The following is a 115,343-nucleotide window of genomic DNA, read 5'->3' as shown; positions in this document are numbered from 1 at the left end:
CAGCTCTTCAGGATGCCGCGGCGTGCCTGCACGCGCCAGATATGAGGGTGATGCTACCGCCACCTGACGCTGCGCAGTGGAGACCGGCACCGCAATCATATCCTGCGCAATCACCTCGCCCAGCCGCACGCCTGCGTCATAGCCCTGCCCGACAATATCAAACTCGTCATCGGTCACGGTGATATCCAGCTCAACCAGCGGGTAGGCGGTAATAAAGCTCGCCAGCAGTTCGCCTCCCAGCATCCGCTCAGCAATCGAGGAGATCGCCAGCCGCAACTGACCACGCGGCTCAGCCGCCAGCTCGGCAATATCGGTGACGGCGTGGTTAAGCTGGTTGATCGCCGGAGCCACTTCCGCATAGAGCCGCTGTCCGGCTTCTGTCAGCTGAACAGAGCGCGTGGTGCGCTGCATCAGTGAGATATTAAGCCGATCTTCCAGACGCCGCAGACTCTGGCTGATCGCCGGTCGGGTCACGCCTGGCTGTTCCGCTGCCAGCCGGAAATTTCGGGTCTGCGCCACAATCACAAAAACTTCGAGGGCATTCTTATCCGCATTCATTAGTCAGATTTAGTTACCAGTCCGTAAAGCGTCAGGTGGATTATCTTTATAATCCAGCCCCCGTATGATCGCCAGTGATAACCTGACTGGAGAGACAAAATGACGCAGAAAGTTATTTTAATTACCGGTGCCTCAAGCGGTATCGGTGCAGGCATCGCACGTGAACTATCAAAAACCGATGCCATTCTATTACTGGGCGCGCGGCGCGAAAGCCGTCTGGCCGCGCTGGCTGAGGAGCTGCAGCTTAATGGCTCTGAGGTGGCGATCAAAGCGCTGGACGTTACGCGCCGCGCAGATGTGGCGCAGTTTGTGGCGTTTGCGCTGGAGAAGTGGGGACGGGTTGATGTGATGATCAACAATGCCGGGATTATGCCCCTGTCACTAATGGCCTCGCTCAGGGTCGATGAGTGGGATCAGATGATCGATGTGAACATCAAAGGCGTACTCTATGGTATCGCGGCGGTGCTGCCGACCATGCTGTGCCACCAGCGCGGACACATTATCAATATCGCATCAATTGGTGCGCTGGCCGTGTCCCCCACGGCGGCCGTTTACTGTGCCACCAAGTTTGCGGTGCGGGCGATTTCAGACGGTTTACGGCAGGAGAACAGTCAGCTGCGGGTGACCTGTGTCCATCCCGGTGTGGTCGAGAGCGAGCTGGCCTCAACCATTACCGACCCGACAGCTGCTGAAGCGATGCAGCATTATCGCGCTATCGCGCTGCAACCGGATGCAATTGGTCGCGCAGTGCGCTATGCGATTGAGCAGCCTGAAGAGGTGGATGTAAACGAGATAGTCGTGCGGCCAACCCGCACACAGCAGTAAGCAACCGGCCCGCTGCGCGATGTGCAGCGGGCCGGAATATCAGTAAAGGCTTCTGCGGGTTCGCTGCACGGTAACGGCAATGGCCGTCAGTGCTACCAGCATCAGAAACACGCCCAGGCCAACCATCGCGTTAAACCCATAGGTTTTAAACAGCAGCAGCCCGGCGATACAGCCGCTCAGGAAGGAGAATACCGTGGTCAGATGGGTATGCAGAACCTTCTGGAAGAAGCGACGATCGTCGGTTTCCAGATGCACAGCATGAGACGTATGTGCAAAAATCCACGACCCCAGCGCTATGCCCGCATCGGTCAGTGTGCCGGTAATGTGGGTCGATCTGACGCGGCCATTGGAGAGCTGCGTCGAAGTCGCATTATGAATACCCATCAAAAAGCCCAGCATTATCAGTACTTCCCCGTTAAAACTTGGCCGGTAGAACACGATCTCAAAGATCGACGCCGCCGTCAGCGCCGCACCTTCCGCCAGAATAATCAGACAGAAAATGGTGCGTAACTTATGCCTGATACCCACCACTACCGCCAGCCGGGCTACGGTACAGCCCAGTACAAAGGCAACAATCAGCGCCATCAAAAACAGCATAGTGTGAAGATCGCTGGTGGTGACCTCCTGAGATATCTGCGAAGTGTTACCGGTCATATGCGATGGGAAAAATCCAAACGCGCCCAGCGCCATAGCATTAAGGATGCCCGCAGTAGTCGCCAGCACCAGCGCCAGCAGTCGGTCTTCGGTATGTGAACGAACTTTCTTCTTTTTTATCAGCACAGGCTTCCCCACATCAGGTGAATGCAAAACGTTCTTATAAGGCTTCAAGCATACAACCTGATGAGAATTATTCCTGTCAGAACCAGATAACTCTGATGAAATAAGCCATTAATTTTGCTGATTTTTATAAAGCAGATTCAGTTTACTTTTAAAAGTGTCAACGACGCGATGATCTACCAGTGGACAAGCCCTGCTAAAGCGGATAACAAATTCAGTCGACGATGAAGAGTTGCGCACCTGTCGTTGTAAAAGAACGATGCGGTTCAGCCTCATCCGCGACCTGATAGCTCACGCCCGGAGTCAGCACGAAACGGCGGCCATCTGCCAGTTCAGTATGCAACTCGCCCGCCATGCAGAGCAGAATATGATCTTTGGTGCACCAGTGGTCGGCGACATAGCCTGGCGAGTAGTCGACCATGCGAACCCGGATGTCGTTAAATTTCATGGTTCGCCAGGTCGCCTGCCCCTGTTCGCCGGGATGTATCGTTTCTTCAACCTGATCCCACTGCGTCAGGCCAAACGGCAGATTGTCTATTTTCATGCGATTCCCCTGTTGAGGATGAATGTTAAGTCAGCGCCTGGATAACGGCCTCCTGCGCGTGGATCAGCGTAGTATCAAACAGCGGCACGCTGGCATCGGAGGCATCCACCAGCAGGGTAATTTCGGTGCAGCCCAGAATAATGGCCTCAGCCCCCTGCGCCACCAGTGACTGCATAATCTCCCTGTAGCGACGACGCGACGCGGGATTGATTTCGCCCAGACAAAGCTCGTGGTAGATCACCTCATGTACAAACAGACGATCCGCTTCATCGGGCGTCATCACCTCAAGACCGAACTGCTGCTGAAGACGCCCGCGATAAAAATCCTGCTCCATAGTGAAGCGCGTCGCCAGTAATCCGACCTTACGTATCCCGGCCTGCTGAATGCGACGTCCGGTGGCATCGGCAATATGCAGCAGCGGTATGTCTGTTGCGGCGCTGATTTGCGCCGCTACTTTATGCATGGTGTTGGTACAGAGCACGATGAACTGCGCCCCAGCACGTTCCAGATTGCGTGCCGCGTCAGCCAGGATCTCGCCCGCCTGCTGCCATTCGCCCGCAGCCTGAAGCTGCTCTATGCGCTGAAAGTCGACGCTCCAGAGCACCAGTTCCGCTGAATGCAGGCCACCCAGTTGCTTTTTAACCTGCTGATTGAGAATGCGGTAATAGAGCGCGGTAGACTCCCATGACATGCCGCCTAACAGACCAATAACTTTCACACTGCACTCCGGTTTCAGGGGGTTTATTCCAGCATGCCAGATCGCCATCGAACGGCAACGGCTTTGTTCAGGCTGCCCTGTTTTGCGGTCTGAAGCGGCAGGCCATCGCCATCAGCAACACCACGCCAGCGCTCATGGTTAGCCACGCCTGATTCAGAGATGTGCCGCTGTCACGCACCCAGCCCGCGATCAGCGGCATCAGCGCCGCAATCAGGTATCCGCCACCCTGCACCCTGGACAGCAGCCCCCCGCTTCTCTGGCGCTGCGCGCATGATCCAGCGTGACAATAAGCGACAGCGGAAACAGTGCGCCGATGCCCGTACCCAGCAACAGCGCAGAGAGCAGTGGCATCGTATTCGGGTAAAACACAAGGCTTAGCAGCCCTGCCAGCAGCAGGGCCAGCACGCCGAGCAGCAGCGGACGGCGATCGGGAAAGCGATGTAAGGTGGCTGTGACGATGAAGCCTGCCACCACTTCGGTTAACGTCAGCGCGGCGCTGGCAGCGTCATTGCCTCAGACACCAGGCTCACCTGCGGCGATCGCCTGACTGCAATCAGCCAGATTAACAGCGCTATCAGCGTTAACCCGCCGGAGAGCGCCAGCGCGGGTTGCAGACCCAGCAGTGAAAACAGCGGTTCGGCACTGGCTGCCGTCAGCGCCGCGCCTGCCATAATTCCGGTGCTGAACAGTGCCATCAGCGTCGCCGCTGCGTCAGCAAAACGTTGCCGGATCAGCGCGGGCATCATTGCCTGGATTACGCCAATGCCTGCGCCACCCGCCAGCGCGGTAAACATCAGCTGAGCGGAGGTCAGGTTAAGGCCGCGCCACAGGCAGGCCAAAGTCAGACAGAGCAACCCAATTGCAATGCCGGTTACCGGCCCGAAGCGGGCGATCAGCCACGGTCCGGAGAGTGCCACCAGCCCCATCATCGCCACCGGCAGTGTGGTCATCAGACTGAACGCCGTCGCCGACAGCCCGGTTTGCTGTTGCAACACCGGAAACAGCGGGCCAATAATAGCCAGCATTGGCCGCAGATTGAGTCCGACCAGAAAAACGATCGCGGCAAACAGAGTGGGGAATATTTTCATCATGCAGGCTCAGCCAGAAATTGACGATGACAGCACCGTGCTGTCACTACCTATCTTAACGTTAAGATAAATTCCGTCCACTGTTAAGAGGCTGAGCACAACCCGACAACATAACCCCGACATTTGCAAATGATTTATGCATGACCATATCGATTTCGTTGTCAGCCAGTGGGACAACGCGATGCCCGACCTGGACACCGCTTCCATGCGTATCTTCGGCAGGATGCTGCGGCTGATGAAACATCTTGCAAAAGCGCGCAGTGAGGCACTGGCGCCGTTTGGTTTTCAGGAGGGTGAATTTGATGTGCTGGCGACGCTGCGACGAGCGGGATCCCCTTATCGGCTGTCACCGACTCAGCTCTACCAGTCGCTGCTGGTGACCTCCGGCGCAATGACAAATCGCCTGAACCGGCTGGAGCAGCAGCATCTGATTGAACGTGTTGCCGCGCCGGATGATAAGCGCAGCATGCTGGTGGGGCTGACGCCGCAGGGTCAGCAGCAGATTGAGCAGGCACTTCGTGCACATACTGCCATTCAGGAGGCGGTGCTGGCACCGCTGGCCGCATCAGAGCGCGCCGAACTGGGGGGGTTACTGAAAACGCTGCTGCTTGCCTTTCCCGGCGAGGCAACAGCCGAATAAAAACGCCGTCAGCGCTGCAGTCATGGTGAAGGCAAAATGGTTCGCGAATCAGGATTACAACAGATGATGCCCGGGGCGCAGAACAATGCAACGCAGATCGAAGCGCCCGCAGGCTTAACATTGCCTCACTGGCTATACGGGCTTAACGCTGAGCTGAATCTGTGGCAGGATACGCGCCCTGCGTCTGGCCCTACCCGGCTGACTGAACTGCCCACAACCGGTGACAATAATGGCCAAAGTAAAATTCATCCTTCCCCTATTGCTGATCCTGGCTTTCGCTGCCTGGTGGCTTATCCCGCACGATAGTGAGGAAGATAAAGCGTATTACGTCGCGGTGTTCTGCGCGATTGATCACCACGGTCTTCAGCCGTTCGACCAGCAGATGCGAAATGTTATTGAAGGCGGTAATTCTGACTATGCGCTGCAGAAAATAGCCTATAAACCGCGGCTGGGACGCAGCGTGATTGGCCGCTGGGAGCAACTGAAAGCCGATGAGCAACAGCGCGCCGCGCAGGATAATGGGGTCTGCCAGCAACTGCTGAAGCACTAAGTGGTGGCGGGGAGTGATGTCTGATGATTCACATGATAAAGGAGATAATATGACCCTGCCAGAACGCAAAAATTATCCGCAACTGGGCGAAGTCAACGCACCTTATGTCCATGCAGTAAAACATGACGCGACGCTGTATGTCTCAGGACTGACCGCCTTTGGGACGGCCGCTCAGCAGGGTAATATGGCTGAACAGGCTGAAGCCATTTTTGAACAGCTTAACACTGTTGCCGCTGCTGAAAATACGTCGCTAGCCGCGCTGCTGAAAGTCACAATATTCATCACCTCATTCACAGAGATCGCCGCGCTGCGGGGAGTGCTCTATCGTAATTATGGCGAACATCTGCCTGCCAGCTCGCTGGTCCAGGTCAGCGGACTGTTCTCCACTGACCTGCGCATCGAGATCGAGGCTATTTTTGCCCTCTGAATGGCAATCCGCATCAAGAGCGTTACTACAGCTGCAGATCTGAAGCGGCAGCGCCTCGCGCCAGATAGCCGATGCGATAGGCCTCCGGACCGGATGCCGGTCGCTTTTGTAATACGTTAACCGTTAATCCCTGCCAGCGGGTTACATCCCAGGCGCTGAAGCCTGTTGGTATAGGCAGTGCTGCAAGGTTTGCATGCGGAGGAATCGTCCAGCGGTTAAGCGTCATAAAACGGGCTTTAGCCAGATCAGTGATGAGCGTCTGTTCCTCAAACGCCAGCCAGCTTTCGATGATCGGCCAGCCAAAATCCCTGACCAGCGCCGCAAAGCCCGGGCTTTGCAGGAAACGCTGCATGCCACTCGCCTCCCGCCAGAAATAGAGCGGCGCATAGCGATTTTCATTAAGTTCCCCATCCTCGCGGCAGGCGTAAAGATACGCTTTTGCCAACAGCCCCGGAAAGCCATCCAGCCGGGCACCGTTCAGCCTGATGCGCTGTACAATAATGCCCATGTCGTAGTCCGCAGGCAGCGTGAAGCGATAGTGCATGATAATCATAACGCCGCCTGTGCCAGCATCTGGCCGCCACTAAAACTCCACTCTTCGCTGCTATTAAACTGAATGATGATCATCACATCATCAGGATCGATTGCCATCTCTGTCTTAAGTGCCGCGCAAAGTGCGTGATAAAAGCGTTCCTTCTGTTGACGGGAACGCGGGCGGCCTGCCGTTATCTGAAACAGTACGAAATTATCGCTGCGCCCGCCGCTGAGATAGTGGCGATCAAACACACGCTGAGGGATGGGCAGCATCTCTATGACCTGAAAACAGTCCTGCTCAGGCACATCAAATTCTGCGACCAGCGCCTGCTGAAGTAGCGTGGATAGCAGATGCAGATCCGCATCGCTGTAACCTTGCCGCAAGGTGATCCGGGTGAAGGGCATCAGTGATTATCCTCCAGATGGCTCAGCGCAGTCACGGCAGCAGGCCAGCCTGCACAAAACGCCAGATGCGTGAAGCTCTCCACCAGTTCATCCTGCGTCAGTCCATTTTGCCGGGCGTAATTAATGTGCCATTGCAGCTGCTGGACGCGACCCAGCGCAGTTAACGTTGCCAGCGTCAGCAGGCTGCGCTCACGCGGTGACAGCAGACCGCGCTGCCAGATATCATCAAACAGCACCTGCTGCGTCAGTTCAGCCAGTTTGGGCGCGCACTGCGCCAGTGTTTCCCGATCCAGTAATTTTTTCATTGCACACTCCTCGTTGGTCAGAGAGAGTGTCACTCAGCTCGCTAATCCTGAAAATCAAATTAATCAGCATCTACTATCCGTGTTTTAAGGACAATTATGAACAAAGTACCGGCATCGCTTGACATGGATGCGCTGCGCAGTTTCGTGGCGGGCATTGATGCTGGCAGCTTTGCTCTTGCGGCACAGCACCTCTGCCGATCAACCTCAGCCGTCAGTGCGCAGCTTAAAAAACTCGAGCAGCAATGCGGTACCGCGCTGGTGATGAAAAAAGGGCGGCACCTGCAATTAACCCGCAGTGGAGAGCAGCTGATGAGTTACGCCAGGCGTCTGCTGTCACTGAACGATGAGACTTTGCGGGCAGTAAAAGGCGAAGCGTTGCAGGGCGAAATTCGCATCGGCATGCAGGAGGATTTTGGCGAGGCGCTGATGCCTGCCATCCTCGGCGCGTTTAACCGGCAGCATCCGGATGTGATGCTGACCGCTCGCGTTGACAGAAATCTGGCGCTATTAACGGCACTGGCTCGCCATGAGCTGGATTTAGCGCTGCTGTGGCAGGCAGAACAGCAATCCGGCACGCAGGTGATCGGTCAGTGTCCGTTAGTCTGGATACAGCATCCGGCGTTTGATCTGGCAGGGATTCTGCAGCGTGGCGAGCCGCTGCCGCTGGTGGCGTTTGATGCGCCTTGTGTGATGCGATCCCGCGCCACCGGCACGCTGGATAAGGCGGGCATTCCATGGCGCGTGGTGTTTACCAGCCACAGTCTGAGTGGCATCTGGGCCGCACTGCAGGCCGGGCTGGGCATCACCCTGCGCACCCGCGCGGGATTGCCGGAGGGGCTGGTGACAGAATCACAGCGACTGCCGCAGCCGGGCCATCTGGGTATTGCGCTGGCGCGCTCAGACCAGAGTGATGATCCCGCGCGAACGCTGTTGCAGCACCTGATCACCGAAGCTGCCCTGCCCTACGTTCAGCGCTGAGTTAAAATGCCTGCTGAATCAGTAACGAACAGTATTCCGCTGAAACGTCGCGATCGCCAAACAGTATGTGAAACATCACGGGCGCGACAGCGACATCGACGAGACGATCAACGTCAAAACCCGCTTCCCCGCGCGCGATGGCCCGATTGTTCAGGGTTTCAAGATGCTGATAAGTGAATCCACAGCATTTATTGCTGGCCGCTTCAGCATGACTGCCAATCACATCGGCAAGCAGCTCACGGCCCACTTTTGAGGACATCTCTTCAGCATACTGCTGAATAAACGCGGTAAGATCGCCGATCATCGAGCCGGTATCTTCCGGATCGGCAATCGGACGCATCCTCGCCACGGCAACATCCGCCAGCAACTGGGCCAGATCGCCCCAGCGTCGATAAATCGTGGAGGGTGTTACGCCTGCCTGTTCAGCGATCATCGGTACGGTAATGGCGGAACGATCCCGTGTTTTCAGCAGCCGGTTGACGGTGTCATGCACTTCCGCCTGAATACGGGCGCTGCGGCCGCCCTGACGAATCATCTCCCTTGCCATCTCATACTCCTGCTTTTATCCACGTCAACGTTTTGGTTAACGCAACGATGTTGCATTAACAGTTAGCGGCAGTGTACCGCATCTCAGGCTGAGCAGGCGCTAAAGTGTGCGATCGGGCGTGTGACAATCAGGGCTGAAGTTTACTCAGGCCCGCTTTGACCGGTTCTCCGCTGAAATGAGACGAACGGTTATCTGATGCGCCTATCCATAACAAACTGACTGCCATTACCGCTGAAATAAAAATCGTACGACTATCCATAAATCCTCCCCTGAGTAATGCGGTTAAGGTAATCCAGTCTGCAGGGAATTAATCGCAGGATAAGAGAGGGTTTCTCAGAGGTTTAAGACTATAAGAGGACGCAGACAACGCTGCGCCCGACTCGCAAAAGTTTAATCAGACGTTAAGCGCGTTGCCAGCGTCAAGCCATTCCCGGCGGCTCAGGGCATACATCAGGCTGGGAGGCAGCCCTTCCAGATCGTTGACCTTTTTCAAAAACGTTAAGCCTGCTTTTTCCAGTACCTGGCGCGAAGCCAGATGGTTTTCACGCACCACGCCTGTGATGACGCTGAGTCCGGCCTCCTCAAATCCGTAGCGAATGGCTCTGCATGAAAGCTCAGTGGCATATCCTTTTCCCCAAGCGTCTGGCTCAAACCGGTAGCCGAGATTATTGGTCTGACGGCCGTCAAACTGGCTTCTGAAGACGCCACCAAAGCCGATAATTTTTTCCGGATGGGCTTTCTCAAATATTGTCCAGTCGCCAAACCCCTGATCCCGGTAGTTATCCTGTATGCGCTCCATTGCCTGAACAGCATATTCCCTGTCAGGCCACGGGCCTCGCGGGTTAAATTTATGCGTTTCCGGGTCGCCATAAATTCTGAACAGATCGTCAAGATCCTCACGAAGGGTAAATCTGTAGAGCAACCGCTCTGATTCCCAAACCATCCTTTGCTCCTAATGGGTACTGATCAGGTTAATCCTTTATATCAGCATGATGTTCTGATACCAACACCTGGGTTTACAGGTCAGGCAGGGTAATCCCTTCCAGTTTAACGGGGATTCACGGATCACAGTGGATAGTGATCACAAAGGACGATGCAGTGTCTCTGACTCATCAGCTATTGGTGTTAGAGTCCTGCTTAAACCTTCGCGTCGAATCGGTGGCGTCTTATTGCCAGCGTCCTGAGGATCTTATCAATGAAAGGAAAGTGCAGACATGGCTGAACAGAGCAGCATAGTGACGGATCTGACCGAACTTGAACGTCTTTATGGCACTGTCGCCCCGCCTTCTGTGGCTAAGGTGACCGATCATATTCATCCCGCCTATCGTCCGTTTATAGCCGCCTCGCCTTTTGTGGCCCTGGCAACATCGGGACCGGAGGGACTGGATGTTTCACCGCGCGGCGATCCGGCCGGATTTATCGAAATCGAAGATGATAAAACCCTGCTGTTGCCGGACAGACGCGGCAATAATCGTATCGACAGCCTGCGCAATATTCTGCAGGACAATCGGGTCGCGCTGCTTTTTCTCATTCCTGGCATTGGCGAGACGCTACGTGTGAACGGTACGGCGGCGATCAGCACCGACCCGGCGCTGCTTGAACGCTTTGCTGTCAATAATCAGCTGCCAAAAACCGTGCTGCGCATCCACGTGGAGAGCGTTTTCTTTCAGTGCAGCCGGGCGATTATCCGCTCCGGGTTATGGAACGCTGAAACGCAGATTGCGCGGCAGTCGCTGCCCAGCACCGGCTCGATTCTGAAACAGATTGCGGAAATCGATGGCGATGCCTACGACAAAGCGCTGCCAGAGCGATTAAAGAACTCGCTTTACTAAGCTCCTGCGAGTTGCACTCCAGGCAGCGTGCTGAAGAGGGAAGTACTTATATTTTCGGGCCGCAGATGATCATGCACCTGCGGTCGTAGCCCTGCGAGAGTGTTACGCAATGCTCTCCAGTATCTGCTTCGCCTGAAGGTAGTCGTATGAGATCACTTCAATCTTATTATCACTGAGATCGCTGAAATAGACTGACATCGACACGTCGTGGTCACTGACGCTGAAAGGGATTTTATTCTTACTGAGTACAGGCAGAAGTTCGTTAAAGGATGACGCTGCCACCCCGAAAGCCACTGTATGGCCCGGATGCTGAGATTTTCTCTGGAAAAGGGAAAGTGATGCTCTGTTATTCCTGATGACAAGTGGCCCGCCCTGCTCAAACCAGAAGTACAGTGCATCGTCGCGGGAAAAGCCCAGAATTTCGCTATACCATTGTTCTGCCTGCCCAATATCTTTTACATATAGATGGATATGATCAATTTCCGTTATCTCTATAGTTTTTCTCCCTGATGATAATTTGCTGAGATACCTGGAAGAGAATTGTAGATAAATAACCTGCAAAGCACCTGAACTTCTGTCAGGAGAGCAGAGATTGGGCGGTAAAATTGTTTTCATGTTCAGGGCAAACAGTGTGCCCTGCACTGCAGGGTTAAAAGCTTTCATGCAACCCTCATCCCCACCGCAATAAACGTTAAAGCAAAGATATTGCATTAAGCTCAGAATCGCCGTATACCTTATTAAAAGCTAATCCTTTGCATTAAGGTGACTCCCATGAACCCCACCCTGACACCGCAGGCGGCTACCCGCACCACGCTTTTTAGCTTTACCGGTGCGGCGCTGATCTCAGCCACCAGCAGCGCGCCAACGCCGCTCTACCCGCTTTATCGCAGCCTGTTTCATCTGACGCCGACCATGATGACGCTGATTTTTGGTGCCTATGCTTTCGCGTTGCTGGCCGCGCTGCTGACGGTGGGTAAAGTGTCCGACTATACCGGCCGCCGTCCGCTGATGCTGCTGGCCCTGGCGATTAACGTGGTCGCGCTGGTAATCTTTATGGTGGCCAGTTCGGCTCCGGCCTTGATTGCCGCCCGACTGGTACAGGGCTTTGCTACGGGTATTGCACTGCCGACCTTCGGTGCCAGCCTGATTGACGCCAGTAAAACGCGTGGACCCCTGCTCAATTCGTTCACCGCGTTTCTCGGGATGACGCTTGGCACGCTGACAGGTGGCATTCTGGTCAGCTTTGCGCCGTTTCCTACGGTCACGATTTACGCGCTGCTGATGGTGCTGATGATTGTCGCGATGGCGCTTCTGCCCCTGATACCTGAAACGATTGCACCTCAGCCGGGTGTACTGGCCGCGCTGCGGCCTCAGGTGAGCATTCCGCGCCGCGCACTGGGCCCGTTGCTGAAAGTGACGCCGGTGAACATCGCAACATGGATGCTGGGCGGATTTTATCTGTCACTGATGCCCACGATGGTGGCAAATGCAACCGGCCTGACGTCGCCGTTCATCGGCGGCTCGATCGTGGCAACGCTGATGCTAAGCGCAACGGCAGCCGTATTACTCTTTCGTCCGTTGCCGCCCGCGCGGGCATTAGTTATTGGTACGCTGATGCTGATCGCGGGTGTCAGCGTCACACTGACAGGCTTTTCCCTGCACAGCGTGGCCCTGCTCTATCTGGGCACCGCCATTGCGGGTCAGGGGTTTGGATCGATTTTCTCCAGCGTGCTGAAGATCATTATGCCGTTAGCGGAGAGTCATGAACGGGCCGGATTGTTCTCCGCCTTTTTGATCAAAAGCTATCTCGCCTTTGCCCTGCCCGCGATTGCGGCCGGTATTGCCGCACCCCATATCGGGCTGACCCAGACCGCCTGGTTCTATGGCATGACCCTTATTGTGCTGGCGCTGGTGTCACTCCTGGCGGTCAGAGGTCGCGCATTAGCTGGCACGGCCTGCTCATAAACGTCACTGGCGCGGCCAGATATCGGCCGCGTCATCCATAAACGGCAATTTTCACTTACACTCAATGGATTAATTCCAGGCGCAATCTCTGCGTGATGCCGTGAGTATGATGTTGAAATCCCAATCTGATACGGTCTTAGCCCGGTTTTCACCCGCCACCCGACGCTGGTTTTCTGCCGCCTTTACTGCGCCGACGCCGGTGCAAAAGGCGGCCTGGCAGGCGATTGCCAGCGGAGAGCATGCGCTGGTGATCGCGCCTACCGGTTCCGGGAAGACGCTGGCGGCCTTTCTCATCGCCATCGACACGCTGTTTAAGGTCAGAACTGACCAGCCTGCTCCCACACGCGAAACGACCACCCGCATTCTCTATATTTCACCGGTCAAAGCACTGGCAGCCGACGTGCAGCGCAATCTGAATCTGCCGCTGGCAGGTGTTTATGCCGAACGGCAGGTGCTGAATGAACCGGAGATCGCGCTGAATATCGGTATGCGCTCCGGCGATACCCCCACCGCAGAGCGCGCCAGGTTATTACGCCGTCCGCCCGATATCCTGATTACTACACCTGAATCGCTGTTTCTGATGCTGACCTCCAAAGCACGCACCACGCTTCAGGGCATCACCACGGTTATTGTCGATGAGGTGCATGCGGTGGCGGGTTCAAAGCGCGGTTCCCAGCTGGCGCTGAGCCTGGAGCGGCTGGATGCGCTACTGCCACAGCCCGCCCAGCGCATCGGGCTTTCCGCCACGGTGCGACCGGTTGAACGGGTAGCAGCCTTTCTCGGCGGCTGTCAGCCGGTTCAGGTAGTTAATCCTGCAGCCGTTCGCACGCTGCACCTGACGATCGAAGTGCCGGTTAAGGATATGACCGATATTGCCAGCGCCGACGACCTGACCGGTGAGGCAGGCACTGCAAGCGGATCGATCTGGCCATATATCGAAGCACGCATTCTGCAACAGGTAATGGCCCATCGCGCCACGCTGGTATTTGTGAATTCGCGTGCTCTGGCAGAAAAGCTGACGGCGCGGCTCAATGCGCGTTATCTGGCGCAGCAGATCCCTGCTGAAAATCAGGATGAAGAGCGCGCCGACGATCTGATTGCCCGCTCCCACCACGGTTCCGTTTCGAAAGAACAGCGCGGCGGGATCGAAGCTGCCCTGAAGCAGGGCAGTCTGCGCTGCGTGGTGGCGACCTCCAGTCTGGAACTGGGCATTGATATGGGGCCGGTAGATCTGGTGATCCAGGTGGGCGCTCCGCTGTCAGTCGCCAGCGCCCTGCAGCGAGTGGGTCGCGCCGGACATCAGGTTGGCGGCATCTCCACCGGCATCCTGTATCCCCGCACCCGGCGCGATCTGCTGGATTCGGCCGTGATATTACAGTCGATGCGAGCGGGCCACCTCGATGCGCTGGCTCCGCCCCGTAACCCGCTCGATATTCTGGCGCAGCAGACGCTGGCGGCTGTGGCAATGGATCCTCTGCAGGCTGATGACTGGTATGCAAAGGTCTGCCGGGCCGATCCATTCCGCGCTCTCTCGCGTCGGTTGTTTGATGCCACACTTAATATGCTGGCGGGTAAGTTTCCGTCAGATGCCTTTGCTCAGCTGCGGCCACAGCTGGTGTGGGATCGCCAGAGCGGACTGCTGACGGCGCGACCTGGCGCTCAGAATCTGGCCGTGACCAGCGGCGGCACCATTCCCGATCGCGGCATGTTCAGCGTCATCCTGCCCGAAGGCGAAGAGCAGGCAGGCTCTCGTCGGGTCGGCGAACTGGATGAAGAGATGGTCTATGAATCGCGGGTCAACGACATCATTACTCTGGGTGCAACGTCGTGGCGCATTCAGCAGATCACACACGATCAGGTGCTGGTGGTGCCCGCGCCTGGCCGTCCGGCCCGTCTGCCCTTCTGGCGCGGTGAGGGCGTTGGCCGTTCTGCCGATTCAGGTGCCAGCCTCGGGCTGTTTCTGCGTAACCTGAACAGTGCTTCACCGGATGATGCGCAACAACAGCTGCACGCGCTGGGGCTGGATGCCCGTGCAGTGACAAATCTGCTGGCTTTACTGGCTGAACAGCGTGTTGCGACCGGCGTACTGCCCGACGATCGCACGTTGCTGATTGAACGCTGCCGGGACGAAACTGGCGACTGGCGGGTGATCCTGCACTCGCCATGGGGAAAACGGGTTAATGCTCCCTGGGCGCTGGCGATTGCCGCCCGGATCCAGCACCGCATGGGTATTGATGCTTCCGTCGCAGCCAGTGATGACGGCATCGTAGCCCGCTTTCCCGCCAGCGAAGGGCATCTGCCCGGCGCTGACCTGTTTATTTTTGACGCCGACCAGCTCACGCAGGATGTTACGGAGAGCGTCGGGCAATCGGCACTGTTCGCCGCCCGCTTCCGGGAATGTGCCTCACGTGCGCTTCTGCTGCCGAGGCGCAATCCGGGTAAGCGTTCACCGCTCTGGCAACAGCGGCTGCGCGCCGGTCAGTTGCTGGACGTCGCCCGGCAGTATGATGATTTTCCCATCCTGATCGAAACCGCACGCGAATGCCTGCAGGATGTCTACGATCTGCCTGCCCTGCACCAGCTGATGGAACAGCTGGAACAGGGAAATGTAAAGCTGGTCGAGGTGACGACCGAACAGCCCTCCCCCTTCGCCGCCCCACTGTTGTTTGGCTATGTCGCAGAGTTTATCTACGCCAGCGATGCCCCACAGGCAGAACGGCGCGCCTCACTGCTGGCGCTCGACAGTAATCTTCTGGGTGAACTGCTCGGCCAGGCCAGCAAACGTGATTTGCTGGCACCTGATGTGGTTGAGCAGGTCGGACAGGAATTGCAGCGCATTAATTCCCGCTATCAGGCACAACACGCCGAAGGCATCATCGATCTGCTGCGCGACCTCGGCCCGCTCTCCGCTGCCAGTATCTCAGCGCGGTTCAGTGGCAATGACCAGCAAATCGCAAACGCCGTCGCGTTATTTTCTGCTGCCCGGCGAATAATCCCGGTGATGGTCGCGGATGAAAAGCGTTGGGCAGTGATTGAAGATGCGGCTCGCCTGCGCGATGCGCTGGGCACGGAGCTGCCAGACGCTCTGCCCGACACATTTCTGGAGCCGCAGACCGATCCGCTACTTGATCTGGTGAACCGCTACGCCCGCACCCATGCGCTGTTCACCACCCGACAGCTGGCGACCCATTTCGGTCTGGGCGTGGCCGTTGTGAATGCGGTGCTGCTTATCCTGTATCAACAGGGCAGCCTGCTGAACACAGGTGCGGCAGCGGGCACATCGGAAACGGAGTGGGTTTCCCCAGAGATCTTTAAACGCTTGCGCTTACGTTCACTGCAATCAGCACGCGAGGCAACCCGGCCGGTTTCACCCGCCGCCTGGATCAGCCTGTTGCTGACGCGACATGGCCTGCTAAACCACGCGCATCAGGGTGGCAGCGGGCTGCTGCGGGTGATAGAGCAACTGGCGGGCGTGCCGTTACCCGCCTCATTATGGGAGTCACAAATCCTGCGCGCCAGGATTGCCGACTATCAGCCCGCGATGCTCGACGAACTGTTAGCCAGTGGCGAGGTGATCTGGTGCGGACATAAAGCGCTGGGACAGAATGATGGTCTGATCTCGCTTCACCTGGCAGAATTCGCCGCTGAGACGCTGCCGGAGGCTGACGCGACACCCCCTCTTACACCAATCCAGCAGGCGATACTTGACGCACTGAGCCACGGTGGCGCGTGGTTCGTGCATGAGATTATGGCGCAGATGGAGCAGCCGGAGGCACAATCCACCGACAGCTATGACGCCCTGTGGCAACTGGTGTGGCGGGGCTATGTCACGGCAGATAGCTGGATTGCGGTACGTGGGCTGCTGACCACGCCAGGCGTGACCCGTTCACGTCCGGCACGCACTCTGCGCACCCGCTTTGGACAGCGCTTTACGCCTGGCGCATTGCCCGCACGCCGTCCAGCGGTCAACACGCTGGCCGGGCGCTGGTCACAGATTAACCGGCAGGAGATTGCGCCTGCCCGACTGGCTCTTTCGCTGGCAGAAAATCTGCTCGACCGTTATGGCGTGATCACACGAGGCAGTGCAGTTTCAGAGCAGATCCCCGGTGGATTTCCGGCGTTACAGCCCGTACTGCGCAGCATGGAAGATGCCGGGCGACTGCTGCGCGGACAGTTTGTCGCCGGGTCCGGCGGTGCGCAGTTTGCTGACCATCAGACCATTGAGCAGCTGCGGGCGCTGGCCGAAGCGCCGACCGATGTCACTGAGGCAGTGACGCTGGCTGCACTCGATCCCGCGAATCCGTTTGGCGCGATGCTGAGCTGGCCGGTTCATGCCAGCGGCATACGCCCGACGCGTCGTCAGGGCGCGCGGGTCGTGATTGCTGACGGCATGCTGATGCTCTTTCTGACGCCGGGAGGCAAAGAGTTGCTGACATTCAGCGATGACCCTGAACAGCTTGAGACCGCAGTCGCTGCGCTGGGCGTGGCGCTGAAACGTGAAAAGCCCGCGAGTTTTACGCTGGAGACGGTAGATGGTGAAGCGGTGTCGCAGTCACCGCTGCTAAACGCATTGCGTCACGCCGGTTTTTCACGGGTGCCGCAGGGATTCAGCTGGTATAGCTGACAGATTTTTCGCGCGCGTTTGTTTCGCGCACAAAATCGATAAACGCCTGAAGCGGAGCCGGAATCAGACGGCGATCGTTGTAGTAGAGCCATGGGCCGGAAAAACTCAGCCACCAGGGTTGCAGCAGCGGTTCCAGCCTGCCGCTTTCCATAGCCGGTCTGAGCCACTCATCAAACAGATAGATCACCCCGCTTCCGGCAATCGCGGCCTCTACAGCCAGATCCATTGCCCCGCCGACGGTCACCTCCAGCGGCCCGCGGGTTTCAACGCTGATCTCTTCTCCGTCGCAGCTGAATGTCCAGTCAGCCATGATGCCGCTGGCATAACGGCCACGCAGACAGCGATGATAGATCAGCTCGCGCGGGTGATCGGGTCGGCCATGTTCCGCAAGATAAGCCGGAGACGCGGCCAGCGCGAACCGCTGCTGACGGGGGCCAATAGGCATCGCCACCACATCCTGCTCCAGCCGCTCATCATAACGAATTCCGGCGTCGCAGCCGTCACGAAAGACATCCTGCACGCTGCTCTCAGCCACGATTTCCAGCTGGATATCAGGATAACGCCGCAGAAATTCCGGTACCAGTCTGGGTAATACCAGCCGGGTGGCACTGACCGGCACATTCAGCCGCAGCGTGCCGCGTGACGTGTTGCGATAGCGATTCACCGCATCCAGCGCGGCATTAACTTCATTCATGGCGGGCAACAGACGTTCCATCAGCGCCCTGCCCGCTTCAGTCAGTACTACCGTGCGCGTCGTCCGGTGAAACAGTCGGATACCCAGTTGCTGTTCTGCCCGCCGCACCGCATCGCTCAGGCGTGACGCGTTGCTGCCTGTAATACGTGCGGCTTCCCGGAATCCTCCCGCTTTCGCCACTGCCACGACAGCATCCAGCAGCGCCATACCAATCGCATTGTGCATCACCCCGTACAGTCTGTCCTGATTTCACCGGATAGTTGCACAGCTGAATCACCGTTACAATTGATCTACATTCACGCAGGAGGTTTTCATGTCAGATATCACCATGACTTATCCGTTAGGCGATCGTGAAGTTAACCGTCTCGGCTACGGCGCAATGCAGCTGGCCGGGCCAGGCGTGTTCGGGCCGGTAAAAGATGAAGCACGCGCAATACAGGTTTTGCGCGACGCCATCGCGGCGGGCGTCAATCATATCGACACCAGCGACTTTTATGGCCCGCACGAAACCAATCAGTTAATCAAAAAGGCGCTCCATCCCTATCCACAGGATCTGACAATTGTGACCAAGGTGGGTGCCCGCCGCGATGCAAAAGGCGGCTGGCTGGCGGCGATGGAACCTGAAGCGCTGACCCAGGCGGTGGAAGATAACCTGCGCAATCTGGGGCTGGACGTGATTGAAGTGGTGAACCTGCGCAGTATGCTGCATCCGGCAAAGCCCAGAGAGGGCTCTCTGGCACCCCAGCTGGAGGCGCTGCTGACATTACAGTCGCGCGGACTGATTCGGCATATTGGCCTGAGCAATGTCACTGCCACGCAGATCGCTGAAGCCCAGGCGATGACGCCCATTGTCTGCGTGCAGAATATGTATAACCTGGCGCATCGACAGGATGATGAACTGGTGGATCAGCTGGCGCAGCAGGGCATCGCTTACGTGCCGTTTTTCCCGCTCGGCGGCTTCTCTCCCTTGCAGTCGGATCAGCTTAATGACGTTGCTGCGTCCCTGAATGCGACGCCGATGCAGGTCGCGCTGGCCTGGCTGCTGAGGCGCTCGCCCAATATTCTGTTGATTCCCGGCACGTCCTCACCGGAACACCTCAAAGAGAATCTGGCCAGTGGCAGCCTGCACCTGTCGGATGAGGTAATGGAAAAGCTGAACGCGATATAATCACAGGCCCGCCTCATGCGGGCATGTGGCTTGATTGATTCAGAAACTGATAAGGCAGGTCGCCAGTTGCGGCTTGTCACTGCAACCGATGTGGTGATTGATTCGGTTAATCATGTAAGGGTAAAACGGGTTAGAGGTCGCGCGCATAATTGAGTCCAGTCCCACAATCAGCACCGCACTCTCGCCGCGCAGTGACAACGTACCAAAACTGATACCGAACTCATTCTTCTTCGCAGGTACATTGCCGTAGAGACCATCCTCAGCCGGGAACGGGATCGCCACGTGCGACAGCGAGTAAAGCCCGGCCGGATAGTTTATGGTCAGTGGCTGGATTCGATCCATAATCTCACCGGCAGGCACGCTTTTAGTCACCATTTCCAGCGACGTGGCGGCAGCATTGGTGATCACCGTGGAAGAATAATGCCGACGGGCCGCGGGTAAGAGCTGATTCACTGCCGTGTAAGCGGAGTGACGGAATAACGGGCTGACGCTGACGGCATGATTGATATCGAACAGAACCAGCTCACTGCCGTTTTCTGGCAGATAATTGTATAACGAGCGAATCACCGACGGCGTGCTGACAGTAGAGTCCATGACCGACTGAAAGGTCAGTACTGGCGGGAAGCCGGACAGCTGCTGATTACGTGCGTAGTGCAGGATCTCTTTCTGCAGCGCCTGCGTCAGCAGATAGGTCTGTCGGGCAGCGTGCACCGGAAAAGAGTTATATTTAAACGGATTAAACTCCGGCACGATATTCAGCCAGGCTGTTTTCGAGAAGGCCGGGAAAACAGAGGGCAGTCCGGCAATCCCGGCAAATCGTGCAAAACGGGTGACACCGATCATTGGTGATAACAGAATCAGCTGCTGCGGACGACGCAACGTGGCGTCGCCCAGGCTGTCGAGCGCATATTTTACCGCCAGCGCCCCGCCGTTAGAGAATCCCACCAGATGCAGTGGTGTCCGAATACCCGCAAGACGGGTTGCTTCGCGCACCGCCAGGCGTGTAGCCGCCATCCAGTCCTGCCAGTCCACATCAGTCAGGCCCGCAGGCACCGTGCCGTGACCCGGTAACCTGATTGCTACGGCCACATAACCCTGCTGGCGATAGGTATCTGCGATATGACGCAGACTGTAAGGACTATCGGTCAGACCATGCAGCAAAACAACTGCACCACGCGGCGTGCCTGCTGGACGCAGAATATATGAACGGTTCCAGTCCTGCGCAAAATGACCTGGATAGATCAGGCCGCCGGAGAAATATCGGTTGAGCGGGGTTTTCTCATCCGCATCCAGTTTTTGACTGACCTGCTGCTTCATCTCATCAAACAGATGATTTTCAGCGTTAAGATAACCGGTGTAACTGGCTTTATCGAGCTGTTCAGCTGTCAGCTCATGCGGGATCCAGGTGTGCCAGCGATGTAATTCCGGGCCACGTTCCGCTTCATAGATGCGAATGATCAGTAGCAGCACTAACACTAAACCCACGACAAGCGTTGAACGCCAGAGTCTGCGCGTGACAGTTTTTAACTTCCGGGTCATAAATCCTTTCCTGAAAAATTAGAAGGCATAGCGAAACCACGCGAACAGCACGTTGCCATTATTGTAAGTGCCGGGGATGTAAGTGAACTGGACATTCACCGCTTTATAACCGGCAGAGAACAGCGGCAATATAATCGGCAGCGGAATATAGTTGTCAAAGTCTTCACGCGCGGTGATACCCGCTGTTAATCCGGAACCAAGCCGGAAGTCCTGACCGGAGCCTGGATACCATCCCTTCTCCCAGCCATAACCGACAATGGGCTGCCACTCATTGTGCGAATATATTAACGCCATCGCATAAAGCGCACGCCAGTTGCCGCTGTCGCTATAGCGGGAAACACCCAGACCGCCGCCCCAGGGATTCTCGTATAGTTATCGGTTTTTTCTTTATCGTACATAAAGCGGGCGTACCAGCTAATAAACGGCAGATAGAGATCGGTGTGCTGAGGCGCGTTCCAGGTTTGTGCAACATCGTCAGTGAAATCATTCCACCAGGATGAAACCGGCATATTTTCAGCATGCAGAGGCGTGGCAATCAGTAGTGCATCAGCCACTGCCACAGAGTTTGATATATTCATGGTGCATCCCAGTCAGCATGCGGAGCAGATGAAAAATGAGTATAGCGCAGAGTCAGATTCAATCTTTGTCAGCGGTCATGCTTCGCTTAAATGGCGGTTTAAACCGTCAGCGGCATATGAAGATAGGCCGGATATGCTGGCGATTTCAGCCTGAAATCGCCAGCATATCCGGAAACCCACCCGCAAAAATCATGCTGATTACAGTGAATGATGTCTGCTTAATTGAGAGAAAGGGGTACGACGCGAGGGGGGCTGAGAAGTGAGAGAAACCGGATCCAGCCGGCGGGCCGAATCCGGTTGAGACTTTAGCAGGCTTCAGCCTCCTTCGACTTTTCACCAAACTTCTCTTTCATGTGTGACTCAATCTCTTCCAGACTTTTGCCGCGCGTCTCGGGCACCATCGCCATCACGAAGATCAGTGAGCCAACGTTAATCGCGGCAAATATAAAGAAGGTCGTGCTGCCGGCATACTCCATGATCGGTGGAAAACCGAACGCGACCACAGCATTGAAAATCCACTGTAGTGAGACGGCGCTACCGGTTAAAACGCCACGCAGCTGCATCGGGAACAGCTCCGACATCATCAGCCAGTAGACCGGCGAGATGCACATTTGCATACAGAACAGGAACAGCAGAATACACCCCAGGGCGAGGTAACTCTGCATCAGGCTCGAACTCATAAAGGTCATCACGCTGCCCAGCAGGATCTGTGCCGTAATCACCAGACATAGACCGGTGATAAGCATGGTACGACGCGGGAAACGGCTAATCGCCCAGATACCGACAAAGGTCGCCAGAACAGAAACCACACCGTTACCGATAGTCGCGGCAATGGAAGCGCTGGTTCCCAGGCCGGTCGACTTGAGGATGATCGGCGTGTAATACATGAAGCCATTAACGCCGGTAAACTGCGCAACAAAGCCAAGTCCGACACCAATAATCATCAGGCGGATAACCCACTTCTCGCGAATCAGGGTTTTCGCATCCGGCCCGCGTTCCGCTGCCCTCGCCTGCTTCTTCATCTGCGCCATCTCATGACGCACCTCACGCGGTGTTTCACGCAGATACTTCAGAATCTTTTTCGCCTCTTTCAGACGCCCTTCCGCCACCAGCCAGTGTGGTGACGCCGGAACAAAGAACGTACCGATAAACAGCAGGAAGCCGGGCACCATCGCAATCGCCAGCATATAGCGCCACAGGTGTTCATCATGCAGCAGATAGCTGAGTAGCGTACTGGCGACATAGGCAATGAGCTGTCCGGTGACAATCATCAGCTCATTGCGGCTCACCAGCGGCGCACGCAGACGTGGCCCGGCAATTTCGGCAATAAACACCGGCACGGTTGAAGAGCCACCGCCGACAGCTATTCCCAGCAGGAAGCGCATGGCCACCATTACATTGACGGAAGGCGCCAGTGCCGTACCGAGCGAACCCAGTACAAAAATGACCGCCAGGGTGCGAAGGGTAATGCGACGGCCAAAACGGTCCGAGAAGAAACCACTGAGAAAAGAGCCGATAGCGGCACCGAACACCAGCGAAGAGGCGACGAGCCCTTCTGTGAATGAGTTCAGTCCAAGACCACCCTGATCGGGTGGTGAAGTCATGTAAGGTAATGCACCCGAGATAATCCCGGTGTCATAACCAAAAGCCAGCGCGCCCATAGTGGCGACCAGCACCACTAAAAAAATGCGCTGGCGTACTGTATCCGCAGGCGCGTGATCGCCCGCTTCCCCAGCGTCTGGTGTATTTGTACTCATAATATTCCTGCCATTAATAAGTTAAACATCCGTTTGATCAAATTTCATACGGAATAGAAAAGGAACACATTTACCGATTGGGTAAAGAAGTGTAGACGGTATTTAAAAGTTAGCTGCGGCAATGCGCCTTTTATGGCGTAAATAATTACCAGCAAAAATAAATCCGCGTCATAGTGACGCGACGGAAGTTATTTTAACATCTTATTAACGTTCTGAATCCTTTCTGTATCCAGCTCAGGAAATGTGCAATATGTGGGAACTGGGCAAACCCACGCAGAAAGACCAGAGGGTGGGCGCTGACGGGCAGGCTATGCTCAGTCAACACTCTGACCAGTTTCCCGCTATGCCGATAATCCTCCGCCAGCAATTTACTCTTAAAAATAAAACCGTGGCATAACATTGCCGCTTCAGGACGCATATAAGAGCGGTCAGAACGAAATAACCACTCTTTATCCAGCTTATTTAATAGTTGCGCCGCAAACCAATGCAGTCATTCAATAAGCGGTGACTCCGATAATATCAGCGCGTGATGGATTAAATCCACGGCCTGACTGACAGGATGCTGTTGAGATACGCTGGTGAGCCTATCACTGGCATCGTTTCATGGCGGATAGTTTTAATCCCGGAGCATACCCAGCGCGTTGATGGCAACGATATCGAATCGCTGAAGACAGCCTTTGACGCAGCACGCAGCTGGCCGGAACCGTAGCCGCGCGTCATCATCTGCGATACCGGAATGGGTAAAGGCGTGTCGTTTCCTGAAAGCCGGGAGAAAAACCACTTCTTCCGTGTTGAAGCAGATGAGTGGGACGAAACCCTGACCTCACTTGAGCAATGAGTCTGATATAAGTTTACAACCGCAAAAAAACGGCTGACCACTTCCGCTATGATCGCCTCGATTGCTGCTGAGGGTCAGCCCACGGTTTCGCACCATTCGGGCATGCTCTAATCGCTCTGGCAGAGCAGCGATCCGATTTGGTCGGTCTGACGACAGATTTGAGTAAATACACCGACCTGCATCTGTTCGCGGACGCTTTTCCGCAGCGCTTTTACGGGATGGCAATGGCGGAACAGTGACTGATGAGTGCCGCAGCAGGAATGGCGCGCGAGGGCTTTATGCCTTTTGTCACCACCTATGCCGTGTTTGCTTTCCTCCGCGCCAATGATTTATCTGCATGGCAATCGCCGAAGAGAATCTGAACGTCAAAATCGCCTGTACGCTGCCGGACCTGACCAACGGTTATGGGCCAAGCCATCATGCGACTGACGATCTGGGAGTTTTTCGGGGTATGCCAAGCCTGACAATCATCGATCCCTGCGATGCCTGGAGATTAATCAGGTCATCCCGGCGATTGCCGCACATCAGGGCCCGGTTTAACTGCGCCCGCTGCGCGGTAAGGTTCCGCTGGTGCTGAATAAATATGATTATCGCTATCAGCACGGAAAGGCCCAGTGTCTGCGAACGGGCAAAGATGCGGTTATCATCAGTAGCGGATATGACCCTGCGGGCACTCGAAGCCGCTGAGGTGCGGCAAAAGCAGGGCATTGAAGTTGGAGTGGTTCGCTCTCCTGTGATTAAGCCTCTGGATGAAAAGACAATTTTGCCAGAAGCAGGGGAAGCGCTGCATCCTAACCAGTGGCTTATCACAGCAGAGAATCATTCAATCACGGGCTGGTTAGGCGAGGCAATCGCAGGCTTGCTGATGCGGTACCATGTGACGCCTCGCTTTAAGCAGATTGCCCTGCCGGATGCATTCCTGGTAGCAGGCGCTTTACCAGCATTGCATTACCGTTATGGCATCTCTGCCGATGCGATGGTCAGGCAAATAACAGTCTGGCTCGAAGCCTGATTTATGACAAAACCGGGCCTGACCCGGTTTTGTATCGTTGTTTGCAGCACCACATAATAATCCTGTTATCGCCTCCATCTTACGCACTCCCCAGTCTATATGACGATTGCCGTGCTCAACGCTGGCTGCGCATCAACAGATTCTGATGAGCCCGCCAGCCGTTTATCTGTGCAGCTCATCCTCTTTGACTACCCATTCACTGTAAACAGTTTTCCGGCCAGTTGTGTCCCTTTCCTGAGTAGCCCGGGTCTTATTTCTGCCGTTGAGCACATCCTTTCATCTGCTTTACTCAATACAGTGAATCTGTCTGAAGTAGCCGGTTTCAGATCACCGGCACCTTCACAGTCCAATCCAGCTCATGTCATTCGCATCAACAGACAAATAATTTTAGCCTGATGAGAAAGTTATCCACTTTTTCTGTGGATAAGTGAGGGATATTTTCTGTGTATCTTTTTTCACTCGGAGAAGATGCCTTTGCTGTTAGCCGGTCAGACTGCAATTATGATCTTAATGAAGCGCTTACATCCGGTAATCAGGGCAATTTCCAGCAGTTAGAGTGGCGATTTCAGGCTGAAATTTACGGGTATTTTCTCTTATAAACAGTATCTTAAGCGCTAATTTTCGCTGGCGGCCAGCATAACTGTAAAAAGAGTTGCAGAGAAAGCATCGGCCGATATGAAGCAATTGTGCAGGAACTGATGTCTGGTAAAAAGTAACTGGTCACTAATGAACCAGCTACCGTAAATCTTTATTTCCAATTTGCGACCGTTGAATGCGTGAAGGCAGCATTTGAACCCTTGGGATGTGACATAAGAATTTTAATCCGCTTTTTACATTACACACAATTCACGAACGCTGGCGATATATTCAGGAGGAATGGCGATTTCACAGGAATCAGACTCAAGAATTCTTATATTATATCAATAAATTCAGCTATTTATCGTGATTATCGCCATTGAAAATCTGGCGATTTCAGCCTGAAATTCGGATTTCATGCATCTCTTAAGTGTCTTTCAGCTTAACAAAGCAATAAAAAAAGCCAGCGTCTGACGCTGGCTGATTTTGAAGTTTATAAATTAACGATTAAGATATTTCTTCAGAGTCTCGGAAATGACTTTATCCAGCTCTTCCTGCAACTCTTTGGACTGCCGGTTAAATTCATAACTGAACATCCGGCCGCGTACCTTCTTACGTGCAAAGCGATCTTTATCAGCAAAAGACCAGAGTGCAGTCGCCTGTGTTTTATCTTTCTCAGGCTCTTTCATCAACGTCTGGCTGCCCTGGCGAATCAGACGCAGAATGTGATTTTTCAGCTCATCCTCAGCAAGCCCTTCTCGCGCGCAAACCACATCTATTTCCCGCGAGATAGAATTAATCAGAACTTCAACGCTTTGCCCGGATTCACTTAATTTGTCAGCAGCCTGCAACAGCGCTTTGTAATCAGGATAAGTCAGCTCAGCGTGATTAGGGAAAAGTGAGATCAAATCCGACGGAACGCTGGCTGCCTGAAGAGCACGCGTGACCTTCGCCTGCGATAATGCCTGATTCTCAGCGATCTCTTTTTGCGAAAGACCACCCTCTTTTAATGCCAGCAGGCGCATTCCCACTTCCCGCAGATTATGTTCGCGGGCCGTCTGAATATCCTGCGCCAGTCTGCGTGCTTCATCAGCGCTAATAGCGGCATCAGTGACCAGTACGTCAAGCCCTGTTTTACAGTAAAGCGCAGCCGCACGTCGACGTGAGCCGTCAAGAATCTCAATGCGGTCATCGCGTATTACGCCAATGGCCGGGAAGAACTGCTGAAGCTTAATCGTACGGATAATGTCGCGTAGTGAATCGGGTGTCAGGCCCGCCTGATCGCGACCATTGGTTTCCATCGTCACGAATGTCTTGTTTTCAACATCACTGGCGGCAATACGTTCAAAGCGAAACAGAGCGCGCTTGCCCGTAGCCAGAACGAATGTCTGATTGTGCTGACTGTCCGGCATATCATTTTCCAGTGGAGTCTGGCTGAAGGTTCTGCCAATCGTAATTCTTTTTGCGCTCATACAAACCTCAGTTCAGGCGAATAAATTCGATACGATCAAAGACGGCTTTTGCAAAGTCCTCTGCGGCGGATCTTGCATTTTTCAACGCTTCGCTGCTGCCGACGTATGTCGAAGGATTCGCAGAAATAACCGTATCAAAGGATTCGCCGCAACGTTCAAAACCATCAAGGCGGGGAAGGGCAGCATCAAGCATGTCACCACCAAAAATCTCTTTTGCCAGACTATGACAGAGCTTGTGGTCGGCTTTATTAGAGAGTTTAGACATGAAGCCAATGTTGCCCTGCAGGCGACAGGTGGCGCCGGAATCCTCAATAATCGCAATCAGTTCCGGCAGACGCGTCAGGTATTTAAGCGTGGAATGAAAGTCGACCTGAGCCGGTGGTACCGGCGTCATCAGCAGATCAGAGGCCGCAATGGCGTTCTTAAGGAAAGCATCAAGATGCGGGCCGCTGTCGATAAAGATAAAGTCATAATCTTCCTTCAGTTTGGCAATGACGTTGTCATACAGCACGGTATGAACATTTTGCTGCGGCAGATGTTCTGCGCAAAGCTGGTCCCAGCTTGAAGCGATAAAGGCATCATCAATTGAAGCAGGCAGCACATCCACACCCGGAATAATCGACGGAACGATAAATTCCTTCACCAGCTCATCACGGGTGACATTCTGAAGCATTGCCTGAGCCGCTGTCGCTTCCACAAGCCCTACTGAACGTTCATGGTTTAAAAACATGGTTGCTGAGGACTGGGGATCAAGGTCAATCACCAGAATACGTAAATCTTCAAACAGCAGATGAGGATGGGCACGAAGTGCATGAGCCAGCGAGACGGTAGAAACCGTTTTAGAGACACCGCCCTTCAGATTACCCACAAAAATGGTATAGGCATCACTGTGGCGATCGCGATATTTCGGCACACCACGATGATGATAGATATCGATAATGTTATGAATCGACATCGCATATTTAACGGAAGAACCGGCCGCACGCTTATCAAACAGATAACCGCTCTCTTCCATCTCATTTACAGCGTAATCGACACTGGCTCGTGTCAGTTTGGGCAACTTTGCTAACGCCGCTTTGGCATAAACCTGATAGTACGTATTTTCATGCAGTTCCTGCTTCTGCGCCTGAATCTGGTCGGTGAGGCTCAGCAGCATGCGTTCAGAACGCTGTGCAACCTTCATCACCTGCTTGTCATCATTAGCCATAGTTGCTCCAAACATGTAGGATTTATGACTTTATACATAAATCCTGCACGTGAGGCAATAAAATATCCTTTCTACATAATCTTCGTTTTTATGTAACACCCCAGGTTTTGGTGAGGTTCATCACATTATTATTTCTGATCTGGCAATTTAAGCAGCATAAATGCGAGCAGCGTTCACTGTAATCAGCAGGACATTCACTGTAATCAGTAAAAATTAATCCACAGCAGGAGCAGGGGGGATAATAAATTGTACCAGGCGCGTTGATGTGTCTTAACGTTCACTGTAATCAGTAAAGTCAGTTCTGTATCACGTGACTTACCGGAGGTACTTAACGTGGTGGTGCAGAAGATTCACCGTATTCAGAAAGCCCATGCGATAAAGCCTGGCTGATACCTGTCGCTGAACGAGCCAAACGTTCACTGTAATCAGTAGTGTCATTCCAAATACCCGGGCAGCAGTCACGTTCACTGTAATCAGTAAACTTGCTGATCAGATAGCAGGACAGGAAGCCGTACTGAGTGAACGTTCACTGTAATCAGTAGTGAGGAGCCGATAAATCCTGTTTGGTTCATAAAAGCATCTGAAGCTGATGAGATAACAGGCAACTTCAGTTTGGGAGCCCGAATAGATAGGCAAAGATGAACAAGTCAGTCCGATAATGTTTACTGCAATCAGTAACGAGGAGATATCGAACATTCACTATAGTCAGTAAAAAAGAGCCTTGCTGATCAGACATTCACTGTAATCAGCAGAAGCGTCGGTTCAGTTCGGCCGGAATTGAAGACAGTAAGGCCAGGATACGCAGATATCAGTTCGATTCTGGCAATGCTCAGGCCGTCAGACATCAACGCCTGAACATGAGTTGTGTCATCACTGCTTTCCCAAGAATGTTCACTATAAACAGTAAAAGCTGCAAAGCGTTGCATCAAATTTCAGCTATCATTCACTGCATTCAGCAAAGCATTCACTGTAATCAGTAAAGCAGCATTCAATTGGTTCTGACAGCTCCGCGTTACAACGTTCACTGTAATCAGTAAGCGTCAGGGGAATTCGCAGCACACCGGTAATCTGACGATGCCAGCCGGCAAACATTCACTATAATCAGTAACAGTGTCACCGCTGGCATTACTGATAAGTCAAAGCGCCTCAATGCATGACGTACGCCAGCCGTGTTGAACGTGAATGCTGACATTCACTGTAATCAGTAAAGTGCTCATAGGGAATCATCAGAAAGAGGCGCTGTCCTGCCTGAATCAGAATGTTCACTGTAATCAGCAAAGCCGCCCCTGGAAAGGGCTAACCAGTTAGTAAGTAAGCACATACTTACTTCATAAGTCTTATGGCATAGCACGACAGGAAAAGAGGGCAGGAGAGCATGATTATAAACCATGCCCCGTTTACTGATTACAGTGAACGTTACTGATTGCAGTGAACAGAGGTGGAGTACTGATTACAGTGAATGTGAGAGGAAGGGCGCAATATCACTTTCAACGGTAAAAGTGACACTGCCACGCAGAAATGCTGATTACAGTGAACGTCAGGAATTAATCTTCAAACTCGATCTCGTCCAGCGAATCGATGCTATCCAGATTTCCGATGCCATCAAGCTTAGGTGTGCGACTATGGATAATGAAAAAGACTGAGCGGCCACGCTTCACTTCTGAATAATCCAGATAACCAATCTCCTTCAGTTGCTCCATTGCACGCCGCACCACATGGTTCTGCGTGGTGGTCTTAGAGCCGAGATTAAGGCGCATACGCAGGCGTGCCAGCGATATCGGTGCCGGATTGGTCGGCAAACTCTCAAGGAAGGTATAGAGCGCCTGTGCAGACTCTTTACGCTTAAGGCGGGATATTGCACGAAGCTGAAGCAGTACCTTGTGATCGAAGTTATAGAGTTCGAATAGTTTGGGATCCGCCTGAATCCGCACAATATCTTTTTCGCGGTCGTAATAGGCTGACTGGACAAGGTGAGTATGATACGCCTTGCCGTTGCCTTCAAAAGAGAGCGTGTTGGTTGCAATGCGGCGCAGAGAGGCATCAAGACGCTTACGCAGTGCAGCAGACGAGTTGGCAGAGGGAATACCGCACATCTTCACAAAATCGATAAACGGCAGTGTGACGGTATCGCCTTTGGTCGGATAGCGCGAAAAGGACTGAATAATACCTGCCCAGGTTTTGAAATCGTTATCCATATCCAGCCGGGCGCCGGTAATGGTAATCTTTTCGTAGCCTTCCGCCTTTACCAGCGTCAGATTTTTCAGCTCTTTCGTCGCATCCGTTGATGCCATTGCACCGGATTTACCCCGTGCGGTTGATTTCAGCGTTGGCACGAACAGTCCAAGACGCATCAGTGCCACCGGCTGAACGGTATTATTCTTGTTGGGATGAAGCTGAATAACTTCACCACTGTTTTTTGTCACCGACAGAAAAGGTTCAAGTAACGCTTTGTTTTCGTTGTCTTTATCTGCCATAGCGTAGGATCTTCATTCTGTGGATGAAAGGGATCGTTTTCTGACTACAGTGAACATTAGCACTGTTTACAGTGAACATTCTACCTGGTACAGTGAATAAAGTACTGATTACAGTGAACACTTTACTGATTATAGTGAACGCGATCACCCTTTGAGCCCTTGCGGAGTGCGGCCTGCGACGATCGGGGATCTCTTAGGATCTCTCTATGATCTATTAAGGATCGTTTTTTTGGATCGTGTCACTGTATAAGTGGATAACTGCTTATCAGGCATCATTTTCAGACTCACGGACAGGTGGTGTAATCACATCATCATCTCCGAAATCCCTGACACTTACTGAATACTGCCTTTGCAATTCAGACATTCTCAATTGATAAACAACTTCCTCACTATTATTCATTTTTCATCATTAACTACAGCGCGTATCGTTTCTCAATCACTGAACGAATGAGGAACACAGCACCATGACCGAACATGCCCTATCACGTAACCCTGCAACAGGCGAAATTCTGGCACGCTATCCTCTGCAGAACAGCACCGAACTGGAAAAGACGCTGGCGGAAAGCGCTTCTGCTTTTGCAGCATGGCAGCGCAGTAGTATGAGTGACCGTGTACGCGTATTGCGTCAGCTCGGCGAACAGATCCGTCTGAGAGAACAGGATCTTTCTCGCATGATTACGCTGGAGATGGGTAAGCCCATTGCACAGGCTCGCGCTGAAGTACTGAAATGTGCAAATTTGTGCGACTGGTATGCAGAACATGGCCCGGCGATGCTGGCCGATCAACCTACTCAGATTGCCGATGCCTGGCAGCGATTCCGTCCTGTCGGGGTGATCCTGGCTGTCATGCCATGGAATTTCCCCCTGTGGCAGGTTCTGCGGGGCGCAGTCAGCATGTTGCTGGCAGGTAACACCTATCTGCTAAAACACGCCCCTAACGTCATGGGAAGCGCCACACTGATGGCTGAGCTGTTCACAGCAACCGATCTGCCAGCAGGTGGCTTTAACCTGATCAATGTCGACAACGACGGTGTCTCAGTCGCGATTAAAGATGACCGCATTGCCGCCGTCGCGGTAACCGGCAGCGTGCGGGCGGGTGCAGCAATCGCAGCACAGGCAGGTGCAGCGCTCAAAAAAACGGTGCTGGAGCTGGGTGGATCCGATCCTTTTATCGTGCTGGCCGATGCCAATCTTGATGAAGCTGTGAAATCTGCCGTGATCGGACGTTTCCAGAATACCGGACAGGTCTGCATGGCGGCCAAACGTTTTATTGTGGAAGCCCCCATCGCGGAAGAGTTCGAAAAACGTTTCACTGCAGCGGTACAGGCACTGAAAATGGGCGATCCGCTGGATGAAAACACCTTCCTGGGTCCGATGGCACGCACCGATCTGCGTGACGAACTCGACGGACAGGTAAAAGCGACTCTTAGTGAAGGTGCGCGACTGGTTCTGGGTGGTGAGAAAGTGGCAGGACAGGGAAACTACTATGCACCAACCATTCTCGCTGACGTTACCAGCACCATGACCGCGTTCAGGCAGGAGTTGTTTGGTCCGGTCGCGGCTATTGCCGTCGCGCGGGATCCACAGCATGCACTGGAGATCGCCAACGACAGCGAATTTGGCCTCAGTGCTACCGTCTGGAGCGGTAACGAAGAAACTGCCGATCGGCTGGCGCTGCAACTGGAAGTCGGGGCCGTGTTTATAAATGGCAACGGCGCATCCGATCCGCGGGTCACCATCGGCGGCGTGAAGAAAAGCGGCTATGGTCGTGAGCTGTCATATTTTGGTGTCCATGAATTCTGTAACGTGCAGACCGTCTGGAAGAACCGCCGCTAGTTTTTACTGCGCTGCCGGAAGATAGGCTGGCGCAGTTTTAACGACCTCACTGAGCGGACGCAGCAACCGATGCGGGGCAAACCCACTCAGCATTGGTGAAGGTGTACCGCTCAGCATCTCCTCAGCCACCAGTCTGCCCAGCAACGGGGCAAGGGTCATGCCACTATGGCTGACCATCAGATAAACGCGTGCTGAGTCACTGATGTAGCCCAGTGCGGGCAATCCATCTGCCGGACGTGATCGCTGTCCTGTTTCAATCCGCTCAATTCTCGCCCCTTCCGCATTGTTAAACAGCCGACGCAACCGACGCAGCATCTCTTTGCCAGTCAGCCCCTCCGGAGAAGCGGGGCGTGACGGATCGGCATGCGCGTCAAGATCCAGAGCCTGCAGCATCAGGCGTCCTCCGCCATCCGGCCGTACATTCAGTTCCGGGGTAATGAGATTGCAGTTAAGCGGGATAGGCAAAGGCTGTGTCTGCGCCAGAAAACTGCACGCAACAGGATCGGCGCGGTTCGCATCGGTCATCGCCAGTTCAAGTCCACACTGACTGATCAGCTCAGGTGCCCAGCGACCGGTTGCCAGCACCAGCTGATCCCCGCGCCACTCATCGCCACTGGCCAGCGTCAGATGCACATCCCGCTCCGATTCAGTCAACGTCGTTACCTCGTTGTTGCAGACCAGCTGACCGCCACTGGCACGCAGGTCGGCAAGCAGAGAGGCGATGAACAGGCTGGGATAAAGCAGGCACTCCGAAGGGAAAAACCACGCGTGCTGAATGCGGGGATCGAGCCGCAGTCCGGGCAGGGCGCACAGTAACGCAGCGCGGCTACGCTTTTCAACGGGGTAATCGAGCGCAGCAAGCTTTGCTGCGCGCTGCGTTAGCTGGCGCAGGGATGATTCATCGGCTGCCCACTCCAGCGAGCCGGTTTCAAGCAGCCAGCGGGGCAATGCCGGGTGGCTCGCCTGCCATCGCTTGTGCTCGTTTATCGCCCGGGCATTGAGTTCATGATAGTGGCCGGGTTCTTTACCGTTGGCATTGACCCAGGCGTAGCTGACCTGGCTGGTGCCGCTGCCAGGCAAACTTTTGTCGAAGACAGTAACCTGTGCGCCCCGGCGGGACAATGATTGCGCGACGGCTAAACCCAGCACGCCTGCACCAATAACAGCTATACGTTGTGGCATATCCGGCCTCTCCTGAACAGAAATCAGCGGGTGGTGGCCACCCGTCGGGACGTTTAACTATTGCGGAGCGACAGTGTGCGGTCAACCGTTGCGTCAGGCAGTCATCTCATCAAACCAGACAGGCACCGGATCGTTCAGCGTAACCCAGTGCTCCGGCCCTGCAGCCATCTCATGAGGCGTCAGGAGTGCGCGATCCAGCGCGGCAATAATGTGCTGCTCATCCATATCTATGCCGATAAACACCAGCTCCTGACGCGCATCGCCGGTGCCTTCATGCCACTGCTCAGCGATGAAATTGAGCGAATCTGCATCCTGTGGCCAGTTGTCTCGCGGCACGCTGACCCACCAGCGCCCGGCGTAACCCTGGCGAGCCACTGCGCCCGCCTGCGACCACATCGCCGCAAATTCGGGCCGGGTGGCCAGCCAGAAGTACCCTTTTGAGCGAATCACACCGTCAAGCTGGTGGTTTACAACCTCCCAGAAACGCTGAGGATGGAAAGGACGACGCGCGCGATAGACAACGCTGCGGATCCCATACTCCTCTGATTCCGGCTGATGCTCGCCCCGCAGGGTCTGAAGCCAGCCAGGGGCCTGCGCTGCCCGGTCAAAATTAAACCGGCCGGTATTCAGCAGACAGTCCAGCGGAACCTGCCCGAATTCGCTGTTCATTATACGAGCGTGTGGATTGAGAGCACGCAGCATACCCTGCAGCTGATGGAGCTCCGCCGGGCTGAGCAGATCCGTTTTGTTCAGCACCAGCAAATCACAGAACTCAATCTGATCCACCAACAGATCAACCACCGATCGCTCATCCTGCTCGCCCAGAGACTCGCCGCGAGACTGAAGATCATCGACTGAACGGTAATCACGCAGGAAGTTAAAGCCATCTACCACAGTAATCATGCTATCCAGCCGGGCATAGGCTGAAAGGCTTTCACCCGCATCGTCTTCAAACGTAAAGGTTTCAGCAACCGGCAGGGGTTCAGAAATGCCGGTCGATTCAATGACAAGATGATCGAAGCGACCAGCCTGCGCCAGACTTTTCACCTCCAGCAGCAAATCTTCACGCAGCGTGCAGCAGATGCAGCCATTACTCATTTCGACCAGCTTTTCATTAGTGCGTGACAGTTTTGCGTCGCCGTTGCGCACCAGGGCCGCATCAATGTTGATTTCAGACATATCATTGACGATAACTGCGATCCGCCGTCCTTCACGGTTATTCAGAATATGATTGAGCAGTGTGGTTTTACCGGCACCCAGAAAACCGGAGAGAACTGCAACCGGCAGACGTGGATCGCCGGATGTCTGAGAAGAGAGTGTCATACTGTTACCTGTCAGATGAGGTTAAATAATTATGTTATAACATAACATTAATAACACTGTTTTCAATCCGGATTTCTGGTTTTGTGGCAGTTCTCAAAGTGGGTTTAAAGAAAGGAGAGGAAATGCAGCAACTTACACTGGTTCCCCGTGTGATGCCCGTCGTCAGACGCGGCGAGAAAACCTCCACGATACGCTGGCAGGAGGGCGATATCGCCACCGGCCCGCTGAGGCTGGTCAATCAGCAGGATGAAGCCGACACGGTGATCGTCTGGGTGACGCGGATCGATACACTGCGCTTAAACAAAGTCGCTGCGAAACTGGGGAAAGAGCACGAATGGCCGGATGCGGTGCTGCTGGAGGGGATGCGCGAGCACTATCCGGCGATCAGATTGAGCAGTGAGGTGCAGCTGATTACGCACCTCACACCCGCAGAAACCCGGCAGAAACTTGCTGAGCGGTAACTAGCTGTGCTCTATCACCAGCAGCGCCAGCGTATCGGCTTCCAGCGCCCGAAAGATATGCAGCTCGTCGCCCGGATAGGTAATGTAATCACCCACATCCAGCTCCACCGCGCTGTCCACCGGACCCACCAGCGCCCGTCCTTTAGCAATAATAATATGCTCAATCGTATTGGGAATATGGGGCTGTGAAATGCGCTCACTGCCAGGCTGAACCTCCAGCAGATAGATATCACGCCGGACCCCGGGCGGGCAGGATGCCAGCAGAACCGCCTTATAGTCTGCCAGATCGGCAGTTACCGTCAGACCTTCTCCACGGCGGATCACCTGCAGACGACGCGCATCCGGCTCCAGCAGCCGTGAAAACGGAATATTCAGCGTCACGCACAGTGACCACAGCGTCTCAATGCCCGGATTGCCGTTACCCGCCTCCAGCTGTGAGAGCGTTGATTTGGCGATACCGGCACGACGCGCGACTTCAGCCAGTGACAGGCCGGCTCGCTGACGTTCACGCACTAAGGCATTGGCAATGATGCTGATAGGGGTATTCAAACGCACTCCTGATAAACGAAAAGTTTTTTATATCGAACGCTTTGTTCGTCTTGTAAAGCGATGGTGAGGTGTTCATTATATCGGATAATACGTTCATTATGAGACAGAGTGATGCTTTTTCCGCAAATGCAGTTGCTGGACAAAGGGGTGATCAAAGCGATTTTTCTGGTCTGTCTGGCTGATGGAATTGTCGGTTTATCCTATGGCTCGCTGGCCTCCGCCGACGGGTTTCCGCTCTGGGTGCCGCTGGCGCTCTCAACGCTGGTGCTGGCAGGCGCGTCTGAGTTTCTGTTTATCGACATCGTGGCTGGTGGCGGCAGTCCCTTTACTGCAGCCGCCGCAGGCCTGCTGGTGAATGCGCGTCATCTGCCTTTTGGCATTGCGGTCAAAGATCTGGTTGGAAAGGGGCCCCGGGGCTGGTTTGGCTGTCATATCATGAATGATGAAAGCGTGGTATTTGGTATCTCACAACCACAGCTGGCCCAGCGTCGCAGCGCTTACTGGCTGTGCGGCATCGGTATCGGCTTAATCTGGCCGGTGAGTGTTATGGTTGGGGCGGCGGTTGGTCAGTTTATTCCCGATGTCTCGGTGATTGGACTGGATGCGGTGTTTCCGGCGATCCTGATTGCCCTGATCTTCCCGGCGCTGCGGCAGCGGCGGACCCGGATCCCTGCCACCGTGGGCGCGCTGCTCTCATTGCTGGCGACGCCGCTGGTTCCGGCGGGCATGCCGGTGCTCTTCTCGCTGCTGGGCCTGCTGACATGGCGATCGCGCAAATGACGCATCAGGGAATGATCATCGCCGGCATCGCCATGCTGGCCGCCGGAACGTATCTGATGCGCTTTGCCGGCGTCAGGCTGGGAAACCGTCTTCCGATTAGCGAACGTACCCAGCAGATGCTCTCCGACGCTGCCACGGTGCTACTGCTGGCCGTCGCGGCCACGACTACGCTATTTGAGGGCCAGCACTTTGCTGGTGTGGCACGGGGGGCGGGCGTGGGTTTTGCTCTGTTACTGGCATGGCGCCGGGCACCACTTATTGTCATTATTCTGGGGGCGGCAGCGATGACCGCGCTGCTGCGTTTTCTCGGCGTGGCCTGAGGCTTCATTACGCAATTCCGCCGCTTTCTCTCCCGGAGACGCTGTAAAGCGTCTTCGGCGCCCATAATTGCTATCTGACAGGGCATCACGGCATGATGGTCATTCATCACCCGCCGGAGTTCACGCATGAATCGTCCATTACAGATTGGTTTGTTACTGTTTCCTGATGTTACCCAGCTCGATTTAACCGGCCCGTGGGAAGTATTTGCACGCACGCCCGGCGTGGAGTGCCATCTGATCTGGAAAGATCGTCAGCTCGTGCGATCCGATCGCGGCCTGTCGATACTACCGACTGCCACCTTTGTCGATTGCCCGTTACTGGATGTGATCTGCGTACCGGGCGGGCCAGGACAGATTGCCCTGATGTCGGATGAGGAAACGCTGAATTTTCTGCGTCGGCAGGCTGACCACGCACAGTGGGTTACCTCGGTCTGTACCGGTTCGCTGGTGCTGGGCGCTGCCGGATTGCTGAAAGGATACCGTGCGACCTCACACTGGAGTTCCATCGATCAACTGGCTTTGCTGGGCGCGGAGCCGGTGAATCAGCGGGTGGTGCGTGACCGCAATCGTATCAGCGGCGCGGGCGTCACTTCCGGCATTGATTTCGCCCTGACGCTGGTGGCAGAAATTGCCGGGGACGCCGTCGCCAGAGCCATTCAGCTGCAGATGGAATATGACCCCGAACCGCCGTTTTCCTGCGGCTCGCCGCAGACCGCGCCGCCCGAGGAGGTTGAGCAGGCACGGGCGAAAATGGCTGAGTTCATCGCCACGCGGCGTGCAGCAACGGAGCATGCCGCACGGCGATTACAGACTGATCAGCTTACGGACGCCGGGGATACGCAACAGCAGCAGTGAAAGCGCCATTGAGAAGATCAACGTCAGGGCGATGACCAGCAGTTTGTCGCCCAGGGTCTGAAAGCGGATAGCGGCTGCCAGCAGGTAATGCAGGATATAAACGCCGGTCATGGTTTTGCCGAGGGTGGTCAGAAATGTGGTCAGCCATTGGGCTTTATCCGGCAACCGGATAGCGTTAAAGCAGGGGCAAAGCTTTGCGGCGCGCCATGCGGGAAATCGCCTGCTGTAAAGGATGTCCGCGCTGGTGGTCGATCTCTACCCCTTCGACAACGACGATGGCATTATCCAGCAGCATGCTGAGCGAGATAATCAGCGCGCCCAGCGACACCCGCTGCCGTTCCAGTTTAAACAGGTACATCATCAGTAGCGTGCCGAGCACGTTTAGTGCCAGTGACGCGGCAATCACTATGCCGCTGCGCAGGCCCATGAACAGCAGCAGCGTTCCCACCACAATCGCCAGCGCCATCAGGAAGTTGAGGATAAAGCCATCAACAGACTGTTTCACCTCATGCGCCTGGTTGTAGAACACTTTCAGGCTGATCCCGGCAGGGGTATTCTGCTGGTAGTGTGCTATACGGGCGGAGAGCGTGTCCCCGACATCAATCACGTTGACGCCAGGCGCAAACGAAATGCCGATTGCCAGTGCCGCTTCACCATCGGCAAAGTAGATATTGGCAGGATTATCGGTCACGCCACGTGTCAGCGTGGCGATATCGCGCAGATGCACGTTCTGCGGGCTGCCCGCAGGCAGAATGGGCAGATTCGCAAGGTAGTCGAGCGTCTTTAATTCGCCGGTAGGGTGAAAACGGATTGATTCGCTGTCGATCCGCAGCGTGCCGGCACTGGTAACACTGTTGTTCCAGTTCAGCAGATCGGCGACGCGCTGCGGCGTCATGCCATAGGCGGTCATTTGCTGGCGGAAAGGGCAATGCAGACCTCCTCCTGCTCAACGCCCGCTACCGCGACTTTCGCCACGCCGGGCACCAGCATCAGATCGCGCCGCAGCTGATCGGCATAGTTACGCAGTTCACTTTTCGTAAAGTCTTTGTCATGAATAACGAAGAAATAGCCATAAACATCGCCGAAGTCGTCGTTAACCAGCGGAGCCTGCACGCCTGGCGGAAACTGCCGGGCCGCATCGCCGACCCGACGGCTTAGCTCATCCCAGATTTGTGGCAGCTGCTCGGCAAGATAGCGGGTATGGATATTGACGGTAATCTGCGACAGGCCATTGCCTGAAATGGACGTGACATTGTCCAGTGACGGCAGGCGTTGCAATGCATTTTCCAGCGGCAGAGTCACCTCTTCTTCGACCTGCTGGGCTGCCGCGCCAGGATAGTGAGTTACAATCACCGCAGATTTGATGTTAAACCGCGGATCCTCAAAGCGGCCAGTGTTCAGCAGTGCATAAATGCCACCTACGCCCGGCAGCAGAATAACCATCCAGATGCGAAGGGGTTTATCAAGAAAGTGCTCCAGAATACGCATTATAACCCCCGCTCACGCTGCCAGATGCGCACCGCATCAACGTCACGCTGCTCACCCACACTGGCAGCAACAATGCGGTCGCCCGGCTGCAGTCCGCTGATGATTACGCGCCTGCACTCTGGCACTCACGCCATCAAGCGGCGCGCGCAGGGTAAGAAACTGCAACTTTTCCTTCATCATTTTCAGTGCGGTATCGCGGTTAGCACGCTGCACATCCATTTCCGATTGTGAAACGGCGCTGCGCTGGGCCAGCGTATGAAAGCGCTGAAATTGCCGCTCCGTCAGCTGCAGCGCTGTCTGACGATCGCGTACCCGAAGTTTCGCATCCGTATCGTTCAGGGTGGCAAGAATTTGCCCCGCTTTCACGGGCGTTCCGTCACGGATATCCAGCTGTACCAGCTGGCCCGCCCTTTTGAAAGCCAGGTCGGTATTATTTCCAGTCTGAATATGTGTAGCAAATACCAGCATATTCTGCGCAATATCCGGCCCAAGGGTAAAAAATTTATTACGCGGAGAGGTGGCGCGTCCGGTTCTTTTTTTCATCGCATGCTGTCATAAATAAGCAACAGAGAAAAACGAGAATAACCTTGCGTTTAATCATTTTATTCGCCTTAACATCAGCTATTTCACTGCGGTTTAATAAGCGTCAAAGCGTCATTAGCCTGGTGCTTATTGCCACCGGGATAAAAATATTTTTAATATTCGTAATCGTTATTTTAACGAGACGGCAGGGCCGCTTCGCCTGAATCGGGTTACGCCGCTATATGAGAGACCACCAGCCAGGTCAGTAAGCCGACTAATGTGGTTGCGGTGACCGCGAGAATAACGAAACCGCAAAGCATGATAATGCTCTTTTTTTTCATCAGAGTTTCCTTTTGTGAGCCAGAGTAAAAGCCGACGCACACTGCATCAGCATACTTAAACCTTAGCTAAACAAAAAACAACGTTGTCATTCTCATAATATAAGTCAGATTTAATTTAGCCATTTTATGTTATTCATCAGGCGTTTCTTACCTAAATATGATATCGGTCATTTCCGGCAGGAGCGGCTTCCCGCAAAATGCATGTCTTTTAATTGCGCCTTTAATTCATCGCTAAATGGCACGAGGTTTATATATGCTAAATAATGATAAGCAGGATAAAGCCTTAGCTTTATCTGAGCGCCCCTGGTATCAGCGTAGTGTAGCCGAGATATTTTCTGATCTGCAAAGCTCTCCGGCAGGATTATCGACTGCTGACGCACAGGAACGTCTGCAGAAACAGGGGCCAAACGCGCTGCCGCAAAAAGCGGATAAATCAGCGCTACTCAAATTTATCGCTCATTTTAAAGATGTGCTGATTTATATTCTGCTGGCCGCATCGGTGATCACCGGGCTCATGGGCCACTGGGTTGATACCTTTGTCATTATCGGCGTAGCCGTTATCAATGCCCTGATCGGCTTTATTCAGGAGAGCAATGCCGAGAAATCGCTGAACAGCATTCAAAACATGCTCGCCAGTGAAGCGATGCTGGTGCGGGATGGCAAACAGGTCACCGTCGCAACACGCGATATTGTGGTCGGCGACGTAGTGATGTTACGACCCGGCGACAAAATCCCGGCGGACCTCAGACTGTTTGAGGTCAATAACTTGCGTGTTGAAGAGGCGATTCTCACCGGCGAATCGACGGTGGTGTCTAAGAACATCGACACGCTGAACGGTGAAAAGTCGCTGGGGGACCGTCTGAATCTGGCGTTTTCTGGCACCACCGTTAGTTCTGGCACCGCCTCAGGTGTGGTCATCGCCAGCGGGGGTGATACGGAACTGGGCCATATCAACGAAATGATCAGCGGCATAAAAGAGGCTAAAACTCCGCTGCTGGTGCAGATCGACAAACTGGGTAAAGCCATTTTCCTTATCATCCTGGTCATGATGGTCGTACTGTTTATCTTCGGCTTCATGCTGCGTGACATTCCACTAGGCGAATTGCTGCTGTCCGTCATCAGCCTGGCCGTTGCCACCGTGCCGGAAGGTCTGCCCGCCATTATCTCCATTATTCTGTCGCTGGGTGTGCAGTCGATGGCGCGCACCAATGCGATTATCCGCAAACTGCCGACGGTAGAAACTCTGGGTGCCATGTCCGTTATCTGTTCTGATAAAACCGGCACACTCACAATGAATGAGATGACGGTGAAAGCGGTGGTACTGGCAAAAAGCCGCTGGCGCGTCAGCGGCAACAGCTACGAACCCAAAGGCGAAATTGTGGCTGAGCAGGGCGGCAACGCGAAAGCTTCAGCGGCACAGGATCCGTTGTTCCAGCAGTTCCTCCATGCGGTAGACACCTGTAATGAAAGCCAGCTGCGTCAGGAAAGACAGGGGCTCTGGACGATTGTTGGCGGCCCGACTGAAGGCGCACTGAAAGTGCTGGCAGCCAAAGGTCTGACGACGCCTCAGCCGGTTGACGTGGTGAGCAAGCTGCCGTTCGATTCCCTCTATAAATATATGGCGGTCAGCTGTGTAGCTGACGGTGAATCTTATGTTCTGCTGACCGGCGCACCGGATGTGCTGCTGACGCTGTGTCAGCAACAGCAAACGTCGGACGGTGCAGAGCCGATTGACCGTGCTTACTGGGATGCAGCCATCACTACCTATGCCAGTGAAGGATTACGCACCGTTGCTGCGGCCTGGAAAAAAACCTCCGCACCCATTACCTCGCTGGATCATGCCGATCTGAAAAGTGACATGGTGCTGCTGGGGCTTGCCTGCATGATGGATCCGCCGCGTCCTGAAGCCATAACTGCCATTGATGAATGCCAGAAAGCGGGCATTCGCGTCAAAATGATCACCGGCGACCATCAGGAAACGGCAATGGCGATTGGTCAGATGCTGGGGATAGGCAACAGCCAGACGGCCATCACAGGTTACCAGCTTGAACATATGAGTGACGCTGAACTTGCGGAGGCGGCAAAAACCTATGATATTTTTGCCCGCACCAGCCCGGAACATAAACTGCGTCTGGTGAAAGCACTGGAAGCGAGTGGCGAGATCGTGGGTATGACCGGCGACGGCGTCAACGACGCACCGGCGCTGAAGCAGGCGAACGTCGGCATCGCGATGGGGATTAAAGGCACGGAGGTAACAAAAGAAGCGGCCGATATGATTCTGGCCGACGACAACTTTGCTACCATCGCGGCGGCAATCAAAGAAGGTCGTCGGGTTTATGACAACCTGAAAAAAACCATTCTGTTCGTTATGCCAACCTGTATGGCGCAGGGGCTGCTGATTATTATCGCAATTTTGATGGGTAATCTGCTGCCGTTAACGCCGGTACAGATCCTGTGGATGAACATGGCGACCTCCGCCACGCTGTCGTTTGGTCTGGCATTTGAGCCAGCAGAACCCAATGCGATGTGCCGGCCACCCCGTAATGTCAAAGCACACGTCATGGACGCTTACGCCATCTGGCGCGTGGTATTTGTCAGCCTGCTGATTTCAATCAGTGCCTTTGTGCTGGAAGCCTGGCTGCAACCGCGTGGCTACAGTCCTGAGTTTATCCGCACCGTGCTGCTGCAGATGCTGGTTACGGCGCAGTGGGTCTACATGCTTAACTGCCGCAATACGGATGGTTTCTCCCTGAACCGTGGCCTGCTGAAAAACCGCGGTATCTGGCTGGTGACGCTGGTACTGATTGTGCTTCAGGCGATCATTATCTACGTGCCGTTGATGAACACGCTGTTCGGAACCCGCCCGCTGCCGATTAACTACTGGCTGATTTCGCTGTTTGTCAGTATCGCAATCTTCATCGTGGTAGAGATTGAGAAACGCCTCACCCGCGCATGGCGGGTGAAGACGCCATCACTGAGTTAACTCTGACTCCAGGTCCTGCTGCGGATAGCTCGCCAGCAGGACCTTCTTAATCAGATAGGTCAGAGGAATAGCCAGTATCCCGCCAGTAATCCCCAGTAACGCCTGCCAGAAGAGAAACGCCAGCAACTGTGTGGTGAGCGCCAGATTGAGTCGTTTACCAATCAGCAGCGGTTCAATCACCGACCTCAGGCATAAATTCAGCACCATAAAGAAGCCTGAAACCGCCAGCGCAACCTGTAAATCAAACATGATGTAGCTCTGGATCACCGGCGGAATCGCGGCCAGGAAAGAGCCCAGCACCGGCACATAGTTAAAGATGAACATCAGCACGCCCCAGAAAAAGGCAAACTTCAGCCCGATCAGGTGCACACCTAAACCCACGATGATCCCGCCAGGAATACTGGTCAGTGTTTTCACCCGGGTATAAACAATCACGCTCTCAATTCCCTCCTGTAGCGCCAGATAAAAGGCCTGATTTTTTCCGCTGACCCGCTGCTGAAGCGCCGCTTTCAGCAGCGGCATCTCATAGAGCATGAACAGCAGCATCAGGAACACCATGATCCACCAGGAGATGACGCCGGGAATTTGCGTCAGAAACGCGGTAACGATGCGCACTATTGCACCCGCATCGACAAAAGTGAGCATCTGGTCAGGCGTCATACCGATATCAAGCCGGGCAAAGACCAGTGTCAGCTGTTCCAGCCGTGCCGCCAGCAGCATGGGGGCCTGGCGGCTGAGCTGTATTAAATCAGGTGTCAGTGCCGTTAGCTTGAGAGTAGTAACTACCATGATCATCAGCATCAGCGTAATCACCAGCAGAGATGAGATAATGCGTGGAATGCGCTTTTTATCCAGCCGGGTAATCAGTGGGTCAAGCATTATAGCCAGTAACGCCGCCAGCAGGACCTGATTGATCAGCGGTGCCGCCAGATAAAGGCCGGTGAGAATAATTGTCAGAGAGGCGAGAATAAACAGCACGCGCGCCAGCGGTTGCCAGAGAGTAAACCAGCTCAGTCCCATGTTCGGACTCCTTCAGCAAAGATAAGCAGCAGTATAGATGAGGCTCACCTGTCAGTGCTTTGCGTCAGGTCAGAGGGGAGGGGGCGGGAAGACGAAGGATTGGCACTGCTGATTTTATGCCAGCATAAAAATGCTTTTTATCGCAGTCGAATCAGTCTATGTTTAAGGGAACAATCATTTCCCAATGGTGCTATCAATGCATGACAACCGTATTAAAGATCGGGGACGACCACGGGCATTTGACACCGATGCGGCACTCGACAGCGCAATGCTGGTTTTCCGGCAAAAAGGCTATCACGCCACCTCGATCGGTGATTTGGGCCAGGCTATGCAGCTGACCACCGGCAGCATTTATAAAGCCTTCACCGACAAACAAACGCTGTTTGCTACGGTCTTTGCCCGCTATCTCTCACAGCGTAACGGCAGCTTAACTGCGCGGCTGGCGCAATGTGAAAATGGCCGTGAGCAACTGGCGGCGCTGCTGAATTTTTACGTGGATTCAGTGCGCGATGTGGAAGGCGAGCGCGGCTGTCTGGTCGCGGTAAGCGCCGTGGAGTTGCAGACGCTGGATGAGGAGCTGGCCGGCGCGGTCATCGCGGCGCTGATGCGCAATCAGCAGAACCTACGGCAGATTATCAGGCTGGGTCAGCAGGATGGTTCGGTTAATTCTGCACTGGACTGTGAAGCCACCGCTTCGCTGATGCTCTGTATCGTGCTGGGGATGCGCGTGGCCGGTAAAGTTGCGGCTACCCGGCCCGATAGCAGCATCATCCCTCTGGCACTGAAGTTACTCGACTGAATTTTTTTATCTATTAAGGAAGTGATCGCTTCCTTATTATCCGGAGGCATTATGTATTCTCAACCCGATTATCAGCATCATTTTATCAACGTTGGCACACAGCGCCTGCATTACCTTAGTGCTGGCAGCGAACACGCAGAAACAGTGGTGTTGCTCGCTGGTTTTCCGCAGAGCAGTTACGCGTGGCGGGAAGTGATTCCCAGACTGGCCAGTCGTTTTCATGTCATTGCACCCGACCTGCCGGGGCAGGGTGATTCAGATTTCCCGGCCAGTGGCTATGACACCGACAGTGTAGCGACATGCATTGTGACGTTGCTAAATCAGCTGGAAATCGAACGCTTTCATCTGGCCGGACATGATGTTGGAGCATGGACCGCCTGGTCACTGGCGGCAGCCCATCCCGATAAGGTCAGCCGTCTCGCGCTGCTGGATGGCGGTATTCCCGGTGTGACCCTGCCTGACCTGCTGCCGATGGTCGGTGATAGCGCCTGGAAAACCTGGCATTTCGGCTTTCACTGTGTGGATGATCTGCCGGAAGCACTGATCACCGGCAGGGAGGCGATCTATCTTGACTGGTTTTTTAACCGTAAGGCAGCGAATCCTCATCTGATTGATGCGACGGCCCGACGTGAATATCTGCGCATTTTTCAGCAGCCCGGCGCTCTACGCGCGGGACTGGCTTTTTACCGCGCCTTCGCACAGTCGGCAGAGCAGAACCGTCAGCGTGCGTTAAACGGTAAGCTGTCAATGCCGTTGCTGGCGGTGAGTGCTGACCAGGGATCGATACCTGATATGGCTACGCCGTTACGCGCTGTGGCGCAGCAGGTAAGCAGTGAAACTATTCATAACTGCGGTCATTTTATTCCTGACGAACAACCGGAGAAATTAGCGGAAATACTGGCAGACTTCTTTAGTTAACCCCCCGCCTATACGCTGAATGACACCGCTCAGAAAGTAGGGAAAGTAATGTGGGACGGCGGATTATTAATATTATTGCTGATCCGCTGCTATCTCATACGGCTTTCCAATAAATAAATATAAGATGCTGATTTTTAATGATTATTCATGGGTTATAACGCGTTGCTTTCTGTCACGTGCTGTGAATAAATAAACGGTCACCACCATCCAACGTCAGGATGAGCTTAAAAAGAGGGCCGGCATCAGATTGCCGGTCTCATATTGCCGGGGCTGCGATGAATCAGGAAAAAGAGCGACTGGCCGGGGAAATAAAAGCCAGAGTTAATGAGATTGAACCGCAATTAGTGGCGATTCGGCGTGATATCCATGCGCATCCGGAATTAGGCTTTGATACGCTGCGTACGGCCAGTCTGGTCACAGAATATCTGCAGGCGCTGGGATTGAATCCCCGGACAGGAGTTGGCCGCAGCGGTGTCGTGGTGGATATCGACGGCGCGGAGCCGGGTAAGACACTGCTATTACGTGCTGATATGGATGCGCTGTCCATACATGAACAGACGGGTTTATCCTTTGCCAGCCACTATCCCGGCAAAATGCACGCCTGTGGTCACGACATTCACACGGCGACGATGCTGGGTGTGGCCACAATCCTGCCGCACTATCGTCAGCAGCTAAAAGGCCGCGTCCGGCTGATCTTCCAGCCTGCGGAAGAGACACCAGAAAGTGGTGCTGAGGCGATGATCGCCGATGGCGTGGCCGACGGCATTGACTGGGCAGTGACTCTGCATAACAAACCTGAACTGGCTGCGGGTGACGTTGCCCTGACGCGCGGTGCCAGTACCGCCTCCAGCGACGAATTCGACGTGACGGTGCACGGCCTATCGACCCACGCGGCCCGTCCGCATATGGGCACCGATCCGATACTCGCCACCGTGCATCTCATCAGCCAGCTCCAGACTATCATTTCGCGTGAACGCGATCCTGCTCACTCCGCCGTGTTAACCATCGGGCACATTCAGGGCGGCACCACCCACAACATCATTCCTGACAGCTGTCTGTTTCAGGGCACCATCCGTACCAAATCGCCGGAAGTACGGGCTGCGATGGAAGCGTCATTTAAACGGATGTGCGAAGGGGTGGCACTGGCGCAGAACGTCCGCATTGAAGTTAACTTCCAGCGTGGCGTCCCACCCTTAATGAACGACGATCGCCTTATCGATTCACTGGAGCAGATTCTGTCGCATCAGTTTGATAAGGCCATTATCGCGCAGCCCAGCGCCAGCTTTGGTGCCGAGGATTTTTCACTGTTTACGGAACGGGTACCGGGTTGTCAGATTCATATTGGATCCGCTACGCCGGGCCGTGACGATCATCTGCATAACTCCGACTATCAGCCGGACGAACGCAGCATTGCCGCCGGGACGCAGGCGCTGACCCGCCTTGCTATTGATTTACTCTCTTAATAATAAAGACATGAGGTTTATATGATGATGCGTAACCGTCTCCTGAATGCGTCTCTGACCGTGGCACTGCTTGCCACTTCCGCCTTTAGCCAGGCGAAAGATTTCGGCACGCTGAAGTTTGCTACCGAAGCGGCTTATCCTCCATTTAACCAGACGACCCCGAGTGGAAAAATCGTCGGCTATGAGCCGGATATGGTGGCGGAGCTGGCGAAGCGTGCAGGTTTCAAATATGAAATCATCGCTCAGAAATGGTCAGGCATGATCCCGGGCCTGATCGACGGTAAATATGATGCGGTGATAGATGCGGTGACGGTGACGCCAAAGCGCGCTGAAGCGATCGATTTTACTCATCAGTACACCGTCAGCGTTTCCGGCTTTGTGACCGCAAAAAAAAGCCCGCTTGCCACGCTGCCAGGTAGCGGCACGGTGGTGACGGCGGATGACGACGCCGGCATGAAAAAAGCAATCGACGATCTGAAAACCACGTTTAAAGGCAAAACCATTGCGGTGCAGGTCGCCACTATTCAGGCGGACTTCCTGCAGAAATACCTGGGCGATGTTGCCACTATCCGCACCTATCAGGCCGGTCCTGAAACCTTCGCTGACCTGATGAATGGCCGTGTTGATGCCGTCATGGCTTCACGCACCAACCTCAATGCCTTTGTGAAAAAACACAGCGATGCCATCAGCAGCAGCGGTTATGGCTTTTCGGGTGGTGTGCTGGGTGCAGGCTCGGCGATTGGTCTGCGTAAAGGTAACAGTGAGCTGCAGCAGGTGCTGAATCAGGCGCTAGACTCAATGATCAAAGATGGCACGCTCAGCAAACTGTCGATGAAATGGTTTGGCGAAGATGTCGCGCCAAAAGCGTAACCACTGATGCTGATGAATATTGACTGGCAGATACTGGGCTTCGGAGATGAGGGCTGGGGAGGCGTGCTGCTTAACGCCGCCGCCGTCACGGTCAGCGTGTCGCTCTGCGCCTGGCTGCTGGGTGCCCTGTTGGGCAGCGTGCTCTGCTGGATGCAGATTGCCGGTTCGCGCTGGCAGCAACGGCTGGCGGCAGGCTACATCACGCTGTTTCGCGGCGTGCCGGAACTGCTGGTGATCTACCTCTTCTACTTCGGTGGACGTCAGGTGGTCTCCACGGTGGGCACCGCGCTGGGCTTCCAGGGGCCGTTCGATGTGAACGGTTTTGTGGCGGGTGCGATCGCCATTGGTCTGATCTCCGGTGCCTATCAGAGCGGCGTATTTCGCGGCGCGTTCTACGCCATTCCGGGCGGTACGCTGGAAGCGGCGACCGTGACCGGCATGGGGCGGCTGATGATGTTTCGCCGCATTATCGTGCCACAGGCGTTACGCACCGCGCTGCCAGGCATGGGCAACCAGTGGCAATCGGTGATTAAAGAGTCGGCGCTGGTCTCGGTAACAGGGCTGGTGGAAACCATGAACCAGATCTCGACCGCAGCCAACTCTACCCAGATGTCCTTTTTCTTCTACAGCGTGGGTGCGGTGACCTACCTGATTATCACCACCTGTTCCGATATGGTTTTCCGCTACGTGGAAAAGTTTGCGATGCGCGGTCAACAGCGCGTGAAGGGATAAGGAGTCCACGTGGATATGATGTTTTTACAGCAGACGCTGCTGGCGCTGCTGAAAGGATTGCCGCTGACGATTAATCTGGCGCTGCTCTCGCTGCTGGGGGGCGGCGTGCTGGCATTGCTGCTTAACCTGCTGCGCATGACGCGCGTCGGCAGCCTGTTCTGCCGTTTCTACGTCTGGCTGTTTCGCGGTACGCCATTGTTAATCCAGATTTTTATGGTCTATTACGGTCTCGGCAGTTTACCGGCAGTGCGCGAAAGCCTTTTCTGGCCGCTGCTGCGCGATCCTTACTGGTGCGGCTTGCTGGCGCTGATCCTTAACGATGCGGCTTACACCTCGGAGATTCTGCGCGGCGGGCTGCGTGCCGTCAGCCAGCAGTCACTGGAGGCGGCTAAGGTCTCGGGCATGTCGTCGTACAAGATTTTTATCCGCATCACTTTACCGATTGCGATTCGTCAGGCGCTGCCGGCTTACAGCAATGAAATTATCTCTATGATTAAAGCGACGTCGCTGGTCAGCACCATCAGCCTGATGGAAATGACCGGCATTGCCGACTCAATTGTTTCCTCCACGTTCCGGGCGCTGGAGGTGTTCCTGAGCGCGGCGGTGATCTACCTGATACTGACCATGCTGGTCAGCAAAGGCGTATCGATGCTGGAGCGACGCTTATCACCCTACTATTTCGGAGCACGATCATGACCGCACCTACTATCATGCTGAGTCATCTCAGAAAGAGTTATGCGGGACATGAAGTGCTGCACGACATCAGCCTGACCGCGCAGGATGGCGATGTGATTTCGCTGATTGGTGCCAGCGGTTCAGGCAAAAGTACGCTGCTACGCTGCATCCCGTTTCTTGAAGTGCCGCAGGCGGGTGAAATCGCGGTTGGCGAGATAAACGTCACGCTGGATAACGCCGACGAAAAACTGAGTCGTGAGCAACGCCGTCGCATCAAGCTGATGCGGATGCAGCTTGGTTTTGTGTTTCAGAGCTTCAATCTGTGGCCGCATAAAACGGTAATGCAGAACATCATCGAAGCGCCGGTTCATGTGCAGAAGCGCAGCCATAAAGAGGCGATTGATGAAGCCGAAGCGCTGCTGCATAAAGTGGGGCTTTACGCAAAACGCGACGCCTGGCCGTCGCAGCTGTCAGGCGGGCAGCAGCAGCGCGTGGCGATTGCCCGGGCGCTGGCGCAGCAGCCGAAAGCGATCCTGTTTGATGAGCCGACCTCTGCGCTGGATCCGGAGCTGGTAGGTGAAGTGCTGCGGGTGATCCGCAGTCTGGCAGAAGAAGGGCGTACCATGATTATCGTAACCCATGAGATGGGCTTTGCGCGTGACGTGTCGAACAAAGCGGTGTTTCTGCATCAGGGGATGATTGAGGAGTCGGGTTCGCCGGAACAGGTGTTCCTCGATCCGATCTCGCCGCGCTGCCGTGCCTTTGTGAACAGCCACTTTGAACGCAATGCAGGCTAGAGTAACCGGGATGATGCCCTCTGGCTTCAGCACTGATGTCTATCGTTTGAAGCCATGTTCAGTATTAATCCATCTGGCGCAGGCCGCCCGCCAGCTGGGTGAACACCTCGATCATCTTTGGCAGTGCTTTTTCCGGGTCACTGCTGGAGCCGACCCAGAGTGCGGCATTCAGTGCTGCGCTGTTCAGCAGATGCGCGGCGGCATCGGCGTCTACCGGCTTGATCGTTCCGCTCTCGGTCAGCTTCACAATCGTTTCGCGCGTGGCTTCCAGACAGCTATTCTGGCTGGGCCATTGCGCGGGATCACCCAGAAACGCCGGGCCATCGCGCAGCACAACACGCTGCACTTCTGCATCCATGGCTAACTGAATATAGGCGATGCCTTCTGCCACCAGCTTCTCCCACCCATCTGTCACGCCGGATGCGGCTGCTTTAGCCCGCTGCGCCATCTCACCATCAACCTGTGCCACGACCGCCGCCAGCAGCCCCTTTTTATCGCCGAAATTATGGTAAAGCGCACCACGGGTCAGGCCCACGCTGGCCGTCAGTTCATCCATAGATGCTGCCGCAAACCCTTTTTCAGCAAATGCGGTGCGCGCTGCTGCAATCAGCTTTGCACGGTTCTCTTCCATTGTTTCAGCGCGACGTTTAGCAGCCATAAGCTCTCCTTTCATATACGTCTCGTATATTATTTGACATACGCGGCGTATGCGTTGTTAATGTGACATACGCCGCGTATATTAGATCAATCCTGTGTGCGCCGCATCCTGCTTTCCCGACTGACGCTATGAAAGGAACCACTATGATTACGCGCGAACCTGTTTTCCCCGCTAACCGTCATGCCCTTTATGAGGAGCATGGTTATTCTGCTGCCATCCGCTCAGGCGATTTGCTGTTTGTCTCCGGTCAGGTGGGCAGCCGTGCTGACGGCACGCCCGAACCCGATTTTGCTGCTCAGGTTGAACGGGCGTTTGAAAATCTGGCGGCCACGCTCGCTGCTGCAGGCTGCTCTTTTGACGACCTGGTCGATGTCACCACGTTCCACACCGATCCGGACAACCAGTTTGAAACCATCATGCAGGTGAAGCAGTCCATTTTTCCGCAGCCGCCTTACCCTAACTGGACTGCGGTGGGCGTTACCTGGCTGGCAGGATTTGATTTTGAAATCAAGGTGATTGCCCGCGTTCCGCCACAACAAAAATAACCCGGTCATGCCATAAACGGATGCCGGAAGAAAATAATTAAAATTTTTGCATCCGTTTTCTTCGCTCATTCGTATTAACAGATAAGGGCACATCGGCCCTGTCTGCTAACTCAATGAGGGAAGTGAAAATGAAACCATTCCTGCCAGCTCTGCTTTTTTCTGCATTTGTTTTCAGCGGTGCCTCCTGTGCGGCATCCATGGACAGCGATACGGTCATGGTCGGTGGTGCTGCCATGTACCCGTCAAAAAATATTGTTGAGAATGCTGTTAACTCGAAAGATCACACCACGCTGGTCGCGGCTGTTAAGGCTGCCGGTCTGGTTCCAACGCTCGAAGGGAAGGGGCCATTTACCGTTTTTGCGCCGACCAATGCCGCCTTTGCAAAATTGCCGCAGGGCACCGTCGACTCTCTGCTTAAGCCAGAGAACAAACAGAAGCTCACCAGCGTTCTGACCTACCATGTGGTCGCAGGAAAACTGGACATGAAAGCACTGGAGAAAAAAATCAAAGCGGGTGGAGGCAAAGCGGAGCTGAAAACGGTAAATGGCGCATCCCTGTGGGTGATGGCAAACGGCCCGCACAACATTCAGCTTAAAGATGCTCAGAGCAATGTCGCTAACATTACCACTTATGATGTGAATCAGAGCAACGGCGTCATTGACGTTATCGATACCGTGCTGATGCCGTAAAGCATTACCTATACTGTGCGTAGCCACTGATACTGTGGCTACACCTTAACAGGGAAGCCGATGACAAACACTGTGCCTCATATTCAGGCTGACTTAATGAACCAGATTGCCTGCGGTGATAAATCTGCGCTGGCGCAGCTCTATCACGTCCTCTCACCCCGGCTTTACGGCATTATTCTGCGTATGGTCAGACGGCGCGACTGGGCAGAAGAGATCCTCCATGACACCTTTATTCAAATCTGGCAGTCGGCCAACTTCTACGACCACAAGCGCAGTGAACCGCTCATCTGGCTGAGTCACATTGCAAGAAACAGAGCGATCGATTTTCTGCGTAAACACGAGAACAGATGCTGTTCGATTGAGGAAATCAGCGAAGCTGAAGCGGATTTTCAGCGTTCACGTCCCTCTGACGAAGGTCCTGCAGAGGCGCGCCGCCTTCAGCACTGTATGGCGCAGTTACCGTCAGAACAGCGACAAAGCCTTTCGCTCGCCTATTATCGTGGCCTGTCACAGAGTGAGATCGCAATCTCCATGAGACAGCCCGAAGGAACGGTAAAAAGCTGGATCCGTCGCGCGTTAACCCATCTTCGGGAGTGCATAGGCTTATGACTGGTCAGGAAAATGATGATCTCATTGCCGCGGAATATGTGCTTGGGCTAACAGACGCAGACACCCGGCAACGGCTGGATAAACGCTTTAATGACGATGCAGCCTTTGCCGCAGAGGTGGTGCGCTGGCAGAACGCGTTCAGTGGCATTGACCTGATGACTCAGGAGATCGCCCCGCCTTCAGCACTCTGGCAGCAGATTGCGCAGGATGTTGATCGGAAATCTGGCATCCCCGGACAAAAACGCAAACAGCAGCATCCCGGATTCTGGCTCGGTTGGGGCCTCGCCGCGGCAATGACCGGCATACTCGTATTTAGCTGGGTGATAAAGCCCGATGCGACGCACGTGCTGCAGCCGATTGCGGTACTCAGTGGCGCGCAGCCCGATGCACAATTTGTTGTGAGTCTGGACAAGAGCGCGTCATTAATTCAGGTCTCTGCACTAAACGTCATGCTGCCAGAAAATAAAAACTTACAGCTGTGGCTGATAAAGGGCAGTGCTCCGCCACAATCACTGGGACTGATCGATCACCGTAACAGTAACGCCTTTAAGTTGCCTTCCGGGGAGCTGGATAATAAGACCATACTGGCGGTAAGTCTGGAACCAGTGGGTGGTTCTGAACTCAGCGGGCCGTCCGGGCCGGTGATTTTTCAGGGCAAAGTCACGTTGCTTTAACTTGCATCATCGTAGATTTATCGGCCGCCTGGCCGTGAATGCATGTTGTGGCCTGGAAGAGGGGTAGCCAGGCAGCTTTCAAAACGTGCACCGGGCAGTCAGTCTGTGTTTTTTGATTTTATGGCTGAAATGAGTCGGCCCGTCAGCCAGCTCTTTCCTGAATGGCCAGGGCAGTGAACTGCGTTAACGGATAAAACGTCGCTCCCCCGGCACGCGGGAGAGCGACACGCTCACGCAATCAGGATTGCCCGGATATCGTTGACGTTTGTTAACGTAGGACCGGTTATCAGCAGATCATCCAGCGTGTGAAAATAGCTGTAACTGTCATGGTCATCGAGAGAGTTAAGCGCATTAAGGCCGCTCAGTTTGCCGCGTGTGAGTGTGTCCGGAAAGACCATCGCACCTGCCGCATCTTCTGTGCCATCAATACCGTCACTGTCACCAGCGATGGCCCAGATACCCTCCTGACCCTGCAATGCACAGGCAAGGCTGAGCAGAAACTCAGTGTTACGCCCCCCTTTTCCAGCCTGACCCTGCCTGACCGTCACGGTGGTCTCGCCTCCCGATAGCAGCAGCGCAGGACCGCGAACCGGCTGACCATGCTGCTTCACCGACCTGGCGATACCGGCCATCACTACGGCCACTTCACGGCTTTCACCCTCAATTGCGTCCCCCAGAATCAGGGGCGTCAGCCCGTGCAGGCGTGCGGCCTGCGCCGCCGCCTGCAACGCCAGCGCTGGTGCCGCGATCAGCCTGACTTCACTGTTCACTGCGTTTTCCACCGGACTGGCGGGCTGGTTCAGCACGTTGCGAACCGCTTCAGGGACCGCGATACCGTAACGTTCGAGCATCCTGAGCGCGTCGGGTGGCGCACTGTGATCGGCAACGGTAGGGCCGGACGCCACGTCCGTCGGGTCATCGCCCGGCACATCACTGATGATCAATGACACGATACGTGCCGGCTGCGCCAGGCGTGCCAGCTTGCCGCCTTTCACTGCGGAAAGATGGCGACGAACCAGATTCATCTCCCTGATGCTGGCACCGCTGTGCAGCAGTGCGCGGGTAATTTTCTGCTTATCTGCCAGGGTCAGTCCCGGTGCAGGCAGCGCCATCAGCGCTGATCCTCCCCCTGAAATCAGCGCCAGCACCAGATCATCCGGTGTTAACCCGCGCAACGTCTCCACAATCAGCATCGCCGCCGTTTCGCTCATGGCATCTGACACCGGGTGGGCCGCCTCGATAATACGGATGCGTCCGGCAGGCACCGCGTGCCCGTAACGCGTGACGACAACGCCTGACACATCCACATCCGGCCAGGCCGCATCGACCGCTGCCGCCATCGCCGCTGAGGCTTTACCGGCACCGATCACCACACAGCGGCCACGCGGTTTCTCCGGCAGGTTCGGCGGGATAACCGGCCCGGCCCGGGCGCTGTCAACAGCGTGCTGAAAAATATCGCGCAGGATCGTCGCGGCCTGTTCATTTCTCATGGTTATGCCGTCTCGGTAACGTCAGCGCTGGCTTCAATAAACTGCACGACCGCGCAGGTGACGTCAGCGGTCGTGGCAGTGCCACCGACATCCGGCGTCAGAATGCCTTTCTCGCAAACATATTCGATGCTGTCCATAATCAGCGCAGCGGCGTCACGTTCGCCCAGATGCTCCAGCATCTGTACGGCGGTCCAGAATGTGGCTATCGGGTTTGCGATGCCTTTGCCGGTAATGTCGAAGGCTGAGCCATGGATCGGTTCAAACATCGAAGGGAAGCGGCGTTCGGGATCAATATTGGCGGTCGGTGCAACGCCCAGACTTCCGGCCAGCGCACCGGCAAGGTCTGAAAGGATATCGGCGTGCAGGTTAGTGGCAACGATGGTATCCAGCGTCTGCGGATGCAGCGTCATACGGTGTGTCATGGCATCGACCAGCATTTTGTCCCACTGCACATCCGGGAACTCCAGCGCCACTTCGGCGGCGATTTCATCCCACATCACCATCCCATGGCGCTGGGCATTCGATTTGGTCACCACGGTCAGCAGTTTACGCGGACGGGACTGCGCCAGTCTGAAGGCATAGCGCATAATCCGTGTGACGCCAACGCGGGTAAAGATCGCCACCTCGGTGCCCACTTCTTCCGGTAAACCACGATGTGCGCGGCCGCCATTCCCGGAATATTCACCTTCGGAGTTTTCACGCACAATGACCCAGTCTACATCGCCCGGACCGCGGTTTCGCAGCGGAGAAGTTACGCCAGGCAGGATTTTGGTTGGTCTGACATTGGCGTATTGATCGAAACCCTGGCAAATGGGCAGACGCAGCCCCCACAGCGTAATGTGGTCAGGCACATCCGGTGCGCCGACCGCGCCAAAGTAAATAGCATCAAATGTCTTCAGCGTGTTCAGCCCGGTTTCCGGCATCATCACACCATGCTGTTTGTAATAATCTGAACCCCAGTCAAACGTCTCGATCTCAAACTTCAGCTGCGGATTATGGCGTGTCAGCGCCTGCAGAACTTCAACACCCGCTGAAATAACTTCCGGACCGATACCGTCGGCAGGGATGGCAGCAATTTTGTAATTACGCATAGTGACTTCTCCAGTTAATGAGTATGAGGATGAGGAATTTTGGCTGTTTGTGGCTTATTCGTTCTGGCAGAAAGAACCAGAACTACCAGAGCAGAGAGCCCCAGCAATCCGGCGACAAAGTAGAGGCCCCAGGTATAGCTACCCGTCTGCTGACGGATTACGCCAATCATCATCGGGCCGACAAATCCGCCGAGGTTGCCAATAGAGTTGATGGTAGCGATGCCCGCCGCTGCCGCCGGCCCGCTGAGGAAAAGCGTCGGCATACTCCACAGTGGCGGCTTGGAAGCACTGATACCTGCAGTGACCAGGGTCAGGGCGACGATGACGGCGAAAAGCGTGCTGACGTTACCGGCATAAATGAGTCCGGCGGCAGCCAGCAGGCACGCGCCAATCACATGCCAGCTGCGTTCCCGGGTGCGGTCAGAGTGCCGCGCCCAGAGGATCATAGCGATAACACCGATTACAGCGGGAAAGGCGTTCAGGAAGCCTGTCTCCATTGAGGTTGCGCCGAAGCTGCGGATAATCTGCGGTGACCAGATGCCAAGCGTGTACAACCCGGCCGATGTACCAAAGTAGACCAGCGCCAGCGCCAGAACACGTTTATCCGCCAGTCCCTGCCAGGCGCTGGTGTGGCTCTGTTTCGCTCCCCGGGCCTGCTCCTCAGCGCACATGGTGTTTTCCAGCCAGGTGCGCTCCTCGTCGGTCAGCCATTTCGCTTTGGCCGGGCGGTCGGTAAGAAAGAACAGGACAACCACGCCGAGCAGTAATGCCGGTATCGCTTCAACGATGAACATCCACTGCCAGCCGGCATAACCCAGAAAGCCATGCATCTCCAGCAGTGCCGCCGAGATGGGCGATCCGAGTGCCGTAGAAAGGGGCGCTGCAGCCATAAAAATTGCCGTGACCTGGGCGCGTTTTGCTGCCGGGAACCAGTAGCTGAGGTAGAGGATAATGCCGGGGAAAAAACCGGCCTCTGCCACGCCGAGCAGAAAACGCAGAACATAAAAACTGGTTGTGCCCTGCACAAAGGCCATACAACCAGAAACCAGACCCCAGGTGATCATCACGCGGGCAATCCAGATGCGGGCACCGACTTTATGCAGAATTAAGTTTGACGGGACCTCAAACAGAAAATAACCGAGAAAGAAAATGCCAGCGCCCAGCCCGAATACGGTGGGTGAAAATCCCAGATCCTGATTCATGGTCAGGGCTGCAAAACCGATGTTCACACGGTCCAGAAATGCGATGAAATACAGCAGCATGATAAAAGGAATGATGCGAAGGGTAACCTTGCGCATAACCTTTTTTTCGAGGTCATTATTCATTTCGCAATGCTCCACAGTCATGTAGGGTTGTTATTGTTTTGTAATAATCCCAGTATGAAGTTTTGAGCGTCTTTATCATCGGCACTGCTTTATACAAATAATTTGCATAATCAGATTCTGGTAAATAAATGGATATAAATCAGTTACGTTGCTTTGTTGTGCTGGGTGATGAGCTTCACTTTGGACGGGCTGCCCGTAAGCTTGAAATGATGCCTGCGTCACTGAGTCGCTTCATCAGACTGCTTGAGGAAGATTTGGGAATAAGGCTGCTGAACCGTTCAACGAGAAATGTCTCACTGACGCCTGAAGGGGCGGCTTTCCTCAATGAGGCCAAAACCGTTATCGCGGATTTTGATGCGCTGCGGTTGCGATTCCTTAAAAACAGCTTAACGCAGAAAAGAACGCTGCGAATTGGCGCCATTGACAGCGCCGCCAGAGGACTATTGCCGAAATTAATAAATCTGTTTGTCAGGCAGTTTCCTGAAGCGGACATCCATATTACGGAAGATAAATCTCACACTCTTATTCCGCGGCTTTTATCGGGGTGGCTGGACGTAGTCCTGGTACGCCCTCCTGAACAGGTTGATGCCATGCTGACGACGCGCTTCATCGCTAATGAAACCTGCGTGCTCGCTGTTCCGGCCCATCACCGGCTTGTTGATTATCCCGAGGTCACTATCCGTGATTTTTGTCATGAGCCGGTGATCATGCCAGAAAGGCGTACCCGGCCTCACAGCCATGATCTTACGATGAAGGTGTTCAAAGCGGGTGGCTGCACACCTGTCATTGCACAGTATGCTGAAGAGAAACAGACCATTCTGAGCTTTGTTGCCGCCGGTCTGGGCATTGCTCTGGTGCCGTCATCCTATAAAAATATGAATGCAGACGGGGTTAAGTATCTTACTCTTTCGCCAGCCACAGATATTGAGGGACTTCCGCTCAGTGCGATGTGGCATCAGGGAAACAATCATCTTTATGTCAGCACCCTGCTGGATATGCTGGCTGATAACCTCGACGCGCTGACACGTGAGCTGTGAATATCGACACAGATTATTTCAGGAATAAATACTGTATCAGATAGTTTATTCTTACCTGAGCGATGTACAGTTTTATCGATAGCATCCAGCCAGATAAAAGCCCCCATCAGGGGCTTTATCACACTTATTTTTCTGCGGGCTTATTGCGGCATGTCGCCAGTATATCGTCTGCAGCGACATATTCGCGGGTCTGAACGCCGGTCATGCCCAGCAGGGTTGAAAAAAGATTATCCTGAGAATATTTTTGCGAAGTCGCCAGCCGGTTAAGGCATGTGTAGTCAACGGCATAACGCTGCTGGTAATCGGGTGACAGCCAGATCAACAGCGGCACGCGAGTCTGAAATTCAGGTGCGATAGCATAGGGCAGGCCATGCAGATAGACGCCTTTCTCGCCCAGTGACTCACCATGATCTGACAGATAAACCAGACTGGTCGTAAACTTCTCCTGATGGGCTTTGAGTAATTCGATCGCTTTATCGACAATATAGTCCGCATAGAGAATAGTATTGTCATACGTATTAATCAGCTGCTCCTGAGAGCACTTCTGTATCTGTTTTGCCTCAAAGGTGGGTGTAAATTTGCGAAACGCCGGCGGATAACGGTGATTGTAGGTCGGTCCATGGCTGCCAATCGTATGCAACACTATAACGCCATTACCCTGAAGCTGATTGATATAGGCCTCCAGGCCATGGAAAAGTACTTCGTCATAGCACTCGCCTTTAATGCACATTTCCGGAAGTTTCAGCGCTGTCATATCCTGATCAGGCAGCCGATCGCAGGCTTCTTTGCATCCACCATCATTCTCATGCCATAAGACGCTCAGGCCAGCTCGCTGAATGATACCCAGCAACCCTCCTGTATAGGGAAAGCGTGATGCCTGTGCCAGCGGTAATCTGACTAATCCTGATTTCAGGCAGGTAAAATAATGTGTTTTTTCTGCACAATCCGATACGCGCGGATTTGCGGAGAAGAGAGGATAACGCGCCCACGGAGTTTTATGTTTTCTGCTATTCAGGTCCGAAAAAGCACGCTGTAAATTTCAGCCACCACCCGCATCGTTGCCTCTTCAATGCTCCCTTCATTACGACATAAAAACCAGCCGTTATGAGCAACTTCCTGCTCGAAAGCGCGGGTGCAGGCGATATGTTCTTCCAGCCGGTGAATTACCGTACTTCCCAGGCCACGCGATCGTGCTGCGGCTCTTTCCCAGGAAACCTCGGGCACAGTGACCACCCCGACATGCAGATCTGGCGCGCGGACGTTGTGCTCACGGTTTAGCTGCAGAATCTCTGTAAACGGAACCATTCGGCGAAACGCGGCATCCGATGGATACCAGCGATCCATCAGGATAACGCTGTCCTGCGGCTGTTTAGCCAGTACGTTCTGTGAGACCCAGGCGCGGCTGACAGCAAAGCGCTGACAGATTTCCCATTCCAGATCTGACGAGGGATCTCTGGCGAGCCGGTTAACCAGCGCCATGGATTCCGCCCTGAAAGGATCGCTTTTTTTCTCGCTGAGTCGGATCACTTTCATGTTGTCTGTCCTCAGCACTTGCGTGATGGCCTCCAGCAGCGTGGTTTTACCGGCTCCCTTGGGGCCATCCAGAGAAACAAATAGCTGACGACTCATGTCCGGAATGACGATGGAGTCAGGATTACAGTAAAACGCACATCTGCCAAAGGCATGTTATTTCCTGGTGTGAGAAGCGGATATTTTCTTAAGCCGTCGGCCATCTTTGCGAGAACAAAATCGAGGTGTATTCACAGACAATGATGGATACCTTAAAACAGGCTCTGCCTGGCAGGCTTCATCATCCTCTTTTCGTGTGCATGAATTAAAACCTGCGTCCTGTAGTTTACGGGAATAGCCAGGTAAACGAAAAGATCCCTGTTTAGTCTGCTAACGCAGAGTTTGAGAGAAAAACGGGCCTGTACGCATGCGGCTTTAAGTACACTCATGTAAATGCAGGGCAAAAATCGTTTCTCACAGGGAATGGCATGGTATCAGTTAACCCGTAACGGGTAACATTTCGTCCAGTTGTAGTTGATCTTTGCCAGCGTCAGTTCTCCGGCGACATCACCAAAATGAACGGTCTGACGTTCCAGAAAATAGTGTCGTAAGGTTGCGGGTGAAAAAGCCGCGTTGTAGCGCAGCAGGGTGCTGTGCCAGAAGCGGGCTGCCCGAATGACGCGTCATCAGCTCATTTTTCCAGTCAGAATCGAGCACCTTTTCGCAGAATGACTGACGCATGGCTATGGCAGGACTTTCTGGGATCCCTGCGAGCAACAACTGATCGGGCAATGCAACGAGCCGGAGATGCCTGATAACGATTTTCTTCGCCTCAAATCCGGTCCAGATAGCCGTCAGCTGATCCACTTTTTCGGGCAACGGCGCGTTTTCATGAAAGAGCGGCAGGGTCAGAGGTAAAAAGGTAAAATGAAAACCGTCTGCTGGCAGAACATCGGCAAGTGGATCATCTCTGATAAGTTGCTGCAGTTCACGCAGCAGACATGAGACATCTGAGGACACAGACGGCTGTATGCCTGCTGCAAGAGCGAGTTTTACCGGATCGTAGTAGTTCTCTTGCCTGATATCGCCAATGCCTGCATTTTCTCTCCACATCGCAACGGTATTTTCATTTGCAGAACGGTAGATGTTGTGCAGATTCATCGATTTCATATCAGAACTTTTGCCATTTAAATCTGTTTGTCGCTAAGGATATTTCTGTCTGACGTTTCAGGCTACCTGATTAATCCGATGGCCGCAGACCTGCGAAGGCATCGTGATGCGCTGCTACAGAAACCCTTTCAGTAAAGCTATTAAGGCTGCCTGCCCGTCTGTTTTGTGCTGTTCAGCGTGCGTCTTGCATAGCTAAGGCCTGATGACCTTCCCCTGTTTATCAAGCAGATCTGTCAGGAGTGCTGTGCCATCATTTCCCACCCGAAATGCCCCGTAACGTGCCTGCGCGAAACGCTCGCCATGATTTTCCTGAAAGAAATAAGCGTTGGTGCCGACGGTCAGCGAGCCGGAGCGTTGATGGTATTTCACCCGTAGCTGATTTACCTGAAGCGAATCACCCTGATCAAACCGGGCCTGAGTCGCATAACGCTGCGCATCGAGATCCACAATCAGGGTCCCGCTGGTGGGCAGGCATGGCGCTGATCGGGTCGCGCCGCAGGCCACTGCCTGTTGATACAGCGTCTGCTCCAGCGGTCGGGTGAGGGCATAATTCAGGGCCATGTAATCACCCTGCATCAGGGATCGTGGGTCAACCGGCGCAAGGGGTAAAATCATGACCGCGCCCTGTTTAAGCAACAGCTCTTTTTGCCAGATGCTGACATTAACGGTCACCAGCGCCAGCGCTATCACCGCGCCTGCCAGCCATCGGCTCTTTTTACGCATTCTCACTCGCACCTCCGATTTGTGCGGGTAACACTTTTGTGACGACCCACGCCAGCCCCAGCAAAACCAGACCGCCAGCCAGCAGCAACAGCGCTTTATGCAGCAATATCACCTCCAGGAAGTAATACCAGTCAATGACATACAGCACCATAAACCCGCCACTAACCACCAGCAATCCCGGACTTCCCAGATAACGCGCCATCAGAATCAACCATAATCCCAGCCCGATACCTGGGGCATAAAGGGCGGCAGCCCCGCAGATAACGGTGGCGGGCAGTGTGATTGTCGAAAACAGCGGCTGACCGCTTCTTTTCTGACTGAGCGTACTCAGCACAAAACCTGCCGCAATACCTGTGCCTGTCACAGACTGAAGCATAGAAAACTGCGCAGAAGACCAGAAGAAATCCCTGAGAACCGCCGCGTCTATTCCGAGGAAACTCAGCAGCATCAGACCCGCCGGGATGCCATACAGCAGGGGATGTACGGCGTCAGCATAGGATCCTGCCAGTAATTTCAACTGATGACTGACAATCCACAACCACAAAAACATCACCACTGCTACCAGCAGGAAAACAGCAACGCCGCCTGCCGTTGGCGACAGGTAGAGCAGGGAAAGTAAATAGCCCGCCAGCACCAGAAAAAAAGTCAGGGCAGTGATGGCCATAAAGCGGTAAGTGCGATCGGGCATCGCCACCGCCATTGCCGCAAGAATCGGTAACGCGCACAGTGAGCTCAGCATCATAAAGCTGACGTCATTGCTCTGGATTTGTATTATAACGCCGAAAATCAGCCCGCACGTCGCCGCAATGGCCCATGCCAGCCCGAGGTGATACTTACCGTCACGATCGCTGCGTAACAGGCCGCGGGCAATCACGGCGAGGACCAGTGAAGGCAGGATAAGGGTGACAGCATTCTGGTCATCGAGCAGGTCAGTGGAATAGAGCATCAGCGCCATCAGTAACAGAGTGATGATCGCGGCGACCCAGCCTCCGACGCTCAGCGCCAGCCTCAGATACCAGGGCAGATCCGACGCGTGACCACGTTGCTGAATCTCACTAATCTGTGCGTCGCTCAGCAGGCCCTGCTGACGAAGGGCGTCTGTCAGTGAGGTCAGTCTGGCCGGAGCCAGATCGATCGGCCCCTTCTCAGCCAGTTTGCGCTGCCACTTCAGCAGGATCGAACCATTTGCCGCTACCCAGAAAATCATCAGGACCCCGGTCAGAGACAGGTCACCTGTATCATAGGCTAAGAGGAATAACTGCATGATCAGCGCGCAGCCCACAATCGTCAGACTGGCGATGCCCTGCGTCAGCATGCAGAGATCCACATGGCGATAACGGTACAGGTAATAGCCTGCCAGCAGGGTGACCACCCAGCCGCCCGTGACAAACGTAAAGTGGTTAGCACCGCACCAGTCAGAGATATTTCCGGCTACGATGGCGGTCAGCAGCAGCAGTAAAAATCCGGCCATGACGCGTGAGAACCAGCGGCTTGCCAGCCAGCTCTCAGGGTGATGCGTTATTGCCCGCCAGGCCAGAGCTTCCCTGATAATCAGGCAGGCTGCCAGCAGCGCCAGATAGCCGTGCAGCACTGTCGTCGGGAGCCAGAAGAAGCTGTCAGACATGGCCAGGTCCAGCAGTGATGTGGGCAACCTGGCGGTGTAATAGAGCTGGAACGCCAGGTTAGCGACCAGCCAGCTGCAAAACCACAGGCTGTTTTGCCGGGCAATCAGCGCCAGCGGCAGAAGAACGCAAAACCAGGCCCGGAAGAGCTCCCAGCTGTCAGCACCCGTCTGATAGATCTGCCCATAAAGCGCAAAGAGCGCACCGAAACTTAATCCTGCTGCCAACAATGCGCTGCGTGCCAGCGTGTTGTACCAGCGCCACCAGACCACTACCGCCAGCGCGACGATCAGCAGTTCGGTCAGGGCAAATTTCGCCATCTTCGGCAGCCAGGCCCAGTTCCAGGCAACAAAAAACACCGCGCCTGCAACCAGTGACAGCAATCCCAGAAAGCAAAGTACCGGGATAAGAAACTGTCGCCACTGAGAATCTGAGGGTCTGATACCACAGAAAGTAAAGATGCGCTGGCAGGTCTCCGGGCTCAGGCTTCCTGTTTTGACCAGATGCCCAATCTGACGGCAAAGATATGCTGCCGTGCGTGATGGCATCCCGGTTATCTTATCGGCCGTAATTACCCTCATACTCTCCTTGCCTCTGTTTGCGGTATGACTTTGATGATGACGTTAACCACGGTTCTTCCCTGCGATCACGCTTTGATGAGCGGCAGATAATTTTGCTGAACAAATGTAAACATCTTTTCCGGGATATAACAGCGTAAATCAAAGGTGAGAGGGAACGCTGTGCGATTCGCCGCATCGTTATGATCAGGAGTATCGTGGCCCTGTTTTTGGCAGCATGAAAATGACATTCGCCCCGACGAATTTTATTCCCGCAGGCAGGTTTTACTGCTTACTATCTGAGATACCGCATTGCTGAAATGCCAGGAAACAAACCCGCAACCGTTCAGTGACTGGCCGCTGACCGCAACTGTAAAGACGGCTGGTTTCGCCAGATCTTCAAGGTTTAAGATGCGCAGCTGAGATTACGAGCAACTTTATCACCTGCTGTGAGCAATCAAAAAAGCCACCGTCCCGAACGGGCTGACTCTATAAACATTTTTATGGTCAGAGGCTTTTTATCCTGTTTTATGGGTGTTCGTGAGAACAGTGACGAGGTTTTCCAGGGGAAATAAGCGGCAGTACTGAAGCCAGCTGGCTCTACGTTGAAGTCATGGAAAAATTTCTCTGCCATCTCTGCAATATCATCCGCTTCATACTGTTCCTGCAGAATATCATTGTCGCCGATTTCAATTTTTTTAAACAGGAACGTTGTCACCAGCGGCAATTCACGCAAAATGAATTTGCGCACCGCATCAGGGGTTACTGTCATATTATTCACCAGATTTAATCTTCATGCCGCACAGGCAGGTTATAGCGATGGGCGGTTCGGATACTGATTTAAGCAACATCGTTTGCCAGAATTACCCATCCGACAACGGGCACGGGCCTGCCTACGAAGGCCCCCAGATTACTCACCCAGAAAATCTTCAGCCCACGCAGACTGAAAGATTTGGCGGTCAGGGTTGGCAGAATGTGGCGCCGGAATTTGCAGGAAAGGTGTTTGCGGAAAAGGAGCGATGCAACGGAGGTACCGGGGGTAGCCATGTTCGGTTTCCCCCGTACGTCGATATTATTGTTGCCTAAAATTAGTCCCGTAATGGCCACAATATACTGCACGCCCAGCTGTTTTTGTGTTTCATCAATCATCATCCAGATTAGCAGTTCCTGCGGCGTAAGATTAGGCAAGTCGTTGAAATAATATGTACCATCCAGTTGCTCTGTTGTATCCATATCTGGAAATCACTTTCGTCAAATGGTTAACGTATTTTGACTTTACCATCTGTGTGACAGGGCGTTAATCCATTACCGGTTAGCCCGTCAGGCTTGCTTTTGCGTTTCAAAGTCCTGCACTTAAATAATTTGCGGTGCAAGCAGCCGGGAAAACCTGCAGGCGAATCACGTCGTTCTGCGGCTGATCAATCAGCACCGAGAGCAGCGAACTCTAATCACGCCGGGTGATGCGATTGCTTTGGGGGTGTTCAGATATCCTCTTAACTTGCAAGCGGAGATCAGGATTAAAAGGGCCATTCTCGAAGGACAGGGAAAATGAAGGTCTGTTATGAGCGAGAAGCGGACTTAATTTTGTACAGGAAGATTATGTTCTTCGTAGCTTCATATGCAACAAAGGATATGGCTTGCCCCGACCGTCAACATCAGAACGACCAACGGTTTCAAAACCGTGTTTTTTATAAAAGGTAATAGCCTGAGGATTTTGTTCGTTTACGTCAAGCTCATCAGCACCCTGCTCGTTTGTGGCTTTTAGTAGAAGTAATTTCCCGATGCCTTTACCGCGTTGATTTGCATCCACAAAGAGCATTTCAATGCGGTTTTTACTTACTCCAGTAAAGCCTACGATCGAATTGTTACAGCTAAGTTGAGCGAACGTAATAGTCAGATCAGGAAGATATGTATGCAGTATTAGAGGGCGCAGCGCCTGAATATCCTGCTCCTGTAAAAAATCATGTGTAGCTCGTACAGATGATTCCCATACCTTCAGTAATTCCGGGTAATGAATCGGATTACCCACTTCCATATTTATCATAATTTTATATTCCGCAAGTTGACATCATATAGCCATGATAGCTGTATGGTATTACATATCACTACGAGGCGTAAATTTGTCCGCTTCTGGCACAAAGCGGACGGAGTCAGGTAAACGTTTGCTAAGAGCGATCTGCGGACATTGCTGATAACAACACTGTCTATGAATTAACGGTACAGGTTTTGGGTATATACTCTCCCAATCTTTGTCTCTGCCCAACAAGCAATAGCAGGCCGGAATTTTAAGCGGTTAAAGTGCAGAAGCGTCAGGCCATAAAGTTTTGGCGGCTTGCGCTTACAACCTTTAATTGAGGTGTTTGCAGGATGATCAACACGATCTGTGAAGTGATGAGTGGCTAGTCGTGCATTGAATGTGGGCGGCCTTAAGGCCGCACCCTACGTGTTAACTCACACCTACATCAAGCGCTCATAACAATACGGTAAAGGATCAACAACAGGTGCTTGTCCGGTCACCAAATCCGCGGCCAGCTGCCCCGCTGCAGGCGAAGTACCAAAACCATGTCCTGAAAAACCGGTTGCCAGCGTTAATCCCGGCATTGAAGGCACCGGACCGATAACCGGGTTAGAATCTGGTGTCACATCAATCACCCCCGCCCATGATGCCGCTATCTCCGCCTGCTTAAACGCGGGCCAGGCTGCGCGTAAATTGCGCATCGCTTCATTATTCAGTGCAGGATTGGCTTGTGGATCCAGGGTGCGAACGTGTTCAAAGGGCGTGCATCGATCATGTCGCCAGCGTCGTGCCATCGCCAGGTCCTTCACGAAAAATTTGCCCAGCGAGATACGCAAATTGTCGCGCGCATGGCGTAATTGCGTCACATAGCGTGCTCCAATTAACAGATGATCCAGTGTCAACGGAGCATCCAGTGCGCCGCGCTGCGTAATGATAAAACCGCCATCCTGATGTTGACGGAACGAGAAATCTGGCGCGCCGACTGCGATGTTGGTCGGGCCTTGCAGCGGTTTTGTGCGCATCACCGAACAGATCAGCGGCAATGTGGGCAGATTGATACCGTGATTACCTAAAAAGCGACGAGACCAGGCACCGGCTGCAAGCAGTACCTGATCGCAACAAATCTCACCCTTTTCCGTCACCACCCCGCTCACGCGTCCGTTTTGCGTGGCAAGTGCGCGCACCGCGCATTGTTCGATTATCACAGCACCATTCGCCAGCGCGGCTTTAGCTATTGCGCTCGCAGCCAGTGTCGGTTCAGCGCGTCCGTCCGAAGCGGTAAAAATGCCTCCAGCCCATTTTCCCGCGCCGCCAGGAACATGGGCGGCGATGTCGCTATTGCTGAGCAGACGGGTATCTAATCCCGCTGCATCAACGCCATTAAGCCATTTTTCATGTATCGCCATTTGCTTCTCATCGCGCGCGACAAACATAATGCCTGCCCGGCGATAACCCACATCACTGCCTACCCGCGCCGCCATCGCTGCCCAAAGTCTATCTGCCGCCTGCGCCAGCGGAATATCCTCCAGCGCACGGCTGGTTTTACGCACCCATCCCAGATTTCGTGAAGACTGCTCACCCGCGATGCGTCCTTTCTCCAGCACCACTACGGGAATATTGCGTTCTGCCAGTGTCAGCGCGGCGGTTAACCCGACGATGCCACCGCCAATGATCACCACGGTGGTGGCCGCAGGCATAATATCTGAAGTTGTCACTGGCGTAATAACAGGTGCCATAACGCGTCTCCCGCCCTTACAGGGCTACGGTAATTTCCTGAACTTCAGCTTTGCCTGCGCCACGATAGGCAGTCACTTCCAGCTCAACCTTATAAACGGTTGAACCGAGCAGTGGACAGGTCACGGTCGATGCCGGATTCACCCCCCGGAACTTCTCACCAATAATGGCCATCACCGTCGGGACATCCTCCGGATTTTGTATAAATACCCGAGAGCACACTACGTCCTCTAATGATGCATCGATAGCGGCCAGCGTGGCCTCAATGTTGGCAAATACCTGCAAGGTCTGTTCGCGCAAATCGGAATGAATCTCTTTGGTTTGCGGGTTGCGACCGGCAGTGTTTGACACATAAATCCAGTTGTCGACCGCGACAATACGGGAATAGCTTGCTAGCTCTTCGAATTTGGAGCCAGTTTTTACCTTGATAATATTCGTCATGATGTTTTCACTTAAGATCAATGTACTAGCTTAAAACCGGTGATTCCCACAGGTTCAGTTTGACGCCGATGCCTTGCTCGATGGCCTTGCGATACAGCACAGTGCCCCAGGCCACGTCCTCTACCGGCATCCCACCGACGGACATGATGATGATCTCATCATCGTTCTGGCGGCCCGGTGCTTCACCGGCGACGATCTTGCCAATATCTTCAAGTTGATCCGCCTGCAGCTTTCCGGCGTCCAACATATCCATAAAACGCACGCCGATAATCGGAATGGTGCGATGAGCGGGCTTGGGCACCTCGTCAAACCAGGCATGATACAAACCGGTGTTATCCAGCACTTTGCGTACATCAGCCTGCTCCATACCGGCATCGATGCTGCACAGCGCAGGCATCGCCAGGAATGTGCCAGCTTTCACCCATGCACGCTTCACAATGGGATAGGTGGCGGGATCGCCCACTTCGCCGGAGCTGCAATAGGTAACAATGTCACTCCCGCGCACCACCTCTTCCAGCGAATCAACAATCTCCACCTGCTTTATCTGCGGATAAGTCTCCTGCACCCAGGTAAGGAAGTTATCGAGGCTGCGTTGACCGCGACCTTTAACTTTGATGGTATCGATCTGCGGGCAAACGGCGATGAAAGCCGCAACGGTGGTTTTCCCCATCACACCTGGTCCGAGTAAGCCAATCACTCGCGAATCTTTACGCGCCAGGTGACGTGCGCCCACGCCAGGCACTGCGCCGGTACGATAAGCAGATAAGAGATTTGCCGACATATGTGCCAGAGGTGCGCCGGTGTCAGCGTCGTTCAGGGTGAACATCAGAATGGAACGCGGCAGGCCTTTTTCGCGATTAGCGATGTTGGAGCCATACCATTTCACGCCTGCAGTGCAGAAATTACCCCCTAAATAGGCGGGCATCGCCATCATGCGGCGATCAGCGGTAGGTTTAGGCATCGCGGGGAAAGGTGAGTTCTCCGGAAAAGTCACCATCGCGCCGTGTGAATCGTTATTCGCACCTGCCATGCGGTAGTCACCGTGATACAGCAGACCAAACATCTCTTCCATAGTATCCACGCAGGCGGCCATATCGGTCACTCCAGCACGAATCATGTCCTGTTCCGACAGGTAGATAAAATCAATTCGGGGTGAATCACTCATGTTGCGCCTCTTCAATTAGCTGTTTGCGTCTTCGCCATAACAAATAACGCGCCAGAAAGAGGCTGTATTGAATATTTGCGACAGGGAATCTGAGGGTCTGTGGCACAGGATTTGCAGTAATCAACTGAGATAACGCCTGCACCGGAGTACGCCATGACACACTTTCCTCTGTATCGACATCGTGGATTTCAACCTGAACAACCCTGGTTTGTGCTGAATGCCGCGCAGCATTATTCGTTAATTGCTTCAGATAACCCGGCCATCTCCCACTTCTACAGTTTTGAAGTTGCGCAGCATGTCAGCATGACGCTGGCTATACCAGACGGATGTGTTGATATTGTGTTTGACTGCGATGCACAACATCCCGGCGCCCGCGTTTGTGGCACCACGTTGGAAGCGCGTGGAGCAGATATGCAGCATAATCACCACTATTTTGGTGTACGTTTTGCGCCAGGCATCATTCCTGACTTTCTCGACCTCATGGCCGAGGAAATACCTGATAGTGAATTCAGTTTTCTCGATGTGGTGCCGGATGCCCGCCTGGCATTCGAGCAAATTGTGCAAGCACACGATTTCTCCCGACAAATCGCGCTGTTCAATGCTTACTTTACGCCACGACTGGTACGTAAAGCCTCTGCTGTCACTTCATTGATTATTCAGACCATGCGGCAACTGAATGGCAACATCCGCGCGGATCAGTTAGAGGCGTTGACCGGATACTCTTGCCGTACCATCCAGCGGCAGTTCCGCCAGGACACCGGGCTATCCCCTAAAGCATTCAGTCGTATTCTGCGCTGCCAGTCAGCCATCAACACTATTCATTCTCGGCAGGATCTGTCGTTCAGTGACCTGGCTTTTGATCTGGGATTCAGTGACCAGTCCCACTTCCTGCGAGAGTTTAAACATTTTGTCAGCACCACGCCCGGCGACTATCAGCGCAGAATTACCCACGGTGATTATTCCCATCGTCTGCGTTTTGCTGAGCACTAAAAGGGGGCAACGTTGCACTGTGCGATTGTCCGATTTGTTCTATCCGTAAGCCTCAAAACTGAGAAATGATGCCGGAATGTTACCTGCCTCAGGCGGCACAGACTGCCTGAGAAATTTCTCCTGTCGTTGAGGTGATTGGCGATGAATATGGATTCGGGCTTACGCAAAAATACGTTGGGTTTATTTTCTCTGATCTTTTTTGTTGTCGCAGCCGCTTCGCCGCTGACAGGCGTGGTGGGCGGTTTACCGGTAGCGATCATCTCCGGTAACGGTAGCGGTATTCCGGTTTTTTATATTCTCTCCTGCATCATATTAATGTTGTTCGCGGTGGGGTTTATTGCCATGAGCCGCCACGTTAACAATGCGGGTGCCTTTTATACCTATATATCAAAGGGCATGGGTGAGAACTGGGGCGCCTCAGCATCAGTGCTGGCAGTGATGGCGTATATTTCCATCCAGATTGCCATTATTGCCATGCTGGGATTCTTCACACAATTATTTATTGAAGAGCACTTTTTCTCCCACATTCCATGGTGGGCACTGAGCATGCTGGCAGTGTTGATCTGCTGGATACTCAGCATTAAACGGGTCGAGATCGGTGGTAAGTTACTCGGCATATTGATGTTAGCGGAAGTAGCTATCGTCCTGTTAACCGATGTCATGTTGCTCATCAAAAAAGTCGGTTCCTATACTTTCCAGTCGTTTGAGCCGTCAGTATTTATGCAGGGGAATCTGGGCATCGCATTTATTTTCACCATCGCGGCGTTTATTGGTTTTGAATCCACTGCCATCTATGCCGAGGAGTGTCGCGACCCGGAGAAGACCGTTCCACGCGCGACGGTCTGCGCCCTGTTACTGATTACTGCCTTCTTCTGTTTCACCAGTTGGTCATTAGTGCAGGCGTATGGCTTTGACAAGGTAGTGGCGATTGCCAGTAAAGACCCGGGTAACTTCGTGTTCAACATCACTCGACAATATGTCGGACAATGGGCGGTGGAAACCATGTCGGTCTTGCTGATCACCAGTTTATTCGCGGCCGCGCTAGCGTTCCATAATAATATATCGCGTTACTTGTTCAGCATCAGCCGTGATGGATTGATTTGGAAAGAGCTGTGCAAAACCCACCCCACCAACGGCACACCGCACAACGCCAGCCACGTTCACAGCGTGATTATTCTGATGCTGCTGGCGGGGATGGGCAGTGCGGGCCTTGACCCGATGGTGCATATATTCGCGATTGGCTCCGCCGTAGCAACGTTGTGCATTCTTCTTTTACAGCTGGGTGTTTCTGCCGCGGTGATACTATTTTTTCGCCGTGTTAAGACTGATGACAGTCGCTTTACCGTGTTTTGGGCACCGTTACTTTCAATGGTGTGTATGACCATCACTATCATTTTGGTGGTGAATAATTTGCAATCACTGAGTGGCAGCGATTCAGGTATCATTAAATGGATTCCGTGGTTTATCGCCGGCTGCGCTCTGGCGGGATATGGCATGTCAATTAAACGCGGTGTGAAGCTGCGCGAATAAGCGTAAAAAAATAAACGCTTGCTGAACCGATGTTAACCCCAGCAAGCGTTTTATTTGACCTGAGTTGTTTTGCCGGATATGAGCGAACAACGGACGTCGTATTTTCAGGGTACGGTATAATCATCCGCTGTACGTATAAATAAAGGTATTGTCAATTACTCCCATGCTGTCCAGTCGATCAGAAGCTAATATGGCTTCAAGTTTGAAACCACACTTTAATGCAACCGACTGACTTCGCACGTTACGTCTGGCAGTACGAATTTCGATTCTTTTAGCGTTAAAAAAATCCGTGGCTATTTTTGTAGCCAGCTTACATGCTTCAGACATTATGCCTTTGCCCGTCGCATCCGTAGCAAGCCAGTAGCCAAGCTCAAAATAGGGAATAGCACGATTCCTTATGAATAAGCTTATACAACCCAATAGCTCATCTGACGTACGGTCGATAATTAAAAACTTATATTCTACTCTGTCATGCAGGAAGTTTTCTGCTGCATCCAACATATTATCCCTGACTGAAGAAAACGAATGGAAGCCAGGAGACCAAAGCAGAAATTCATGATGAAACGAACTAAATTCATTTAGTTTACGTTGCATTTCTTCTGAGCGACTCAGGTCTGGCGCAGTCAGGTAGAAACGATCGTGTTGCAATAAATAAGCAGGCATTTCATCAATATGCATCTCTATCTTTCCTTTTAAACAACTTTTTTATTTACTTAACACACGCCGTGATAAATTGCATCCGATTTATACAGAACGGGCTATTGCAAAATTGGATTACTCAATGACAAGGAGAAACCGTGTACAGCTAAAGGTATTATCGAAAAATTTTAATCCAATAGGCGTGTAACGGGGACTGCTTCTGTCACAGGGCTGCTGTTACAGCCCTGACAACCTTAGACTTCAATCGATTCAGAGATCTCTAACGCATCATCTACATCAATGCTCAGATAACGAACTGTGCTTTCCAGTTTCGTATGGCCCAACAGAAGTTGGATCACCCGAAGATTCCTGATTTCTGGTAGATCATAAGGTTTTGTTCTTCTCATGGAATGAGTGCTGCAAAGCGAATTTTCGAGACCAGGCTTTTCTACCCACCCATCAAAGATTCGGTTGTATTGTCGGGTTAATATGTGCTGGTTAGTTCCGACCCGAAACCAGAAAAAGAAGTCTTTACTGTGCAAATTGCCAGGCATTTATCAATGCAGCAACAGCTTCTCTTGTCCCTTTGGTTATCTCAAATTGCAAAGGGCTATCGGTTTTCTGTTGCAATACAGTTGCTCTGCTTGAAACCGAGGTACCATATGCCTTTTCAGATACTTTGAGTTTGACCAGATCACAGCCTCGAAGCTTACTATCCAGCGCCACATTGAACAGATCTAAATCGCGCGTATTACCTTCCAGTTCAACCCGGATTCGGATCCCCCAGATATGAGATATCTGAAGTGGTCTTTTTTGGCCAATGATACGGTCTTCGTTCCACGGTGACGTGTTCATACTCAAATCACCTGCAATGTTGGAGATTTGAGTATGATTGTCCCTCATGAGCGAAAAGCGGATGTCTAAATTGCAGCAAGACGTTGGCAGGATTGATGAGGGTTATATACCCACCGCTTTTAACAGGCTACAACCCAATGTTCGCTGAGATCAACAAACAACCTTCTGTTAAGGTTGAAGTATAATGATATTCTTTATCAATAAAAGGATATTGTTATGTATAGGTATATAGTGATTCTGGGTATTCTTGTAGTCAGTGCATGTTCTACTTATTTACCTGTTAAAGTAGATCAACCAAAGCCCCTTCGGCAAGACCGTCCTGTTTACCCATACTATGCTGCCAGGAACCGAATAGAAGGTATGGTTAAGTTTAATTTTGACATTGATGCAGAAGGCAGGGTAAGCCAGATGAGAATAATCGAATCTATGCCAGACCACTTGTTCGATGATGCTGTAATAACAGCTGTGTCAAAATGGCGTTTCGAAAAGGGCAAACCTGCTCGAGATCTGCCCATGACTGTAAAATTAAAAGTGCAATAATATATTCAATTTCAGAGCTTGATATTCAAAAATTAACGACTTTAATTCAGATAGTTATTATGGCTGGGCGCTTTTCTGCTGATTGTTAAAATAAAACATTAGCCAATGTCCGCTTCTGGCATTAGGCAGACACTATATCCTCAAGATATCCGCTATGAACAATCAGCATACGTTCGTAAAAAGTCACCAACATTATCTTCTGGTAATCAACACAGTTACAGTCGGTATAACTACGAAAATGCTGCGGAGGGACAGTTCACCGTTATTTACAGAATTTCAGACGGCCCGATGTTAAAATGTACAGGCGTACTTTTTAAGTCGCGAATTTCACTGGCGATTATGCCATCCCGGTGTGCTATGCCTGATATCGGGAGTTATTTTAAAAGCTTATGCATGTCCGGAGCCTGCAGTGCTTAACTGCCAGGCGAATAGTGAAATCTTCAATCCGGTTCTGTCAGCATTTCAATATGAACAACCGACAGCCGCTCTCCGGCTTCACCTGAGGCGTAATAACGTTCTATGCTGCGTATCAAAGGGCTGCGCGATTCCAGCATCTTTGCTATTTCGCGCAACTGGGCGGCAAGGCAGGCCGGAGATACCGGAACATAGGGTGGGGTGGCTCTGGCCATGATGTCACTCTCTGTAAGAAACAAATATCATACCGCACTGTACACTCTGTGAAACTCCGGCGATGAAAAAATACAGAGCAGCCTGCGTGGCATAAGGCCGTATGATAGCTCTGCGTAACTGCCTTATCAGGGCCGTCAGACACTGTTAAACAATTCAAATCGGGTCAGTGGGAAATTATGAGACGTAGTTTTCTGATAAAGATTTGATACATATCTATAGAATCGGTGCATTACTTCTGTACAACTTCGGGAGCAGGTGCGGAGGTGTCGTCCCTGACAGTTTCTCCGGCCGGTACACGCTTTCACGCAACCGATGAGGTCATCTGGTGCTGTCGTCTTCCGGCCGGAGCCGGACTACGTCCTATGGCGTTAATGCTTTTCTTCGTTCAGACCTGCAAGTGTCTGCAGGAACGGCACGTGCTGCTCTGCGGGTCCGGGATTCGCGTACTTCTTCAGCCAGCTTCGGGCCTCGGATATATTGCCAAGCCTTTCATCACAGGATTCATTTGCAGCCATATGCCCCAGTTCAGCGATGAGAGAGATAACATTTATCTCCTTTTCAGCCAGCGCCAGGTGCAGTGCCGCTTCGCCAATAATGACGTGGCCTTTCTCGTCGTCTTGAATTAACACGGTACATTCTCCATTAGCACGTTGTTGATAACCTCATTACTGACTGTAGTCGCCATAAGAAATGACGCACGGGTAATTAATCCTTAATCGGGCGATAAGTAAGCCTGCACTGCTGATGAAAAGCGTCCGTTAATGCCGGTTCGCTGTATCTTTTGTCTTCGCGCATGCACATACTGAAAGGACTGATAATGCCCGGACCTGTTATTCACTGGCCTGGTTATTTAAGAGCTTTGTGAGGCAGGCGGATGAGAGGAAGTGCCCGGAAATCTCTGACGTTCAGGACGAGAGTAATCCTGGCAGCAGCCACTGCTTAACTGGCCATGCCGGAAAATGATAGACTGGGTTTTTATACAGAAGATGGAGGCGGATTGAAAAACAATGCGCATGATTTTTCAGAAGAGGTCCGTGCCCTGATAGGCAAGGTAACAACCGGGCTGCTTTCAGCAGGTGATATTGTTACCCCTGAACGCCTTATTCAGGCTCTATACCGCCTCAGCGAATATACTTGCGATGCTGATACCCGTCCTGATTGCCTGGAATTGATTCAGTATTTAATGAAGAAAATGCACTGAGTTAAACAGCCCGTGCGGGATTTTTCAGACCCATCAAAATTTCAAGACATGTACGCAGTACATCAAGCCTGACGACGTCCGTGGTCGCTTCCATTTCACCGATAAGATAGAAAAGAACCTCTCTGCTTGTCACGCTGCCCGTTCCGGTAAGCAAGGTTTTGACTGCAGCAGAAAAGATTCTTTTCTCCTCTTCATAAATATCGTCGATATTCTCAAGAGCGTGAATTAGTTCGGGTCCGTCTGAGTTGAGTATCTGTTGCATCTGAAATTTATAACCTTATCGCTGCAGGTTTAATAGAACTGCCAGTTTTTATCTGCTTAGAAAAGCATAGTAGATTTATCAGTGACGGGTCATTCTGTCATGGTCTTCATGCTGAGTTACGACCTGACCTTCATCGTTTTTGTCAGCATCTGAACTGCGCCGCTTCATCTCTGCCCTGACGTCCTGGATAGCCGCTATCAGTATGTCGGCTCTGGATTCATCCTGTTCGTTAGCAAGCCGGGCTTCGAGTTTAACCAGGATGCCCGTCCATGAAACGGACTTCTTCTCGTCCAGAAGGGCCAGTGCGGCTTCGCCTATGAGTATCTCACCAGGCATTTTATTTCTGTTACTTTTCATTACTGCCAGTGCTCTCTGAGTCAGTTATACCTGTACAATTCAGGGGTTTTCAGCCCTGACACAGGTAGTTTACTGAGAAAATTAAAGGCTTACCAGTGCCTGCAAGTGTAGCTCTTCTTCGGGCGAAGAGGCTGTTTCCAGGCGCGCCATAACACGAAGGCAGATAGCCTTGCGACTGAGCGTCCGGCCTGAGCGCAGCATCTCAACAACGATGGCCCCAGGCGGACGCTATCCGGCCTAATGTCCGCTTTGAGCGAAAAGCAGGCATTAGGCCGCCCTGAGAGTTTTTTGATTGCATGTGTGCATCATTTAATTTAGCATTGTCTAAATTTAGGTAACTCTAAATAACAAAATGAAAGATTCTCATCTGTTCCGGTTACATGAAAGTGCCTCGTTGGCAACAACGCTGCTTAAATCGATGAGCAACAGCAATCGACTGTTGATCCTCTGTATTCTCATTGATAAACCCGGCACATCGTCAGGTGATTTGGGGCAATTGACCGGCTTAACGCCTTCAGCAACCTCTCAGCACCTGTCAAAAATGAAAGAAGACGGTTTGATTGAATCTGAAAGGGCGGCGCAAAAAGTGAAATATTTCATCAAAAATGACTCGGTGAAAAAAGTAATCTCCACGTTAAAAGACATTTACTGTCCCGAGGATTTCAAATGACGCCAGAAACAGTATCACCGCAAGAAGCCAAAAGGCTTGTTGATCAAGGGGCGGTGCTCATTGATATTCGAGACTCCACTGAATACCAGCGTGAACATATACCGAACGCACGCTCACTCCCTCTCAGCGATATAACGGCAGGTAAAACGGTGGCGGGTGCAGATAAACAACCGGTTATCTTTCATTGTTTGTCAGGGGGTTGCACGGCTCATAATGCCAATGCGCTATTGAAAGCAGCAAGCCCTATGCCGGCTTTACTGATGGCTGGGGGCATTAACGCATGGAAGAGCGCCAACCTCCCGACTATCGAAGACAAAAAACGGCCGTTACCTATCATGAGGCAGGTTCAGATTGTTGCGGGCACACTAATTCTTATCGGCGTTGTAATGGGATATATCATAGATAGTCGGTTATTTTTGCTTTCAGGCTTTGTAGGTGCAGGATTACTCTTTGCAGGATTAAGCGGTTTATGTGGGATGGCGAATTTATTGTTAAAAATGCCATGGAACAGGTCTGATAAATAGATGTTAATTGAATTCCCTTTGATAAGTTCAGGGAAGAGCTACTATGTACGCTCCTATCATAGGGCTGCTGTTGCGGCAGTTAGTTAGACTTCAATCGATTAAAATATCACTAAGGCGTCATCGACTTTAATGCCCAGGTAATGAACTGTGCTTTCGAGTTTTTATGGCCCAACAGTAGCTGGATTACCCTCAGATTTTTTGTAGATTAGATAAGGTTACGCTTTGCCCATAGAATGCGTGCTGTAAAGCGAATCGTCGAGACCTGGCTTCTCGAACCATACGTGAAAAATACGGTTACATTGCCGGGTTGAGATGTGGTGTGACCCGCTACCCGTATGTGATCCATTCATAATCAGGAATATCCGGCTTCAGTCTGGCTGCATATTCTTGCAACCGGCAGATTTCCCGGCAAATTCTGACGGCGTCATCCAGCCCAGTGCAGAATGGGGACGTCTCTGGTTATAGCGCATGCGCAGGCCTTAATTTTGCACCGGGCATCTTCCAGCAACATGAACCCGTTTTCATTCAGGCATTCCTCCCGCAGCCTGCCGTTGAACGACTCCACCGTCGCATTGTCCGTTGGGGTGCCCGGGCGTGGAAAGTCTATACGGATCCCTCGTTCATACACTCACTTGTCCAGCATTTTTCCTGCAAACTCAGAGCCGTTATCGGTTTTCAGCAATTGTGGTAAAGGACGTCTGAACGCAATACTGTTAAGCATCTCCGCAACCTCTGTTCAGCGCAGATTCTGGTCCACGCTGATCCCCGGAGGTTCACGCGTGTAGAGATCAATTACCGTCAGCAGGCGTAACCGACGCCCGTCAGATAATGCGTCAGAGACAAAGTCCATGCCCCAGATATGATTCGGATACAATCCCTGAGGCTGGGGTTGTCGGCGCTGTGCCGATTTGTTACGACGTGGACGTCTGAGACGCAGGGACAGACCCTGCTCGCTGCAGAGTCGATAGATGCGTTTATGGTTATCCCGCCAGCCTTCAAGCCTGAGCATGGCGTGCACTCTGTGGTAGCCATAGTGGACCCGGGTTTCGCTGATCTCCCTGATGCGCAGGCGTAGCGCATTGTCGTCTGCCGCCACTGAACGGTACCTGAACGAGCGGCGGCTGACCCGCAGGGCAAAGCATATTTGCCTTTCGCTGGCTCCGTAGCGTGCCTGCAGATCCCGGCCCCAGTCGCGCCAGCGTCAGTTTTTTTGCCAGCACACCCTGTAGCATGGCCTTGTCGGGGCTCAGATCGGCAACCAGCTTCTTAGCCTGAGATTCTCATCCTCGGGCTGTCGCATGTGCTTCATTTCAGATGGGGAAATCCCGCCGTATTTCCTGCGCCACGTATAGAATGTGGCATCGGAGATACCCAGCTTGCGACAGACTTCTGGTACTGATGTACCCGGTTCAGCCTCCCTGAGGGCAAAGACAACCTGTTCTTCAGTGAATCGTGACTTTTTCATCGGCTCAACCTCCGCTCGGGGGGAGTATTAATCATGCCGGAATTCTGTTTATGAATGGAGCAGGATTTTGGGTCAGGGTCAGTGTATAGCGATACTGCCAGGACAGGAATGCGTCGGACGTGGCAAACAGTTGGCCGCTGTCCAGTATCAGCCTCACCCACTCTGGCAACGGTGAAATAATCACTTCGTTAACCACAAGTGTTTCCCGATTATTTCATTTTTCTGTCATTTTTATTCTTTAGGCTCGTGGCTTTCCTTTACGGATATAAAAACATGAAAATAAAAGCGATTTCTCTGGTTATCGGTTGCGCACTCTCTTTATCAACGCTAGCGGCACAGCCAAAGGCGGAACGCTACATCGTCAGTTTCCCCGAAGGAACGCGCGTGAGCTACAACGGTGCCTTCGCCAGCGCATTTCCTCAGGGTCTGCCGGTGGGTATCGGCTCTGGTTTGCTGTTTACCGGTAAGCAGGGGGATGCGCTGACCTTTGTTACCGTTACCGATCGCGGACCCAATGCCGACTCGCCTGATGTGGGTAAGAAAGAGGCAAAAATTTTCGTCACGCCAGACTTCGCTCCAATGCTGATGAATATTCGGGTGCAGAACGGCAAAGCCGAGGCCACAGATGTCCGACCGCTGCATGACGATAAGGGCAACGTTAACGGATTGCCGTTGCAGGATGGCGTCATCGGATCAACCAATGAAGTCGCGCTAAGCGATACGCTGAAAGCGCTGCAGGGTGACAACCGTGGTCTGGATACGGAAGGCATTACGCCAGATGGCAAGGGCGGATACTGGCTGTGCGATGAGTATGGTCCGTTCCTGATTAACGTAGATGAGCGTGGCAAAATCCTGGCGATTCACGGGCCGCAGGCCGCCGAAGGGGAGAAATCCATTGCGGGCGGTCTGCCGAACATACTCAAATGGCGTCAGCCAAACCGTGGCTTTGAGGGGATCACCCGCATGCCTGATGGGCGCATTATTGCCGCGGTGCAGAGCACGCTGGATATCGACGGTAAAAGTAAAAAGCAGGCGCGCTTTACCCGCCTGGTGAGTTTCGATCCGGCGACAGGGAAAACCGCCATGTATGGATATCCGATCGACAGCGAGGCTTACAGTAAAACCAGTGACGCAAAAATTGGCGATATCGTGGCGATCGACAATCAGCATATCCTGCTGATAGAGCAGGGCACCGACAAAAACGATGCGATGCGCAACCTTGTTTATAAGGTGGATCTCAGCTCCGCTACCGAGCTTTCAGCATATGATAAGCCCGGTGAATATCCCGAGTCTGACGACGAGAAAACGCTGCTGAAGCGTGGCATAAAGTTCGCCGCTAAAAATCAGGTGGTTGATTTACGTCACCTGGGCTGGCAGCAGGAGAAAGCCGAAGGGCTGGCGCTGATCGACAATAAAACGCTCGCGGTCACTAATGACAATGACTTTGGCGTGGAAGCGGTGATGCAGAATCCGGTTGAAGGTAAGAAGCGTAAGGATTATCGAGTGACGGAGCAGGGGACACTTACGGTGGATGACAAGCCGGTTGCCACAACGATCGGTCTGAAGCCGCTGAAGAAACCGGAGTCAGACAGCGAGTTGTGGATTATCACGTTGGCAGAATCGCTGAAATAAATGCTTTCCTGATCCGAAGCTTCACCCCTTTAGCGCAGGTGATGATGAGACACGGCGTAATACATTTGCTCTTACCCGTCGCGTATTGAGCCAAAGGGGAGAATCCTGAGTGGAAAAATACAGGCGCTACCGGACGTCGCTTCGCATTGGCGCGCATTCAGCAAGCTGGATGTTAGCTGAAGTGAGTTGCTGACAGTGGCTATGCCGGCAGAGGTCCGAAGGCGCGATAAGAATCCACCAGTGAATCGAAAAGCGAGATATCAGAGCGACTTCTGGCAATAAGCTGGGCACCGGCAATGGCCGTAAAAATTGCACGTGCTCTTGATTCACTCTCCTCTGATTCGCACACCTTTGCCGCCACCAGAAGCCTGTTCAGCCAGGCAATGTTGACATCAGCGAACTTCTGAATTTCTTCACTCATCTCAGGGGGTAAGGTATCTTTTTCCGCACCCATAAAACTGCCCAGGCAGAGACGATTGTCGGCCTCCAGCGATCTTCGGAATATTTCAGGAAAGCGATGCAGAGCATCAATCGGAGAGGGGCTTTCTGATTCGATTGTTTCCAGCGCGAGCGCACCGTCCTCCCAGTATCGTCTGGCAACCGCAGTGCCCAGAGCGGCCTTGCCTGGAAAATGGTAATAAATACTCGCCGCTTTAATACCCACTTCCTGGGCAAGGTCGCGGAAATTCAGACCATTGTAACCCTGGGACTGGGCAATTTTTTTGGCCGCCAACAAAATGGCTTCCCTGGCGTTGACGCTCATCTTGATGCCTTAGGTATTGGGATAATCTCTTAAACAGGGAACGCTAATTTACAGCAAACGCTTACCGGGTGACAGGCAGATTGTCAGTAAGCGCAGTGAGTGCGATGCGTCCAGGGTGCTCAGGCAGATGTCACTTCATTAAGATTCAGCAAGCGGCATCGACAGCCGACGCTTTCCGGAAAACCGTCCTCACCGGAAAAGTCAGCAGATAACGATCCCGGTGTGCCAGCGTTTCCAGTAAGAGCGGATTACCGGGCTGGCGAATCCAGCTCAGGAATGCCGCTATTGCCATCGGCGTAGGCTGCCTGGAAAGCGGGACGTTTAGTCCAGCGCTGCCAGTACGCATCTAAGAACTCAAAACGCTCGTCCAGTGGGGTGGCATTGACCGGGAATTTCGAGAAAGCGATCGCGGTTGCCAGCGTAATGTCCGAGAAGGTCGGAGCATCGCCGCCGAGCAGCCATTCCCGACCGTCTGACAGATGACTATTGACCAGAGCGGCGTGAGACAACGCTTCCTTACGGCAGTGCTCGCCCCAGGCCTCATTTTTGGTCAGTTCCAGCTTAAAGCCAAGCCCGGTGTGCAACACGTGGAACGCGGTAACGATGCGGTACAGGATATGCACCCACACCCGGTTATCCCACATATTATCCAGACCCTGTTCCAGCGCGGTCTCTCCCATAATCCTGCGCCCCGGATACGCCTGATCAAGATAACGAACGATAGCAGCCGTTTCGGAAATATAACTACCGTCAGCCAGTTGAAGGGTAGGCGTTTCACCCCACGGGTTCATATTCAAATGACGCCAGCCACGCTGTTCTCCTCCGGGAGACATGTCATAGATGGTCTCGGCAAACTGATCAGCGATGCCCTTTTCGTGCATGAACAGACGCAGACGCTGTGGGTTCGGAAAGGCCGAAGGCGAGGTGAAAAGCTGAAGTTTAGCGGTCATGATCGATCCTGTAGGGTGGTGGCTGAGTTGCCTAACAATTGTTAGGTAGATAAACCTTAGTTGCCAGATCGACCTACGTCAATGCCTACCTAACATTTGTCAGGCAAATATTCTGGCAGTCCATCTGGTCGGTACAGCATCTCATCATCTCAACGCAGGCTGAGCTGAAGGCGGGAACAGGATGACGCAGGAGGGTTGAACGAATGCAGATGACGGGTGTGGAGCGATGCAAAAGAGTATTCAGGTGCAGTGCTATTCCGAAAAGGGTCATGGGGGTGAGGTGGTCGTAGTCAGGTCTACCCCTGTAGCCGACGGGTGTCGGCATCGTCCGCCATTAGCGAAAACGGAAGCCGGATGTCATCGGCAGACAATCTACATCCCGGCGTAAAACCGGTAAAAAATGATCTTAATATTCACATATAAGCCGATCTCTAAACTGGTAACGGTAAAAAATAAATCACCTTCAATGTTAAAAAGAATCCTCTGCTTAGCAGATTGGCGTGCCGTCTTTACAAGCCAGCCGGTTTAATTGGAAGAGTTGATTATCTGCGCTTTACGTTCGCGGCGATCGCTCCAGACGGTAAACATGCCAGCCAAAGCGACAATTGCCGCGCCAGTAATTGTCGACGGCCCCGGGAAACTGTTGAGAAACATCCAGCCAATGACCATTGACCATACCAGCGTGGTGTAATCAAAAGGCGCTAACAACGACGCGTCGGAATAGCGCAGACTCAGCGTTACCAGTATTTGCGCCATGCCGCCAAAAAATCCGCAGCCGATTAGCAGCAATAGTTGCTGTGGTACCGGTACCGTCCAGCCAAACGCCACTGTTCCCAGGCCTATCAACATGGTCATCAGCGAAAAGTAGAACACTATCGCTCCTGGTTGTTCGATACCGTTCAGAAACCGTATTTGTACCATTGAGGTTGCAGTGCACAGCGCGGCAATCAACGCAAACATCGCGCCCAGGCCCGTGCCTGCTGCTAAGCTCCTGGCCGATAACAACGAACTCCCGGCGGTAAGGTTAGCCGAGAGCATGAGCAAAATACCGGAAAAACCTATCACGACTGCCATCCAGCGCGTTAAGCGCACATGCTCTTTTAACAGCAGCGCCGCCATGATCACCGTAAAAAGCGGCGCGGCGTAACTGATTGCTGTGGCGTCTGCCAGAGAAATATAGACCAGCGCAAGATAGTTAAAATACATACCGCCCGTGCCGGAAATGCCGCGAATAAGGTGACCAGAAACATTGCGCGTTTTCAGACTGGCGAGAATATTGCCCTGTAGCTTTAACCAAATCAGTAGCGGAATTAAGGCGACGAATGAGCGGAAGAAAATAACTTCGCCAGTAGGGATCGCACCGTCCAGCCCTTTAACACAGGCGAGCATCAGCGTTGCGCAAAGCGCTGACAGGATTTTTAGCAATATGCCGAGTTTGCCATTCATAGTTGTGCCTTTTCACGTCAATCGGTTAGCAGGTTCCAGTCTTTCCTAATCCGCATTGCGAAACGTCATATAAATTGTGTATCGCCCAACAGGGTTTCCCTCTTACTGGCTTTGCCGCTGAGCCGATATAGTCCAAAGCTATCATCACAGATGCATCAACGTTCTCGGGAAACATGATAATGACATTGAAAAAATGCTCTCTTCTTGCACTGTCTCTGCCACTGTTGCTGACAGTTTCATCCGCAAAAGCGGACGTGTTGTCCACTATCAAAGCGCGCGGCGAGCTTAAATGCGGGGTCTATTCTGATGTTCCGCCATTCTCTTCGCCTGACGTGCAAACACGTCAGTTGGTGGGAATGGATGTAGACCTGTGCCATGCCCTGGCGAAACAGATGGGAGTAAAAGCGACCCTGATGCCGACCTCGGTAGAAGCGCGCATCGCTGTGATCGCTACAGGCCGTGCCGATGTATTGATCGCCAACCTGGCGTACACCAAAACGCGTGGTCAGCAGATTCAGTTCAGCGATCCCTACTACGTGGCAAAAGAGATGTTGCTGGTGAAACAGGCGAATGCGGACAAGTCGCTGGACGATTTTAAAGGCAAGCGCATCAGTGCCACCAAAGGCACGACGTCAGAGCAGTCAATTCATCTGAAAGGGGGTAAAGCCGTAACATTCCAGGATGCGGCGTCAGCGTTCCTTGCCCTGCAGCAAAACAAGGCGGTGGGATTTGTCACCAACACCATGACCGGCATTAAAATGATTTCGCAGGCGAAGAAAGAGGGTATTGAACTGGCGATGATCAAGGAGCCCATGGCGCTGGAGCCGATTGGCGTAGGCATGAAACGAGATGAGCCGGCATTGTTAGCCAGCGTTAACGCCAGCCTGAAGGCAATGGATGACGATGGCACTATCGACAAAATCTGGGACGCCTGGATTGGGCCAAAAACCGAATACAAAATGGTTCGTGAAGAGCACGTCCAGCCGCTCTCCAGCCTGAAATTTGAACCACTGGAATAACGGATGGCTGCTTTGGCGAGTGAACTGATTAGTCATGATTTTCACATTATCACGGCAAATGACGCGGCGAGCGTCATCCTCTCGCCGATGGGCGCGCGTGCCTGGCTGGTGGAGGCACCGGGCGCCTTTGATCTGCCTGTTCAGCGTCGCATCTGGTCACTGGCACGGTTGCTGGCGCAGCGTGAGGACGTGGAGTCGCTGATCCCGGGGGTGACCAACCTGCTGGTGCTGTTCCGCGCTATCCAGACTGACAGCGAGACGGTCGAAAGGCAGCTTCGCGCTTATTGGCGTCAGGCTCAGGAAGTGCATCCGCAAGGGCGGCTGATTGAGATTCCGGTATGTTACGGCGGCGAACAGGGTACGGACCTGGAAACCGTGTGTCGGCAAAGTGGGTTTACCGCCCGGGAGGTCGTTCGTCGGCACCATCAGGGGAAGTACACCGTGTTTGCGCTCGGCAGTGCGCCGGGGTTTGGCTATTTACATGGCCTCGATCCGGCACTGGCGACGCCTCGCAAGAAAGTGCCGTCGCTCAATATGCTGAAAGGTACCGTCACTATAGGCGGCGCCCAGGCCGGGGTGTCGGTCCTTACCGGTCCCAACGGCTGGAACGCGATCGGCTATGCCGAAATCGAGGTGTTTGATCCCTTTGCGGAAAGCCCGGCGCTGCTGGCGCCGGGCGATACTATTCGCTTCCTGCCGGAGAGGATTGAACTGTGATTGAGATTGAACAAAGCGGCGCACTCAATACCGTGCAGGATTCAGGCCGTCCGGCCTGGCGGCAACTTGGCGTATCGGTAAGCGGCGCGATGGATCTGCTGGCGCTTCGCGCCGGTAATTTACTGTTGGGCAATGACGAAAATGCCGCCGCTATTGAAATACAGATGTTTCCCTTTCGCGTGCGTTTTCTGCGTGATGCCTGCATTGCGCTCACTGGCGCAGACTGCCTCGGACTGCTGGATGGTGCCGCGCTACCGCCCTGGTGGGGGTGCAGGGTACGCAGCGGACAGGTACTGGAGTTGCGTTATCCCCGTGTCGGTGCGCGCGGCTATCTGTGCGTGGCGGGCGGCATTGATGTGCCGGAAGTATTGGGTTCTCGTAGTACGGCGCTACGCGGCAGCTTCGGCGGATTTGCCGGACGTCAGTTACAGCGCGGCGATCGCCTGCCGTTCGGTGTCTCCAGCGGTCCACCGCTGCCGGTTTCAGGAATAGGTATGGTGCCGCCATCGGTCGCGCTGGCATCGAGCTTTCCGCTTAACTGCGATGGTCACGTGAAGCTGCGTGCTATCCCTTCCGGGGAATATGCCTTATTCGCCGCTGACCATGAATGCTTCTGGCAACAGAGCTGGAAGGTCTCGCTGCAGAGCAACCGCACGGGCTATCGCCTGTCCGGCAAGCCAATTCAGCCCTCGCAGGCAGTAGAAATGCGATCCTACGGCCTTATCCCAGGCATCGTGCAGGTGCCGCCCGCCGGCGAGCCGATTATTCAATTAAGCGATGCGAATACCGCAGGCGGTTACCCGAAAATCGCATGCGTAATTGAAGAAGATTTGTGGCGGCTCGGTCAACTTCAGCCAGGGCAATCGCTGCAACTTGTACGCAGCGACGCGCGCGAAGCGTTGGTGATTAAAAAGGCCGTAGATGCGTGGCTGAACCGTTTACGCCGCGACGTGGCCCCGATGAAAAACGTAGTGAATCTCTGATTATCTGAGCAGGACAGCATGATGAAAATTGATATCAATTCCGATATGGGCGAGGGTTTTGGCGTCTGGCAGGTGTGTGATGACGCGGCGCTGATGCAGGTGGTTTCCTCCGCCAATGTAGCCTGCGGTTTCCATGCGGGCGATCCGGCGATTATGACGCGTATGGTGCGGCTGGCGAAAAAGCACGGCGTGGGCATTGGCGCGCATCCGGGGCTGCCGGATCGTCAGGGCTTTGGCCGTCGTGAACTGCCATTCAGCGCGGAGGAGCTGTGTCAGCAGGTGATTTATCAGCTCGGTGCGCTCAGCGCCATTGCCCGCGCTGAAGGTATGCGCGTGGCGCATGTCAGCTTTCATGCTGCGATGGGCAATATGATTAATGGCGACGCCGCGCTGGCGTTGCAGGTGATGCAGGCGATTGCGCGTATCGATCCCGAACTGATTATCTTTGCCCAGCCGGACACCATTATTGAACGGGCGGCGCAAGAGGCGGGTCTGCCAACGCTGACGCTATTTCTGGCCGATCGTGCCTATGACGCCTCCGGGCATCTGGTACCGCGCGGCACGCCAGGCGCCGTAATCACCACAGAAAGCGCAGTGCGTTCACGCGTGCGCCAGTTTTTACTGGAAGGGACGGTCACGACCATTGAGGGAGGGCTGTTACCGGTGCGGGCACGCTCGATTTTGATCCACAGCGATACGCCAGGATCGGTTACGCTGGCCGCGATAGTGCGCAGCGAAATCGCCGCGAACGGCGGCCACGTCTGTTCGGCAACGGCAGTATTAGCGGGGTAACATCAGAATGTCGGCAAAAAAAGCGGCGCCAGCGCCGCTTTTTTATGACATCAGGCGGGCTACCCTTCAGCGGCAACCGGCGCAAAATGCCGCGATACGATCGCAACCCGTCTGCAGCCGCTCCATACTGGTGGCATAGGAGAGGCGAAAGTAAGGACTCATGCCGTAAGCCGCGCCCTGTACCGTCACGACATGCTGCTCTTCAATAAGCGCCAGGACAAAGTCGGCATCAGTGTGGATGAAGGCTCCGCCTGCGCTGGTTTTGCCAATTAAGGCGGCGATATTGACGAAGAGATAAAAAGCCCCGTGTGGGCGATGGCAGCTCAGTCCGTCCACCGCCTCCAGCCGCTCCAGTACGTAGTCGCGCCGCTGTCGGTAGAGGGTTGCTCGCTCCTGCAACAACGCCTGGGGACCGTTAAGTACCGCAACCGCCGCCGCCTGCGTCAGAGTAGTCACGCCGCCGCTGTTCTGCGTATTCACATTGCTCATTGCCTTAATCAATTGCGCAGGACCACCACAAAAACCGAGGCGCCAGCCCGTCATTGAGTACGCTTTTGATACGCCGTTTACGGTGAGTACGCGGTCAAAGAGGCGGGGCTCGACCTGGGCGATGGTAAGGAAGGTGACACCATCGTAAATCAGGTGCTCATAGATATCGTCAGTCAGGATCCAGATGTGCGGATGATCGAGCATCACGTCGGCAATCGCCTGCAATTCAGCCCTGCTGGCAACGGAGCCAGTGGGGTTGCTCGGGTAGTTGATCAGCAGCCATTTTGTGTTGGCGGTAATAACCGCCTGCAGATCGGCGGGCAGGGGTTTAAAACCGTTCTTTTCATGACAAGGCACCGGCACAGGCGTGCCGCCGGCAAATTTCACAATGTCGGCATAGCTAATCCAGGACGGCGTGGGGATCACTACTTCATCTCCAGGATTAATAGTGGCCAGCATGGCATTGAAAATAATCTGTTTCGCGCCACCCGCGCTGAGGATCTGGCTGACATCATAATCCAGCCCGTTATCACGCTTAAATTTTCGCTGGATAGCCTCACGTAATGCGGGCGTGCCATCGGTTGGCGGATAGCGGGTGTCTCCTGCGCGAGCCGCAGCGTAAGCTGCTTCGATAGCATGTTCCGGGGTTGGGAAGTCAGGCTCGCCGGTTGACAATCCCACGACATCGATTCCCTGCGCGGCAAGATCGCGCGCTTTTTGCGTCATTGCAACGGAAGCGGAAACGGCAACATTTTTTAAGCGATTGGCTATCTCAGGCATAAACAGTTTTCCGGTAGACAGATGAGATGGAAGGGTGCCTGGGAAGGATAGGGGCTGGCCGAGGGCAGCAGTTAATAGTGGTTTGTTTTGGTGTAATAACACAAAGCGATGACGGAGAGGCGGTAAGCACCGCAGTAGTGCAGGCTGCGATCTACATGCGCGGCCCTGCCCGGTTGAACGCCGCTGCATTAGCTGATGCAGACGCTCTGGAGGTTGTGGCATCAATATTGCTTGTTGATTCTTATCTGCCACTCCGCGAGGTCTTGCCCATGAATTTACGCCGCCTGAAATATTTTATCAAAATCGTTGATGTAGGTAGCCTGACGCAAGCCGCCGATATTTTGCATATCGCCCAGCCCGCGCTCAGTCAGCAACTGGCGACGCTGGAAGGCGAAGTCAATCAGCAACTGCTGATCCGGACTAAGCGCGGCGTGACGCCCACCGAAGCAGGAAAAATTCTTTATACCCACGCGCAGGCGATTATGCGCCAGTGTGAACAGGCGCAGAGCGCGATTAATCATGCTGATGCAGCGCTCTCAGGCCACGTTTCCGTCGGGTTGGCGCCGGGCACCGCGGCCCAACAGCTCGCGCTGCCGCTGCTGGCTGAGGTACAGCGCATGCATCCAGGCATCGTGCTCTACTTTAATGAAAACTTCGGCACCACGCTCAGCGAACTGATTATGAACGGGCGCATGGATATGGCGGTAATTTACGATAATCGTAATATCCATGGCCTGCGTTTTATTCCGCTGATTAAAGAAGATCTTTGCTTTGTCTGCCCACACAGCTTAGCTCAGCCGTTGAAACAGATTTCGCTGGCCGGGGTCGCGCGCCATGACCTTTTCCTGCCGCGCATCTATAACATCATGCGCAAAGTCGTGGATGACGCCTTTGTGCATGAAGGTCTGAAATACCGGGTGAAGTGCGAGATTGAATCGCAAACCACGCTTAATGCTGCGCTGGCGGCGGGCCTCGGCTGCACCATCATGCCGGAGTCAGCGGCACGGGCAATGCTGAAAGCCTCGGATGCATGGATGGCAAAAATTGTCGAACCGGACGTGCAGGCCTCGCTCTCGTTCTGTATCTCCGACCATCTGCCACTGTCAGAACCCGCAGAGGCGGTGAAGTCTATCCTGTTGTCGCTGATGGCCCGGCGTACCGTCGACAATCGGCCGTTGATGCTGGTGGGATAATAAGTGGCGCTTATCGCCGCAAAGCTAAACCCTCTTACTGATGGTTAAGGACAACGCGCTAAAGTGCCAAAGATGCGTATCAGGCGTTGCTGCCTGTTCGCGCTATTCATCTGCGGCGGAACCCTTATGGAAAAACAGTCGATAGCTCTCTCTGAATTACGCCAGGTCACGCGCAAGATGCGCGCCGCCGGTTTAAGCAATATCCAGCTAAGTGGTACAAACTGGTCGATACGTCTGCAATTTGAGCCCGTCCAGCCACTGGCGCATGACGTGCAATCAGCCCGTCCAGCAGCGACGCCACTTCCTGTTGCGCAGGCGCCTGCCGCCATTTGCGCGCCAATACCTGGAAAAATCCTGCTTTATCATCCACTTAATGGTGTGGCTTTCGCCCAGCCTGGGCAGCAGATAAAGCAGGATGGTTTACTGGCGCTGGTTCAGGCAGGTTCTCTCTATCTGCCGGTCACCAGCCCGGCAGACGGCATTCTGACGGCGATCTCTGTGACGCAGAATCAGCGAGTGGAATATGGCAGCGAAGTCGCTTTGCTCAGCGCCGCAGTCATAGCGTAAACACGGTTATAAGTCCCCCTTATCGCCTCACATCTTTTATGTCTTATACCCGTAGGTCGTTACTCAATAGAGTCGAAAACAAAGAGATTCAGACCGCGGTGATGGACGCCGCCCGCTAACAGGAGAGGCACAATGCCATTTTCAGATTATAAAGTTGCGCTGGTGACCGGCGCCTCAGCCGGAATGGGCGCAGCGATTGTTGAACGTCTTTGTCAGCAAGGGATTACCGTTCACGCGGTGGCGCGGCGCAAAGAACAGCTGGCGCTTCTTGCCGAACGCACCGGGTGCATTCCGCATGCCGTTGACGTCTCTGACCTTAGCGTGCTGACGGAGCTTTGCCGCGATTTGCAGATCGATATTCTGGTGAACAATGCTGGCATATCGCACCCGGGTTCTATTCTTGATGCCGATGAGAACGTGATAGAAAACCAGGTGGATGTGAATTTGCGTGCCGTGTTGCATCTGTGCCGTCTGCTGGTGCCGGGGATGGTGGCGCGCGACTGCGGCCACGTGATTAACATCACTTCTATCGCAGCCATTTATAACTTTGGCGGCAACTCGGTATATCACGCGACCAAAGCCGCTGTGCATGCGCTGTCACGCCAGCTGCGCGTCGATTGCTACGGCAAGCGGGTGAGGATTACTGAAATCTGTCCCGGGCGCGTAGCAACCGATATTTTCGGCAACGTGTCAGGCGATCATGAAGCGGCGCACCGCCAGTTTATTGAGGGTTTTGAGCTGCCCGAAGCAAAAGATATCGCCGATTGCGTTGCTTTTGCGGTTTCGGCGCCGATTGCCGTCAATATCGGCAATATCGAAATCACCCCCACTCTTCAGGTGCCTGGCGGGCTTTCCACCATGCGTCCCGGTGAGCGCGCGTACTGATCCACTCGCGAAGAGGAAACACCATGGCACTTGATTTTAGCAGCGTGATGACAGGCCATTTCGGCCAGGTGATTTTAGATGGCGCGGCGATCACCCTGCAACTGGCACTGGGTTCCTGGCTGCTCGCCATGTTTATCGCGCTATTGCTGGTCGTCATCCGTCTGACGGCTTACCGGCCGGGCGTTTGGCTGGTAAAGGCTTATGTCTCCTATCACCGCAATGTGCCAACGCTGATTCAGTTAATGATGTGGTACTTCGCCATTCCAACGCTGTTGCCGGAATCGCTTCAGATGTGGATTAACGATTTTAATGCTGAATTCCTGTTTGCCATGTTTGCGCTCGGCCTGTGTCAGGCGGCTTACTTCTCAGAAGATATTCGCAGCGGCCTTCGCGCCATTCCGGATGGGCAAAATGAAGCAGCGCGAGCGCTGGGTATGAGTTATGTACGTATGATGGCATCGGTAATCCTGCCGCAGGGCGTACGCAACGCTCTGCCGCCCATGGTGAACCACACCGTGCTGTTGTTTAAAAATACCAGTCTGGCGATGGTGATTGGCGTAATGGAGCTAACCTACGTTACGCGCGATATTGAAAATCAGACGTTCCGTACCTTTGAGGCTTATCTGGTTGGAACAATGGGGTATCTGTCGATATCCCTGTTATTGATGGGCGCAGGCGCGTTGCTGGCGCGACACTTCCAGCGCGCGTACGCGAGGTAATCCCATGTTCGATATTTTCACTATTTTGCACGACAACGGCATGCTGTTACTGATGGGACAGTACCCGAATGGCCCGCTGGGTGGCGTGCTCTGTACGTTGCTGATCTCCATACTGGCCGTAGCGTTTGCTTTTCCGATAGGGATTTTGCTGGGGCTGGCACGACTGGCGCCCTGGCGCTGGCTCAGCTGGCCCGCGGCCTGCTGGGTCTACCTGCTACGTGGTATCCCGCTAGTGATGGTGGTGTTCTGGACCTACTTCTGTGTGCCGCTGCTCATTGGCCATAACATTAGTGGCTTCTCAACCATGCTGTGTACGTTGGTAATTTATGAAAGCGCCTATATTGCCGAGATCGTTCGCGGAGGTATTCAGGCACTGCCCCAGGGACAGAATGAGGCGTCGCGTGCACTGGGCATGAGCCATATTAAAGCGTTGCGTTTAGTGATACTGCCGCAGGCGCTCTATAACACCCTGCCGAGTCTGGTCAGCCAGCTTGTATCTATTATTAAGGACAGTACGCTGGGCTATGTCATCAACGTACCGGAGCTGACCTATGCTGCAAACCAGGTGAGTAACCAACTGTTGACCAGGCCGTTCCAGGTGTTTGCAATTGTCGCGATGAGCTACTACATCATCTGCTTCACGCTCACCTGGTTGGCAGACAAACTGGAACAGCGCATTGCGAGTAAACGACATAATGCATCGACCGATAACGAAAACGTTGTCGCGCCGCTGGTACTGACAAAACGCAATCTCAATAAGGAACTGCCATGAGGCCCATGATTCTCTTTAATCAGGTTAACAAGTGGTATGGCGAATATCAGGCGCTGACCCGTCTGAGCGCTGAAATTAAACCCGGCGAGGTGGTGGTAGTGTGTGGCCCGTCCGGTTCAGGAAAGTCGACGTTAATCCGCACGGTTAATCGTCTGGAACCGATTGAGCAAGGGCAGATTTTGTTTGATGGCATGGATATTCATGGCAGCAGTGCACGCCTCAATCAGCTACGTACACGCATCGGTTTTGTATTTCAGAATTTCAATTTATTCCCACATATCTCAGTGCTCGACAATATTATGCTGTCTCCCATAAAGGTATTGGGCATAAAGCGGTCGCAGGCGCGCCAGCATGCCGGGGAACTACTGGAGCGCGTCGGCTTATCCCATAAAGCCAGTGCTTATCCGGCACAGCTCTCTGGCGGTCAGCAGCAGCGTGTGGCGATAGCGCGTGCGCTGGCGATGAAACCGCCGGTTATGTTGTTTGATGAACCAACTTCAGCGCTTGATCCGGAAATGGTCGGAGAAGTGTTGAATGTCATGCGTGGGCTGGCGCAGGAAGGAATGACAATGATGTGCGTTACGCATGAGATGAACTTTGCCAGGGAAGTGGCCGATACCATCTGGTTTATGGATCATGGTCAGATTCTGGAGAAAGCCTCGCCGGAGAATTTTTTCAGCAGGCCACAGCATGAACGTGCGAAACGTTTTTTGAGTGATTTACGTTCTCATTAACATCAAGGATTTATGTTTTACCTGCAGACATTATGGCTACTCACCATGCCTGGTGAGCGTAAGTTGCAGTAAACACTCCTGATTTAAGGTCAATGGATGAACAGGTCAGAGACCCATTTTCTGGACTGCTTAATGGGCAGCATCGCAATGGGTAGCGGTTAAAACCTGCCCAGACTGCCAGCACGCGTACAAAGTCATACAGAACGATCGCGCAGAAGCCATGTAACATAGATAAATTCGTTTTAGAGATTGCCTGCAGCAGATGTTCTGAAGTGGTGATGGCGTTGATACAGTATAGTAAATGCACCAGGGTTAAGGCTGGTTGCGATCACAGCAGCACCCATCTGTTTTGGGCTTATAGTACCGTCGGATAGTAATAAAGCTTATTCAAAACCGGACGTAAATCTGGCGCCGACATATGATGTACTCATGCTATTAAGTGACAAAATATTAAATGTCCGCTTCTGGCACAAAGCAGACCTGGTTCGGGAAATAATTCACTTTAAGCAGACCCCATTACGCAAATAGTAAATTTTTTAGTGGTGGAAAGTTTTGGTGCTCAGATTATTTTCCTGAATGTTAAAGATGCAATTCAGGTTGCCTTAGCCGCAACAGGCCAGTGATATGTTTATTACTGCTTACAGCAATGAGCAGAAGCTCACCTGCGGCTGTACCGCTAGCCTGAAATTATGGAAAACCAGACTGATGCTGACATTATTCTCAAAAACAATGGTAGTGTCAGACTGACAGTCAGATAGAAGTATTATTATAGCGATCAAAGCAGTAGTCAGGTTATCCGCTTTTAAACTCACCCGCTGCTATGAATCGCTGATCGCCTCCATCTATCCTGAAGACACGGTGGATGAAAATCGTTCCTGACCAAAAGCAACAGCAACTTTCAATATTGTAAAAAGTTGCTGGTGGCGAAATGAGCATATTTGTTATGACGGTCATGAAAAAACACATCAGTACTTATGCCATAGCTTTCCCGATTAAAACTCTGGATAGTCCTTAATGCCTTTAGCCAGTTCATCACGGATGACAAATAATGAAACCTGCTCCATGAAGCAGCATTACAGGAAGTCGTGCTGATACAAAGCAGGAAGTTTCATATCCACAGATTTTGCAGAATAAAGGGTCGCTTTAGCAAATTATCAGCCAGCGCTTCACTGTGACGAGATATTCATCACAAATGATTTTTACCAGGTTTTACCAATATTAAACTGGAATTGCTCTGCTTTATCACCGCTGTATTTTTTAAGCGGCAGGGCATACGAGAACACCAGCGGGCCAAGCGGTGATTGCCACTGCAGCGCGACGCCGCTCGACATGCGGATCTCGCCAGGGTCACTGTAGTCAGGAATGCCTGCGGCGCGCGTCTCTGCGGTATTCTGCCAGCGCGTGTCCCAGACGGTGCCGGCGTCAACAAACAGGGAGGTTCGCAGGGCATCAGTGTAGCGATCACTGATGAACGGTGTCGGCACGATAAGCTCTGTGCTTGCGACTGCCATTGCATTACCGCCCACCGCGTCGCTTGATGATTTAACGGGGCAACCGGTAACATTGCTTTCCGAACCATTGCACCGATAATAGGCGGCCTTCGGCCCGATAGTGTTAGAGGAAAAACCACGTACTGACGTGGAGCCGCCCGCATAAAAGTTGTCGTAGAACGGCACCTCTTTTCCACCCAGACCGTCTGCGTAGCCTGCTTTAGCGCGTCCCATCAGCACCCAGCGGTGATCGTTGCTGAGTGGGAAGTATGCGTTGGTGCTTACCGTACTTTTATAATAGCTGTTGGTCGAGCCCGGAATCGTTACTTTGGTATTGAAGCCAGCGCTCAGACCCGATGTTGGGAAGAAACCGCGGTCAAGGGAGTTATAGCTCCAGCCGATATTCCAGAAGAAATCATTAGCAGTAAACTTTTCATCGCTGGTGCCATCATCGTCAACTGTGCGCGTCGCGACAGATGGGGTGATCCCCTGCGAGCCAAGGTAGCGCCACATCGCCACCTGCGGTGCCATATTGCTGACGCGATTGTAGACGTAATCCAGCCCACTGCTGAGGTTGCTGTTTTCGCTAACAGGAAAGCTCAGCGTGCTGCCCGCACCAAAGCTTTTAAGCGTATATTCCGACAGATCATTATCTTCCGCGCTGTAGTCGTTATAAAACAGCTTCCCGCCCAGACTGACGCCGTCCACAGTAAAGTAGGGATCCGTGGCGCCAATTTCGACATAAGTCTGATAGCTGTTTTTAGTACCGCTAAAGCTGACGGTATTGCCGGTGCCCATCCAGTTATCCTGGCTGACGCCCAGCTGATAGCTGATGCCGCTATCGGTACCGAAGCCCAAACCTACATTAAAGGTACCGGTATTCCGCTCCTTAACTGTGTAAACCACATCGATCTGGTCAGCGCTGCCGGGCACTGGCAGCATAGCGACATCCACGCTTTCGAAAAAACCGGTCCGATTGAGGCGCGTCTTGCCTTGTTCGACCAGGTTGCCAGCCAGCCATGCGCCTTCCATCTGTCGCATTTCCCGACGCAGAACAGCATCTTTCGAGGTATTATTGCCGGTGAAACGTACCTGACGTACATAAAAACGATGTCCTGCATCAACGTTAATGTGCAGGGTCACCGTCTTATCATTTTCATGTATCTCTGGCTGCGCAGAAACCTGCGGGAAGGCATAACCATATCGGCCTAGCAGGGTTTTAATTGCTGCTTCGGCTTCGCTGATTTTCGTGCCGTTATAGACGCCTCCTGCTGGAAAAGCAGCCAGTTTTTCAATTTCTGCTGTGTGCCCGGCCATGTCACCGCGCAGGCTAACGTCAGAGAGACGATATACCGCACCTTCATGGATATTGATGGTGAGAAAGAGGTCTTTCTTATCGGGTGTCAGGCTGACCTGAGTAGAATCAATAGCGAATCTGACATATCCGCGATCAAGATAGAAGCTGCGTAGCGTTTCCAGGTCTCCGGAGAGCTTTTGCTTCTGATATTTTTGATCGGCTGCGAAATTCCACCATGGCACATCGTCACGTAGCTGGAAATGAGAAATAACCTCATCTGAAGTAAAGGCCGCGTTCCCGGTGATATTAATCTGCCTTATTCTGGCTGATACGCCTTCAGTGAATACAAACCGTACATCGACGCGATTTCGTGGCAGAGGCGTTACCACTGCTTTGACGCTGGCGTTATATTTTCCCTGGCTGTAATAGAAGTCCGCCAGGCCTTTTTCAATGTCCGATAACGTGGTGCGATCAAGTGCGTTGCCCACGCGAACGCCTGAAGCGTCAAGATTTTGCTCAAGCTGTTCTTTTTTTAGCGCTTTGTTGCCTGAGAAGGAGATACTTGCGATCGCCGGACGCTCTTTAACTTTAATCAGCAGCGCATCGCCGTCACGCAGCACCTGAACATCGTCAAAATTGCCAGTTGCGAACAGGGCACGAATGACTTGATGAATATCTTCGTCATTGACGCGATAGCCCGTACGCACTGGCATAGCAAGCAGGGCTGCACCTGGCGCGACACGTTGCAGGCCATCAAAATGAATCTCCTTTAGCATAAAATCCGCTGCACCTGAGGCGGTGGTGGATATGATAAAAAGTAACCCGGTAACTATTTTTTTCATCTCTTATAAACCTGCCGTCTACCTGTGCCTGATTTAATGTCTTTCACGCGCCGCGCCGGGGAGCTGAACAATTTTTTCAGCCCGCTGATTACGGCAATATATTGCGGAAGAAGACCGCTACTGCAGAGGGAAATTCAATACCTGAGAGGTCTTTTCGTTTGTTTTACAGAAGGGTGAGAGAAAAGTGCGGGAATAAAATCTTAAGCATTACCCTATAACGGGAAGCTCTGTCCTGAAATATTGTGGTGGTCATCTTGTTATAGAGATAATAAAAAGTAATTAATACTGGTAACGGTTCGTCAGTATGGAGATATGCATTAGCGCAGCAAAAAACTTTATAGCCAGTTGGTGCCGGTAGCACGACCCGGTCGCCCCTGAAATCTCATATCGCTTAAGTTTACTTCATGCTGCCAGGCACTGCTAAAGCAGCGGCAGGCAGGCGCGCTGAGACCCTAAGGTCGCAGACTAAAGAAAAAGTCTGTAATCCGCCTGAAAGGGACCCCCATACTTCAGTAAAAGTATTTATTAATCAACTAATAAAGTTGCGAACTTCAGAGTATGGTAATAACCGCTCAGAAAGGGGAATCTGGCTTCAGTTACGACATCGCGGTTTTGCCCGTGAGGCGCTTAATTACCCGGCAAAGTTGGGTTGTTAAAAGCGACGGTAATGTATTATTTATTTTATCCGTAATCTGCTAAAAGCAGACCTTTGCCTGAACTTACTTACTGTTTCTGATACCTATCGATTAATAAGCTAGCCTTTCCGGTTGATCACGGTTTCCTGAACTATACCAGATGAATATAAAGCCCGCCGACCTTTCCAGGTAACAGGCTATCACCAGCATATTTTAAATTTTCTTTATGTAATGGACTGTATCACTCAGTAGGATCTGTAATGCTTTCTCTTTGACTGCTGAGTATTTTCGGCAAAAAGTAAATCAAACCTGTGTATCTCAGCCAACGTATCCAGCCTGTAACCGCCTGCATTGATAAAAAAATTTTTATCTGATAGTGAAGGTCTGGCATATAACGCTACTGAATGTTCGTCAGCCTGCGTCTCCAGTCAGCAGGTCTAAACGCCACCAGAAAACTTTGCGCTAACTTGTCCTGCCGCTGAGCGCGGCAGGACTGATAACCTGGTCACTTTCGGTCTTAGTTCATTTATGCAATACTCAGTTTTCGCGAGTAGGGTATTTTTGTGCCGTTCCCGGGGAGATATAACCGGAATTAATAGGCTGTTTTGTATCAGGGCATCATCCCAGCTCGCTCTTTAGCATCTCCACATCCAGCGACCCATTCCAGCGGGAGATTACCAGGGTTGCAACGCCGTTACCTGTAACGTTAATCAGCGCTCCCCCTCTGAAATAAAGCGGTACACGCCGAGCACCAATACCCGACCTGCAGCGGGCACGCTGTTCATTGATCCTAACGTGGCGGCAAGTGTTATAAATGCGCTACCGCTGACACTTGCCGCCCCTTTCGAGGTCAGTAAAGGAATAACCAGTAGTGAAAGCTGATGCGGTACTGACAAGGGAATGTCCAGCGCCTCTATGGGAGAACCGCGCACGGTGCAGGTTTCCATGCAACTTAGTTTCTGATGGAGTAGTTAAAAATGAAAAGCCTGCAATGGGCAATACCGCTGCTGGTAGTCAGTGCCCTGGCGTCGGCTCAGACAGTGACTGACGACAGTGGAAACCGGGTAGAGCTAAGCAAACCGGCGCAGAATATTGCCGATGCCTGGTTTGCCCATCACTCTCTGCTCATGACGCTGGGTGCCGGCGATCGAATCGTAGCAACCGTAAACCATCCTGCAGATCGACCATGGATGTTTAAAGTGCAGCCATCGTTAAACCGGGCGTTACAGGCGCATGGCAGGACCTTTAATAGTGAAGCGCTGGTAGCGCGGAAGGTTGATGCCGTTTTTGTTCCTGCCAGCGACCCTGATGCAACCTCCTATCGTCAGGCTGGTCTTCCTGTGCTGGCAATGAATTTTGATGATTTTGATTCAATGAAACGCTCACTCATCACCACGGCTCAGGTCGTTGGCACGCCAGCCGCGGCAGTCCGCGCGCAGGCATACAATCACTATCTGGATACTCAAATTGCAGATATTCAGGCTAAAACGGCCGGGCTCACGGATATACAGCGTCCACGAGTACTGCATATCCAGTCGTTGCATCCGCTGAAAGTGGATGGTCGAAATACCCTGATTGACACCTGGATCAGGCTTGCCGGCGGCCGTAATGTCGCGGCATCTGTTAATGGTAACATGCGGCCTGTTTCTCCGGAGGAAGTCATTCGCTGGAATCCGGATGTGATAATCATCGGGGCCGGAGCGGGAACACTGACAGACTCAGAATACCGGACGCTGTTTGCCGGCGTGAAAGCCGTGAAGCAGCGCCAGGTCTGGCAAAATCCATCAGGTGTCTTTCCATGGGATCGCTACGGTACTGAGGTCGCGCTGCAGATTCAGTGGGCGGCAAAAAAACTGCATCCGGCGCTATTTGCAAAACGGGATCTGCGCAAAGCCACACAGGAATTTTACCGGACATTTTACGATTATCCGCTCAGCGCAAATGATGCACAGCGTATCCTGCAGGCTTTGCCTCCTGAATAAGTCAGTCTGAGTGACAGGTCGAATCCTTTACTCTTATTAATCGTCCATTCTCATCCTGGGTTTTATCCCGGTTTACATTCCCAGACTGGCCAGCAGGTCGTCTACATCATCCTGACTGGCAGGGGTTTCTGATGAGGAAGCGGGTTTAGACGGCGCACTACGCTCGGCTGTGCCCTGTGAGCCGGTGTTATCACGGATGACCTGTATCAGCTGTTGCTCAGCCTGATTCAGCACGGCCATCATCGCCTGGACTATCTGTCCGGTAAGATCCTGGAAGCCCTGTGACATCATAATCGCGTGCAACTGCTGTTGTGTCAGACCCGTGATACGGGGGACTTCATCCAGCAAGGCAGCGGTATCCACGGCTAATGCCTGAGCCTGTTCTTTGTCCGACGGAGTCCCGGAAGCAGCATCCCAGCGTTGTGTGAGTTTCTCCGCTTTTTCGCCCAGTTCCGTTTGCAGAGGCTGCGTGATCTCCACGCTGTTGATGACGCCCTCGGCGGCTTCACGGGTCATTGTGACCACATACCCCAGCCTTTCACGGGCATTCGGGATACTCCCCGCCACATCGGCAATGGTTTTATCAAGCCCCAGCTGTTGCAGACTGTCGCGAAGCTGCCGCAGGATGTAGCCAGCACGCGCCGTAATCTCAGTAATTTCCTGCTGCTTATTGTGGGTGTCGGATGGTGACATGAATGCTGTTTCCTGCGTACAAAGTTTCGATACCTGAGGTTATCGGCAGAGTCTGGCGGTTTATTAAATTTCCTGTGATTTTTCCCTCAGAACAGACGTTTCAGAATGTTAAAAAGACGCCTCGGCGCGGATGTTGCCAGGTCTGGAAAGGGAAAATGTGGCTGAATATCTGTGTTCACACCGCGGGCTTTTCTGACTGAAGGATGATCCGGCAGTTACGTTTGTTTGATCGGAAAGCGGAATTCGGTCGTTGTTCCACAGCAGAGGGCATTACCGTCAGCAAAGTCGCTTATTGATCAACAGAGGATATGCCAGCTGCCGCCATTAATAAGGTGTTTTTGATAGCCGGTGCGATGATTTGAAGCGGAAGCTGGCGCATCAGGTAAATATTCATTGCTGCTGTGGAGGGTATACTATCTGTTCAGACAAACGGCGAAAGGTTGTAATCAAATGCTGACGTATATCACAATTGGTACAAATTGCCATCAGCGCTCCGTGGACTTTTATGACACTGTTTTCAAAGTCCTTGGCTATTCACGACTGCCAGCCTGGACAGAGGGCTGGGCAATGTGGGGAGATGAAAATAATCCGGATAAAGGATTCAGCTTTTGTATTTGTCCTCCCTTTGATGGACATCCCGCAACGTCTGGGAACGGAACCATGTTCGCATTCAGTGCAGATAACGCGGAGCTTGTCAGACGCTTTCATGCAGCTGGCCTTCTTGCGGGTGGAGAGAATGAAGGAGCTCCAGGCACACGAACCGCATACGGCTCCGACTTTTATGTTGCCTATCTGCGCGATCCTGACGGGCATAAGCTGGCATGCGTTTGTCGGGGTTATTCTCCTGAAGCAGATAATTACACACCTGAAGCAGATAATTACACAGATGAAGAATAGTCACCTCATTGATAAAATCTCACGATTTTCAGCGGTGACTAAATCATTCATGAATTCCTGCGTTCCCGGCGAAAAATCTCAATTCAGTACACGACTGGCGCAGTGATATTCTGGCATAAAGCGGACATATCAGCAGGGTGAAGTCTGCTGAAGGCTAAAAGGGGACATGACAATCCGTTAAGAATTTATTCCCTATCGTTCTGACTCAGCCTGTGCCAGTTGTAAATGATGCGCTATAAAGTTCGCTTTGAGCGCGCTGTAGCGATGAGCATCATTCCTGCTGATTAGCGCTGCTGAGTGTTTGAGCTCAGCATACATCCCTGCGATGGGTGTGTTTTTTCGTAAATAATCGCGGAAAACAAGATGACTTAGTACCTGCACATCGCCATCAGCAAATGCATGCACCTGATGGCTACGCTGATCGCCACCCTTAATGAAGTATCTGCGCCCTGATATTCCATTCTCACCGCGGATAACATAACCGGCTTGGGCCAGTGCACAATTGTATCTATCCAGTTCATTGATGTCGTAGACTTCCAGCAATATGTCGATAATGGGCTTTGCTGAGAGACCAGGCACGGATGTGCTGCCAATATGATGGATATCTTTAGCCACTCCACCGAGCAGTGTCTTTATCAGTAAACTTTCCGCTTCAAACATCTCAGGCCATGTATCATCGTATGGCACAACGATAACTGTTCGCATCAATACATCTCCTCAGCTCTGAGTATATAACTCATCCCTGAACCTGTGTGCCTGCCGCCGGCGTTCCCTGGTGAAAAAACAGCGTCCACTGGCCTTCATCTGAACAAATCCAGCAAGAGGAACGTAATGCAGGATGGCTGCCATCAGCGTAAAACGTCCGATAGTGAAGCAAAACGCAACTGCAGCCCACCTCCGTGAGCCGGAAATCGCTGCTGAGAATAAAGGGGGCATCCCTCTCAGTAAGCAGCGCCGTAATGGTCTCTGATCGGTTGACCATTACACCTGATCGTGTAATTTCACGGAACTCAGGATGAAGAATCAGCTCAAGCCACTCCCGATCGTTTCGCCTGTCACCATGAAGGCTGCACTCAAGCAATCTGAGCTTTTCCACAAGCCACAGCATCGCCTGCAGTGTTCGGTGATCATTGCATTCTGATTCTCCCTCTGACTTACTGTTAAGCAATCGCATGAATAAAGATGCTGTCTGCCATTATGGCAGCAGGATAATGCCTCAGGCAGAGTCCGGCTTTTGAAAGTTCAGGTTTGCATATCTTTTAAGGCGCTCCGCGTCAGGCGCCATAACGGCACAGAGGTGCCCCTTAGTGGATAGCGCCGGCCGCAATACCGGGCTGCGTTTCCGGCACAACTCCGGGTATCCGGTGTGACCACAAGTTGCCGTTACCGGACAGGTCGCACTGCGTCGGCTGACGCGAAAAATCAGATATGCACGCAACAGAGCAGGGACAGATACTGACCCTCCCGGACTGGTATACGCTTTACAGACTGACAGCCTTTGCATCGTCGTGGCCGTCTGTGCAGGCGAGTACTTAGTCTGTACGGCCCTTACTGCCCGACGCGGCTGATGTCTTCCTGCTGCTCACAGGGTTATCCATCACGCAGGTGAATAAGCCGGTGATGTGGCGGCGGCTGGCCTGCTTTCGATGTTCAGCGTAAAAAAATGTCCGCAGAATCTCACGGGCTAAAGGCCGATATGCCCTGGTGAGGTGGCATAACTCTATTAAGCTTTTTTTATGACGTTACGCTATGGATATCCCGACAGGTCACCGGATTATCAGACTGAACTGCACCGGGTATGAAAGGGTCCTGAGCCGGTATGAACCTGGCGGCCCCCGCAATCCTGTTGTGTGGTGCATAAAAGGCCCGCTGTTCATGCCTTTGTTCAGCGGCATAAGCACTAAACTCTGATAATACCTTAACCGGACCAACACGTAATGCCGCTGAAAAAACTGCGCCTTCGCACGCTCCTCATCTCGCTCTCCATCGGCGGGGTGATCCTGACCGCCGGCCTGCTGCTCGGGGCGATGCTTATTTTTCAGAAAGGCAACATAGAGGACAGCCTGCTTGAGGGCAATATTGCCTACGCGCGCAAGCTTGCCGACACGACCGATCGTTATCTTGGCATCGCGCAGCGTGAACTGGCCTGGAGCGCCCGGCAGATTAACGGGCTCGCCGACCCGGCGCTCCTCCGGGGCGAGACCGACCGCCTGCGGCTGCAGTCTGGCTTTTTTAATACGGTAGTGGTGGTTAACCGTGACGCCGTCATTGCTGCCACCTCACCGGAAAGCCTGAGCCTTGTTGGCATAAAGCTCTATTCGGATGCGAGCAGGCAGGCTATCGCCACGCAGAAGCCGTTTATCTCGTCACCCTTTACCTCTGCCTCAGGTAACTATGTCGTGTTTCTGTCCCAGCCTCTGTTTACCTCTGATGGCAGTTACCTGGGCTACATCGGTGGTACCATCTATCTCAGGAAGCAGAGCATGCTGAGCGATATCCTGAGCCAGCATTTTTACGCCCGCGGTTCAACTGTCAGCATCGTCAGCAATGATGGCCTTATCATATTCAGTCATGACCCCGCTCGCGTCGGGAAAAAAATGACGTTGCCTCCTGCGCTGCAGAAACAGCTCGCCACGACCGAAAGTGGCCGGTTCAGCTCTGAAGCCGACGGTCAGCAGTTCCTTACCGGCTATGCCAGCCTGCACAGGACGGACTGGAACATTTTCATTGCGGGAAGTTCTGAGACGGTCAGGCAGATCCTGATGCGCACGGTAAAAAATGCGCTGTGGTTCCTGGCAGGAATTATCATCCTGACGGCAGCCGCGATGACCGTGCTGGCCGGGTATATTGCCTCACCCCTGGAGAAGCTGGCCGGCATGGTACGGGACGGGGCCAGTGAAGCATCAGCCGCGTCACTTCAGTCGGTCCAGGCCTGGTACTATGAAGCTGATCGCCTGAAGCAGGCCGTGGATGAGAACCGTCAGGCCGTGGCGGGACGCATGGCAGCGCTCAGCGACGAAGCCATGACCGATCCGCTGACCGGACTCTGCAACCGCCGGGGCTTTATCCTTCTGGCGGACCGATTGAGTGAAGATGTGTCACAGTGCGCCGTTGCCTTGGACATCGACCATTTTAAGAAAATTAATGACTGGTACGGGCACGATGCCGGCGACGCGGTACTGATAAGTCTGGCCGGCCTGCTGCGCCAGGCGTGCAGAACCGGCGACGTGGTCAGCCGATTCGGTGGTGAGGAGTTTATTCTGCTGCTGCCCCGGACGTCACTGGACGATGCGGCCCGGATGGCAGAACGCATCCGCGAGACGGTGAGCATCACAACGTTTCCGTACGTGGGGAGCATGACAGTGTCCGCCGGCGTCGCGTCGCTTGCCGGCTGTGACGGCCGCGGCGCGCTTCTGCGCCGCGCCGACGAGGCACTTTATGAAGCCAAAGGCGCCGGACGTAACGCAGTCGTGGTCGCCGGACCGGAGGGGTTTAGACGATATCAGGCAGCCGTCTGATGGCAGGGCGCCGGATCAGCACTGGCCGCGCAGTTTCCAGGACAGCCATCCGTCAAGCTCTGACTCCGGCAGGGGACGGGAATAGAAAAAGCCCTGCGCCTGGTCGCAGCCATATTCCGCAAGCGCAGTGCCCGTTTCCGCATCCTCAACGCCCTCGGCCAGCACCGTATAATCGGGATCCTTCAGCATAGTAATAATGCTGCGGGCAATGATGCGCGAGGCAGTGTCAGACGAAATTTCACTGATGAGCGAGCGGTCCAGCCTGATGACGTCAAGCGGCATGCGTCGAAGGTCGCTGATGTTGCTGTAGCCGGTACCGAAGTTATCCAGCGAAATTCCGAACCCGCGCAGCTTCAGCATCTCCAGTCCGCGCATCGCCACCGGGTTTTCAATAATGCGCTCGGTCTCCAGACATTCAATGCCCAGCAGTGATGTGGGAAGTTTCGCCCTTATCATCTTCACTTCCAGCGCATCGGCAAAGCCCTCGCGGGCGAAATCCTTGCTGCTGACGTTTACCGTGTCGGGAAGCTGAATGCAGCTATTGCGCAGACGCGTCATGCGGCTGATAACCCGGTCCGTAACCCAGGCCGTCAGGTCGCTGAGCAGCGAAGTCTGCTCTGGCAGGGGACAAAGAGCGCGTGAGAGCGTTCACCGCGTACCGGATGGTGCCAGCGGATCAGTGTCTCCAGTGCGACAGGCCTGCCGCTGTGCAGGCATATTTTGGGCTGGAAGGCGAGCCACAGGCCGTTGTCTTGCCGCAGCGCGGTGGCCAGATCGTTCGTCAGCGTGAAGTCCTGAGTATGACGCGCGTCGCCAGCCGCGCTGAAGCGCACACGCCACGGCCAAGGGCCTCGTGCAGGGTACTGACCGCACGGCGCAGTGCTTACTGTGCCGTTATGCTGCCCGTGGCAAAAGTGACTTCACCCGCATGGGTACTGAGCGCCACGGCGATGCCGTCTCCGGGATCGGCACTGATCCCTACCAGGCGGCCCGCGACCCAGTCCGCATTCATGTGGCTGTCATCGCGCGTCAGAACGGCGAATCGTCCGGTGGCGACGGTATAGAACAGCTCGTCAGGGGTCGGGCGCAGGCGCAGCGGCAGAAGGGTGGCCACGTCCCTGAGCAGGCTTTCCACCGGCCCCATCCCCATCGAGCGGGCGAGTTCGCAGGCGTGCGGTATGTCGATGCAGTCAATCAGCACCAGCCGGCGCGGCGCGCTGTCCTCCGATGCGGCCAGAAACTGCAAGTCGCGGACGAAGCGCTGGCGGTTTGGTAAGCCGGTAACCGGATCGGCAAACCCGGCGGAGTGTCAGGCCTTCAGAAACGACATCACCAGCGCGGCCAGCCGTTTTAGTGTGGTAACGTGGTCGGCGCCAAACGGGTGCGGCACCGTGTCCGTGACGCACAGTGTGCCGGGCACGATGCCCTCACGATTTCAGCGGTACGCCGGCATAGAAGCGTATGTAAGGCGCGCCGGTGATGAGCGGATGCGACGAAAAACGGACGTTAGACCGGGTGTCAGGGACGACCACTGCACTGTCGCTGTCTACCGCATGGCGACACAGAGAGTCATCCCGGGACGACTGCTTCAGCCCGAAATTATGGGCGACCTGCACATGCTGGTGCTTATCGTCCGGCACCGAGATAAAGCTGCCGGAGATATCAGTCGCCTGGCTGGCTGGCCGGACAAATTTTTGCAGCACGCCATCGCGGCTTTCATCGGGACTGCGCAGCGCCTTCAGCTCCTGCGCGCGGCGATCGTCGTCGCCGGTAAGATTAATCAGCATGCATCCCTCCGCCCCGGCCTGGTTCCGGTGCGAAATCAGAAAGAAAAAATGTACGGTAACGGACTGGTACTAAAATCAATTGCTGCAACAGGGAAAAACAATTAACGCTTTAATATGCTGTGTATGCCAGACACCGCACGGCTCTGTATCATTATTTATTTTCTTTAGTGAATTATTTACAATATTACGATTCTTTTATTTTATCGTTGAAACATATTCTTTTTTTATTATTCCTGCCAGAATTCAGCCTGAATAAACGCAGCGCGTATTCATCACGCACAAAAATAAAATAAACGACAATCATTATTGTTTAATAACACTATGATCCAGGGAAAACCTTATGCAGTTACTCCGACACCTGACAATCCGCCGCGTGGTATTGTGGATAATGATCCTCTCGCTGGCCGTGGTGGCGCTTGCCGGTGCCTACGGCACGCTGACGCTGCGCGAGATGTACCGCCATGCTGACCGCGCTGACGCGCTAACGCAGCAACTCACCTTTCTGACCCGCGCGGGCCTCGTCATGCAGGACGGCAGCGCAGCCGACAAAGCGGCGCTGCTGAACGCCGCTCCGGCAGACCCGGCATGGGACGCCTACCGCGCAACGCTGTCGGCATCGCAGGACTATCCGGCCGCGGCACGTGAACGGCTCAGTGCCCTGACACAGCAGCTGGCGGCAGACGATGCGCCGGTGCGGGCCGAGCGCCACCGGCTTGAGGTGATATTTTTTACAGCGCTGCTGGCGGCCGCCGCGCTGCTGGCGTTCTGTGACCGCTATCTTGTGGTGCACCTCGTGCGCCCGGTGGCGAAGATCCGTGCGCACCTGAAAATTATTGCGGATGGCGACCTCACTCATGTGCCTGAAGACCTTGGCCGCAACTGCGTCGGGCAGCTGGTACCGCTGGTCAGGGAGATGCAGCACAGCCTGCTCGATGCGGTGGAGTCGATCCGCGACAACGCGATCATACTGCACCGCGAGGCCGCCGACATTGCCACCGGCAATGCTGACCTTTCCGACCGGACCGCTACCCAGGCCGCGGCACTGGAGCAGACCGCGGCCAGCATGGAGGAGATTACCGCCACCGTCAGCCACAATGCGGCTAACGCGCATGAGGCCAGGGAGCTGGCGGTACAGACAGCGGAGACCACGCGGCGCAGTGAGCATCTTGTGCGGGCGGTAGTTGATGCCATGGGTGGAATAGCTGAAGGGTCAGAAAAAATCCGTCAGTTTACCACCACCATAAGCGGGATTGCCTTCCAGACCAACATTCTGGCACTCAACGCCGCGGTCGAGGCTGCCCGCGCCGGAGAGCAGGGCCGCGGTTTTGCCGTGGTGGCGGCCGAAGTGCGCTCACTGGCGCAGCGCAGCGCGGTCGCCTCAAAGGAAATTGAAGAGCTGATTGCCGATACCGTAGCGCGCATCAGCGCCGGGCGGCAGGCGGCGGACAGCGCCGGCGCCACCATGGATGAGGTGCTGCGTGGCGTCGGCGGAGTCAGCGAGCTCATTGGTCAGATAGCGCTTGCCTCCGGGGAGCAGAGCAAAGGGATCGCACAGGTCACACTGGCCGTGGCAGAGCTTGATCGCGTTACCCAGCAGAACGCCACGCTGGTGCAGGCTGTCTCTGCGACCGCGGGGAGCCTGAGTGGACAGACAATCGCCCTTAGCGGAGCAATCACCCGCTTTACGCTGCCGGCGGCGGAAAGTAACGTCACGGGCGTTGCCGGCACTGTCACACCGGGGTCGCGCCGTCAGGTTATTTCCCCGTCACCGGAAGGGGGCTGGGAGGTTTTCGGACACCGGTAGTATCCCGGACCCGGCTGCGGATCCTCCCGCCACGCGCTCACGATCGCTGTTCCTGTCTGCTGGACGCACCGCCCGGTTCTGGCGATCACGGGCTATACGCAGCGCCAGCGGAATATTATCTGTCACTCTTCCCGGATCGCAGTGCAGCTGAGGTCGGTGTGCATCTGTCGCTGAATTCAGCCACGGTTATTTTATACGGTGATCCTCTTTTTTCAGAGCGAATCGGTATTAATGACGTCCGTTCCCCGCATTCCCTGTATATTCTGGCAACTTGTCAGACAGAAAACACCGGAATACCCTCTGAATAATAACGGGTGAAGAAGGAGACTATTTCTATTCCTGCAGCAGATAACGTATTAATACCAATTAAACAATCCGGCTCAGCAGCGTGATTTAATTAATACGGCTTGCGGGTAACCAATGCGTATGCGGGCTGCTGACGTTGCATTGCAGCAGAAAAGTTAAGACAATGTAATGACTGTTCTGTCATTCTCTGCGTCATTTTTCACGCTGCTGGCCCTGAACGGTCCGCATCTCTGAAGGAAATATCCCCTGGAAATCAGCCTGTAAATCCCACCGTTGTTACCTGTTCCGACGTCCGTGAACTCCATCTGGCCGCAGGCCTGTCGCAGGAGGCCGCCGCTGAGCGGTTTGAGCTCAGCCTGCGCGTCTGGCAGACCAAAGAGGCCGCCAGAAACCCCGCCCACCTGAGCCAGGGAGAGTACGAGCTGCTGCTGTTGCTTGCAGGACGTCACCCTCACTATGCCCTTGTACCAAAAAAGAAAAGGTAGTTTCCTGCAGGTAGCGCCTGAAGTTTACGTGTTACCGGCGGATAAGAGGATAGGGCCATGAGCCTGAAATATTACTTTGCAGTGCGATGCGGGCACCCCGCACCTGAAGAGGTTCACTGTGAGGGCTGCGTCGTACTGACGCGGGCTGGCGGGAAGACGTTTAAGGGCACGTTCTACTCTCTCAGGCACGCGCTTCAGTCAGGATGTCTGCGATATCCCTACTGCGCTATCTGCCAGCTGTGCGCCGGGCTGCAGCGGTAGCCTGCCGCCCGGCATGCGTCTTAAATAGCAGCGCCATGATGCCCCACTGACCCTGCAAGGCCCGTATATTTCCCCCGGTAGGTGGACACGCTCGCGGGGCCTCTTCCGGCTTCGGAACAACAGAGATTTCTGCGCCCTGTCTGATTGAACCGGCCCCCTTTTTACTGTGTCATGCCTGCCACAGCTCATTTATCCGAGGGGACAGACTCTGAAACGCTCAATCACAGACCCTGAGCGCGCCCGCCTTGCCGCACTGGCGCAGTATCAGCAGGCAGATGCGCTGGCCGAAAACGCAATCGACCGGCTAACCACGCTTGCCGCACGCCTTTTTCGTGTGCCCACCGCCTTTGTTTCACTGATTGACGATCAGCGGCAGCTTTTCACCTCACGCTACGGACTGAACATTGCGAGCACCGCCCGCCGCGTGTCCTTCTGCGATCATACGCTGGCGCAGGGGACGTTCCTCTGCGTTTCCGACACCCTTGATGACCTGCGTTTTCGTGACAATCCGCTGGTTCAGGGATATCCGCATATCCGCTTTTATGCGGGGATCCCGCTGGCTACACCGGATGGCCACCTTATCGGCACCGTTTGCCTGACCGACACGCTGCCACGCCCGCCGCTGACCGACGCTGACCGGCAGCACCTTGCTGATATCGCCGCGCTGGTAATGGACAGGATGGAAGTCCATCGGCTGGATCAGCTGCGTCATGCCAGCCAGCAGCGGCTGGAGTCCATCTCGGTCACCTCACCGGACGCCATCATCTGCACCGACCTGCGACGCGGCATCACCTTCTGGAATCCGGCCGCCACTGGCATGTTTGGTTACGGGCCTCAGGAGATGGCCGGTCAGTACGTGGCAGGCCTCATTCCAGATCGCTGTCAGACCGACTACCGAAATGAACTGGACCGCCTTTCCGGGGAAGAAGCAGCAATTTCACAGCCGCGCACGATGCAGACCTGGGGGCTGCGGCGCGACGGCCGGGAATTTCCCGCCGAAGTCTCGTTCTCGGGCTGGCGCGAGGGCGACACACGCCTGGTGGGAATGATAATCCGCGACGTTACCGCCCGGCATGAGAGTGAGGCACGCCTGTGCGAACTGGCCTCACTGGACATGCTGACCCGGCTGGCCAGCCGCGGCGCATTTATGAAGCAACTGGACCACCTGACTGAAGCCGGCGTGCCCTGCATGCTGCTTATGATGGACCTGGACGGCTTCAAGGAAGTCAATGATACGCTCGGGCACGCTGCAGGCGATGCACTGCTTTGTCATGTGGCAGAGCAAATCCGGCAGGTGTGCAATGACGCGATAATCGCCGCCCGACTCGGCGGTGACGAATTTATCATTTTGCTGCCGGGCGGGAGTGACGATGCCGGCTCTAGGGCGGAGCGCCTGATCGCCGCCGTGCAGACGCCTTTCCGCTATCACGGTTCGCCTGTCGTGGTGGGTGCCAGCACAGGGGTTGCTTACTATCCGGAGCACGGTAAGAATGCGTCCACGGTGATGTCGGCGGCCGATCTGGCGCTTTATCGGGCTAAGGCCTCGGGCAAGGGCCGCAGCGTGCTTTTCCGGCCAGCGTTTCGCGAGGCGGAGCAGCGGCGACGGCGCTTTGAGCGCGAGCTCGAAACCGCCGTGCGGCAGCAGGAGTTCATCCTGCACTATCAGCCACGATATGATGCCGGCAGCGGCCGCCTGCTCGGCTGTGAGGCGCTGGTACGCTGGCAGCATCCCGCACGTGGCCTGCTGCTGCCGGCCGAGTTTACCGATATGCTGGTGAAGAGTCCGCTTTCGGTTGAGCTCGGCGACTGGATTATCCGGACCGCGCTGGCGCAGGTACGCCAGTGGCAGGCCCGCAGCCCGCAACTACGGGTCAGCATTAACCTGTTCCCGCGCCAACTGGCGGGTTACGGTCTCGAAAGCGTGCTGCGCGAGGCTGCTGGTGGCGATGCCGCCTTTGTAGACCTTGAGGTTGATGAACCGCTTCTGGCCATGCTGTTCCAGGACACGCCCGCGCAGCTGGAGGCGATACGGCGCACGGGCGCCACGTTCGTTATCGATCATTATGGACGGACGCTGGGCGCCATCAGCCTGCTGCAGCACCGCTTCGTCAGCGGCTTTAAGATTGACAAGTCGCTGACCCATAAACTGGTCAACAGCATGCGCGTACGGATGATGTTCCGCGCTATCGCAACGCTGGGGAAAAGCCTTGGACTCAGCGTCGCGGCGGAAGGCGTGGAAGATGCGGCCCAGCGGGTTTTTGTGACGGCCGCCCGGTGTGACATCATGCAGGGTAACGGGTTATGCAGACCACTCACCGTGGCGGCCTTTGAGGCGCTGCTGATGGCTGAAGACGACAGCCTCATACTTGTGCAGCCCGCACCCTGATGGCACCGGTAACAGGCTGTTTCTGTAGCCGGTCAGGCTGCAGAATTATCGATCCGACTGATGACGGCGATAAGCGGACGTGACCGGTGAACTGTCCATGATTCTTTATATCAGGTCCTGTTATGAACGGGCTGAGGCCAGCCGCTGCAGCCTGAGTAACGTCCTTATGCCCTTTGCTAAACAGTGAGATTGTTCCGCAGGAAGCGGGTCTGACGTCGCGGTCTGTCGCCCTGTTTGATCCACTTTCAGTAAGCGCCGTGTGAACAGACAGCATTTTCAGGGAGGAGGTGATATAAAGTAGGCCGGTTCACACCTTTGCAAGATAAGTAAGCCGGGACGTATTTAACCGGGAAGACGACGTGTTAATTGATTAACCTGAAATCACTTTTCCCTGACTGACTGCGTTACTACGCTTTCTGCATGAATCCACACTGACCGGGATGCTTCAGCCGACTCCCGCCGGTCACTGGTCACGGGACATTCTGTAAAATTACTGGAGAAAAATTCTGGATGATGTACATCAGGCAAAGGAGCGCGAAGAAGCGCACCTGACTGCCTCATTGTCCGCGCGTAAGCCTGGACCGTTAAGCCCCAATGGTAAATGTGTAGGGTGCAAAGATGAGGCTGTTATGGCTGACACTGCCTTCTGCTCAGCAGAGTGTGATGAGGATTACCACAAATAACAGCGTAAGCAGCGCCAGCGGGCTGGTGACTGAACGGATTGAGCCCCCTTCGTAAATCAGGTCTGAGCTTTGCCGCTGTTCGGGCAAGACTCACTGTCCTGAAGCACCTGTCGGTGCCAGCAGCAGGGGACTGACTGCGATAGCGGAGATGCTCCGGCTGACGAATGACTGATTCCGTCTGAACAACTCAGCGTCCTGGCACAGGTATCATGCGGGCTTTTTTGTGGCGGCGATCTTAACAGGCAGCAAAGCATGCCGGTTAAAGTATTCCCCCGGCTGGCCGATGAAAAAGAAGAGCGTAAATAGCGCAATAAACGCTTCTCTATTGAATGCTCTGTTGTAATTGGCCCGTGTAAAGCGGGCTTTTTTTGCCATTAAAAGATGGCGCGGGGAAGTCTTAACACTTACACCGGTTATCTTACAGCACTCCTCTTACCTGTAACCGGCGGTGCGAGTGAGCGCCCCTGCCGCTGACTGATATGTTACAGACAAAAACGAGGATGTCTGCCTCACAGCAGATCGAAGCCAGTCAGGAATTTTAAAACCGCCATCACGATTCGTACCCGCAGCCAGCCTCCTGAGCAGGTATTTTACTCCTGCCGCCTGGCTCAATCCCTGATATTCACCTACGCTGACTGAACCCACCCCGTAGCCTGCTCAGACAGGAGCGGCTGAGTCATTGCCCGGTCGCCGGGCTTTTTTATGCTGTTTCAGAACTGATTGTCAGACCGTTTCTGCGGGCCTAACCATGTAGTGTCGATATAAAATAGTGCTGACAGTGTCAGCAAAAATCCCGGACAGACACCTTACAGAAATAGACTGTCATGAGAGCAGCGGATGGATGAAAGAAAATGATGTCTGCTGAATATTCTGACAGGCGATCGCAGTGAATTCCTTACTGATATTCTTTTTCATCGCATAAAGCGATGCATCAGCGAAGTACCGGCGCTCTGCTTTTTGCCAGCGGGATAGTGCGCCATCAGGCAGGAGATTTATATCTTCATCAGAAACTGACAACCAGCACAAACCAGGCCAAATCAACCCGCCGCTATTTTTCACCTCTGCTGCGCGTATCTTTGTACTTGTTACCTTTGCTGCACTTTATCCGGAACAGGCTGATGTGCAGCCTGGTGTTCTGCAAAGCGCGCTGTCTGCTGACGCCAGCTGATGTTAACGCCCGTTTTCAGGGCAAAAAAAACCGCCATAAGGCGGTACAAAGAGGAATACTGTAACTCTTGCTTTTATCGCGTTCAGCCGGAGCCGCCGGCCGGTCTTAATCATAGAAAAGATTGCCACGATAACAAGCGTAATCGGGGGAAAAAACAGCCTGTTATGCCTGGATCGTTCTGCCGCCAGGGCTGAGCATAGGTACCGAACTCCAGGTAGTCTATCCGTAAAAACCAGCCCTCTTTAGCGAGCGGATCAATCAACTCCCGCAGTTCTCTGCACACCTGCCGGCTTATCCATGGAAGTGGCACGCTTGCAGCATGGAAGGAACATGCGGCTATACAAGCCAGCATCCCCCGCAGGCGAAAAAAAGGCTTCTCCGGGGCAGGAGAAGCCAGAACCACATGAGTTAAGGTCACACTTATCGTTTTATGTCGCCCAGGGAAGGCGTACGATGATTATCGGCATGCGCCGCACCGGCATGAGGCCGGGCGGCACAATTTTTTCGTACCTTCACATACGTTGTATTTATCCTAACCATGAAACCGGCATCAGGTCTCATGATGGAGACAGTATCTGTGCCCCGGACTGGCTGGTGAAGGCCGGGCGCTACATCCATAGTCTGGCGTGGATAGCCGGCGAGCTCAGTAAAGCGCAACGCGCATTTTTTCAGTCCATGCGAAGAGAAAAATGCTCTTAACACGGCGGTGTTACAGTGTCTGATGAACGCCGCCGCTCCACCCCTCAATCAAATTAATCTGACGTCTGCTTCAGAAGCTCTGCCAGTTATCATCCCCTGCTGACGCAACAACTGGCGCAGAGCGTAATAAGGCTGCCGTCCGTACCGGACGGACTGTGTCAGCGCGCACAGTGGGTGTCTGACCTGAAGCGGAAACCAGCATAAAGGTACTGACAAGCTGGTTCAGCGATGCCGCCTGCTCCATCAGTGAACATGAGGCTGCAGAGGCCTCTTCAACCAGCGCGGCGTTCTGCTGCGTCACGTCATCCATCTGATTTACTGCCAGATGGACCTGCTCTATCCCCTTAGACTGTTCGCTGGCGGCGACGGAGATCTCGTCCACAAGGTCAGTGACCTGCCGCACGGCATCGTTCATGCGGGACATATTCTCGCCCACGCCCTCAGCCTGGGCCGCCCCGGATTCCACAAATCCGATTGATGATTCGATCAGCTCTTTGATTTCACGGGCGGATGAGGATGAGCGCTGCGCAAGATTTCGCACTTCGCCGGCTACAACCGCAAAGCCACGCCCCTGCTCTCCTGCGCGGGCGGCCTCTACGGCGGCGTTCAGGGCCAGAATGTTGGTCTGAAACGCAATCCCTTCAATGAGGCCGATAATATCCGTGATTTTTGCAGAGCTTCCCCTGATGTCACCCATGGTACCCA

Annotated in this window: 102 protein-coding genes and 11 pseudogenes (1 of these 113 running past the window's edge); 52 read left to right on the top strand and 61 right to left on the bottom strand. The window is 53.7% G+C overall.

Features of this window, described 5'->3' with window-relative positions:
- Positions 1-558, bottom strand: the 5' portion of a protein-coding gene (locus QSK07_RS12540; protein ID WP_285721675.1) for a LysR family transcriptional regulator. The gene continues 327 nt to the left of window position 1, outside the view; the window shows 558 of its 885 coding nt (coding positions 1-558); its start codon is at positions 556-558; its stop codon lies off the left edge, out of view.
- A 99-nt stretch (positions 559-657) separates the two neighbouring features.
- On the opposite strand from QSK07_RS12540, the gene QSK07_RS12535 reads away from it, so the two are divergent.
- A complete protein-coding gene (locus QSK07_RS12535; RefSeq protein WP_285721676.1) occupies positions 658-1,383 on the top strand; it encodes an SDR family oxidoreductase in 726 nt (241 codons plus the stop codon).
- Between the two features lie 39 nt (positions 1,384-1,422).
- Here the strand turns inward: QSK07_RS12535 and QSK07_RS12530 are convergent, their stop codons facing one another.
- From QSK07_RS12530 to QSK07_RS12515, 4 genes and pseudogenes are all read right to left on the bottom strand, one after another.
- Entirely contained in the window at positions 1,423-2,163 is a 741-nt protein-coding gene (locus QSK07_RS12530) for a YoaK family protein (protein ID WP_013196467.1), read from the bottom strand.
- A gap of 211 nt (positions 2,164-2,374) precedes the next feature.
- Complete coding sequence (locus QSK07_RS12525) at positions 2,375-2,704, bottom strand: DHCW motif cupin fold protein (protein WP_285721677.1); 330 nt, start codon at positions 2,702-2,704, stop codon at positions 2,375-2,377.
- Positions 2,705-2,729: 25 nt separating this feature from the next.
- The gene (locus QSK07_RS12520; protein ID WP_285721678.1) at positions 2,730-3,422 is read right to left on the bottom strand and encodes an aspartate/glutamate racemase family protein; all 693 of its coding nucleotides are present in this window, start codon (positions 3,420-3,422) and stop codon (positions 2,730-2,732) included.
- A 67-nt stretch (positions 3,423-3,489) separates the two neighbouring features.
- Positions 3,490-4,513: pseudogene (locus tag QSK07_RS12515) on the bottom strand (MFS transporter).
- Positions 4,514-4,646: 133 nt separating this feature from the next.
- On the opposite strand from QSK07_RS12515, the gene QSK07_RS12510 reads away from it, so the two are divergent.
- From QSK07_RS12510 to QSK07_RS12500, 3 genes are all read left to right on the top strand, one after another.
- Positions 4,647-5,150: a MarR family winged helix-turn-helix transcriptional regulator gene (locus tag QSK07_RS12510; protein ID WP_285721679.1), complete on the top strand. Its 504-nt coding sequence runs from the start codon at positions 4,647-4,649 to the stop codon at positions 5,148-5,150.
- Positions 5,151-5,379: 229 nt separating this feature from the next.
- Positions 5,380-5,700, top strand: a complete 321-nt coding sequence (locus tag QSK07_RS12505) for a hypothetical protein (protein ID WP_285721680.1) — start codon at positions 5,380-5,382, stop codon at positions 5,698-5,700.
- Between the two features lie 49 nt (positions 5,701-5,749).
- The gene (locus QSK07_RS12500) at positions 5,750-6,127 is read left to right on the top strand and encodes a RidA family protein (RefSeq protein ID WP_285721681.1); all 378 of its coding nucleotides are present in this window, start codon (positions 5,750-5,752) and stop codon (positions 6,125-6,127) included.
- Positions 6,128-6,152: 25 nt separating this feature from the next.
- Here QSK07_RS12500 and QSK07_RS12495 read toward each other — a convergent pair whose 3' ends face one another.
- From QSK07_RS12495 to QSK07_RS12485, 3 genes are read right to left on the bottom strand one after another with little or no spacing between them, the layout of a single operon-like run.
- A complete protein-coding gene (locus tag QSK07_RS12495; RefSeq protein ID WP_285721682.1) occupies positions 6,153-6,680 on the bottom strand; it encodes a DUF4865 family protein in 528 nt (175 codons plus the stop codon).
- The gene (locus QSK07_RS12490) at positions 6,677-7,066 is read right to left on the bottom strand and encodes a tautomerase family protein (RefSeq protein ID WP_275222051.1); all 390 of its coding nucleotides are present in this window, start codon (positions 7,064-7,066) and stop codon (positions 6,677-6,679) included. The genes QSK07_RS12495 and QSK07_RS12490 overlap by 4 nt, the downstream gene beginning before the upstream one ends.
- Positions 7,066-7,371, bottom strand: coding sequence for a carboxymuconolactone decarboxylase family protein (locus tag QSK07_RS12485; protein WP_285721683.1), 306 nt, complete (start codon positions 7,369-7,371; stop codon positions 7,066-7,068). Before QSK07_RS12485 ends, QSK07_RS12490 begins: the two co-directional genes overlap by 1 nt.
- A gap of 96 nt (positions 7,372-7,467) precedes the next feature.
- Here QSK07_RS12485 and QSK07_RS12480 point away from each other — a divergent pair, with 96 nt between their 5' ends.
- A complete protein-coding gene (locus tag QSK07_RS12480) occupies positions 7,468-8,349 on the top strand; it encodes a LysR substrate-binding domain-containing protein (RefSeq protein ID WP_285721684.1) in 882 nt (293 codons plus the stop codon).
- A 1-nt stretch (position 8,350) separates the two neighbouring features.
- Here the strand turns inward: QSK07_RS12480 and QSK07_RS12475 are convergent, their stop codons facing one another.
- Positions 8,351-8,896, bottom strand: a complete 546-nt coding sequence (locus QSK07_RS12475) for a TetR/AcrR family transcriptional regulator (RefSeq protein WP_285721685.1) — start codon at positions 8,894-8,896, stop codon at positions 8,351-8,353.
- A gap of 394 nt (positions 8,897-9,290) precedes the next feature.
- Positions 9,291-9,839 carry a GNAT family N-acetyltransferase gene (locus tag QSK07_RS12470; protein WP_285721686.1) on the bottom strand — a complete coding sequence of 183 codons (549 nt, stop codon included), beginning with the start codon at positions 9,837-9,839 and terminating at the stop codon, positions 9,291-9,293.
- 271 nt (positions 9,840-10,110) lie between these two features.
- Here QSK07_RS12470 and QSK07_RS12465 point away from each other — a divergent pair, with 271 nt between their 5' ends.
- Complete coding sequence (locus tag QSK07_RS12465) at positions 10,111-10,728, top strand: pyridoxamine 5'-phosphate oxidase family protein (RefSeq protein ID WP_285721687.1); 618 nt, start codon at positions 10,111-10,113, stop codon at positions 10,726-10,728.
- Positions 10,729-10,830: 102 nt separating this feature from the next.
- Here the strand turns inward: QSK07_RS12465 and QSK07_RS12460 are convergent, their stop codons facing one another.
- Positions 10,831-11,223, bottom strand: a complete 393-nt coding sequence (locus QSK07_RS12460; RefSeq protein ID WP_285721759.1) for a VOC family protein — start codon at positions 11,221-11,223, stop codon at positions 10,831-10,833.
- Between the two features lie 276 nt (positions 11,224-11,499).
- Between QSK07_RS12460 and QSK07_RS12455 the strand changes: the two genes are divergently transcribed.
- Both QSK07_RS12455 and QSK07_RS12450 read left to right on the top strand, forming a co-directional pair.
- The gene (locus QSK07_RS12455) at positions 11,500-12,693 is read left to right on the top strand and encodes an MFS transporter (RefSeq protein ID WP_285721688.1); all 1,194 of its coding nucleotides are present in this window, start codon (positions 11,500-11,502) and stop codon (positions 12,691-12,693) included.
- 109 nt (positions 12,694-12,802) lie between these two features.
- Complete coding sequence (locus QSK07_RS12450; protein WP_502921716.1) at positions 12,803-17,317, top strand: ATP-dependent helicase; 4,515 nt, start codon at positions 12,803-12,805, stop codon at positions 17,315-17,317.
- Here QSK07_RS12450 and QSK07_RS12445 read toward each other — a convergent pair.
- Positions 17,301-18,236 (bottom strand): LysR family transcriptional regulator, encoded by a 936-nt coding sequence (locus tag QSK07_RS12445; protein WP_285721760.1) that lies wholly within the window; start codon positions 18,234-18,236, stop codon positions 17,301-17,303. The two genes, QSK07_RS12450 and QSK07_RS12445, sit on opposite strands and share 17 nt — an antisense overlap.
- Positions 18,237-18,324: 88 nt before the next feature.
- Here QSK07_RS12445 and QSK07_RS12440 point away from each other — a divergent pair, with 88 nt between their 5' ends.
- Positions 18,325-19,179 carry an aldo/keto reductase family oxidoreductase gene (locus QSK07_RS12440; RefSeq protein WP_285721690.1) on the top strand — a complete coding sequence of 285 codons (855 nt, stop codon included), beginning with the start codon at positions 18,325-18,327 and terminating at the stop codon, positions 19,177-19,179.
- A gap of 39 nt (positions 19,180-19,218) precedes the next feature.
- Here QSK07_RS12440 and QSK07_RS12435 read toward each other — a convergent pair whose 3' ends face one another.
- The 3 genes and pseudogenes from QSK07_RS12435 to QSK07_RS12425 all read right to left on the bottom strand — a co-directional run bounded on the left by QSK07_RS12435 (position 19,219) and on the right by QSK07_RS12425 (position 23,053).
- Positions 19,219-20,718: an alpha/beta hydrolase gene (locus QSK07_RS12435; RefSeq protein ID WP_285721691.1), complete on the bottom strand. Its 1,500-nt coding sequence runs from the start codon at positions 20,716-20,718 to the stop codon at positions 19,219-19,221.
- A gap of 18 nt (positions 20,719-20,736) precedes the next feature.
- A pseudogene (pagP, locus tag QSK07_RS12430) lies at positions 20,737-21,296 on the bottom strand (lipid IV(A) palmitoyltransferase PagP).
- Between the two features lie 305 nt (positions 21,297-21,601).
- Entirely contained in the window at positions 21,602-23,053 is a 1,452-nt protein-coding gene (locus tag QSK07_RS12425; RefSeq protein WP_285721692.1) for a sugar porter family MFS transporter, read from the bottom strand.
- Positions 23,054-23,939: 886 nt separating this feature from the next.
- On the opposite strand from QSK07_RS12425, the pseudogene QSK07_RS12420 reads away from it, so the two are divergent.
- Positions 23,940-24,903 (top strand): annotated as a pseudogene (locus QSK07_RS12420) (transketolase family protein).
- A 1,076-nt stretch (positions 24,904-25,979) separates the two neighbouring features.
- On the opposite strand, the gene QSK07_RS12415 reads toward QSK07_RS12420, so the two are convergent.
- The 4 genes from QSK07_RS12415 to QSK07_RS12400 form a co-directional block, all read right to left on the bottom strand.
- The gene (locus QSK07_RS12415; RefSeq protein ID WP_275222065.1) at positions 25,980-26,951 is read right to left on the bottom strand and encodes a ParB family protein; all 972 of its coding nucleotides are present in this window, start codon (positions 26,949-26,951) and stop codon (positions 25,980-25,982) included.
- Positions 26,952-26,958: 7 nt separating this feature from the next.
- Positions 26,959-28,158, bottom strand: a complete 1,200-nt coding sequence (locus QSK07_RS12410; RefSeq protein WP_285721693.1) for an AAA family ATPase — start codon at positions 28,156-28,158, stop codon at positions 26,959-26,961.
- A gap of 1,544 nt (positions 28,159-29,702) precedes the next feature.
- Positions 29,703-30,632 carry a RepB family plasmid replication initiator protein gene (locus tag QSK07_RS12405; protein WP_285721694.1) on the bottom strand — a complete coding sequence of 310 codons (930 nt, stop codon included), beginning with the start codon at positions 30,630-30,632 and terminating at the stop codon, positions 29,703-29,705.
- A 265-nt stretch (positions 30,633-30,897) separates the two neighbouring features.
- On the bottom strand, positions 30,898-31,032 hold the full coding sequence (locus tag QSK07_RS12400; protein ID WP_285762116.1) for a hypothetical protein: 135 nt from the start codon (positions 31,030-31,032) through the stop codon (positions 30,898-30,900).
- Positions 31,033-31,096: 64 nt separating this feature from the next.
- On the opposite strand from QSK07_RS12400, the gene QSK07_RS12395 reads away from it, so the two are divergent.
- Complete coding sequence (locus QSK07_RS12395; protein ID WP_285721695.1) at positions 31,097-32,467, top strand: aldehyde dehydrogenase family protein; 1,371 nt, start codon at positions 31,097-31,099, stop codon at positions 32,465-32,467.
- A 3-nt stretch (positions 32,468-32,470) separates the two neighbouring features.
- On the opposite strand, the gene QSK07_RS12390 is transcribed toward QSK07_RS12395, so the two are convergent.
- Together QSK07_RS12390 and zigA are read right to left on the bottom strand one after the other, a co-directional pair.
- Positions 32,471-33,649, bottom strand: a complete 1,179-nt coding sequence (locus tag QSK07_RS12390) for an NAD(P)/FAD-dependent oxidoreductase (RefSeq protein ID WP_285721696.1) — start codon at positions 33,647-33,649, stop codon at positions 32,471-32,473.
- A gap of 93 nt (positions 33,650-33,742) precedes the next feature.
- Positions 33,743-34,972 carry a zinc metallochaperone GTPase ZigA gene (zigA, locus tag QSK07_RS12385; RefSeq protein ID WP_285721697.1) on the bottom strand — a complete coding sequence of 410 codons (1,230 nt, stop codon included), beginning with the start codon at positions 34,970-34,972 and terminating at the stop codon, positions 33,743-33,745.
- A 122-nt stretch (positions 34,973-35,094) separates the two neighbouring features.
- Here zigA and QSK07_RS12380 point away from each other — a divergent pair, with 122 nt between their 5' ends.
- Positions 35,095-35,433: an ASCH domain-containing protein gene (locus tag QSK07_RS12380; RefSeq protein WP_285721698.1), complete on the top strand. Its 339-nt coding sequence runs from the start codon at positions 35,095-35,097 to the stop codon at positions 35,431-35,433.
- On the opposite strand, the gene QSK07_RS12375 is transcribed toward QSK07_RS12380, so the two are convergent.
- Positions 35,434-35,982: a helix-turn-helix domain-containing protein gene (locus tag QSK07_RS12375; RefSeq protein WP_285721699.1), complete on the bottom strand. Its 549-nt coding sequence runs from the start codon at positions 35,980-35,982 to the stop codon at positions 35,434-35,436. It abuts the gene before it with no gap.
- Positions 35,983-36,093: 111 nt separating this feature from the next.
- Here QSK07_RS12375 and QSK07_RS12370 point away from each other — a divergent pair, with 111 nt between their 5' ends.
- The 3 genes from QSK07_RS12370 (at position 36,094) to QSK07_RS12360 (ending at position 37,937) form a co-directional block, all read left to right on the top strand.
- Entirely contained in the window at positions 36,094-36,762 is a 669-nt protein-coding gene (locus tag QSK07_RS12370; RefSeq protein ID WP_285721700.1) for an AzlC family ABC transporter permease, read from the top strand.
- The gene (locus QSK07_RS12365; RefSeq protein ID WP_285721761.1) at positions 36,759-37,082 is read left to right on the top strand and encodes an AzlD domain-containing protein; all 324 of its coding nucleotides are present in this window, start codon (positions 36,759-36,761) and stop codon (positions 37,080-37,082) included. Before QSK07_RS12370 ends, QSK07_RS12365 begins: the two co-directional genes overlap by 4 nt.
- Positions 37,083-37,208: 126 nt before the next feature.
- Positions 37,209-37,937, top strand: coding sequence for a DJ-1/PfpI family protein (locus QSK07_RS12360; RefSeq protein WP_285721701.1), 729 nt, complete (start codon positions 37,209-37,211; stop codon positions 37,935-37,937).
- Here QSK07_RS12360 and QSK07_RS12355 read toward each other — a convergent pair.
- From QSK07_RS12355 to QSK07_RS12345, 3 genes and pseudogenes are all read right to left on the bottom strand, one after another.
- Positions 37,887-38,102: a hypothetical protein gene (locus tag QSK07_RS12355; protein WP_285721702.1), complete on the bottom strand. Its 216-nt coding sequence runs from the start codon at positions 38,100-38,102 to the stop codon at positions 37,887-37,889. The genes QSK07_RS12360 and QSK07_RS12355 overlap by 51 nt on opposite strands.
- 13 nt (positions 38,103-38,115) lie before the next feature.
- A pseudogene (locus QSK07_RS12350) lies at positions 38,116-39,425 on the bottom strand (efflux RND transporter permease subunit); the annotation flags it as partial.
- Positions 39,426-39,476: 51 nt separating this feature from the next.
- Entirely contained in the window at positions 39,477-39,968 is a 492-nt protein-coding gene (locus tag QSK07_RS12345; protein ID WP_285721703.1) for an HlyD family secretion protein, read from the bottom strand.
- A 573-nt stretch (positions 39,969-40,541) separates the two neighbouring features.
- Here QSK07_RS12345 and QSK07_RS12340 point away from each other — a divergent pair.
- On the top strand, positions 40,542-43,271 hold the full coding sequence (locus tag QSK07_RS12340) for a cation-transporting P-type ATPase (RefSeq protein ID WP_285721704.1): 2,730 nt from the start codon (positions 40,542-40,544) through the stop codon (positions 43,269-43,271).
- Here QSK07_RS12340 and QSK07_RS12335 read toward each other — a convergent pair.
- Positions 43,260-44,291 carry an AI-2E family transporter gene (locus QSK07_RS12335; protein WP_285721705.1) on the bottom strand — a complete coding sequence of 344 codons (1,032 nt, stop codon included), beginning with the start codon at positions 44,289-44,291 and terminating at the stop codon, positions 43,260-43,262. The genes QSK07_RS12340 and QSK07_RS12335 overlap by 12 nt on opposite strands.
- 184 nt (positions 44,292-44,475) lie before the next feature.
- Between QSK07_RS12335 and QSK07_RS12330 the strand changes: the two genes are divergently transcribed.
- The 7 genes from QSK07_RS12330 to QSK07_RS12300 all read left to right on the top strand — a co-directional run bounded on the left by QSK07_RS12330 (position 44,476) and on the right by QSK07_RS12300 (position 50,545).
- Complete coding sequence (locus QSK07_RS12330) at positions 44,476-45,090, top strand: TetR/AcrR family transcriptional regulator (protein WP_098049929.1); 615 nt, start codon at positions 44,476-44,478, stop codon at positions 45,088-45,090.
- A gap of 51 nt (positions 45,091-45,141) precedes the next feature.
- Complete coding sequence (locus QSK07_RS12325) at positions 45,142-46,008, top strand: alpha/beta fold hydrolase (RefSeq protein WP_285721706.1); 867 nt, start codon at positions 45,142-45,144, stop codon at positions 46,006-46,008.
- A gap of 275 nt (positions 46,009-46,283) precedes the next feature.
- Positions 46,284-47,471 (top strand): M20 metallopeptidase family protein, encoded by a 1,188-nt coding sequence (locus QSK07_RS12320; RefSeq protein ID WP_285721707.1) that lies wholly within the window; start codon positions 46,284-46,286, stop codon positions 47,469-47,471.
- A gap of 21 nt (positions 47,472-47,492) precedes the next feature.
- A complete protein-coding gene (locus QSK07_RS12315; protein WP_275222081.1) occupies positions 47,493-48,341 on the top strand; it encodes an ABC transporter substrate-binding protein in 849 nt (282 codons plus the stop codon).
- Positions 48,342-48,347: 6 nt separating this feature from the next.
- Complete coding sequence (locus QSK07_RS12310; RefSeq protein WP_285721708.1) at positions 48,348-49,073, top strand: ABC transporter permease; 726 nt, start codon at positions 48,348-48,350, stop codon at positions 49,071-49,073.
- A gap of 9 nt (positions 49,074-49,082) precedes the next feature.
- On the top strand, positions 49,083-49,769 hold the full coding sequence (locus QSK07_RS12305) for an ABC transporter permease (RefSeq protein WP_275222083.1): 687 nt from the start codon (positions 49,083-49,085) through the stop codon (positions 49,767-49,769).
- Positions 49,766-50,545, top strand: a complete 780-nt coding sequence (locus tag QSK07_RS12300; RefSeq protein ID WP_285721709.1) for an ABC transporter ATP-binding protein — start codon at positions 49,766-49,768, stop codon at positions 50,543-50,545. The genes QSK07_RS12305 and QSK07_RS12300 overlap by 4 nt, the downstream gene beginning before the upstream one ends.
- A gap of 64 nt (positions 50,546-50,609) precedes the next feature.
- Here QSK07_RS12300 and QSK07_RS12295 read toward each other — a convergent pair whose 3' ends face one another.
- Positions 50,610-51,203: a TetR/AcrR family transcriptional regulator gene (locus tag QSK07_RS12295; protein WP_275222084.1), complete on the bottom strand. Its 594-nt coding sequence runs from the start codon at positions 51,201-51,203 to the stop codon at positions 50,610-50,612.
- 143 nt (positions 51,204-51,346) lie between these two features.
- Here QSK07_RS12295 and QSK07_RS12290 point away from each other — a divergent pair, with 143 nt between their 5' ends.
- The 4 genes from QSK07_RS12290 (at position 51,347) to QSK07_RS12275 (ending at position 53,720) form a co-directional block, all read left to right on the top strand.
- Positions 51,347-51,748 (top strand): RidA family protein, encoded by a 402-nt coding sequence (locus QSK07_RS12290; RefSeq protein WP_285721710.1) that lies wholly within the window; start codon positions 51,347-51,349, stop codon positions 51,746-51,748.
- A gap of 128 nt (positions 51,749-51,876) precedes the next feature.
- Positions 51,877-52,437, top strand: coding sequence for a fasciclin domain-containing protein (locus tag QSK07_RS12285; RefSeq protein WP_285721711.1), 561 nt, complete (start codon positions 51,877-51,879; stop codon positions 52,435-52,437).
- A gap of 60 nt (positions 52,438-52,497) precedes the next feature.
- Positions 52,498-53,046, top strand: a complete 549-nt coding sequence (locus QSK07_RS12280) for a sigma-70 family RNA polymerase sigma factor (protein WP_098049922.1) — start codon at positions 52,498-52,500, stop codon at positions 53,044-53,046.
- A complete protein-coding gene (locus tag QSK07_RS12275; RefSeq protein ID WP_285721712.1) occupies positions 53,043-53,720 on the top strand; it encodes an anti-sigma factor in 678 nt (225 codons plus the stop codon). The genes QSK07_RS12280 and QSK07_RS12275 overlap by 4 nt, the downstream gene beginning before the upstream one ends.
- A gap of 230 nt (positions 53,721-53,950) precedes the next feature.
- On the opposite strand, the gene QSK07_RS12270 is transcribed toward QSK07_RS12275, so the two are convergent.
- The 3 genes from QSK07_RS12270 to QSK07_RS12260 are packed head-to-tail and all read right to left on the bottom strand — an operon-like array spanning position 53,951 to position 57,626.
- A complete protein-coding gene (locus tag QSK07_RS12270; RefSeq protein ID WP_275245607.1) occupies positions 53,951-55,210 on the bottom strand; it encodes a glycerate kinase type-2 family protein in 1,260 nt (419 codons plus the stop codon).
- A gap of 2 nt (positions 55,211-55,212) precedes the next feature.
- Entirely contained in the window at positions 55,213-56,301 is a 1,089-nt protein-coding gene (locus QSK07_RS12265; protein ID WP_285721713.1) for a tartrate dehydrogenase, read from the bottom strand.
- Between the two features lie 14 nt (positions 56,302-56,315).
- On the bottom strand, positions 56,316-57,626 hold the full coding sequence (locus tag QSK07_RS12260) for an MFS transporter (RefSeq protein WP_275222090.1): 1,311 nt from the start codon (positions 57,624-57,626) through the stop codon (positions 56,316-56,318).
- Between the two features lie 128 nt (positions 57,627-57,754).
- Here QSK07_RS12260 and QSK07_RS12255 point away from each other — a divergent pair, with 128 nt between their 5' ends.
- Positions 57,755-58,663 carry a LysR family transcriptional regulator gene (locus QSK07_RS12255; RefSeq protein WP_098049917.1) on the top strand — a complete coding sequence of 303 codons (909 nt, stop codon included), beginning with the start codon at positions 57,755-57,757 and terminating at the stop codon, positions 58,661-58,663.
- A gap of 124 nt (positions 58,664-58,787) precedes the next feature.
- Here QSK07_RS12255 and QSK07_RS12250 read toward each other — a convergent pair.
- From QSK07_RS12250 to QSK07_RS12200, 11 genes and pseudogenes are all read right to left on the bottom strand, one after another.
- Positions 58,788-59,516: pseudogene (locus tag QSK07_RS12250) on the bottom strand (sulfatase-like hydrolase/transferase); the annotation flags it as partial.
- A 158-nt stretch (positions 59,517-59,674) separates the two neighbouring features.
- On the bottom strand, positions 59,675-60,292 hold the full coding sequence (locus tag QSK07_RS12245; protein ID WP_285721714.1) for a dTMP kinase: 618 nt from the start codon (positions 60,290-60,292) through the stop codon (positions 59,675-59,677).
- A 374-nt stretch (positions 60,293-60,666) separates the two neighbouring features.
- Positions 60,667-61,342, bottom strand: a pseudogene (locus tag QSK07_RS12240) (hypothetical protein).
- A 192-nt stretch (positions 61,343-61,534) separates the two neighbouring features.
- A complete protein-coding gene (locus tag QSK07_RS12235) occupies positions 61,535-62,065 on the bottom strand; it encodes a GDYXXLXY domain-containing protein (protein WP_285721715.1) in 531 nt (176 codons plus the stop codon).
- On the bottom strand, positions 62,058-64,268 hold the full coding sequence (locus tag QSK07_RS12230; protein ID WP_285721716.1) for a DUF2157 domain-containing protein: 2,211 nt from the start codon (positions 64,266-64,268) through the stop codon (positions 62,058-62,060). Before QSK07_RS12230 ends, QSK07_RS12235 begins: the two co-directional genes overlap by 8 nt.
- A 433-nt stretch (positions 64,269-64,701) precedes the next feature.
- The gene (locus QSK07_RS12225; RefSeq protein WP_285721717.1) at positions 64,702-65,025 is read right to left on the bottom strand and encodes a DUF1493 family protein; all 324 of its coding nucleotides are present in this window, start codon (positions 65,023-65,025) and stop codon (positions 64,702-64,704) included.
- 62 nt (positions 65,026-65,087) lie between these two features.
- A pseudogene (locus tag QSK07_RS12220) lies at positions 65,088-65,477 on the bottom strand (STM2901 family protein); the annotation flags it as partial.
- 364 nt (positions 65,478-65,841) lie between these two features.
- A complete protein-coding gene (locus QSK07_RS12215; RefSeq protein WP_502921717.1) occupies positions 65,842-66,285 on the bottom strand; it encodes a GNAT family N-acetyltransferase in 444 nt (147 codons plus the stop codon).
- A 416-nt stretch (positions 66,286-66,701) separates the two neighbouring features.
- Positions 66,702-67,997: an NAD(P)/FAD-dependent oxidoreductase gene (locus tag QSK07_RS12210; RefSeq protein ID WP_285721719.1), complete on the bottom strand. Its 1,296-nt coding sequence runs from the start codon at positions 67,995-67,997 to the stop codon at positions 66,702-66,704.
- 16 nt (positions 67,998-68,013) lie between these two features.
- A complete protein-coding gene (locus tag QSK07_RS12205; RefSeq protein ID WP_285721720.1) occupies positions 68,014-68,436 on the bottom strand; it encodes a RidA family protein in 423 nt (140 codons plus the stop codon).
- 25 nt (positions 68,437-68,461) lie between these two features.
- Positions 68,462-69,601 carry an ornithine cyclodeaminase family protein gene (locus QSK07_RS12200; protein ID WP_285721721.1) on the bottom strand — a complete coding sequence of 380 codons (1,140 nt, stop codon included), beginning with the start codon at positions 69,599-69,601 and terminating at the stop codon, positions 68,462-68,464.
- A 153-nt stretch (positions 69,602-69,754) separates the two neighbouring features.
- Here QSK07_RS12200 and QSK07_RS12195 point away from each other — a divergent pair, with 153 nt between their 5' ends.
- Both QSK07_RS12195 and QSK07_RS12190 read left to right on the top strand, forming a co-directional pair.
- Positions 69,755-70,591 (top strand): AraC family transcriptional regulator, encoded by an 837-nt coding sequence (locus QSK07_RS12195; RefSeq protein ID WP_285721722.1) that lies wholly within the window; start codon positions 69,755-69,757, stop codon positions 70,589-70,591.
- A gap of 141 nt (positions 70,592-70,732) precedes the next feature.
- Entirely contained in the window at positions 70,733-72,121 is a 1,389-nt protein-coding gene (locus QSK07_RS12190) for an APC family permease (protein WP_285721723.1), read from the top strand.
- Between the two features lie 120 nt (positions 72,122-72,241).
- On the opposite strand, the gene QSK07_RS12185 is transcribed toward QSK07_RS12190, so the two are convergent.
- Positions 72,242-72,799, bottom strand: coding sequence for a GNAT family N-acetyltransferase (locus QSK07_RS12185; RefSeq protein WP_285721724.1), 558 nt, complete (start codon positions 72,797-72,799; stop codon positions 72,242-72,244).
- A 215-nt stretch (positions 72,800-73,014) separates the two neighbouring features.
- Positions 73,015-73,615: pseudogene (locus QSK07_RS12180) on the bottom strand (tyrosine-type recombinase/integrase).
- A 216-nt stretch (positions 73,616-73,831) separates the two neighbouring features.
- Between QSK07_RS12180 and QSK07_RS12175 the strand changes: the two are divergent.
- Positions 73,832-74,155, top strand: a complete 324-nt coding sequence (locus tag QSK07_RS12175) for a TonB family protein (protein ID WP_098049899.1) — start codon at positions 73,832-73,834, stop codon at positions 74,153-74,155.
- A 440-nt stretch (positions 74,156-74,595) separates the two neighbouring features.
- On the opposite strand, the gene QSK07_RS12170 is transcribed toward QSK07_RS12175, so the two are convergent.
- Both QSK07_RS12170 and QSK07_RS12165 read right to left on the bottom strand, forming a co-directional pair.
- Positions 74,596-74,784 (bottom strand): hypothetical protein, encoded by a 189-nt coding sequence (locus QSK07_RS12170; protein WP_285721725.1) that lies wholly within the window; start codon positions 74,782-74,784, stop codon positions 74,596-74,598.
- 369 nt (positions 74,785-75,153) lie between these two features.
- Complete coding sequence (locus tag QSK07_RS12165) at positions 75,154-75,414, bottom strand: hypothetical protein (RefSeq protein WP_275222131.1); 261 nt, start codon at positions 75,412-75,414, stop codon at positions 75,154-75,156.
- A 368-nt stretch (positions 75,415-75,782) separates the two neighbouring features.
- Here QSK07_RS12165 and QSK07_RS12160 point away from each other — a divergent pair, with 368 nt between their 5' ends.
- Entirely contained in the window at positions 75,783-75,986 is a 204-nt protein-coding gene (locus QSK07_RS12160) for a hypothetical protein (protein ID WP_285721726.1), read from the top strand.
- 1 nt (position 75,987) lies between these two features.
- Here QSK07_RS12160 and QSK07_RS12155 read toward each other — a convergent pair whose 3' ends face one another.
- The 3 genes from QSK07_RS12155 to QSK07_RS22945 all read right to left on the bottom strand — a co-directional run bounded on the left by QSK07_RS12155 (position 75,988) and on the right by QSK07_RS22945 (position 76,818).
- Entirely contained in the window at positions 75,988-76,248 is a 261-nt protein-coding gene (locus tag QSK07_RS12155; protein ID WP_285721727.1) for a biofilm development regulator YmgB/AriR family protein, read from the bottom strand.
- 78 nt (positions 76,249-76,326) lie between these two features.
- A complete protein-coding gene (locus tag QSK07_RS12150; protein WP_285721728.1) occupies positions 76,327-76,605 on the bottom strand; it encodes a hypothetical protein in 279 nt (92 codons plus the stop codon).
- A gap of 81 nt (positions 76,606-76,686) precedes the next feature.
- Positions 76,687-76,818 carry a biofilm development regulator YmgB/AriR family protein gene (locus tag QSK07_RS22945; protein ID WP_502921718.1) on the bottom strand — a complete coding sequence of 44 codons (132 nt, stop codon included), beginning with the start codon at positions 76,816-76,818 and terminating at the stop codon, positions 76,687-76,689.
- Positions 76,819-76,957: 139 nt separating this feature from the next.
- Between QSK07_RS22945 and QSK07_RS12145 the strand changes: the two genes are divergently transcribed.
- A complete protein-coding gene (locus QSK07_RS12145; protein WP_285721729.1) occupies positions 76,958-77,275 on the top strand; it encodes an ArsR/SmtB family transcription factor in 318 nt (105 codons plus the stop codon).
- Positions 77,272-77,799, top strand: a complete 528-nt coding sequence (locus QSK07_RS12140) for a rhodanese family protein (RefSeq protein WP_285721730.1) — start codon at positions 77,272-77,274, stop codon at positions 77,797-77,799. The genes QSK07_RS12145 and QSK07_RS12140 overlap by 4 nt, the downstream gene beginning before the upstream one ends.
- Before the next feature lie 98 nt (positions 77,800-77,897).
- Here QSK07_RS12140 and QSK07_RS12135 read toward each other — a convergent pair.
- Positions 77,898-78,122, bottom strand: a pseudogene (locus QSK07_RS12135) (site-specific integrase); the annotation flags it as partial.
- Positions 78,123-78,167: 45 nt separating this feature from the next.
- Positions 78,168-79,264 (bottom strand): annotated as a pseudogene (locus QSK07_RS12130) (IS3 family transposase).
- Between the two features lie 273 nt (positions 79,265-79,537).
- Here QSK07_RS12130 and QSK07_RS12125 point away from each other — a divergent pair.
- Entirely contained in the window at positions 79,538-80,896 is a 1,359-nt protein-coding gene (locus tag QSK07_RS12125; protein ID WP_285721731.1) for an esterase-like activity of phytase family protein, read from the top strand.
- 199 nt (positions 80,897-81,095) lie between these two features.
- Here the strand turns inward: QSK07_RS12125 and QSK07_RS12120 are convergent, their stop codons facing one another.
- From QSK07_RS12120 to QSK07_RS12110, 3 genes are all read right to left on the bottom strand, one after another.
- Positions 81,096-81,659: a TetR/AcrR family transcriptional regulator gene (locus QSK07_RS12120; RefSeq protein ID WP_285721732.1), complete on the bottom strand. Its 564-nt coding sequence runs from the start codon at positions 81,657-81,659 to the stop codon at positions 81,096-81,098.
- A gap of 248 nt (positions 81,660-81,907) precedes the next feature.
- Positions 81,908-82,609, bottom strand: a complete 702-nt coding sequence (locus tag QSK07_RS12115) for a glutathione S-transferase family protein (RefSeq protein ID WP_098049890.1) — start codon at positions 82,607-82,609, stop codon at positions 81,908-81,910.
- A gap of 525 nt (positions 82,610-83,134) precedes the next feature.
- Positions 83,135-84,055 carry a DMT family transporter gene (locus QSK07_RS12110; protein WP_285721733.1) on the bottom strand — a complete coding sequence of 307 codons (921 nt, stop codon included), beginning with the start codon at positions 84,053-84,055 and terminating at the stop codon, positions 83,135-83,137.
- 179 nt (positions 84,056-84,234) lie between these two features.
- Here QSK07_RS12110 and QSK07_RS12105 point away from each other — a divergent pair, with 179 nt between their 5' ends.
- The 4 genes from QSK07_RS12105 to QSK07_RS12090 all read left to right on the top strand — a co-directional run bounded on the left by QSK07_RS12105 (position 84,235) and on the right by QSK07_RS12090 (position 87,566).
- Positions 84,235-85,074, top strand: a complete 840-nt coding sequence (locus QSK07_RS12105; protein ID WP_285721734.1) for an ABC transporter substrate-binding protein — start codon at positions 84,235-84,237, stop codon at positions 85,072-85,074.
- 87 nt (positions 85,075-85,161) lie between these two features.
- Complete coding sequence (pxpB, locus tag QSK07_RS12100; RefSeq protein WP_285721762.1) at positions 85,162-85,791, top strand: 5-oxoprolinase subunit PxpB; 630 nt, start codon at positions 85,162-85,164, stop codon at positions 85,789-85,791.
- Positions 85,788-86,774, top strand: coding sequence for a 5-oxoprolinase subunit C family protein (locus QSK07_RS12095; protein WP_285721735.1), 987 nt, complete (start codon positions 85,788-85,790; stop codon positions 86,772-86,774). The genes pxpB and QSK07_RS12095 overlap by 4 nt, the downstream gene beginning before the upstream one ends.
- Positions 86,775-86,795: 21 nt before the next feature.
- Complete coding sequence (locus QSK07_RS12090) at positions 86,796-87,566, top strand: LamB/YcsF family protein (protein ID WP_098049886.1); 771 nt, start codon at positions 86,796-86,798, stop codon at positions 87,564-87,566.
- Positions 87,567-87,632: 66 nt separating this feature from the next.
- Here the strand turns inward: QSK07_RS12090 and QSK07_RS12085 are convergent, their stop codons facing one another.
- Positions 87,633-88,835: a pyridoxal phosphate-dependent aminotransferase gene (locus QSK07_RS12085; RefSeq protein WP_285721736.1), complete on the bottom strand. Its 1,203-nt coding sequence runs from the start codon at positions 88,833-88,835 to the stop codon at positions 87,633-87,635.
- A 269-nt stretch (positions 88,836-89,104) separates the two neighbouring features.
- Between QSK07_RS12085 and nac the strand changes: the two genes are divergently transcribed.
- From nac to QSK07_RS12055, 6 genes are all read left to right on the top strand, one after another.
- Complete coding sequence (nac, locus tag QSK07_RS12080; protein ID WP_285721737.1) at positions 89,105-90,028, top strand: nitrogen assimilation transcriptional regulator NAC; 924 nt, start codon at positions 89,105-89,107, stop codon at positions 90,026-90,028.
- Positions 90,029-90,154: 126 nt separating this feature from the next.
- Entirely contained in the window at positions 90,155-90,595 is a 441-nt protein-coding gene (locus QSK07_RS12075; RefSeq protein ID WP_285721738.1) for an acetyl-CoA carboxylase biotin carboxyl carrier protein, read from the top strand.
- A gap of 132 nt (positions 90,596-90,727) precedes the next feature.
- Positions 90,728-91,480 (top strand): SDR family oxidoreductase, encoded by a 753-nt coding sequence (locus QSK07_RS12070; protein ID WP_098049882.1) that lies wholly within the window; start codon positions 90,728-90,730, stop codon positions 91,478-91,480.
- A gap of 23 nt (positions 91,481-91,503) precedes the next feature.
- Positions 91,504-92,199, top strand: coding sequence for an amino acid ABC transporter permease (locus QSK07_RS12065; protein ID WP_098049880.1), 696 nt, complete (start codon positions 91,504-91,506; stop codon positions 92,197-92,199).
- Positions 92,200-92,203: 4 nt separating this feature from the next.
- Positions 92,204-92,971 (top strand): amino acid ABC transporter permease, encoded by a 768-nt coding sequence (locus tag QSK07_RS12060; protein WP_285721739.1) that lies wholly within the window; start codon positions 92,204-92,206, stop codon positions 92,969-92,971.
- The gene (locus QSK07_RS12055; RefSeq protein WP_285721740.1) at positions 92,968-93,705 is read left to right on the top strand and encodes an amino acid ABC transporter ATP-binding protein; all 738 of its coding nucleotides are present in this window, start codon (positions 92,968-92,970) and stop codon (positions 93,703-93,705) included. The genes QSK07_RS12060 and QSK07_RS12055 overlap by 4 nt, the downstream gene beginning before the upstream one ends.
- 1,199 nt (positions 93,706-94,904) lie before the next feature.
- On the opposite strand, the gene bamA is transcribed toward QSK07_RS12055, so the two are convergent.
- Both bamA and QSK07_RS12045 read right to left on the bottom strand, forming a co-directional pair.
- Positions 94,905-97,334: an outer membrane protein assembly factor BamA gene (gene bamA / locus QSK07_RS12050; RefSeq protein ID WP_285721741.1), complete on the bottom strand. Its 2,430-nt coding sequence runs from the start codon at positions 97,332-97,334 to the stop codon at positions 94,905-94,907.
- A gap of 1,345 nt (positions 97,335-98,679) precedes the next feature.
- Entirely contained in the window at positions 98,680-98,916 is a 237-nt protein-coding gene (locus tag QSK07_RS12045; RefSeq protein WP_285721742.1) for a cation:dicarboxylate symporter family transporter, read from the bottom strand.
- A 30-nt stretch (positions 98,917-98,946) separates the two neighbouring features.
- Between QSK07_RS12045 and QSK07_RS12040 the strand changes: the two genes are divergently transcribed.
- Positions 98,947-99,951: an ABC transporter substrate-binding protein gene (locus QSK07_RS12040; protein WP_285721743.1), complete on the top strand. Its 1,005-nt coding sequence runs from the start codon at positions 98,947-98,949 to the stop codon at positions 99,949-99,951.
- 72 nt (positions 99,952-100,023) lie between these two features.
- Here QSK07_RS12040 and QSK07_RS12035 read toward each other — a convergent pair whose 3' ends face one another.
- Positions 100,024-100,644 carry a protein phosphatase CheZ gene (locus QSK07_RS12035; protein ID WP_285721744.1) on the bottom strand — a complete coding sequence of 207 codons (621 nt, stop codon included), beginning with the start codon at positions 100,642-100,644 and terminating at the stop codon, positions 100,024-100,026.
- 450 nt (positions 100,645-101,094) lie between these two features.
- Here QSK07_RS12035 and QSK07_RS12030 point away from each other — a divergent pair, with 450 nt between their 5' ends.
- Positions 101,095-101,541, top strand: a complete 447-nt coding sequence (locus tag QSK07_RS12030; protein ID WP_285721745.1) for a VOC family protein — start codon at positions 101,095-101,097, stop codon at positions 101,539-101,541.
- Between the two features lie 192 nt (positions 101,542-101,733).
- On the opposite strand, the gene QSK07_RS12025 is transcribed toward QSK07_RS12030, so the two are convergent.
- The gene (locus QSK07_RS12025) at positions 101,734-102,246 is read right to left on the bottom strand and encodes a GrpB family protein (protein ID WP_285721746.1); all 513 of its coding nucleotides are present in this window, start codon (positions 102,244-102,246) and stop codon (positions 101,734-101,736) included.
- A 1,232-nt stretch (positions 102,247-103,478) separates the two neighbouring features.
- Between QSK07_RS12025 and QSK07_RS12015 the strand changes: the two genes are divergently transcribed.
- Positions 103,479-105,059, top strand: a complete 1,581-nt coding sequence (locus QSK07_RS12015; RefSeq protein WP_285721747.1) for a sensor domain-containing diguanylate cyclase — start codon at positions 103,479-103,481, stop codon at positions 105,057-105,059.
- Between the two features lie 15 nt (positions 105,060-105,074).
- Here the strand turns inward: QSK07_RS12015 and QSK07_RS12010 are convergent.
- Positions 105,075-106,846 (bottom strand): annotated as a pseudogene (locus QSK07_RS12010) (sensor domain-containing diguanylate cyclase).
- A 340-nt stretch (positions 106,847-107,186) separates the two neighbouring features.
- Between QSK07_RS12010 and QSK07_RS12005 the strand changes: the two are divergent.
- The 3 genes from QSK07_RS12005 (at position 107,187) to QSK07_RS11995 (ending at position 112,088) form a co-directional block, all read left to right on the top strand.
- A complete protein-coding gene (locus QSK07_RS12005) occupies positions 107,187-108,650 on the top strand; it encodes a methyl-accepting chemotaxis protein (RefSeq protein WP_285721748.1) in 1,464 nt (487 codons plus the stop codon).
- Between the two features lie 545 nt (positions 108,651-109,195).
- On the top strand, positions 109,196-109,441 hold the full coding sequence (locus QSK07_RS12000) for a transcriptional regulator (RefSeq protein ID WP_285721763.1): 246 nt from the start codon (positions 109,196-109,198) through the stop codon (positions 109,439-109,441).
- Positions 109,442-109,955: 514 nt separating this feature from the next.
- The gene (locus tag QSK07_RS11995) at positions 109,956-112,088 is read left to right on the top strand and encodes a putative bifunctional diguanylate cyclase/phosphodiesterase (protein WP_502921719.1); all 2,133 of its coding nucleotides are present in this window, start codon (positions 109,956-109,958) and stop codon (positions 112,086-112,088) included.
- Positions 112,089-113,593: 1,505 nt separating this feature from the next.
- Here QSK07_RS11995 and QSK07_RS11990 read toward each other — a convergent pair.
- Entirely contained in the window at positions 113,594-113,830 is a 237-nt protein-coding gene (locus QSK07_RS11990; protein WP_285721749.1) for a hypothetical protein, read from the bottom strand.
- A gap of 562 nt (positions 113,831-114,392) precedes the next feature.
- On the opposite strand from QSK07_RS11990, the gene QSK07_RS11985 reads away from it, so the two are divergent.
- A complete protein-coding gene (locus QSK07_RS11985; protein WP_285721750.1) occupies positions 114,393-114,638 on the top strand; it encodes a hypothetical protein in 246 nt (81 codons plus the stop codon).
- Positions 114,639-114,708: 70 nt separating this feature from the next.
- On the opposite strand, the gene QSK07_RS11980 is transcribed toward QSK07_RS11985, so the two are convergent.
- Positions 114,709-115,343 (bottom strand): methyl-accepting chemotaxis protein (locus QSK07_RS11980; protein WP_285762114.1); only part of this gene is annotated, 635 nt, incomplete at its 5' end.

Source organism: Pantoea sp. QMID4, from assembly GCF_030270445.1.
Classification (GTDB): Bacteria; Pseudomonadota; Gammaproteobacteria; order Enterobacterales; family Enterobacteriaceae; genus Pantoea; species Pantoea vagans.
Note: the sequence above shows the minus strand (reverse complement) of the source record. Positions and strands in the feature narration are given on the sequence as shown.

What these genes read in the sequence shown, in the direction of transcription:
- QSK07_RS12535 (WP_285721676.1), top strand. Translation starts at nt 658, where the DNA reads ATGACGCAGAAAGTTATTTTAATTACCGGTGCCTCAAGCGGTATCGGT.
- QSK07_RS12525 (WP_285721677.1), bottom strand. Translation starts at nt 2,704, where the DNA reads ATGAAAATAGACAATCTGCCGTTTGGCCTGACGCAGTGGGATCAGGTT.
- QSK07_RS12510 (WP_285721679.1), top strand. Translation starts at nt 4,647, where the DNA reads ATGCATGACCATATCGATTTCGTTGTCAGCCAGTGGGACAACGCGATG.
- QSK07_RS12505 (WP_285721680.1), top strand. Translation starts at nt 5,380, where the DNA reads ATGGCCAAAGTAAAATTCATCCTTCCCCTATTGCTGATCCTGGCTTTC.
- QSK07_RS12500 (WP_285721681.1), top strand. Translation starts at nt 5,750, where the DNA reads ATGACCCTGCCAGAACGCAAAAATTATCCGCAACTGGGCGAAGTCAAC.
- QSK07_RS12495 (WP_285721682.1), bottom strand. Translation starts at nt 6,680, where the DNA reads ATGATTATCATGCACTATCGCTTCACGCTGCCTGCGGACTACGACATG.
- QSK07_RS12490 (WP_275222051.1), bottom strand. Translation starts at nt 7,066, where the DNA reads ATGCCCTTCACCCGGATCACCTTGCGGCAAGGTTACAGCGATGCGGAT.
- QSK07_RS12485 (WP_285721683.1), bottom strand. Translation starts at nt 7,371, where the DNA reads ATGAAAAAATTACTGGATCGGGAAACACTGGCGCAGTGCGCGCCCAAA.
- QSK07_RS12480 (WP_285721684.1), top strand. Translation starts at nt 7,468, where the DNA reads ATGAACAAAGTACCGGCATCGCTTGACATGGATGCGCTGCGCAGTTTC.
- QSK07_RS12475 (WP_285721685.1), bottom strand. Translation starts at nt 8,896, where the DNA reads ATGGCAAGGGAGATGATTCGTCAGGGCGGCCGCAGCGCCCGTATTCAG.
- QSK07_RS12470 (WP_285721686.1), bottom strand. Translation starts at nt 9,839, where the DNA reads ATGGTTTGGGAATCAGAGCGGTTGCTCTACAGATTTACCCTTCGTGAG.
- QSK07_RS12465 (WP_285721687.1), top strand. Translation starts at nt 10,111, where the DNA reads ATGGCTGAACAGAGCAGCATAGTGACGGATCTGACCGAACTTGAACGT.
- QSK07_RS12455 (WP_285721688.1), top strand. Translation starts at nt 11,500, where the DNA reads ATGAACCCCACCCTGACACCGCAGGCGGCTACCCGCACCACGCTTTTT.
- QSK07_RS12450 (WP_502921716.1), top strand. Translation starts at nt 12,803, where the DNA reads ATGTTGAAATCCCAATCTGATACGGTCTTAGCCCGGTTTTCACCCGCC.
- QSK07_RS12445 (WP_285721760.1), bottom strand. Translation starts at nt 18,236, where the DNA reads ATGCACAATGCGATTGGTATGGCGCTGCTGGATGCTGTCGTGGCAGTG.
- QSK07_RS12440 (WP_285721690.1), top strand. Translation starts at nt 18,325, where the DNA reads ATGTCAGATATCACCATGACTTATCCGTTAGGCGATCGTGAAGTTAAC.
- QSK07_RS12435 (WP_285721691.1), bottom strand. Translation starts at nt 20,718, where the DNA reads ATGACCCGGAAGTTAAAAACTGTCACGCGCAGACTCTGGCGTTCAACG.
- QSK07_RS12425 (WP_285721692.1), bottom strand. Translation starts at nt 23,053, where the DNA reads ATGAGTACAAATACACCAGACGCTGGGGAAGCGGGCGATCACGCGCCT.
- QSK07_RS12415 (WP_275222065.1), bottom strand. Translation starts at nt 26,951, where the DNA reads ATGAGCGCAAAAAGAATTACGATTGGCAGAACCTTCAGCCAGACTCCA.
- QSK07_RS12410 (WP_285721693.1), bottom strand. Translation starts at nt 28,158, where the DNA reads ATGGCTAATGATGACAAGCAGGTGATGAAGGTTGCACAGCGTTCTGAA.
- QSK07_RS12405 (WP_285721694.1), bottom strand. Translation starts at nt 30,632, where the DNA reads ATGGCAGATAAAGACAACGAAAACAAAGCGTTACTTGAACCTTTTCTG.
- QSK07_RS12400 (WP_285762116.1), bottom strand. Translation starts at nt 31,032, where the DNA reads ATGAATAATAGTGAGGAAGTTGTTTATCAATTGAGAATGTCTGAATTG.
- QSK07_RS12395 (WP_285721695.1), top strand. Translation starts at nt 31,097, where the DNA reads ATGACCGAACATGCCCTATCACGTAACCCTGCAACAGGCGAAATTCTG.
- QSK07_RS12390 (WP_285721696.1), bottom strand. Translation starts at nt 33,649, where the DNA reads ATGCCACAACGTATAGCTGTTATTGGTGCAGGCGTGCTGGGTTTAGCC.
- zigA (WP_285721697.1), bottom strand. Translation starts at nt 34,972, where the DNA reads ATGACACTCTCTTCTCAGACATCCGGCGATCCACGTCTGCCGGTTGCA.
- QSK07_RS12380 (WP_285721698.1), top strand. Translation starts at nt 35,095, where the DNA reads ATGCAGCAACTTACACTGGTTCCCCGTGTGATGCCCGTCGTCAGACGC.
- QSK07_RS12370 (WP_285721700.1), top strand. Translation starts at nt 36,094, where the DNA reads ATGCTTTTTCCGCAAATGCAGTTGCTGGACAAAGGGGTGATCAAAGCG.
- QSK07_RS12365 (WP_285721761.1), top strand. Translation starts at nt 36,759, where the DNA reads ATGACGCATCAGGGAATGATCATCGCCGGCATCGCCATGCTGGCCGCC.
- QSK07_RS12360 (WP_285721701.1), top strand. Translation starts at nt 37,209, where the DNA reads ATGAATCGTCCATTACAGATTGGTTTGTTACTGTTTCCTGATGTTACC.
- QSK07_RS12345 (WP_285721703.1), bottom strand. Translation starts at nt 39,968, where the DNA reads ATGAAAAAAAGAACCGGACGCGCCACCTCTCCGCGTAATAAATTTTTT.
- QSK07_RS12340 (WP_285721704.1), top strand. Translation starts at nt 40,542, where the DNA reads ATGCTAAATAATGATAAGCAGGATAAAGCCTTAGCTTTATCTGAGCGC.
- QSK07_RS12335 (WP_285721705.1), bottom strand. Translation starts at nt 44,291, where the DNA reads ATGGGACTGAGCTGGTTTACTCTCTGGCAACCGCTGGCGCGCGTGCTG.
- QSK07_RS12330 (WP_098049929.1), top strand. Translation starts at nt 44,476, where the DNA reads ATGGTGCTATCAATGCATGACAACCGTATTAAAGATCGGGGACGACCA.
- QSK07_RS12325 (WP_285721706.1), top strand. Translation starts at nt 45,142, where the DNA reads ATGTATTCTCAACCCGATTATCAGCATCATTTTATCAACGTTGGCACA.
- QSK07_RS12320 (WP_285721707.1), top strand. Translation starts at nt 46,284, where the DNA reads ATGAATCAGGAAAAAGAGCGACTGGCCGGGGAAATAAAAGCCAGAGTT.
- QSK07_RS12315 (WP_275222081.1), top strand. Translation starts at nt 47,493, where the DNA reads ATGATGATGCGTAACCGTCTCCTGAATGCGTCTCTGACCGTGGCACTG.
- QSK07_RS12310 (WP_285721708.1), top strand. Translation starts at nt 48,348, where the DNA reads ATGCTGATGAATATTGACTGGCAGATACTGGGCTTCGGAGATGAGGGC.
- QSK07_RS12300 (WP_285721709.1), top strand. Translation starts at nt 49,766, where the DNA reads ATGACCGCACCTACTATCATGCTGAGTCATCTCAGAAAGAGTTATGCG.
- QSK07_RS12295 (WP_275222084.1), bottom strand. Translation starts at nt 51,203, where the DNA reads ATGGCTGCTAAACGTCGCGCTGAAACAATGGAAGAGAACCGTGCAAAG.
- QSK07_RS12290 (WP_285721710.1), top strand. Translation starts at nt 51,347, where the DNA reads ATGATTACGCGCGAACCTGTTTTCCCCGCTAACCGTCATGCCCTTTAT.
- QSK07_RS12285 (WP_285721711.1), top strand. Translation starts at nt 51,877, where the DNA reads ATGAAACCATTCCTGCCAGCTCTGCTTTTTTCTGCATTTGTTTTCAGC.
- QSK07_RS12280 (WP_098049922.1), top strand. Translation starts at nt 52,498, where the DNA reads ATGACAAACACTGTGCCTCATATTCAGGCTGACTTAATGAACCAGATT.
- QSK07_RS12275 (WP_285721712.1), top strand. Translation starts at nt 53,043, where the DNA reads ATGACTGGTCAGGAAAATGATGATCTCATTGCCGCGGAATATGTGCTT.
- QSK07_RS12270 (WP_275245607.1), bottom strand. Translation starts at nt 55,210, where the DNA reads ATGAGAAATGAACAGGCCGCGACGATCCTGCGCGATATTTTTCAGCAC.
- QSK07_RS12265 (WP_285721713.1), bottom strand. Translation starts at nt 56,301, where the DNA reads ATGCGTAATTACAAAATTGCTGCCATCCCTGCCGACGGTATCGGTCCG.
- QSK07_RS12260 (WP_275222090.1), bottom strand. Translation starts at nt 57,626, where the DNA reads ATGAATAATGACCTCGAAAAAAAGGTTATGCGCAAGGTTACCCTTCGC.
- QSK07_RS12255 (WP_098049917.1), top strand. Translation starts at nt 57,755, where the DNA reads ATGGATATAAATCAGTTACGTTGCTTTGTTGTGCTGGGTGATGAGCTT.
- QSK07_RS12245 (WP_285721714.1), bottom strand. Translation starts at nt 60,292, where the DNA reads ATGAGTCGTCAGCTATTTGTTTCTCTGGATGGCCCCAAGGGAGCCGGT.
- QSK07_RS12235 (WP_285721715.1), bottom strand. Translation starts at nt 62,065, where the DNA reads ATGCGTAAAAAGAGCCGATGGCTGGCAGGCGCGGTGATAGCGCTGGCG.
- QSK07_RS12230 (WP_285721716.1), bottom strand. Translation starts at nt 64,268, where the DNA reads ATGAGGGTAATTACGGCCGATAAGATAACCGGGATGCCATCACGCACG.
- QSK07_RS12210 (WP_285721719.1), bottom strand. Translation starts at nt 67,997, where the DNA reads ATGGCACCTGTTATTACGCCAGTGACAACTTCAGATATTATGCCTGCG.
- QSK07_RS12205 (WP_285721720.1), bottom strand. Translation starts at nt 68,436, where the DNA reads ATGACGAATATTATCAAGGTAAAAACTGGCTCCAAATTCGAAGAGCTA.
- QSK07_RS12200 (WP_285721721.1), bottom strand. Translation starts at nt 69,601, where the DNA reads ATGAGTGATTCACCCCGAATTGATTTTATCTACCTGTCGGAACAGGAC.
- QSK07_RS12195 (WP_285721722.1), top strand. Translation starts at nt 69,755, where the DNA reads ATGACACACTTTCCTCTGTATCGACATCGTGGATTTCAACCTGAACAA.
- QSK07_RS12190 (WP_285721723.1), top strand. Translation starts at nt 70,733, where the DNA reads ATGAATATGGATTCGGGCTTACGCAAAAATACGTTGGGTTTATTTTCT.
- QSK07_RS12185 (WP_285721724.1), bottom strand. Translation starts at nt 72,799, where the DNA reads ATGCATATTGATGAAATGCCTGCTTATTTATTGCAACACGATCGTTTC.
- QSK07_RS12175 (WP_098049899.1), top strand. Translation starts at nt 73,832, where the DNA reads ATGTATAGGTATATAGTGATTCTGGGTATTCTTGTAGTCAGTGCATGT.
- QSK07_RS12170 (WP_285721725.1), bottom strand. Translation starts at nt 74,784, where the DNA reads ATGGCCAGAGCCACCCCACCCTATGTTCCGGTATCTCCGGCCTGCCTT.
- QSK07_RS12155 (WP_285721727.1), bottom strand. Translation starts at nt 76,248, where the DNA reads ATGCAACAGATACTCAACTCAGACGGACCCGAACTAATTCACGCTCTT.
- QSK07_RS12150 (WP_285721728.1), bottom strand. Translation starts at nt 76,605, where the DNA reads ATGAAAAGTAACAGAAATAAAATGCCTGGTGAGATACTCATAGGCGAA.
- QSK07_RS12145 (WP_285721729.1), top strand. Translation starts at nt 76,958, where the DNA reads ATGAAAGATTCTCATCTGTTCCGGTTACATGAAAGTGCCTCGTTGGCA.
- QSK07_RS12140 (WP_285721730.1), top strand. Translation starts at nt 77,272, where the DNA reads ATGACGCCAGAAACAGTATCACCGCAAGAAGCCAAAAGGCTTGTTGAT.
- QSK07_RS12125 (WP_285721731.1), top strand. Translation starts at nt 79,538, where the DNA reads ATGAAAATAAAAGCGATTTCTCTGGTTATCGGTTGCGCACTCTCTTTA.
- QSK07_RS12120 (WP_285721732.1), bottom strand. Translation starts at nt 81,659, where the DNA reads ATGAGCGTCAACGCCAGGGAAGCCATTTTGTTGGCGGCCAAAAAAATT.
- QSK07_RS12115 (WP_098049890.1), bottom strand. Translation starts at nt 82,609, where the DNA reads ATGACCGCTAAACTTCAGCTTTTCACCTCGCCTTCGGCCTTTCCGAAC.
- QSK07_RS12110 (WP_285721733.1), bottom strand. Translation starts at nt 84,055, where the DNA reads ATGAATGGCAAACTCGGCATATTGCTAAAAATCCTGTCAGCGCTTTGC.
- QSK07_RS12105 (WP_285721734.1), top strand. Translation starts at nt 84,235, where the DNA reads ATGACATTGAAAAAATGCTCTCTTCTTGCACTGTCTCTGCCACTGTTG.
- pxpB (WP_285721762.1), top strand. Translation starts at nt 85,162, where the DNA reads ATGGGCGCGCGTGCCTGGCTGGTGGAGGCACCGGGCGCCTTTGATCTG.
- QSK07_RS12090 (WP_098049886.1), top strand. Translation starts at nt 86,796, where the DNA reads ATGAAAATTGATATCAATTCCGATATGGGCGAGGGTTTTGGCGTCTGG.
- QSK07_RS12085 (WP_285721736.1), bottom strand. Translation starts at nt 88,835, where the DNA reads ATGCCTGAGATAGCCAATCGCTTAAAAAATGTTGCCGTTTCCGCTTCC.
- nac (WP_285721737.1), top strand. Translation starts at nt 89,105, where the DNA reads ATGAATTTACGCCGCCTGAAATATTTTATCAAAATCGTTGATGTAGGT.
- QSK07_RS12075 (WP_285721738.1), top strand. Translation starts at nt 90,155, where the DNA reads ATGGAAAAACAGTCGATAGCTCTCTCTGAATTACGCCAGGTCACGCGC.
- QSK07_RS12070 (WP_098049882.1), top strand. Translation starts at nt 90,728, where the DNA reads ATGCCATTTTCAGATTATAAAGTTGCGCTGGTGACCGGCGCCTCAGCC.
- QSK07_RS12065 (WP_098049880.1), top strand. Translation starts at nt 91,504, where the DNA reads ATGGCACTTGATTTTAGCAGCGTGATGACAGGCCATTTCGGCCAGGTG.
- QSK07_RS12060 (WP_285721739.1), top strand. Translation starts at nt 92,204, where the DNA reads ATGTTCGATATTTTCACTATTTTGCACGACAACGGCATGCTGTTACTG.
- QSK07_RS12055 (WP_285721740.1), top strand. Translation starts at nt 92,968, where the DNA reads ATGAGGCCCATGATTCTCTTTAATCAGGTTAACAAGTGGTATGGCGAA.
- bamA (WP_285721741.1), bottom strand. Translation starts at nt 97,334, where the DNA reads ATGAAAAAAATAGTTACCGGGTTACTTTTTATCATATCCACCACCGCC.
- QSK07_RS12045 (WP_285721742.1), bottom strand. Translation starts at nt 98,916, where the DNA reads ATGGAAACCTGCACCGTGCGCGGTTCTCCCATAGAGGCGCTGGACATT.
- QSK07_RS12040 (WP_285721743.1), top strand. Translation starts at nt 98,947, where the DNA reads ATGAAAAGCCTGCAATGGGCAATACCGCTGCTGGTAGTCAGTGCCCTG.
- QSK07_RS12035 (WP_285721744.1), bottom strand. Translation starts at nt 100,644, where the DNA reads ATGTCACCATCCGACACCCACAATAAGCAGCAGGAAATTACTGAGATT.
- QSK07_RS12030 (WP_285721745.1), top strand. Translation starts at nt 101,095, where the DNA reads ATGCTGACGTATATCACAATTGGTACAAATTGCCATCAGCGCTCCGTG.
- QSK07_RS12025 (WP_285721746.1), bottom strand. Translation starts at nt 102,246, where the DNA reads ATGCGAACAGTTATCGTTGTGCCATACGATGATACATGGCCTGAGATG.
- QSK07_RS12015 (WP_285721747.1), top strand. Translation starts at nt 103,479, where the DNA reads ATGCCGCTGAAAAAACTGCGCCTTCGCACGCTCCTCATCTCGCTCTCC.
- QSK07_RS12005 (WP_285721748.1), top strand. Translation starts at nt 107,187, where the DNA reads ATGCAGTTACTCCGACACCTGACAATCCGCCGCGTGGTATTGTGGATA.
- QSK07_RS11985 (WP_285721750.1), top strand. Translation starts at nt 114,393, where the DNA reads ATGATTATCGGCATGCGCCGCACCGGCATGAGGCCGGGCGGCACAATT.